Below are 110,956 nucleotides of genomic sequence, written 5' to 3'. Positions count from 1 at the left end.
TCAAGAGCCAGATTCCGCCGTCCTTATCGCCTGATTTCGGCGACAGATCGCAATTGTTGGCGACGAAGGGGCCGCCTGCCTGCCGCCGCAGCGCCTGCTCGACGACTGGATGGCGGCCGCCCTCGATGGCAAACATCTTCGAGCCGTCGACCTGCGGACGGCAATAGGCCTGCTCCTCGGCGAGAAGCGCCAGGCCTGCGGCAACGTCGATGACGGCAAGCGCCCGGGCGCCGGATTTGATCACCTCGGCTTCTGCCACCACGGCTGCCGTCATCTTCTCGAAGGCAGCGAGCTCGATCGTCAGCGCCCGGTCGGCGGCATTGGCGATGCGGCTTTCGAGATCGGCGAGTTCGGTGGTGGTGAAGCGCATGGCGCTCGCCATCGTCTGGCGGTGGATGAAGCGGGCTTTGGCTTCGGCCGTGTCCGTCATCGGCGAGGCATTGCCGGCGGTCACTTCGATGAAATAGCCGAGGATATTGTTGTGCTTGATCTTCAGCGACCGGATGCCGGTCTCCTCGGCATATTGCAATTGCAGCCCGGCGATCACCCGGCGCGATTGGTCGCGCAGCGCCCTGACCTCGTCGAGCTCGGCGCTGGCGCCGTCGCGCAGGAAGCCGCCGTCACGCTTCAGCAGCGGCAATTCGTCGGCAAGCGTCTCGGCCAGCAGGGTTTCCAGCGCTGCGGGAAGGGCCTGCAGCCCGGACAGCGCCTGGCCAAGCTCTTCCGGCAGCATCGCGCTTGCCAGCATGACCGCAACCTCGCTGGCTGCCTGCAGACCCTGGCGGATGGCGGAGAGATCCCGCGGTCCGCCGCGGTCGAGCGCAAGCCGGGACAAAGCGCGGGGCATGTCGGGCACATGTTTCAGCGTGTCGCGCAGATTGCCGCAGAGCGACGGGTCGTCGATCAGGAAGCCGATCGAATCGAGCCGCGCATTGATGCGGGCGGGATCGGTCAGCGGCGACATCAGCCGCTCGGCAAGAAGCCGCGCGCCGCCGCCGGTGACGGTGCGGTCGATCGCCTTCAGCAACGAGCCGTTGCGATCGCCGGACAGCGTGCGCGCCAATTCCAAATTGGCGCGGGTGGCAGGATCGATGAACAGCGTCGACGCCGCACTTTCCCGCTCCGGCTGCCCAAGCGGCGGCCGCTCGGCGATCTGGGTTTTTTCGACATAGGCGACGGCGGCGGCCGCCGCCGCCAGCTCGGCGCGTGAGAAGGTGCCGAAGCCATCGAGCGTCGCGACGCCGAAATAACGCGCAATCCGGCCTTCGGCGCTGGCGCTGTCGAAGAGTACCGAAGGCTGCGGTACCGCGGTGCGGCCGAGCACGTCGAACACCGGCTTGAGTTCCGGATCGTGGAAGATCGTCTCGGGCAGGATCAGTTCGCGCGGATCGATGCGCAGGATATCGGCAAGCAGCCGTGAGGCTTCGGTCTCGGCAACCCGGAAGACGCCGGTGGAAATATCGATCCAGGCCAGCGCCAGCAACGGTTCGGCGCCGCCGCGAATGCGGGTCAGCGCCATCAGATAGTTGGATTCCGAGGGCGAAAGCAGCTTTTCCTCGGTGATCGTGCCTGGTGTGACCAGGCGGACGACATCGCGCTTGACGACGGATTTGCCGCCACGTTTTTTCGCTTCGGCCGGATCCTCGACCTGCTCGCAGACGGCGACGCGGAAACCGAGCGAGATCAGCTTCTGCAGATAATCATCGGCCGCATGCACCGGAACGCCGCACATCGGGATATCCTGGCCCATGTGCTGGCCGCGCTTCGTCAGGGTGATGCCGAGCGCGCGGGAGGCTTCCAGCGCATCTTCGAAGAACAGCTCGTAGAAATCGCCCATGCGATAGAACAGCAGCGAACCCGGATTGTTCGCCTTGATCTCGATATATTGCTCCATCATCGGCGTCGCCGAGGCACGGCTTTCCGCCGTGGCCAGCTCGGCAGCCGAAAAGGCTTCATTCTCTGTGTCTATTCGTGCGTTCACGGAGGTGCAGTTTTTCCCAAAAAAACAGGTGCCAACCCTATCCGCGCGCCGCTATAGATGACAACAGCATTTGAGGAAGAGCAAAGCGTCGCCCACAGGACGTTGGAGGATTTATGCCCGATATCGATAAGAAGGACCGGCCGGCGACATCAGTTACCGACCAGGAGGCGCTCGATTTTCACGCCACGGGCCGGCCCGGCAAGCTGGAAATCAACCCGACCAAACCGATGGCGACGCAGCGCGACCTGTCGCTTGCCTATTCGCCGGGTGTCGCCGTGCCCGTCAAGGCGATCGCCGCCGATCCGCAGACGGCCTATGATTATACCGCCCGCGGCAACATGGTTGCCGTCATTTCCAACGGCACGGCAATTCTCGGTCTCGGCAATCTCGGCGCGCTCGCCTCCAAGCCGGTCATGGAAGGCAAGGCGGTGCTGTTCAAGCGCTTCGCCGACGTCGATTCGATCGACCTCGAAATCGATACCGAAAATGTGGACGAGTTCATCAACTGCGTCCGTTTCCTTGGTCCCTCCTTCGGCGGCATCAATCTCGAAGACATCAAGGCGCCGGATTGTTTCGTCATCGAAAGCCGGCTGCGCGAACTGATGGATATTCCCGTCTTCCATGATGACCAGCATGGAACGGCGATCATCGCCGCTGCCGGCCTGATCAACGCGCTGGAGCTGACCGGCCGCGACCTGAAGTCGACCAAGCTCGTCTGCAACGGGGCCGGTGCTGCGGCGATCGCTTGCGTCGAACTCGTCAAGGCGATGGGGTTTGCGCCCGACAACATCATCCTCTGCGACACCAAGGGCGTCATCTACCAGGGCCGCACCGAGGGCATGAACCAGTGGAAATCGGCGCATGCGGCAAAGACCGACGCGCGCACGCTGGAAGAGGCGATGGAGGGCGCGGATGTCGTCTTCGGTCTGTCGCAGAAGGGCGCCTTCTCGGCCGAGATGATCCGCTCGATGGCGGATCGGCCGATCATCTTCGCCATGGCCAACCCCGATCCCGAAATCACCCCGGAAGAGGTAGCCCGCATCCGCGACGACGCCATCATGGCGACCGGTCGTTCGGACTACCCGAACCAGGTCAACAACGTCCTCGGCTTTCCCTATATCTTCCGCGGCGCCCTCGACGTGCGCGCCTCCACCATCAACGACGCGATGAAGATCGCCGCCGTCAGGGCGCTGGCAAACCTTGCCCGCGAGGATGTGCCGGATGACGTGGTTGCCGCCTATCAGGGCAACCGGCCGCGTTTCGGCTCGCAATACATCATCCCCGTCCCCTTCGATCCGCGGCTGATCTCGGCGATCCCGGTTGCGGTTGCCGAAGCGGCGATCGAAACCGGCGTTGCCCGCAAGGTCATCACCGACATGGCCGGTTATGCCCGCGAGCTTTCGGCGCGCCGCGATCCGATCGCCTCGACGCTCGCCAGCCTCTATGAACGGGTGCGCCGCCGCCCGAAGCGGATCGTCTTTGCCGAGGCCGAGGAAGAACAGGTCCTGCGCGCCGCGATGTCCTACGCCAACCAGGAACTCGGCACCGCCATCCTGCTCGGCCGCGAGGACCTGATCCGGGCAACGGCCGAGCGCGCCGGCATCGATCTCAACCGCCCCGGCCTCGAGATCGTCAATGCCCGTATCTCGACCCGCGTCGAGGCCTATATCGACTATCTCTATGCCAGGCTGCAACGGCACGGTTATCTCCACCGCGACGCCCAGCGGCTGATCCACAACGACCGCAACCATTTCGCCGCCACCATGGTGGCGCTTGGCGATGCCGACGGCATGGTCACGGGCATCACCCGCAACTATTCGACGGCGCTCGAAGATGTGCGTCGCTGCATCGACGAGAAGCCCGGCCACCGCGTCATCGGTGTGTCGCTGGCGCTTTGCCGCGGCCGCACCGTCTTCGTTGCCGATACGGCGGTGCATGACATGCCGACGGCTGAGCAGCTTGCCGATATCGCCGAGGAGGCAGCCGGTCTGGCAAGGCGCATGGGTTATCCGCCGCGTGTCGCCATGCTTGCCTATTCCACCTTCGGCCATCCCTCCGGCGAACGCTCCGAGCGGGTGCGCGAGGCGGTAAAGATCCTCGACAAGCGCCGCGTCGATTTCGAATATGACGGCGAGATGGCCGCCGATGTCGCCCTGAACCGCAAGGTGATGGAGCAATATCCCTTCTGCCGTCTTTCCGGCCCGGCCAATGTACTGGTCATGCCGGCCTTCCACTCGGCCTCGATCTCGACCAAGATGCTGCAGGAACTCGGCGGCTCCACGGTCATCGGCCCGATCCTTGTCGGCCTCGACAAGCCGGTGCAGATCACCTCGATGGGCGCCAAGGACAGCGACATCGTCAACATGGCGGCGATCGCGGCCTATGGCGTCTCGTAGATCTTATCCTGCTCACACATGAGCGGCATTCAATGCCGGCCGACAGCAGGTCGGCTGGGCATTGTTTTTTATGGATTTTCTAGAGGTTTGGGCTCGCCCGCCTCAGGAGTTCCAAGGCACTGTCCATAAGTCATACTTTTGATACAATAACCGCTTACGCGCGGCATGAATTGCCTGCCCGGACTTTGAAAAAGCCATGGGTGACGCTTTTGCTGCTCAATTGTTTCTAATTTCATCAGCCGGTTGGGTCCCATGACAGACGTCACATCCCCCAAGACGCGTCTATTCGCGCTGTTGAAGTCGGTTTTCGTGAGTTCAAGGGAACCACACCGGCCGCCTATCTCAGGACAATCCGCTTGCAAGCCGCCCGAGAGGATCTACGCGATCCTTCCAACCGACAGCCGTTGCGGTACATTGCTTGAAGTGGGGTTCTTTCACTTCGGCTGTTTTGCGGCAATCTACCGGGCGGCGTAGAAGAAGGCTTTAGACTAGCTCGCGAAGCGGCCGGCGTCGGCGCCGTAATAGTTGAGGTAGCGGTCGGAAATGCTGGAGATCGGCAGCACGATCAGCACGTCGGTCGTGTTGAAGGCATGATCGATGACGGCGCTGGAGCCGACCATGGCGCCGAGTCTGAGATAACCCTTGATGAGCGGCGGCAGGGCCATCAGCGCCCGCTTCGGGTTGATGGCCTCGACCGGCATCAGGTCCATGTTGCGGGCGAGATGCGGCAAGGCGCCGACGGCCCATTCGTTCTTCGCCAGCACATTATGGTAGAGGAAAGACAGTGCCAGCGCGTGGCTTTCGAGATAAACGCCAGGGAAGGAAGCGCAGCCGAACATGGCGTTGACGCCGTGCTTCAGCGCATAGGCCCAGTTGCCCTGCCACAGAAGCTCGACGGTGCGTTTGGTGCGGTATTCCGGCAGCACGCAGGAACGGCCAAGCTCCATGAAGCGCTTGTCCGGATGTTTGGCAATCAGGCCCTCGATCTCGAATTCGGAAGCCGAGTAAAAACCGCCATTGGCGATAGCGACATCCTGGCGCAACAGCCGGTAGGTGCCGACGATCTGGTCTTCCGGGTCACCCTCGATCGTGCGGTCGAGAACGAGAAGATGATCGCAAAAGGCGTCATAAGCATCGACATCGCGCTGGCGGCGCATAGCATCCAGCGGCAACTGCGCCTTCATTTCGTCGACGAAGACGCGGTAGCGCACGGCTTGGGCGGCATCGATCTCTCGCGCGGTGCGGGCAAGGCGGGTTTCCAGATTGCCGATGCGGCCGAGGATATCGCCGTCCGTCTGCGCAGCAGCCGGCGAGGGCCGTGCGGCCTCCACGGTGGTGTCACGATTCAGGATGTCGATGGCGGACATGGCGATTCTCCCGTTACCGGCTTATCGACGCCATAAAACACTTCTCTGCGACAGGAAAGTGACATATTGAATTTCTGAACGCAAGAAGCAGGCAGCCCGCCGCGGCACGTTATCGCGCCTCTGCCCGGCGGGCGGAAAGTGCGGCGACCGCCTGAACTTCGGTCAGCAGGCGCACCGGGTCGACCGGCTTGACCATGACGCGGTTGGCGCCGTTCAGCAAGACCTGCCGGCGCGATTCGTCGCTCTTGTCGGCGGTCAGCACAATCACCGGCACAGGGGCAAGATCGAGCCGTCTCTCGTGGCCGCGCAGCCGTCCGAGCATATCGATGCCGTTGCCGCCAGGCATCGACAGGTCGCTGATGATGATGTCCGGCCGGGCATTCGCCTCGCACAGGGCGCAGTCGAGAAGTGCCTCGAAATCCTCGACATGGCGCACCTTGTGCCCGCCCTTCTCAAGGACGACGCGCACCAGCATGGCATTGATCGGATCGTCCTCGCCCAGCAGGATGTTCAGCCCGCTGGCGGCAACCATCGTCTCCGCCATCGACAGGCCGAACCCCGGCTGATTGTCGTTCAGCGCGTCGCGCTTCTCCATGCCGCGCATGCGCCCGCGCAGCACGTCGATCAGCGATTGTTCGCGCAGCGGCCGGATCAGCCAGGCGTCGAAAAGATCAAGCGGATGGGCGCTGCGCTCCTCCGGATTGACGAGCAGCACTTTGCGCAGGCCAAGGGCTGCGATTTCGGCGCGGTCGGCAAGATGGGCGGAAAATTCCGCCGACATACGATGGTCGATGATGATGTCGGTCGGCCGCTTTCCGCTGTTTGCCAGGCCGAGCAGCGTTGCCCGGGCGCTCTCGCCGTCGGCAACAAGATGGCAGAGGCCGCCGAGTGCTGCGATCGTCTCGGCGATGGCGGCGCGCGCTGCCCCTGCCGGTGCCAACAGCACGACGCTGTTGCCGGCAAGCAGCGTATTGCGCCGGTCGGGGCGCTCGCTGCCGATATCGACAGGGAAGCGGATGGTGAATTCGCTGCCTCTGCCCTTTTCGCCGGCTACCGTCAGCGTGCCGTTGAATTCGCGCATGATGCGGGCGGAGATGGCAAGGCCAAGCCCGGTGCCGCTGCTCTTGTCGGCGACGCTCCCGCCTTGCTCGAATTCGCCGAAGACGCGCGCCTGCTCCTCGGCCGTCATGCCCGGACCAGTATCGGTGACGGTGATCGACAGGTCGTCGACGTCGAGCGACACGCGGATGAAAACGCCGCCGACCTGGGTGAACTTCACGGCATTGCCGATGACGTTGAAGAGAACCTGGCGCAGCCGCGCCGGATCGAAGCTCATATTCTCCGGCACGTCGGATGACACCGTGGCGCCGATCTCGATGCCTTTTTCATGCGCCCGGTGGGCGAGCATCTCGACCACGCTTTCGAGCAGCTTGCGCAGCGATTCCGAGCGTGGATGCAGCGCAAAGCGACCGACCTCGATGGTGGAGAAATCGAGCAGATCCTCGACCAGTTGCGTCAGCGCGTGGCCGGACTGGCGGATATTCGCTAGATAGTCCTGCTGCTCCTGCGTCAGCCGCGTCTCGGCGAGCAGGTGCGTCATGCCGAGGATGCCGGAAAGCGGCGTGCGCACCTCGTGGCTGACGGTGGCAAGCAGCCGCGATTTGGCGGCGCTGTTATATTCGGCTTTCTGGCGGGCCTCTTCGCGGCCCTGCGCGATCAGCCTCTCGTCGGTCACATCACGCGCCACGCTCTGCAGCAGCAGACGGCCGTTAGCCGGATCGCGGGTGACGACGTCGCGCCAGAGAAAGATGCGCTGGCCGTCCGGCGTCGAAATCTCGACGTCGAAGCAATGCGGTATCGGGCCGGGACGGAAGGCGAGCCCGATCTCCTCGCAGCTCAGTCCCTCCGGACGCAGCCGTCCGGTCAGGCGGCGAAACGTGTCGTTGGCGGAGATGATGCGCCGGTCCATGCTGCGGCTGACGGTGATATCGCCGAGTACGTCGTGCACATCGGCAAACAGCTTTGCGCCATCGCTCCAGTCCGGCAAGGATTTGCCGCCGCTGGGGCGCCGGCGTCGGCGAACCATCAGGACGGCATAACTGGCGATGACGGCAAGGCCGAGAACGACAAGCCCGCCCGACAGCAGCAGCGGATCGCCGGCATGGGCAAGCAGCGTCAGGATCATCGCGGCAAGCAGGCCTGCGCCGCCAAGCCAGTAGACCAGCAGGCGCCGTGTCGCTGCAGGCCTTGTCTGGCGGTCATCGGCTGCCTGAGGCGCCGATGCGCGCGGTCGCGAGGAGTACCCCGCCATCCGCTCTTCACGCGGCTTGGCGGCGGGTCCGCCGAAGGCGGCGGACAATGTTTCCTGCAATTGTCCCAGACTCTGCATGCTATCTGGCTAACATGAGGCCTCTTCCGAATGCCTTCAGGAAATCGATAAGATTTTAGCGGCCGGCCTTTTTTGGCAGCAGCAGCTCGTCGAGAATGACGCAGCCGGCGCCGATGGTGATGAAGCTGTCGGCGAGGTTGAACACCGCGAAGGACCAGCTTTCGGTGTAAAAGAGGATGTAGTCGATCACATGGCCGTAGGCGAAGCGGTCGACGAGATTGCCGATCGCCCCGGCAATGATCAGCGCATAGCCGAGATGGGCGAGCCAGCGGTCCTTAGCCGTGCGGTACCACAACCAGATGACGAAGGCGACGATGATCAGCCGCATGCCGACGATGAACCAGCCGTCCATGCCCTCCAGCATCGAAAAGGCAACGCCGAGATTATAGGTGCGGTAGAGCGCCAGCATCGGAATGACGGGCACCGCCTCCTGCAGCGGCAGGGTATGATCGACGGCAATCTTGACGATCTGGTCGATGAGCACGGCGACGATGATGAAGAAGAGGATCGGCGCCGGGCGCGAAAACAGCGCGGGGCGGATAGACGTCGGTTCAGTCATTTGCCCTCGGCAAGTGAGAGGAGGTGGCGGCGCGCCTCGAAGAGCATGACGGCGGTGGCGACGGCGAGGTTCAGCGAATCGGCGCGGCCCTGCTGCGGGATGCGGGCAAGCGCATCGGCCTCCCTGGCCAGTTGCTCCGGCAGGCCGGATTGCTCGTTGCCCATCAAGAGTACGACGGGCTTATTCCGGTAGTCGATCGTGCGGTAATCGACCGCGCCGGCAAGATGTGTCGCAACGACGGAAACGCCGGCCGATTTCCGCCAGGCGATGAACTCCTCCGGCGTCGCCCTTGCCACGGGAACGGCAAACACCGAGCCCATGGTGGCTCGCACCGTTTCGAGCGAGAAGGGATCGGTTGTCTCTCCGATCAGAATGATGCCGGAAGCGCCGGCCGCATCGGCTGTGCGGATGATGGTGCCGAGATTGCCCGGATCACGCACCCGGTCGAGCGCCACCCAGGTCTCGCCCTCCCTCGGCCGGATGTCCTTGAGCGATTTCCAGCGCTGCTCGAAGATGCCGACGACCATCTGCGGATTGTCGCGCCGGGTGATCGAGGCGATGACCTTTTCGCTGACTTCGAGCACCAGCCCGCCCGAGGCGACGGTCCTTGCCGCCATCTGCTCGACCAGCGGCTTGCCCTTGGCGGCTTTGGCATAGACCAGCGTGCGGATCGTCCAGCCGAGCTCGATCGCATCGATGACGAGTTTCAGTCCTTCGGCCAGGAAAGTTCCGCTTTCCTCGCGCGACTTCTTGTTGGTTAGCGCCTTGATGTCCTTGATGATCGGATTGGCAAGCGAGGTGACTTCCTTCACCTGGCCGACCCTGCGCGGTCCGTGATCGTGGAAGTCCTTGCTCATTTCGGCACCCAGCGGGAAAAGAGGGAGGTGGAAAGCGCGCGGCCCGGCGTCTTGCCGTCGAGGCCTGCCTCGCGGATGACCAGCTCGCCGGATTCGACCGCCCCGCCGGCGCCCCGCATCGTCTCGCGCATCAGCTCGTGGATCGAATAGAAGCTGGCGCGGATCGAATAGGCCGTCAGCACCAGACCGACCGCCGTCGGCGACAGGATTTCGCGGCAGACATCGAGCATCAGGGGGAGATGCTCGAACAGATGCCAGACCTCGCCGTTCGGGCCGCGGCCGAATTTCGGCGGATCGGTGAGGATGATGTCGTATTGGCTGCCGCGCCGTTCCTCGCGCAGGATGAATTTCATCGCATCCTCGCAGATCCAGCGGATCGGCAGCTTCTCCATGCGCCCGAGCGCCTGGTTTTCCCGCGCCCAGCCGATCGCCTTCTTCGAGGCGTCGACATGGGTGACTTCGGCGCCGGCTGCGGCGGCAACCAGCGAGGCGACGCCGGTATATCCGAACAGGTTCAGCACCTTTAGCGGCCGGCCGGCCTTTTCGACCTGATCCTTCGTCCAGCTCCAGTGCACGATCTGTTCCGGGAAGACGCCGACATGACGAAAGGAGGTGAAACGGCCGTGGAAATCGACGCCGAGCAGATTGAGCGGCCAAGTCTCGCCGAGCGCTTCCTTCGGGAAGCGCCAGCGGCCGGTGCCTTCCTCGTCGGTATCGCCGGTGAAGGCGGCATCGACCTTTTCCCAGACGTGGGAGGGCAGCGAAGGCCGCCACAGCGCCTGTGCCTCCGGGCGGATGATGCGGTAGGGGCCGTATTGCTCCAGCTTTTCGCCATTGCCGCTGTCGATCAGGTGGAAGTCGCCGGCTCCGAGCGATTCGAGGATGACGGGTACGCGCTCGGCCGGACGCTCGCCGCGGCGTGTCATCAGCGGCCGCTCGACCGCGGCAGGCACGGCAGGCTCGCGCACCGTCTCGCGGCTGACGGCCGGCCGGGCGACCGGCTTCGGCGGCCGGCCGGCCCGATCGTCCCTGCGGCTTTCGCCGGCAGGACCTGATGTCTTCTTCTGGCCCGGCCGGCGTTCTCTTTGTTTCAAGGTGCTCTTCCGCGTCTCTGTCGGGGTGTCGTTAAAGGGTCTGCGCTCAACAGGACCCTTTTGAAATTATGCAGTAGCCCAGAAAACCGTGCCGGATCAACTGCGCGCCGGCGCGGCATTTATTTCAAGTCTCGGATGAGCGCCTGCGAAGCCAGCTTTCCGCCGCATAAAGAGCTGCGATATGCATCGACTGCATGATGACCGCGCCGGACTGCAGGTCGCCAAGGATGGCGGCAAGATCCGCAAACAGCAGCTCGACCTTTTCGCCTGGGTCGAAACGCGGTTCGCCGGCCCGGCTGAGGCCGAGCGCCAGCCAGCTCGTCACCGTATTGCTGTGGCTGGCGGCATTCGGATAGGAGGTCAGCAGCTTGACGAAGGTTGAAGCGTCATAACCGGTCTCCTCCCGCAGTTCGCGTCGGGCTGCCGCCAGCCCCGCATCGCCGGTCTCGCTGTCGCCGCGCTCGACACCGCCGGCGACGAGCCCATGGATGATCTCGCCGCGACCGTGCCGGTATTCCCGCGTCAGCAACACACGCCCGTCAGGCATGATCGGGATGACGTTGATCCAGTCGGGATAGTCGAGCACATGGAAGGGGGCGATGACGGTCCCATCGGCGGTGATGCAGTCGTCGCTTCGCAGCCGGATCCAGCGGTCCTCATAAGAGATGCGGCTTGCCGTCACGCTCCAGGGCTTCAGTTCGTCGTCCATCGCCGGTTCCTTGCTTCGAACGCCAGATAACATTCCTTTCCGGCGTGGCAAATAGCCTCGCCGCTGGGATAAGGTGAGCGAATCGAAGATGGGGCTATCGAATGGATTTCACCGGCGAAGAACGCATCGCCGCGCCGCGGGATGTCGTCTGGGCGGCGCTCAACGATCCCGAGATCATGCGCGGCTGCATTCCAGGCTGCCAGAGCATCGAACGGCTGTCGCCTGATAGCTTCGAGGCGACGATCAAGGTCAGGTTCAGCCTGCTGTCGGCCACCTTCCACGGGCTGTTGACGCTTTCCAATGTCGATGCGCCGAAGAGCTACACGCTGTCGGCCGAAGGCAAGGGTGGTCTTGCCGGCTTCGCCAGAGGCAGCGCCGATGTCGTGCTCGAAGAAAGCGGCGCTAACACCATTCTGCATTATCGGGCAAAAGCCGAACTCGGCGGCAGGCTTGCCCAGTTCGGGGCACGCCTGCTCGATGCGACCTCGCAGAGGCTCGCCGAAGGGTTCTTTTCGGATTTCAATGCCGCCGTCGTCGCAAGGATGGCGGCCGGCTGATCGCAGTCGAGGGCACACGCTTTAAGCTTGGCGCGCCTGGGAGCTTGGGTTAAATCGACGTCATGACGTGGACCATCAGGCCGCCGCGGGCGGAAGACCAGGAAATGCTCGCGGAGATTTATCTTTCCGTGCGGCGCGAAACATTCCTCTGGGTCGATCCCGGTAAGTTTTACCGCGAAGATTTCGCCGCCCATACCAATGGCGAGACGGTCTTCGTCTGCGAGCATGAAAACGGCGATGTAGCCGGCTTCCTGTCGCTCTGGCCGGCCGATGATTTCATCCACATGCTCTATATCAGCCGGGACTACCAGGGCTTCGGCGCCGGTACGGCGCTGCTGCAGGCGCTGCCGGAATGGCCGCAACACCACTACCGGCTGAAGTGCCTGGTGAAGAACCGGCGGGCCAAGGCTTTCTACCTCGCCCATGGTTTTCGCGTCACTGGCAACGGCACGTCGCCGGAGGGCGACTACGAGGAGCTGAGCTTTTTTCCGGTCTGACCGATGCCGAAGCATCGGCGGAATCGGGCCGGTCTATCGTGCCGGAAGCTGCCCGGCGATTTCCTCGGCGCGGCTCTTGTGGCGGTCGGCCTCGCCCTGCCAGCGGATGGCTTCCTTGGCCTCGGTGCGGGCGCGCTTGCGGTGTTTGCCCTGGCTGAACCAGGTGGCGGCCGAGCCGATCAGCATGCCTGCGATCAGCGCAACCACCAGGAAGACGAAGAAGGGCGCGGAAACCGCAAGCACCTGATCTTCCGGCCGGAACGGATTGAAGGCGAGCGTGACGCTTTGCCGGTTGGCGACGCAGAAGACGATGAGAATGACGCCGAGCGGCAGCAGAATCAACAGGTTGACGATCTTCTTGGCCATTGGGGTCTCCATGCGTCGGATGGCGCCGCCCTGTTTGAGCGGTGCGTTGTAACTACGCATCGGCCCCGAAAATCGATTCCGATTTTCGGGGCCGATGCGTGAGCAGAATAGGAAAACGGTCTTCGAGTTCAAGTGCGGATTCGCCGCAGGCGGCTTGCGCCGCTCAATCCTCTTCGTCGGCCTGGCCGGGATTGAGCCGCTCGCGCAGCTCCTTGCCGGTCTTGAAGAAGGGAACCCACTTCTCCTCGACGAAGACGGTATCGCCGGTGCGCGGGTTGCGGCCGGAGCGCGACGGGCGGTTCTTCACCGAAAACGCGCCGAAGCCGCGCAATTCGACGCGGTTGCCCGCAGCCAGTGCATCCGTGATCTCGTCGAGAACCGCGTTGACGATATTTTCGACGTCGCGATGATAGAGATGCGGGTTGCGTGCTGCAACAATCTGCACCAATTCGGACTTGATCACGTTCGCCCCCTTAAATTATTGATTTCTTATCAATCGTGGCCAACCTGCCAAACTGAAAGCAGCCCGTCAAGAAGCAACTTTGGGGGCAGGATTCCATTGATATCCTGGCCTTTCAAGAGATCATCATAACCGAAGATCGTAATCAACCGCGAAACAGCTCCAGCGAGCAGAAAAGGCGTATTGCTCTTCTTGTCCCAGTCGACCATCGGCAGGTCGGCGTCAACGCCGCGCGATTTGAGATAGGCCCGGATTTCCGGCTCGCCGCCGATCGTATCGACGAGTTTTACCTTGAGCGCCTGACGGCCGGTATAGATCGTGCCGTCGGCGAGTTTCAGCACCTCGTCGCGCGGCAGCTTGCGCCGGTCGGCGACCAAATCGACGAACCAGCTATAGCTGTCGACCACCATGTTGCGGATCATCGCCTTGGCCTCTTCGCTCGCCTCGTGGAAGGGCGAGGGCTCGGCCTTCAGCGGCGAAGATTTGATTTCCTGCAGCGAGACGCCGATCTTGTCGAGCAGCGGCTGGATCTGCGGATATTGGAAGATGACGCCGATCGAGCCGGTGATCGAGCTGTCGCCGGCAATGATCGTATCGCCGGCGGTGGCGATCATATAGCCGGCGGAGGCGGCAAGCGTGCGGACGTCGGAAACCACTGGCTTCTTGGCTGCGATCGCACGGATCGCCTTGAAGACCTTTTCGCCGCCATAGGTCGTGCCGCCGGGCGAGGAGATCGAGATCACCGCGGCCTTGACTTGGTCGCTGGTCTCGACCTTCTTCAGCCGCTCCAGAAGCTCGTCGTCATCGACGATCAGCCCCGATATCGTCACATGGGCGATATGCGGGCGGCTGGTCTTGGTGTCGCCGACGGCGAAGCTGTAGAAGGCAAAACCGAGCGCCACCAAGAGGGCCACCGTGAAGAGGCGCCAGAACCACAGCTTGCGGCGCAGCCGCCGGCGATCTGCGATCATCGAACTGTCCATAGAAACCTCCAGCGCTGGACCCGGCTTCGGCATGCTCGCCGATGGATCGGTGAAATAGGTGGCAGCGGCGCGTACGAATGCCACTTTTTGATGTTTTTCCGTTTTGTTGCTTGTTGCAGAAAAAATTCCATATTGGCAAGCCAATGTAATAATGCGAAACGAACTGTGATTGGCGGCCGGCTTTGTTACAAGGCGCGGCAATCACCGCACATGGAACGAGACCTATGCTCGATACCCTGAAGAACAACGGAAACGCCGCCTATGCGCGCTCCGGCAGGAGCGCCTATGGCGATGCGTTGTTCCATTCCGCCCGCGTGCGGCGGCTGAAGATTTTGCTGCCGGTGGCAGCCCTCGTCATCGGCGCCGGCCTCGCGGCGGTGGCGTTGGTCAGCATCTATTTGCCCGAGAACATCAAGATGGAAGGCGCCAAGATCGAGAACGGCAAGGTCGTCATGGAAAAGCCGGCGATCTCTGGCCGCAATTCCGACGGCATCAACTATTCGATGCTGGCCGAACGGGCGCTGCAGGATATCCGCAATCCCGATCTCATCACGCTGGAGACCATCAAGGCGGCCGTGCCAATGAACGACGGCCTGATCGCCCGCGTCGTCGCTTCGACCGCCGATTACAATCGCGCCACCGACAACCTGCATATGACGGCCCCTTTCACCTTGGTGCTGAGCAGCGGTCTCAACGCGAATTTCCAGTCCGCCCGCCTCGACATCAAGGGCGGAAACATGCGCAGTGACGACCCCGTCACCATCACCAAGGACAATGCCTCCATTGTTGCGAAGACGATGGAGATAACCGATAAGGGGCGGGTGATCACATTCGAGGGGAATGTTCGCATGAATGTCGATCCATCCACCATCCATAAACAGGGCACTTAACCAGCCGGGTCATCCATGACAAAAGATTGTCGCATTTCCACTTGCAAGACCGGTATGGCATTCGCTGCCGCCGCATTCGCCCTTATTCTGACGGCTTCTGGCGCGAGCGCACAGCAGGCCGCCACGATGTCGGGCATGAAGCTATCCAACGACCAGCCGATCCAGATCGAAAGCGACAAGCTCGAGATTCACGACCAGGAGCACACCGCGCTGTTCACCGGCAAGGTCAAGGTCGTCCAGGGGACGACGACGATGCAGTCCGGCAAGATGACCGTCTATTACAAGGACAAGGCGGCAAAGCCGGCCGCTGATGGGACGCAACCGGCGGCCCAACCCGCAGCGCAGTCCGGTTCGCTTGCATCGGGGAGTGCCGATATCGACAAGATCCTGGTCACCGACAAGGTTCTGCTGACCTCAGGCACGCAGACTGCGACCGCCGATGACGGCAATTTCGATATGGCTTCGCAGACATTCATCCTCACGGCCGATCAGGGCAACAAGGTTATTCTGTCGGACGGGCCGAACGTCTTCACCGGCTGCAAACTGACCGTTCACATGCAAACCGGCCAGGCGGAGCTTGAAAGCTGCGGCGGGCGTGTCCAGATTCAGCTCGATCCAAAATCGCAGCCGAATGCGCAGCAGAAGCAGAACTGAGAAGCCGGCCTCCCACGTGAAATTATCATCGCTATCCACCATGTTCGGCCAGCCCGAGCCACAAGCCGCGGGCGCCGCCGACAAAAGCCGCTATCAGGGAACGCTGATCGCACGCGGTCTGACGAAGACCTATGCGACGCGTCGCGTCGTCAACGGCGTCTCGCTGGTGGTGCGCCGTGGCGAGGCCGTCGGCCTGCTCGGCCCGAACGGTGCCGGCAAGACCACCTGTTTTTACATGATCACCGGCCTCGTGCCGGTCGATGAAGGCACGATCGAGATCGACGGCAACGACGTTACGACCATGCCGATGTACCGCCGCTCCCGCCTCGGCGTCGGTTACTTGCCTCAGGAAGCCTCGATATTTCGCGGCCTGACCGTGGAAGAAAATATTCGCGCCGTCCTTGAAGTGCACGTCAAGGACAAGGTCGAGCGCGAGCAGAAGCTGAACGAGCTGCTGGAAGAATTCCATATCCAGAAGCTGCGCAAGAGTGCCGCCGTCGCCCTGTCGGGCGGTGAGCGCCGCCGCCTCGAAATCGCCCGTGCGCTGGCGACCGACCCGACCTTCATGCTGCTCGACGAACCTTTCGCCGGCGTCGACCCGATCTCGGTCGCCGACATCCAGAATCTCGTCCACCACCTCACGGCGCGCGGCATCGGCGTTCTGATCACCGACCACAATGTGCGCGAGACGCTGGGTCTGATCGACCGGGCCTACATCATCCATGCCGGTGAAGTGCTGACCCATGGCCGGGCGAACGACATCGTCAACAACCCGGAAGTGCGCCGGCTTTATCTCGGCGACAATTTCAGCCTGTGAACGGCCGGTCCCTCAGAAATTCACCTTGCGGCATAGTTCCGCTTGACCAAATACCACAAAAGAGCAATTTTTGGGCCAAGTTGGATTTCCGTGGCCTGAAGCCTTGATCGGACACGGTTTCCCGGAGGAATCGAGGGAGTTTCGCGTCCGTCATGGCACTGTCCGCCAGTCTTTTCCTGCGCCAGAACCAATCCCTGGTGATGACACCGCAGCTGATGCAATCCATCCAGCTGCTGCAGATGACGCATGTCGAACTCACCCAGTTCATCGCCCAGGAAGTGGAAAAGAACCCGCTGCTCGAATTCCCGTCGAATGACGGCGAGGCAGGGCAAGAACGCGGCGAAGCCGAGGACGAACCTTACGCCCGTTCCCCGGAGGATGCAGGCTCCGACGACGGCGATGACAACCGCACCGAGGCGCTCTCCAGCGACTGGTACGACAATGGCGGCAGCGCCAGCACCAGCCGGCTGAACGACGAGCTCGACGCCAATTACACCAACGTCTTTCCCGATGACAGCGCGCCGCAGCGCCCCGATGCGCCGGAGCTTGTCGGCCAGTGGAAATCGATGCCGGGCAGCGGCGGCGAGGGCGCCGATTACGATCTCGACGATTTCGTCGCCGGCCAGGTGTCGCTGCGCGATCATCTCGCCCAGCAGATCCCCTTCGTTCTGCCCGACATCGCCGATCGGCTGATCGCCCAGAACTTTGTCGATCAGCTCGACGATGCCGGTTATCTGCAAGTCGATCTCGTCGAGACCGGCGAACGGCTGGGCACCAGCCTGACTGCGGCCGAGCGCGTGCTGGCCGCTCTGCAGACGCTCGACCCGCCGGGGGTTTTCGCCCGCAGCCTCGCCGAATGCCTGGCGATCCAGCTCAAGCAGAAGGACCGGTACGATCCGGCCATGCAGGCGCTCGTCGAAAACCTCGAACTGCTGGCGCGGCGCGATTTTGCCACGCTGAAGCGGCTCTGCGGCGTCGACGAGGAAGACCTTCTCGACATGCTCGGCGAAATCCGTCAGCTCAATCCCAAGCCCGGCAGCGGTTTCGAGACCGGCGTTTCCGAAGCGATCATGCCCGATGTGGTCGTCAGGTCCTCCTCGGAGGGCGGCTGGCTGGTCGAGCTCAATCCGGATACGCTGCCGCGCGTGCTTGTCAATCAGTCCTATTTTTCTCGCGTGACCAGGAACGGCGAGGATCACGCCTTCCTGTCCGAATGCCTGCAGAGTGCCAATTGGCTGACGCGCAGCCTCGATCAGCGGGCGAAGACCATCATGAAGGTGGCAAGCGAGATCGTCCGCCAGCAGGATGCCTTCCTGCTGAACGGTGTCGACCACCTGCGCCCGCTGAACCTGAAGACGGTCGCCGACGCGATCAAAATGCACGAATCCACCGTCAGCCGCGTCACCTCGAACAAATACATGCTGACGCCACGCGGCCTGTTCGAGCTCAAATATTTCTTTACCGTCTCAATCAGCGCTGTCGCCGGCGGCGACAGCCATTCGGCCGAGGCCGTGCGTCACAAGATCCGCGCGCTGATCATGCAGGAGAGCCCGGAGGCGGTACTCTCCGACGACGATATCGTCGACATGCTGAAGAAGGGCGGCGTCGATCTCGCCCGCCGCACAGTTGCCAAATACCGCGAGGCCATGAACATCGCCTCGTCGGTGCAGCGCCGCCGCGAAAAGCGGGCGCTCGCCAAGGTCGCCGGCTTTTGATGCGGCAACGCTTCGGCCTTGATCGAAGCATCCGGCCGGCAAATTCCGCTATTCCTCCGGTGTCTTGAACCAACAGCGAAATACCTACCATGCCGCAAAAGCCGAATCTTGCCCGGGAGCTTTCCCTGCTGCTGGCGCTGGCCACCCTCTGGGGCGCCTCCTATACCTTCATCAAAATCGGCGTCGAGACCATTCCGCCGGTGACGTTGATCGCCGCGCGCACGCTGATTGCCGGCGCCATCCTGCTTGCCGTCCTCCGACACCGGCAAATCCGCCTGCCCACTGACCGCGCGACGTGGCGGCGCTTCTTCCTCCAGGCCTGTCTGAACAGCGTCATTCCCTTCACGCTGATCGCCTGGGCGGAGCAATCCGTCGATGCCGGGCTGGCGGTGATCCTCAATTCGGCGACGCCAATCTTCACCTTCCTGCTGACCGTGCTGATAGTCCGACACGAACAGGTGACGGCTCGAAAGCTTTTCGGCGTCATGGCAGGACTTGCCGGGATCTGTCTCGTCATCGGCGTCGAAGCGCTCAGTGGTCTCGGCGAAAGCCTGATGGCGCAGATCGCCATCATCCTGGCGACCGCCTGCTATGCCGGTGCCGCGATTTTCAGCAAAAACTTCAAGGGGCTCGATCCCGCCGTGCCGGCGGCCGGCTCGTTGATCTCAGGTGCTGTCATTCTGCTGCCCGTCAGCCTCGTCGTCGATCGACCGTGGACGCTCGATCCCTCGGCGGCATCGGTGCTGGCGCTGCTTGCCCTTTCCGCCTTTTCGACAGCGCTCGCCTTTGCAATCTATTTCCGTCTCGTCCAGACGCTGGGGTCTGTGGGTACGACCTCGCAAGCCTATCTCAGGGTGCCGATCGGAGTGACGATCGGCATCGTTTTCCTCGGCGAAAGCTTGAGCCCAACGGCCTGGATCGGACTCATTTGCGTCATATCAGGTGTCGCAGCCATGACGATCCCGGCAAGGCTTGGAACAACCAGGGAGAGAATCGTCTGACAATCATTGGACCATTGATCGGCGCGATGCGCTGCGTGGCATGGGACGTGACGCACGTAATGCGAGCATTAGCGGTCACGATTTTGCACCCTATTGACTTTTCGTTGCCGGCTGGCTAGAAGCCCGCCGCAATCGATGCCGTAAACGGCGTCTGGAGTTATCCCCAGCATCAGAAGGGCACCAAGGACCTGCAGGCTGACGCCGATCTTGCTTGAGATTGCGCGAAGTGCTTGGATGAACCTGAGGCTTGGCGTAAACTGATACCCGCAAACGATGATAAGAAGGGAAACTCCATGAGTGTGCGTGTGTCCGGTAAACATATGGAAATTGGTGAATCGTTCCGTCAAAAGATCGAGGACCAAATTGGTATGGCCATCACGAAATACTTCGACGGGGGGTATTCCGGCCAGGTGACCGTGGAAAAGGCGAGTTCTCGTTTCTCCGCAGACTGCAAGCTTCACCTCGACAGCGGGGTGGTACTGCATGCGGCCGGCGAAGCGACCGATCCCCAGCTTGCTTTTGACGCCGCTTCGGAGCGCATCGAAAAGCGCCTGCGCCGCTACAAGCGCAAGCTGAAGGACCATCACGCCGGAAACCATCTGAACGGTTTTGCAGAAGTCTCCTACACGGTCATGGATTCTGTTCCCGACCATGAGGATGAAATCCCCGACGATTTCGCCCCGGCGATCGTCGCTGAAAGCACGAAGCAGCTGAAGACCATGTCGGTCGCCACCGCCGTGATGGCACTCGACATGACCGACGAGCCGCTTCTCCTGTTCCGCAGCCCCGGCAAGGAACATTTGAACATCGTTTACCGTCGGCACGACGGAAATATTGGCTGGATCGATTCAGCCAATATCAAAGGCTGAGGTCAGGGCTCCGAGCGGCGGTATCGCCGCCGCTCCTTGCATCTGATCCCGGCGACAGAAGGAAAAAGAAATGGCATTGGCAGATTTGCTCCATCAGGATGCGATCATTCCCGCCCTCAGAGTAAATTCCAAGAAACAGCTGCTTCAGGAATTGGCCGCAAGAGCCGCCAGGATTACCGGGCTCTCCGAGCGGGAGATCTTCGACGTCATCCTGCAGCGCGAACGCCTTGGCTCGACCGGCGTCGGCAACGGCATCGCTATTCCCCACGGCAAGCTGGTCAACATCCATTCGATCGTCGGCATCTTCGCCCGGCTGGAGCAGCCGGTCGATTTCGAGGCCCTGGACGACCAGCCTGTCGACCTCGTCTTCCTGCTGCTGGCGCCGGAAGGCGCCGGCGCTGATCATCTCAAGGCGCTGTCGCGGATCGCCCGCGTCCTGCGGGATCACGATCTGGTCGCCAAGCTGCGTGCCACCGATTCCGCTTCGGCGATCTACGCCTTCCTCAACGAAGAGCAGACGTCGAACGCCGCCTGACCGACATCTTTCCCTGAAATGAAAAAGGCGCCGGGTCTTCCTGGCGCCTCTTCATTTCATAGGGATTGAGCGCTCAGAACTCTTCCCAATTGTCCTGCGCCACGGCAGCCGAACCGCGTGAGGGGAGAGCCGCGCGGCGCGCAGCCGGGGCGACAGCGCGATGCGACACGGCTGGAGCAGCCGGTGCCCGCATCTTTTGCGCCACCGAGGCGAGCGCGGCTGTATTACCCGAGCCTGCGACCCGGAAGCGCGTGGCAAGCGCCTTCAGCGTCTGCGCCTCGTCATTGAGTGCGACGCTGGCAGCGGTTGCTTCCTCCACCATCGCCGCGTTCTGCTGCGTCACCTGGTCCATCTGGTTCATGGCCTGGTTGATTTCCTTCAGGCCGACAGCCTGCTCGCTCGCCGATGCGGAGATCTGCCGGATGAGGTCGTTGATGCTCATCACCTGTTCGGCGATCTTGTGCAGCGTGCCGCCGGCGCGCCCGACGAGATCGACGCCTTCCTTGACCTGGACGGCCGAGGTGTTGATCAGCGTCTTGATCTCCTTGGCGGCATTGGCCGAACGCTGCGCCAGTTCACGCACCTCCTGGGCGACGACGGCAAATCCCTTGCCGGCTTCGCCGGCACGCGCCGCCTCGACGCCGGCGTTTAGCGCCAATAGGTTGGTCTGGAAGGCGATCTCGTCGATGACGCCGATGATCCTGGAAACTTCCGTCGAAGACTGTTCGATGCCCTGCATCGAGGCGATCGCCTTCTGCACCACTTCGCCGGATTTTTCGGCATCCTGGCAGGCGAGGTTGACATTGTCGGCGGCCGTGCGGGCATGATCGGCGCTAGAATCGACCTGTGCGGTGAGTTCGTTGAGCGCAGCCGCCGTCTCCTCCAGGCTTGCCGCCTGCTGTTCGGTGCGCTTGGCGAGGTCGGAAGCGCTGTTGCTGATCTCGCCGGTGCCCAAACCGATATTGGCGACGCTGAGGTTCATCGTGTTGATGGTCTCTTCGAGGCTCGCAAGCGCGGCGTTGAAATCCTGTTTCAGCTTGCCGTATTCGCCGGGGAATTCATCGGTGATTCGGTAACCGAGATTGCCTTGTGACAACTCGGAAAGGCCGGTTCCGACGATCGCGACGATACGGCGCTGCAGCGACACCGATTGCTGGCGTTCCGATTCCGAACGGCTGCGCTCGCCCTCCGCTGCCTGCCGCTCTCTGGCCGCCTCGTCCTCGAGGCGACGGCTGTCGGCCAGCGTGAAGCGGAAGCCTTCCAGCGCCTTGGCGACCGAACCGATTTCGTCGGTGCGGTGCTGGGCGGCGACCGCTTCGTCATATTTGCCGTCGCCGAGCGCTTCGACGCTGGCAACCAACCCGCCAAGCGGTCGCTGCACCAGCGAGCGAACGGCGAAATAGAGCGCCAGCATGACGGCGCCGAGCACGATCAGGCCGTTGATGATCATCATATAGGTCTGGTCCCGCACCGGCGCGTTGATCGCCGTATGCGGCACGTCGACGAGCACGACCCAGGTGGCGTTGACGCCGGGAACCGCGAAGGGATAGACGACGCGGTCGAAGGGGGCGAGGCCGTCATAGGTGAGGTTGCTGACGAGGCCGGGCTGCTTGCTCGACAGCGCCGATTTGACGACATCGGCGCCTTCGCCGTCATACTGCTTGGTCACCAGGTCGGGGATCGGCGCGACGATCCAGTTGCCTGCCTGCGACAGCAGCGTCACGCGGCCGGAGCCGAAGGGATGCAGCGCCTGCAGCTTGTCGGTCAGCGACTTCAGCGAGATGTCGACGCCTCCGACGCCGATCATCTTGCCATCAGACATAACGGGATAGGCGATCGAGGTGAGCAGCGTCGGAACGTCGGTTCCTTCGGCCAGGTAAGGCGTGGTGATCGCACCCTTGCCGCTGTCGGCGGCGAGCTTCCACCATTCGGCGGTATAATCATTGTCGAAGGTCGAATATTGGATGCCACCGTCCTTGGTCTTCGACCAGTAGGGCGTGAAGGCGCCGTTCTTGTTGGTGCCTTCGTCATTATTGTTGGCGATCTCGCTGGTCTTGCCGTCGAGCGCGCCGAGCTGTTCGCAGAACCAACTGCCGAAGGCGAAGGCATTCTGCTCGAGATTGGCCTTCAGCACATTGATCATGCCCTTGCGATCGAGCGACTTGCCTTCATGGCCGCGGCCTATGACGCCCGTCATGGTGCGCGCGGCGCTGGCGAGCTCGCCGACATTGGCGGCGATTTCATTGGCGATCGATTTGGCCTCGAGGTTGGCCTGATCCATCGTCAGCGTCTGGACGCGATCCCGGGTTTGGTCAATGAGGAAAAAGTTCGAAACGATGAGAACGAGTGCGATAGCGATGCCGGTGATGACGATGAGTTTCGCCGCCAGCGATTTCATTCTAAAAATGAACATGAGATCCTCGGGCAAGGATGCGCCGAACGGGCATTCTCCGGCGCAGCAGCAAAGGCATCGCCCCCTCATGGAGCAGCCGCGTCGCCGGCCGGATCCCAAATAAAGGGGGACCCGCCGGCCACGTGCAACATCGCCGGAGATCCCTTAAATTTGAATGAAACTTTCGCTGTCCGCCGAGGCAAAACGCAGAAATTCCCCTTAAAATTAAAGGGCTCGGCCGGCGGCTTCGCAAAGAGACATCACTTATATTCTGGCTGCGACGTCCGCGCTCGTGGGGATCGAAGGCTGCGCCCCTGATTTGAGGCAGGCGAGCGAACCGGCAACCGCCGCTCGGCGCAGCGCCGAGGCAAAATCGAGGCCCTCGTCGAGGCTGGCCGCGAAGTAGCCGCAGAAAGTGTCGCCGGCGCCGACCGTATCGACGGGTTCGATCTTCAGACCTTGCGCCCTTGAAATCGCCCCGTCGCGGATGGCGACGACGCCGTCGCCGCCGAGCGTCACGATCAGCGTCTGGCCAGTCTCCTGATGCAGGCGGACGAGTGCCGCCTCGCGCGCCTGAGCGTCCATTCCCTCCTGTCCGGCGAGCCGCTCGAACTCGGTCTCGTTGGCAATGACGATATCGGCGAGCCGGCCGAGACGCGGCGCGTCGGGGATTAGCGGAGCAAGGTTGAGAATGCTGGTGATGCCCTTGGCGCGGGCGGCCGATAAAGCGCGTTCGACGGCATCAACCGGCACTTCGAGCTGCAGCATCAGGATATCGCCTTCACTCATGCCGCCGATCGCGGTTTCGGCATCGGCCGATGTGACGAGGCCATTGGCGCCGGGAACGACGGCGATCATGTTTTCGCCGTCGCCGCCGACAAGGATCAGCGCGGTGCCGGTGGGGCCATCGACATGTTCAACGAGAGAAAGATCGGTTCCCGCCTCATCGAGCAGGGCAAGGGCATCAGCGGCGAAGCTGTCCCTGCCCACGGCGCCCGCCATATGCACATAGCGGCCGGCGCGGCGCGCGGCCAGCGCCTGGTTGGCGCCCTTGCCGCCGGCGGCCGTGGCAAAACCGTTGCCGGCCACCGTTTCGCCGGGCTTCGGCAGACGGTCGGTGGTGGCGATGAGGTCCATATTGATGGACCCGAAAACTGTGATCATCAGGGTGTCCCGTCTTTTGGAGCATGCGACGACATCATGCTCCAACTGTTTCATGCGGGCGAGACACTGCCCGAAGCAGTCACTCCTCGTCAACCACCCGCAGCTTGAGAAGACCGGTGCGGCTTTCCACCGATTTGGCGGCGGGTTCGTTGTCGCGACCCGGTTTGCTGTCGCCGCCGGCCTCGAATTCCAGCGCTTCAATCTTGGCGCCGCGCTTGGTCAGCTTGTCGGCCGAGGTGACCACCATGTCGATATCCTTCTGCGCCATGGCGAAATGGCCTTGCAGCTTGCGCACCCGCTCGTCCAAGCGGCCGAGATCGTCCATCAGGATCGCCACTTCGCCCTGAATCAGATGCGCCTGCGCCCGCATGCGCTGGTCCTTGAGCACGGCCTGGATGACTTGGATCGACAGCATCAGCAGCGACGGCGAGACGATGACGATGCGCGCGCGGTGCGCCTTCTGCACCAGGGCTTCGAAGTTTTCGTGGATCTCGGCGAAGATCGATTCCGACGGCACGAAGAGAAAGGCCGTATCCTGGGTTTCGCCCTGGATCAGATATTTCTCGGAAATGTCCCTGATATGGACCTCCATGTCGCGGCGGAACTGCTGGCCGGCGATCTTGCCGGCCTCCGGGCTGCCGGCGTCGCGGATGGCGTTCCAGGCTTCTAGCGGAAATTTCGCATCGATCACCAGCGGCGGCGCGCCGTTCGGCATGCGGATCGTGCAGTCCGGCCGCGAGCCGTTCGATAGCGTCTGCTGGAAGCCATAGGCACCCATCGGCAGGCCGTCGGCGACGATCGTCTCCATCCTCGACTGGCCGAAGGCGCCGCGCGTCTGCTTGTTGGAAAGAATGGCCTGCAGCCCGACGACATCCTTGGCGAGCGTCTGGATATTGTTCTGCGCCGCATCGATCACCGCCAGCCGCTCCTGCAGCCGCTGCAAATTCTCATGCGTCGATTTGGTCTGCTCGGTGATCGTCGAGTTGACCCGCTGCGACATGCCGTCGAGGCGTTGGCTGATCGCCTGGTTGAGCTCACTCTGCCGCGCGCCGAAGACTTCGGTCATCGCCGCGATGCGGCCCTGCATCTCCGCCTGGATCTTTAAAAGCTCGGCCATGCGCGCGTCGCCTTCAGCCGCGCGCAAATTCGCCTCTTCCGCCTGCTCGCGGCGAAGGCTTGCGCCGCGCAGCAGAAGGACGATCACCAGAAGGACGACGGCCAGGAGAACCCCACCGGCAAGCGCCAGCGTGGCCGGGCTGATCGAGGCAAGCGACAGAGTGAACGAATCGGAATTGACGGTCATACCGCAACCATAACAGAAGAGGTGGCAATATATAGATCAAAACGTGAACGAAATTGGCAATCCCCAATATCTTCGCGCTACGGCTAGCGCCAGAACGGCGGTCGTCCAGATACTGCCGCCCGCCGGGCGGCTGAGGCGAATATGGCGAAATTCCGGGCGAGGATGCAAAAAAGCGCCTTCCCCGCCTGCCGGATAATTCCATAGTCGGAAAAGATGGGTTATGGGAACGCCATGACCATCAAGCCACTCATCATTCTTCCCGATCCTATTCTCCGCCAGGCCTCCAAGCCGATCGAGCGGGTCGACGCCGACCTGCAACGTCTTGCCGATGATATGCTGGAAACCATGTACGACGCGCCGGGCATCGGCCTTGCAGCGATCCAGATCGGCGTGCCGCGCCGCATGCTCGTCATCGACGTGTCGCGCGAGGGTGAGGAGAAGCAGCCGCAAGTCTTCATCAACCCCGAGATCGTCAAATCCTCCGACGAGCGTTCGGTCTATGAGGAGGGCTGCCTGTCGATCCCGGATTATTATGCCGAGGTCGAGCGCCCGGCTGTCGTCTCGGTCAAATATCTCGACCGCAACGGCAAGGAACAGACGGTGGATGCCGATGGCCTGCTGGCCACCTGCCTGCAGCACGAGATCGATCACCTGAACGGGGTGCTGTTCATCGATTACATTTCGCGGCTGAAGCGCGAAATGGTGATCAAGAAGTTCACCAAGGCGGCGAAATCCAAGGCGCTCTGACGACGCGTTGAAAATTCATCGGCAACGCGCTATGATATCAGTGATATCATGATGGAGGCGCCGCATGGGTGATTTTCTGATCAGGAATATTTCCGAGGCGATGAAGCGAGACATTGCGGAATCGGCGCAGCGCAGTGGAAACAGTCTTTCCGACGAGGCCAAGGAGCTTTTGCGGGAAGCGCTTCAAAGAAAAACCGAAGCAAAGCCTGAGGCTATGTCGGCCTATGCAGCGATACGCGCCGCTTTCGAAAGAGAAGACGCGGTAGACGACGAATTTGCTGCAATCATGGAGGAAATCGAGGCCGCGCGGAAAAAGGATTTTGGCCGGCCGTTCGAGGACTTCGAATGATCGTTCTCGATACGAATGTAGTTTCCGAGTTTGCCAGGTCATTACCCCATGAAAATGTAAAGGCTTGGATGTTGCGGCAGGACAGCTCGAGGATCTGGCTTTGCACCGTCGGCTTGATGGAGCAGATTTACGGCGCTGAAAGGGTTCTCTTGAAGACCGGATCGGATCGCTTCTTTCGCGCCATCGAGAATTTGGTGAAAGGCCAATTTCGCGACCGTATCGTCGGCTGGGATTTGGAAGCGGCCATGGCAACTGGGCGCCTGCGGGCGAAACGTGAAAACATCGGGCGGCCGATTTCGGTCCAGGACGCGATGATTGCCGCTATCTGCCTTGCCAACGGCGCGACGCTCGCCACCCGCAACACCAGAGATTTCGAAGGTCTTGATCTCAAGCTCGTAAACCCGTTTGAAGACGGTTGATCCTCAATTGGCGAGATAGAATGTCTCTTAGCATCATCTTCATGGGAACCCCGGAGTTCTCGGTTCCGACCCTACGCCTGCTCGTCGACGCGGGCCACCGGGTCGTCGCGGTCTATACGCAGCCGCCGAGGCCGGGCGGGCGGCGCGGGCTCGATCTGCAGAAATCGCCGGTGCATCAGGCGGCGGAACTGCTCGGTCTTCCCGTTTTCACGCCGGTCAATTTCAAGGATGCCGAGGAGCGCGAGCGGTTTGCCGCCCTCAAGGCCGATGTCGCCGTCGTCGTCGCCTACGGATTGCTGCTGCCGGAGGCGATTTTGAACGGCACCCGCGACGGCTGCTATAACGGCCATGCTTCGCTGCTGCCGCGCTGGCGGGGAGCTGCTCCCATCCAGCGGGCGATCATGGCCGGTGACGATAAGACCGGCATGATGGTGATGAAGATGGACAAGGGCCTCGATACCGGCCCCGTCGCATTGACCCGTGAGGTCGAGATCGGCGTCAACATGACGGCAGGCGAGTTGCATGACCGGCTGATGCAGGTCGGCGCCAAGGCGATGACGGAGGCCATGGTGAAGCTCGAGATGAACGACCTGCCGCTGACGCCGCAGCCGGAAGAGGGCGTGCTCTATGCCGCCAAGATCGACAAGGGCGAGACGCGCATCGATTTCGGAAGGAGCGCGAGCGATGTGCACAATCATATCCGCGGCTTGGCGCCATTTCCGGGCGCCTGGTTCGAGCTTATGATCGGCGGCAAGCCGGAGCGGGTGAAGGTGCTGGGCTCGGAGCTGGCTGCAGGGCAGGGGCCGGCCGGGCAATTGCTGAGCGATGATCTCGTGGTCGCCTGCGCGTTGGGCGCGGTGCGGCTGACACGGCTGCAGAAGGCCGGCGGCAAGCCGCTGGCGGCAGCCGATTTCCTCCGGGGCACGCCGCTTGGCGCAGGCACGAGGCTTTCCTGATGCCGCGTTTCCGCATGACCGTCGAATATGACGGCGGCCCCTATGTCGGCTGGCAGCGGCAGGAGAACGGTCCCTCGGTACAGGGCGCGATCGAAGCCGCGGTACTGTCGCTGACCGGCGAGACGGTCTCGGTCCGCGGCGCCGGGCGCACCGATTCCGGCGTCCACGCCATGGGGCAGGTGATCCATGTCGATCTTTCGAAGGACTGGTCGCCCTATCAGCTGCAGAATGCCTTGAACGCGCATTTGAGGCTTGCCGGTGAACGTGTCGCCATTCTCGATGTCGAGACAGCTCCCGAATTCTTCGATGCCCGCTTCTCGGCGCTCAGGCGCCATTACCTCTACCGCATCGTCAGCCGCCGCGCGCCGCTGGCGCTCGAAGCCGGCAAGGCCTGGTGGGTGCCGAAGCTGCTCGACCACGAGACCATGCACGCCGCCGCCCAGAGGCTGGTCGGCCGGCACGATTTCTCCACCTTCCGCGCCGCCCATTGCCAGGCAAACAGCCCGGTGCGCACGCTCGACCGGCTGGATGTGACGCGCAACGGCGAGCTGATCGAGATCCGCGCCACGGCGCAGAGTTTCCTGCACAATCAGATCCGTTCCTTCGCCGGCACACTGAAGCTCGCCGGCGAAGGCAAATGGACGCCTGACGATGTCGAGGCAGCGCTTGAGGCGCGCGACCGCAAGGCCTGCGGCCCCGTGGCGCCGCCCGACGGGCTCTATTTCCTGCAGGTGGATTATCCCGACGTGATTCCCGACCGCCGCAGGCCGGTCAGCGATCCCGATGACGATCAATCGTAAGCTTCGTCAGACCGGATAGATGCCGAGGAAGTGCTGCAGATATTCCGAAAGGATCATCGATGGCACGAGCAGCACCAGCGTCATTGCCCCGACCATCAGCGGGTGGCCGTGGCAGATCATCCGCAGAATGCGCGCCAGCACGAAGACCTGCGCCAGCATGAAGGCAAGCAGCAGCAGCGAGACAAGGCCGACGGAGCCGGGAAGGAAGACCACCATCGCCAGCAACAGCCCGTTGATATAGGAGAGCGGCACGCCGAGCCAGTTGACGCTGACGACGACAGGCGCGAAACGCTCACCCATGCGGAAGGCCAGCAGCAGCAGCCCGGCAAAAACCAGCGGCACGAACCAGTTGGCGAGCTCGACGAGGCCGAGCCTGAGATAGAAGGCAAAGCCGACATCGGCTTCCGGCGGCATCGACCGCAGAAAGACCTGTCGCCACCAGAGCCAGGAAATGCCCATCGGCGGCAGGCACCAGGCGATCGCCCAGAACGAGCGGTTGACGCCGCGCTCGGACATATCGAGGTAGCGGAAACCGCGCGGATCCAGCCGGATCAGCAGCCAGAGGCCGGCCAGATAGTACTGGACTTCCTTAAAGCCCGGCATTGGCGAACCAGCGGGCGATGAAAGTCTCGTAGATTGCCGTCAGCGTTTCCAGATCGGAAACGGCGACGCGTTCATCGACCATGTGCATCGTCTGGCCGACAAGGCCGAACTCGACGACCGGGCAATAATCCTTGATGAAGCGCGCATCCGACGTGCCGCCGGTGGTCGAAAGCTGCGGCGACCGGCCGGCGACGCTCTCGATAGCTGAAGACAGCGAGGCGATCAGTGCATTGTTGCGCGTCAGGAAAACATGGCTTGGCCGGTCGGCCCACTCGATATCGTATTTCACCGGTTCGCGGCCGGGCCTGAGCTGGCCGCTGCCGGCGGCGGCATCGAGGCGCCGGAGGATTTCGGCGCGCAGCGTCTCGGCCGTCCAGCTGTCGTTGAAGCGGATGTTGAAACTTGCCGAGGCCTTGGCCGGAATGACATTGGTCGCCGGATTGCCGACATCGACCGTGGTCACCTCGAGGTTCGACGGCTGGAAGTCGTCGGTGCCGCTGTCGAAGGGCGGGTCCATCAGCGCTTGGGTCAGTTGCAGCATGCCGCGCACCGGATTGTCGGCAAGATGCGGATAGGCGGCATGCCCCTGGACGCCGTGCACGGTGATCCTGCCCGACTGCGAACCGCGCCGGCCGATCTTGATCATGTCGCCGAGGCTCGCAGGATTGGTCGGCTCGCCCACAAGGCAGGCATCCCAGCGTTCGCCGCGCTCGGCCGCCCATTGCAAGAGCTTGATCGTGCCGTTGATCGCCGGGCCTTCTTCGTCGCCGGTGATCAGAAAAGAGATCGAGCCGGGCGGTGGCCCGTTCTTTTCGGTATGGCGGGCGACGGCAGCGACGAAACAGGCGATGCCGCCCTTCATATCGACGGCGCCGCGGCCGAAAAGCTCGCCTTTGGCAATCTCGGCGGCAAAGGGCGGATGGCTCCAGGCGGCCTCGTCGCCGACTGGCACGACATCGGTATGGCCGGCAAACATCAGATGCGGGCCGTCCGTGCCGAGCCGGGCATAGAGGTTTTCGATATCGGGCGTTCCCTCTTCGCTCGCCTTCACGCGGTCGACGGTGAAGCCGAGCGGCGCAAGCATGGTGTCGAGCGCAGACAACGCGCCGCCTTCGGCCGGTGTCACGGAGGGGCAGCGAATCAGCGTCTGAAGATTGGCGACGGGATCGGTAGGGCTCATGGCGTCGAACTATCCGGCGGGAATGGCAAAGACATGGCAAGGCGGCGCCTCGCGTAAAGGACGCCGCCTGTTTACCGGATCAATGTCCTGGTGTCATCAATCTCTGAGCAGCTCGTTGATGCCGGTCTTGGAGCGGGTCTTTTCATCGACGCGCTTGACGATGACGGCGCAGTAGAGATGCGGCGCCGGCTGGCCGTTGCCCATGGTGGCATTGCCCGACGGCATCGAGCCGGCGACGACGACGGAATAGGGCGGGACTTCGCCGTAGCTCACCTCGCCGGTGGCGCGGTCGACGATCTTGGTCGACTTGCCGATATAGACGCCCATGCCGAGCACCGAGCCTTCGCGGATGATGCAGCCTTCGACCACTTCCGAACGGGCGCCGATGAAGCAATTGTCTTCGATGATCGTCGGGCCGGCCTGCATCGGCTCCAGCACGCCGCCGATGCCGACGCCGCCGGAGAGATGCACATGTTTGCCGATCTGCGCGCAGGAGCCGACCGTCGCCCAGGTGTCGACCATCGTGCCTTCGCCGACATAGGCGCCGAGATTGACGAAGGAGGGCATCAGGATCGCATTCGGAGCGATATAGGCCGAGCGGCGTACGACGCAGTTCGGCACGGCACGGAAGCCGCTGGCGCGGAACTGGTTCTCGCCCCAGTTCTCGAATTTGGAAGGCACCTTGTCCCACCAGGTGGAATTGCCCGAGCCGCCCTTGACCACCTCCATGTCGTTGAGGCGGAAGGACAGGAGCACCGCCTTCTTCAGCCACTGATTGACCGTCCAGGCGCCATCGGCGCCGCGCGTCGCCACACGGACCTTGCCGGCATCGAGCAGGTCGAGTGCTGCTTCGACCGCATCGCGAACCTCGCCCTTGGTCGACGTGTTCACATTGTCGCGATTGTCGAAGGCGGCTTCGATGGTCTTTTCGAGGGATGCGAGGTCGGTGGCGCTCATGAGAATTCCTTAAACTTCGATCTTTATCGTGGAGACGGTAAGATCTCCGGAATTGCGGTTGGCGGGATTGTGTCCTGCTCTACAGCATGCACCCGTAGAATGGAATGAATTTTCGGGCAAGATCAACCTGGATTCAAGGCGTTATAGCGACATATCCGGCACTATGGCCGGCAGGACTGAAAGGCATTTCGACATGGCGAAGGGACGAAACGGCGGATCGCGGCGCAAGGATGGCGTATGGGACCCGCTAAAGAGCAGCTCGACCGACAGGCAGCGCGCCGCGGCGGTGCCGAAGACGCCGCAGACGATGTCGCCCGCCTACCGCCTTGCCTATGTCGACGAGGATTTCCTTTGCCGCGAGGAGTTGCGGCCGATCCGCCTGCAGCTGGAACTGTTGAAGCCGGAAATGATGTTGACCGAACGCGGCATCAAGTCGACCGTCGTCATGTTCGGCGGCGCCCGCATTCCCGCCCCCGGCCAGAGCGCCTGGGCTGCCCGCAACGATGTCCAGCGCGTCAATCTGGAGGCGGCTTCCGTCTATTATGACGAGGCGCGCAAATTCGCCCGGCTCTGCTCGAAATATTCGGCAAGCCTCGATTTCCACGAATATGTCATCGTCACCGGCGGCGGCCCCGGCGTGATGGAAGCCGGCAATCGCGGCGCGGCCGACGAGGGCGCCCCGTCGATCGGCCTGAATATCGTGCTGCCGCACGAGCAGGCGCCGAACGCCTATGTGACGCCGGAGCTCAGCTTCAACTTCCACTATTTCGCCATCCGCAAGATGCATTTCATGGTGCGCGCCAAGGCGATCGCGGTCTTTCCCGGCGGCTTTGGAACGCTCGATGAATTCTTCGAATGCCTGACGCTGATCCAGACCGGCCGCATGGAGCGCCTGCCGCTGATCCTCTTCGGCGAAGCGTTCTGGAGAAGCATCGTCAATTTCGACGCATTGGCCGAATTCGGCACCATCGCGCCCGACGATGTCAAGCTGATCAGCTTCGTCGACACGGCCGAAGCCGCCTGGAAGATCATCCAGGATTTCTACGAACATCGCGAATAGCGCCTCAGTACCTCGATCGTGAGACGTGGCTCTTTCCCCACTGAGCGGGGAAAGAGCGGAGGCAATGGTTCGGCCGGCCTTACAGCAGCGGCCGGTCCGGCATGTCGTCGATCGAGACGACGCCGTCCTTGTTGCGGTCCATCCGCGCAAACAGCTTGTCGAAGGCGGCGACGGCTTCCGGTTTGGAAATCTGGCCGTTCTGGTCGGTATCGACCCGGTGCATCATCATCGAGGCGCGCATGAAGGGGGCGCCATGGCGCATCCAGCGATGCCCGTCACGACCGTCATGCCCGCCGTGACCGTCGTGTGGCGGCCGTCCCTGGTCGTTATTATCAGGCGTCGCGGCTGCTGTATCCGCATCCATGTTTTCGCCCGCGTCCTTCTTGCGTTGATCTCTCATCGCCTGCATCTGCGCCTTCTGGTATGCGCCGATTTCGCCAGGCGTGAGGGAGCCGTCATTATTGGTGTCGATCGCAGCGAAAACCTTGTCGAGGCCGGCGGTCGCCTCTTCCTTGGAGACCTTGCCATCCTTGTTCGTGTCGAATTGCTTGAGCATGCGGACATAGGTGATTTCGAGGAAGGCATCGCGGCCCGGGCCCGGATGGTCCCTGCCGGCGTGCTGACGCGGCCCGTCGCCGGGTGCGGCATAGCCTGCCCCGGCGGCTGCGCCGAAGACGAGGGTGGAGGAAAGCGCTGCCAATATCAGCTTGTTGCGATACATCGTATTTGCCTTTCGTGAGGTGTCCCCTCACGAAGAAAGCTACGGCAGCAGGGCACAAAGACCCAGTTAAACATCGGTAAGCTGAATGAAACTTTGGTAATGCTGCCAGCCGGTTACTTAGAGCCTTCCGGATTAGATTGCAGCATTCTGCCGGAGCAGGCTTTCGTCAGGGCAAAGGCGATTGGCGAAGGCATACCCCAAGGTACTCCGAGCCGATCGCCTATGATCCTGGCTAGAGATGCCCGGCCCACCGGCCGCACCGCTTCGCCATGGCGAAGCGATAAGTGCGTCCGGCGTTTCGTGAGTCTTGCAGATTTGCCAAGGCAAATCTGCGCGAGGGTTGGCTGAAACGGGCCGGCTGATCGGCCGGCCGGCTTGGCCATAGAGCTTTGCTACGACGCGCGCCGGCCGGTCGACCATCCGACTCCGTTTGAGCCAACAGAATGCTGCAATCTAACCCGGAAAGGCTCTAGGCCGAACCGGTAATCCTGCCGAGAAAGGCGGCGAGGTCGTCGGTGACGAAATCGATATGATCCTCTTCGCCGCTGGTCTTTTCCCACCATTCGACGACCGTCTCTTCGAGATTGCGCGGCACCAGCAGCACGGTCTGCATGCCGAGCGCCTTAGGCACTGTCAGGTTGCGCGGCAGATCTTCGAACATCGCCGCCTTGCTCGTTTCGACGCGTTTTAATGCCGTGAACTTGTCGTAGGTCGCCTGCGCCGGCTTCGGCACGTAGTCGGCGGCGACGATATCGAAGATGTCGTCGAAATGCTCGAGAACGCCGAGGGCTTCGGCCGCCATTTCTGCATGCTTGACGCTGCCATTGGTAAAGATGAATTTGCGCCCCGGCAGCGCCTTGATCGCCGCGCCGAGTTCCGGCTGCGGCGTCAGCGCCGAATAGTCGATCGCATGCGCCTTTTCGAGGAAGTCGTTCGGATCGATGCCGTGATGGATCATCAGCCCCTGCAGCGTCGTACCATGCTCGAGGTAATATTGCTTCTGCAGCTTGCGCGCCTCGTCCCGCTCCATCTGTAAGAGCGTCGCGACATAAGCGGTCATGTTCTTGTCGATCTGGGCGAAGAGATTGACATGATGCGGATAGAGCGTGTTGTCGAGGTCAAAGACCCAGTCTGTGACGTGTGCGAAATCGGCTTTGTCAGGCGTGCGGTCGATCTTGGTCATGGCGGTCTTATGCCATGGCTGCCCTGGGAAACCAAAGCCTTTTGCTTGGGCGGCCTGGTTGCGGCCGTCGCCCCCAAAAAAGCCGCTAGATTTTCACAACTTTAAGAAGATTTCGGCTGAATATTGCCATTGACCGCTGGTGACTTTCTGCCTGCGTCAGACAGGGGGACCCGCAAGGGTAAAGTCGCATGAAGATCGTTCTGATCAATCCGCCGCATACCGCGATCGGCAGCCGTATTCCCGATGATCACCTTCCGCCGCTCGGCCTGCTCTCGGTCGGGGGGCCGCTGATCGACGACGGCCATAGTGTCAGCCTTATCGATGCCGAGTTCGGACCGATGGCGATGGCGGAGATTGTTAGTCGAGCGGTGGCGAGCCAGCCCGATCTGGTGCTGATCGGCCATTCCGGCTCGACGTCGGCCCATCCCACCGCCAGAGTGATCGCAGAGGCTGTCAAGCGCAGCAATCCTGCAACCCGGATCGTCTATGGCGGCGTCTTTCCCACTTACCATTGGCGCGAGGTACTGGCCGAGACGAAGGCATTCGATATCCTCGTACGCGGCGAAGGCGAGGAATCGATGCGGCGCCTTGCCGATTGCCTGGCAACGGGCCGCCCGCTCGCAACCATTCCCGGCATTGCCTATCGGGACGCTCATGGTCAAATCCAGGCAACCCAGCCCGCGCAGGCGATCGCCGATCTCGATGCTTATCGCGTCGGTTGGGAACTGATCGACCATGCCGACTATAGCTATTGGGGCGGCAAACGCGCCGTCGTGATGCAGTTCTCCCGCGGCTGTCCGCATCTTTGCAACTATTGCGGCCAGCGCGGCTTCTGGACCCGCTGGCGTCACCGTTCGCCGGAGCTGTTTGCCCGCGAGATCGCCAGGCTCTATCGCGAACAAGGCGTCGAACTGATCAATCTTGCCGACGAGAACCCGACCTCGTCGCGCAAGGCCTGGCGGGCCTTCCTCGAGGCGATGATCGCTGAGAATGTGCCGGTGCAGATCGTCGGCTCGACGCGGGCGGATGATATCGTCCGTGATGCCGATATCCTGCATCTTTACCGCCAGGCCGGCGTCGTGCGCTGGCTTCTCGGCATGGAAAACACCGACGAGGCAACCTTGGCGCTGATCAGGAAGGGCGGGGCCAAGGCAACCGACCGGGAGGCAATCCGCCTCTTGCGCCAGCATGATATCCTCTCCATGGCGACCTGGGTCGTCGGCTTCGAGGAGGAGAAGCTGCGTGATCTCTGGCGCGGCTTCCGGCAATTGCTCTCCTATGATCCCGACCAGATCCAGGCACTTTACGTCACCCCGCATCGCTGGACGCCCTTTTTCCGTTTCGCCCGCGACCGGCAGGTGATCGAGACCGATATCCGCAAATGGGATTACAAGCATCAGGTCTTGAAGATGCGGCATCTGAACCCGGTCGTGCTGGTCGCCTGCGTCAAGCTCATCGAGGTTGCGGTCCAGGCGCGGCCGAAGGCGCTGATGCGTATCCTCTTCCATCGCGACCGCGAGCAGCGCCATTCCATGCGTTGGTATACTGAGATGGGCCGCCGCGTCTGGTTTCATGAGATCCTCGAGTTCCTTTTCCGTCGCCGCCACCTGAAGGATGGCCCGACGCTCGAGAATTTCTGGGGTGCGCCGCAGGATGCCGAGGAGGAGTCGATGCTGCGTCCGCAACGGCATATGAAAAGCCTCGACGCGGCGGAATAAAATAGACGCCTGATTTTCGGCGGACGCGGCAGGCGCGGGGTGTTAGAAGGCGGGTATGCTTTTCGAACGCCCCGACGATGATACGCTCTATGATGCCTTGATCGCGCGTAGCGCCGATTATGAGGGCCAGGCCTATGTCTGCGTCAAGACGACAGGCATCTTCTGCCGCCTGACCTGCCCGGCGCGCAAGCCGAAGCGCGAGAACACCCTGTTCTTCGAGACGATCGCCGCCTGCATGCATTCCGGTTTCCGCCCCTGCCAGCGCTGCCGGCCGCTGGAGCAGCCGGGCAGGGAGGCGATCGTCGACGCATTGCTCGCCGCGCTCGGCAGCGAGCTGGAGGTTCGCTGGACCGAGGATGAACTCATGCGCCGCGGTTATGATCCCTCGACCGTGCGCCGCGCCTTCAAGCGAGCGCTCGGCATGACCTTCCATGACATCGTCCGCTATGTCAGGCTCGGCGAAGCGGCCCGGCAGCTGGCGGACGGCGCGCGTGTCATCGATGCGCAGATCGATGCCGGATATGAATCCCCGAGCGGCTTCCGCACGGCATTCCAGCGGCTCGTCGGCAAGGCGCCGGCGCTTGCGCAGAACCGCGAACTGCTCTTTGCCGACTGGTTCGACACGCCGCTCGGGCCGATGATCGCGGTTGCCGACAAGACCCATCTGCATCTGCTCGAATTTCACGATCGCAAGGCGCTACTGAGCGAACTCGAAGCGCTGCAGAAGCGCGTCCGCTCCTCGGTCGCGATCGGCCGCACCGCGGCGATCGACCAGATCGAGGCGGAGATCCGCGATTATTTCGAGGGGCGGCTCACGGTTTTCAAAACGCCATTGGCGCTCGGCGGCACGCCGTTCGAAAAACATGTCTGGGCAAAGCTGATGGACATTCCTGCGGGCCAGACGCGCGCCTATGGCGATCTTGCACGGGAGATGGAAAGGCCGGAAGTGGTACGCGCCGTCGGCCGCGCCAACGGCGCCAACCAGCTTGCCATCATCGTGCCCTGTCACCGTGTCCTCGGCGCCGATGGTTCTTTGACCGGTTACGGCGGCGGGCTCTGGCGCAAGCAATGGCTGCTGCGGCATGAAGAGAAGATCAGCATGCAAACAAGGATGGAGGAAACAGCATGAACCAGACTGAGATGGCCAAGGCATTCGCCGCGCTTCACCAGAAGGGCAACCCGATCGTCCTCTACAATATCTGGGATGCCGGCACGGCAAAGGCCGTTGCCGATGCCGGCGCCAAGGCGCTTGCGACGGGAAGTTGGTCGGTCGCCGCCGCCCATGGATTTGCCGATGGCGAGAAGCTGCCGATGTCGGTGCTGGTGGACACGGCGAAATCCATCACCGATGCTGTCGACCTGCCGCTCTCAGTCGATTTCGAAGGCGCCTATTCGGCCGAGCCCGAGGGAGCGGCCGCCAATGTCGCCAGGCTGGTGGAGGTCGGCGCCATCGGCATCAATTTCGAAGATCGGGTGGTCGCCGGCGAGGGGCTCTATTCCGTCGAGAGCCAGGCGGACCGCATCCGCGCCATTCGCGCCATGGCCGACGGCAAGGATATCCCCTTCTTCATCAACGCCCGCACCGATCTTTTTCTGGCCGAGAGCGATCTTTCCAAACATGCCGGCCTGGTGGACGAGGCGATCGAGCGGGGCAGGGCCTATGCGGCCGCCGGCGGCAACGGCTTCTTCGTGCCCGGCCTGATCGATCCCGCCTTGATCGAAAAGATCTGCGCGGCATCGACGCTGCCGGTCAATATCATGATGCGGGCAGGCGCCCCCGATGTGAAGACCCTGGCAAAGCTCGGCGTCGGCCGCATCAGTTATGGCCCGGGGCCTTACCGGTCGATGATGGAAAAGCTGAAACAGGAAGCGGCGGCGATCTACAGCCTCTGATCAGATTAGAGCGCCGCGCGACTTTCAAACCGCGCGGCGCGGCAACATTTTCAATTGCCGCCGCCTATTCAGGAACGGAAGCGCAGATTGCGCCGCGTCAGCTGGTCGACCGAAGTGCAGCCCATCAGCTTCATGTCGCGTTCGATCTCGGTGCGCATCGTCTCCAGCGCCCGCTCGACGCCGGGCTGTCCGGCGGCTGCAAGCGGGAAGAGATAGTAGCGGCCGAGGCCGACCGCCTTCGCCCCCAGCGACAGCGCCTTGAGAACATGCGTGCCCCGCTGCACGCCGCCATCCATCATTACGTCGATCCGGTCGCCGACGGCATCGACGATTTCGGCCAGCTGATCGAAAGCGCTACGCGAGCCGTCGAGCTGGCGGCCGCCGTGGTTGGACAGTACGATGCCGGTGCAGCCGATCTCGACCGCGCGCTTGGCGTCTTCGACCGACATGATGCCCTTCAGGCAGAATTGTCCGCCCCAGGCTTGCACCATGTCAGCCACGTCGCTCCACGACATCGAGGGGTCGAGCATTTCGGTGAAGTACCGGCTGATCGACAGCGCGCCGCCATCCATCTTCACGTGGTTTTCCAGCTGCGGCAGCCGGAAAGCCTCATGCGTCATCCAGTCGATCGCCCAGGACGGCTTGATCGCAAACTGCATCATGCCGGCGAGATTGAGCTTGAAGGGAATGGCAAATCCCGTCCGCTTGTCGCGCTCGCGGTTGCCGCCGGTGATGCTGTCGACCGTCAGCATCATCGCTTGCACGCCGGCATTCTTCGCTCGCGCCATCATCTCGTGGTTGAGACCGCGGTCCTTGTGGAAATAGAACTGATAGACCTGCGGCCCGGCGCTGATCTGGCGGGCTTCCTCCAGACTGATCGTGCCGAGCGAGGAAACGCCGAACATCGTGCCGTGTTTTCCCGCCGCCGCCGCGACCGCCCGCTCTCCCTGGTGGTGAAAAAGCCGCTGCAGCGCCGTCGGCGAGCAATAGACCGGCATTGCCAGCTTCTGCCCCATGACCGTCACCGACATGTCGACCTCGGCCACGCCCCTAAGAACGTCGGGCACCAGATCGCAAGCCTCGAAGGCCGCGCTATTGCGCCGATAGGTCACCTCGTCATCGGCCGCACCATCGATATAGTCGAAGATCGGCCCGGGAAGCCGCCGTTTGGCCATGCGCCGGAAATCGTGGAAATTATAGCAGTCTCTAAGGCGCATCTTTTTGCTCGACCCGTTTTGATTTCGGGCGGCAACCTAAAGCACGATTCCAAATCTTGCCAAGGCTTCATTGGGCGATTTCCGGCCCCCAAGAGGAGATATCGCATTCACGGACGCGATTCCGCCTAGCCGGCCGCGTGATGTGGGGGCCGACTGCCACCAGAAGCTTCAGAGGTGTTGACGCGCCGCAATCCTCGCCTTGGCACGATCATGTGCGGGAGCTTGATCGCCGAAGCCAGACCCAGCGTCGCCAGCAGCCGGATGAAATGCCAACCGAGGTCCAGTTGCCCCGGCTCGATGCCGAGCCGCGCCGATTCCGGAAAAGCATGATGGTTGCCATGGAAGCTCTCGCCGAACGTCACCAGCCCGAAACCCGGCAGATTATAACCCTGCACCGCTACATTATCGACACTCCAGCCCTGATGACCGGCCCGATGCGCGAAATGACCGACCAGCCAGTGTCCGGTCAGTGACACCGATATCCGTACGGCGATACCCCAGACTACCCATGGCAGGCCGCCGAGGATGAAGAGCAGGAGTCCCAAGGGAAGCTGCTGCGCCATCCATGTCGCCTCGAGGAAACGATAGAAGCGGTCGCGCCGCTCACGCGCATCGAGGACGAAGCGTGGCGGATGGTCGAGCTCCACGACGCAATGCATCTGCCAGAAGGCGTCGATGAGGAAAGACCGCCGATGGGCATAGAGGTCATGGCAGTTCTGCTGCCGTTGCGCCCAGTCGCGAATGTCGTGGGCGTAGATCATGCCGAAGGGACCGGCCATGCCGACCAGCGTACCGAGATAGACGAGGAAACGCTCGATCCAGAGAGGCGTACCGAAGGAGCGGTGGATCAGAAGCCGGTGCATGCCGACCGAATGACCGAGGCAGATGGTGATGGCGGTCGAGAGGATAAAGACGGCAAAGGCGCTCCAGGTGAAGGTCAGTGGCCCGCCAATAATGGCAATCAGGGTCATGGCGGTGATCCAGATCGACTTTACGGGCATCCAGACCACTTTGCCCTTCACTGAATCGCTGCGGTTATCGATCATCCGCTCGGTGGAAATACTGCTCATGACAAGCTCCTTCCGATTGGGCGCTTTCTCCACTTGAACATCGCCCGCCAATTCATTAATTAAGCAATTATCTAATTACTTTGCATGAATGAAATTAATTAAGCAATACATTAATTGCTTAATTAATCGCCGATCGACGCGGTGATGCCGCAAGCATGGAGACTGGACTTGGAAGATGAGACTTTCGATGACACTGCAGAAGGCAGCTCTGTCAGCGCCGCCCAGCGCGTATTCCACGCGCTTTCCAGTGCACCACGGCGGAAGATCCTCGCCTATCTCTCGGCATCGGGCCTGACCGCTGGCGAGATCGCCGACCGCTTCAGCATGTCCAAGCCCGCTGTTTCGCAGCATCTGTCCATCCTCGAAACTGCCGGGCTGATCAGACGCGAGAAACAGGGCCAGTTCGTTCACTATTCTCTGATCGAGAACAATCTCGTCAACACGCTGAACGGCTTTGTACAGGAGGTCTGCCCGGTCGGCCGGCCGATCAAGAAGGAAAGCCAGGCGCGCGCCCGCGTGAAGGAGGCGCCTTGAACTTCCAGACGGATCCTCTGCCGGCGTTGTCGCCGGATGGTGGATCGCGAGAAAAGGGGAAGCATTTGGAGAGGGCGCCTGCGCCCGATGGAAAAGCCCAGGACGCGGCGATTTAGAGCCTGCGTCGATTGCGAGTCCGCCCATCCGCTAGGGCGAGGAAGATGCGCCCCTCGTTCCGGTGAAGGGCGCAGCCCTTAATCAGGGAACGATCAGCGTTCCGATGCCGTGCTCGGTGAAGATCTCGAGCAGGACGGAATGGGCGGTCTTGCCGTTTAGGATCACGACGCCTTGGACGCCGGCCTTGATCGCGTCGATGCAGGTCTCGACCTTCGGGATCATGCCGCCGGAGATCGTGCCGTCGGCGATCAGCGCATGCGCTTCGGCGACGGAAAGCTCCTTGATCAGCTGGCCGTTCTTGTCGAGCACCCCTGCCACATCGGTCAGGAACAGCAGGCGGGTGGCGTTCAGCGCGCCGGCAATGGCGCCGGCGAAGGTGTCGGCATTGATATTATAGGTGGCGCCGTCGCGGCCGGGTGCGACCGGCGCGATCACCGGGATCATCTCGGAACGGGCGAGCAGATCGAGCAACGTCCGGTCGACCTCGACCACTTCGCCGACGAAGCCGAGATCGAGCACGCGCTCGATATTGGAATCGGGATCCTTGACGGTCTTGCGCGCCTTTTCGGCGAAGACCATGTTGCCGTCCTTGCCGCAAAGGCCGATCGCCCATTCGCCGGTCTGGTTGATCAGCGCGACGATCTCCTTGTTGATCGACCCGGCCAGCACCATCTCGACGATCTCGACCGTCTTCTGGTCGGTGACGCGCAGCCCGCCCTCGAATTTCGATTCGATGCCCATCTTGTTCAGCATGGCGCCGATCTGCGGGCCGCCGCCGTGAACGACGATCGGGTTGACGCCCGATTGCTTCAACAGCGCGATGTCGCTGGCAAAGGCCTTGCCGAGCTCGGGGTTGCCCATGGCGTGGCCGCCATATTTCACGACGATCGTCTTGTTCTCGTAACGCTGCATGAAGGGCAGCGCCTTGGCCAGAAGCCGTGCCTGCAGTTCGCTTTCGGACTCGTTCATGGGGACCCCGCAGAATTGTTCGCGGCCTTTTATCGCAAGTTTCCGACAGAGGGAATAATCCAGAGGGCAATAGTTTTTCGTATGTGGCACGGAACCGGCGAACTTCAGCCTCCTCGGGCAGGGCAGCATGACATGACGAACAGCAGGCAAGGCGATGAGATCAAGGACCTGATCGGCCGCGTCGCGCTCGGCGACCGCACGGCCTTCACGGCCCTCTACAACCAGACCGGACCGAAACTTTTTGCGATCTGCCTGCGTATCTTGAGGGATCGCACCGAGGCCGAGGAAACCCTGCAGGAAGTCTATATCAGCATCTGGCAAAGGGCTGGAAGTTTCCAGGCAGCCACGGGTTCGTCCTCGGCCTGGCTCTCGGCAATTGCCCGCAACCGGTCGATCGATGCACTGCGAGCGCGCAAGCCTGTCGCCGACGAAATCGACAGCGCCTACGATCTTGCCGATGCAGCGCCCGACCCGGAAATGCAGACGGTCACAAAGGATGAAGGAAGGCGGATTGACACCTGCATGGAAGAGTTGGAAGCTGATCGTGCGGTCGCGGTGAAACGGGCTTATGTCGAAGGGCTGAGCTATCAGGAACTGGCCGATCAGTTTGGTGTCCCGCTGAACACGATGCGGACCTGGCTCAGGCGCAGCCTCTTGAAACTGAGAGAGTGCATGGAACGATGACATCGCCCGACAAAAGCAAGGGAGACCGCTCCCGCGACGAGGTTCTCGCCGGCGAATATGTGCTTGGCGTCCTGTCGCTGCAGGATCGCCGGGTGGTGGAAGAGCGCATGCGCCACGATCGGCCGTTTGCGGCGATCGTCAGCCGCTGGGAAACCAACCTTTCCGCCTTCAATGACGATTATGAGACCGCCGCCCCAAGCCGGGAAACCTTCAAGCAGATCGAGGCGCGGCTTTTCGGCGATGCCGGAAAATCCCCATCCTTTTCGCAAGGGCTGTGGAATTCGGCGGGTTTCTGGCGCTCGCTGAGCTTTGCCTGCATCGTCGTCGCCGTCAGCGCCGTGATCTTCGCCTCCGGCGTGGTGCCGCAGCCGCAGGGGCCGACACCGCTGGTCGCCTCGCTTTCCGGCCAGAACAACGCCATCAATCTTGTCGCCTCCTACGAACTGCAAAGCGGCCGGCTGAAGATCGTGCCGGTCGCCGCCGGCAAGCCGGAGGAGAAGTCGCTGGAACTTTGGCTGGTGCCGGGCAGCGGCGCGCCGAAATCGCTCGGCGTCTTCCAGCCGGGTGAAAGTGGTGAACTCGTCATTCCCGCCGATCTGCGTAAGAATCTCTCCGATGGCGCAACGCTTGCCGTCAGCCTCGAGCCCTTCGGTGGTTCGCCGACCGGCCAGGCGACCGGTCCGGTGATCGCCAGCGGCCCGTTACGTCGGCCATAGTCGGGCGCCGGCCATAAGGGGCGCCGGCATGATCGGGCGCCGGCCGTAAAATCATTTTCTCCTGTCTGAAACTCTTTGGCGCAGGCCTCCGTAGTTCGAAATGTCCGGACGACGCTCAGGCATAAGGCCCGCGGAGGCTGTCCGGCCAGAGGAGAAAATCATGATCAAGTCCGTATTGCGCGGCTTCGCGCTCGCCACTGCCCTGTCCGCCGTCGCCTTTGCTGCCGCCAAGAACCCGATCGTCGGCGGTGCGGCGATGTTCGACAGCAAGAACATCATCGAAAATGCCGTCAATTCCAAGGATCACACGACGCTGGTCGCCGCCGTCAAGGCAGCCGGCCTGGTCGGCACACTCGAGAGCAAGGGCCCCTTCACCGTGTTTGCGCCGACCAACGAAGCTTTCGCCGCCCTGCCGAAGGGCACCGTCGACACGCTGCTGAAACCGGAAAACAAGGCGACGCTCACCAAGGTTCTGACCTGCCATGTCGTGGCCGCCGATGCGATGGCCAAGACCGTTGCCAAGATGATCAAGGATGACGGCGGCGAGCACGACATCAAGACCGTCGGCGGCTGCGTGCTGAAAGCCAGGGAAAGCAAGGGCAAGATCACCCTGACCGACGAAAACGGCGGCGTCTCCCACGTGACGATCGCCGACGTCAAGCAATCGAACGGCGTCATCCACGTCGTCGACAAGGTGCTGCTGCCGAAGATGTAAATCTATCCGTATCGGCAATGCATGGGGCGCTCTAAGGGGCGCCCCTTCTATTTCCAGTGGGCGATGCCGACGGTTTCAGCGATTGCCTGGCGCAATTCATCCATCCCGTCGCCCTTTTCAGACGAAGTGGACAGCACGCCGGGATAGGCGGCCGGGCGCTTGCGGATCTTTTCCGCGGTCTCCGCAAGCAGCTTCGGCACGGCGGGCGCCTTGATCTTGTCGGTCTTGGTCAACACGATCTGATAAGAGACGGCCGCCTTGTCGAGCAGATCAAGCACGTCATCGTCGTTCTTCTTGATGCCGTGACGGCTGTCGATCAGCACATAGACGCGCTTCAGCGTCGCGCGGCCGCGCAGATAATCGAAGACGAGCTTAGTCCAATTGTCCACAAGCTCCTTCGGGGCCTGCGCATAACCATAGCCCGGCATGTCGACGATCGCCATCGGCGGCAGGTCTTGGCCTTCGCCGGAATAGCCGTCCGGAACGAAGTAATTGAGTTCTTGCGTGCGCCCCGGCGTGTTCGACGTGCGCGCCAGACCCTTCTGGCCGACCAGCGCATTGATCAGCGACGACTTGCCGACATTAGAACGTCCGGCGAAGGCCACCTCAAGCGGCCCTTCCGGCGGCAGGAAGTTGAGCGACGGGACGCCGCGGATGAAGATCCATGGGTGGCCGAAGAGTGGCTTTTCGGTTTCAGGCATGCGGGGCTCAGCGATCTCCGAGGTCGGTCTTTGTCGGACTTCGTGGTTTTGTGGGCGGATGTCAAGCTTCGAGGCGGTTTACGGAGCCAGCCAAAAAGAAAAGCCCCGCCGGAGCGGGGCTATTATAAGCATCATTTCGATGGCGCCGTCTTTCGTCGGAACAGGCCCTTCAGATTGTCGAACAGCTCGACCTTGACGCCGTGGCGCTTCATGATCACCGACTGCTGGATCACCGAGAGCGTGTTGTTCCAGGCCCAGTAGATGACCAGGCCGGCCGGGAAGCTTGCCAGCATGAACATGAACACCAGCGGCATCCAGGTGAAGATCATCGCCTGGGTCGGATCGGGCGGCGTCGGGTTCATGCGCATCTGCAGGAACATGGTGATGCCCATGATCAGCGGCCAGACGCCGAGATGCAGCAGCGTCGGCGCTTCGAACGGCAGCAGGCCGAACAGATTGACGATCGACGTCGGATCGGGGGCCGAAAGGTCCTTGATCCAGCCGAAGAACGGCGCATGTCGCATTTCGATGGTGATGTAGATCACCTTGTAGAGCGAGAAGAAGATCGGGATCTGCAGTGCCACCGGCCAACAGCCGGCGATCGGATTGATCTTCTCTTCCTTGTAGAGCTGCATCGTTGCCTGCTGCAGCCCCATGCGGTCGTCGGCGAATTTCGCCTTCAGTTCCTCCATCTTCGGCTGCATGCGCTTCATGTTCGCCATCGAAGCGTACTGCTTGCTGGCGAGCGGGAAGAACAGCGCCTTGACGACGATGGTGGTGCACAGGATCGCCACGCCGAAATTGCCGAAGTAGCGGAAGAAGAAGTCCATCAGCTTGAACATCGGCTTGGTGATGAAATAAAACCAGCCCCAGTCGATCAGCCGGTCGAACTTCGGGATCGAATAGCTGGTCTCATAGCCGTCGATGACGGGCACTTCCTTGGCGCCGGCGAAGACGAGGTTCTTGAGCTCGATCGATTGGCCGGGCGCCACGGTGAAGGCGTCGTCCTTGTAGTCGGCCTGATAGCGCGGCTGGCCGTCGGCAAAATGCGAGAAGCGTGCTTCATAGGCTGACGTCTGCGGGGGAATGATCGTCGCGGCCCAGTATTTGTCGGTAATGCCAAGCCAGCCGCCGGTGGATTTCGGCGGCATGACGGCTTCCTTCTCGGCGGCGGTATATTTGGTTTCGACGAGACCGTCATCGCCGATGACGCCGATGAAACCTTCATGCAGCACGTAGACGGAGGGCGTCGTCGGCTTGTTGTAACGCGTCACACGGCCGTAGGAAGACAGTGATACGGGAGCCTGGCCGGTGTTTTCGATCTTGTCGGCGACGGTGAACATGTAGCGTTCGTCGACGGAAATCGTCCGGGTGAAGGTCAGGCCCTTGTCGTTGGTGTAGGAAAGCGTCACCGGCGTCTTGTCGGTGAGCTTGGCGCCCTCGGGCGCCGTCCAGAGCGTCGAGGCGCCGGGCACGTTGCCCGTCGCGTCGCTGCCGATATAGCCGAGTTCGGTGAAATAACCGTCCTTGGTTTCCGCCGGGCTGAACAGGGTGATGGTTGGGCTCGAATCGTCGACGGTCTCGTGATAGCCCTTGAGCTTCAGATCGTCGAGCCGGGCGCCGGCGAGGTTGATCGAGCCGGAAAGCGCAGGCGTATCGATGACGACGCGCGGGTTCTTTGCGAGCGCCTGATCGAGCGTCGCCGTGGCGACGGCCTGACCGGAAGGGGCGGTGCCGGTCGCCGGGGCGGGCGCTGTGCCGTCGGCTGCAGGCTGCTGCACCTGTTCGGTCTTCTGCTGCGCCTTCTGGGCTTCCTGCGCCTTGCGCTGAGCCTCGATGCGCGGATTCATATAGAGAAACTGCCAGCCGAGGACGATCAGCACCGAGAGAGCGATCGCAATGAAGTAATTGCGGTTTTTTTCCATCATACGTTCCTGGGGCGTCCGTCTCCGGAGCGCCGGGGTTTCGGCCTGGTTTCCACGCGAAATTTCAGCTCCGCGGCCAATTCTTTGAAGGACGCCTCAAGCACGTCCCTGCGCGCGACAACCACATAGTCGTGTCCGGGCTGCATTGCAAACCCCGCATGAAGCCGCACCGCCTCTTTGAGGCGGCGGCGCATGCGGTTGCGTTCGACCGCGTTGCCATGTTTTTTGGTGACTGTGAAACCGACGCGGGCTTGGCTGTCGGGTTCCTTCCGGTCAAGGACTTCGAGAAGGAAGAGGCCGCCGCGGCGTTTTTCGCCTTCGCGCACGGCAAGAAACTGCGGGCGGCTTTTCAGCCGCCCGACAGTGTGTTTCTGGTCTTTGGTCGTCAATTCGCCCGCCATCTCTTCTCGGGCAACCCGGCCTTAAGCCGAAAGACGCTTGCGGCCCTGCGCGCGGCGGCCGGCGATGACCTTGCGGCCACCCTTGGTGGACATGCGCGCACGGAAGCCGTGGCGACGCTTGCGAACAAGCTTGGATGGTTGGTAGGTACGCTTCATTTATTTAAACACCGCGGAGTGCGGCCCTTCTTGAATTTGCATAATGCAAGGAGCGTTGTTTTTCGAACGGGCGGGCCATGAAAGGCTGAGTGACCGGACGTGCGGCGGCTTATAAGGACGATGCCGGTGAAAGTCAATTATACCGGATAATTTCACTTTGCTTCGCCGGCTCGGTAAGTATTTTCGCATTCTGGTGTTAATAAATTCAGTCTGCGCTGACTGGTTGTGTTTTGGCGGTCGCTGCAGCTCGATGGCCCGGTTTTCAGGGGTTTCCGCGCCCCTGCCGACCTGGACGCCGATCATTTTAGCCAGCCATAATCGTAAATATTGGCAATCTAACTTTAATAAATTTCGCCGATATTCCCACCATCGGCTGGGAGTTTGCTTTCCAGGCATCGGCGTAGTTCAGGAGAGAGTGCATTGAAGATCCGCGGCAAAATTAATCTGCTGGTATGCGTGATGGGCTCCGTCGCGCTGCTGATCGGCGCAACGGCATTGTCGGCCATGCACGAATATAGTCGCAACCTGACAGCCTATGAACAGGCTGCTACCCGCGCCTATGCCGGCGAACGCCTCAACCGTTTCGTTACCGCGGTCGTTATGGAATCGCGCGGCATCTATGCCGCAAAGACGATCAAGGATACGCCGAACTTCGCCAAGGGCCTGCTGGCCGGCCTCGACGAAATCGACAAGGTCATCGCGGGCTGGGCGCCGCTCGTCCCCGAGAGCGAAAAGGCCGACTTTGCCAAGCTGGTTGCCCGCGCCGCCGAATTCCGCACCTTCCGCGCGGAAACGGCCCGCCTTGGCACCGAGGTCGGCCCCGAAGCCGCCAGCGCGCAGGGCAACAATGATGCCAACCGCGCCAACCGCAAGGCGTTCCAGGCTGAGATCGACGCGGTCGTCGCCACCGACAAGGCAGCGCTGGAGACCGTCAACGCCGATATCGAGAGCTTCCGCTCCTGGGTGCTGGTGCTCGTGCTCAGCATCACCGGCATCGGAATCGCGGCCGGCATCGGCATGGGCTTCTATATCGGTACCAGCCATCTGAGCCGCCCGATCAAGCGCGTCACCCATGCGATCAAGGAGGTCGCCGACGGTAATTTCGACGCCGAGGTTCCCTTCGCCGGGCGCCGGGACGAAATCGGCGAGATGGCCGCCGCGGTTGCGGTCTTCAAGGAGAACGGCCTTGCCGTCAAGCGCCTGAACGCCCAGGAAGCGGCGATGCGCGCCAAGAGCGACGACCTGCAGTCGAGCATGTCGGTCGTCGTCGCTGCAGCTGCGGCCGGCGATTTCAGCCACCGCATCGGCAAGGACTATGAGGACGAGAACCTCAACCAGTTCGCCGGCAATATCAACACGCTGCTTTCGAGCGTCGATGCCGGCATCGGCGAGACCCGCCGCGTCATCGCCAGCCTTGCCGAAGGCGATCTCACCCAGACGATGCGCGGCAGCTTCCAGGGCGCCTTCGCCGAGCTGCAGCAGAACGTCAACAATACTTTCGTCACCCTGCAGGCGACGATGCGCGAAGTGCGCGAGACGACGGAAGCGATGAACGGCAACACATCAGAGCTGCGCAATGCCAGCGATGACCTGTCGAAGCGCACTGAGCAGCAGGCGGCCGCCCTCGAACAGACCTCGGCGGCCCTCGATCAAATCACCGCCGTCGTCCAGAACTCCACCGAACGGGCGCACGAAGCCACCATCATGGTCTCCGAAGCCAAGGATAAGTCTGGCGCTTCGGGTGTCGTCGTCGGCAATGCCGTCGAGGCCATGGGACGCATCGAGCAGGCGTCGCGCGAAATCAGCCAGATCATCAACGTCATCGACGAGATCGCTTTCCAAACCAACCTGTTGGCGCTGAATGCCGGCGTCGAAGCGGCCCGTGCCGGCGAGGCCGGAAAGGGCTTTGCGGTGGTGGCACAGGAAGTGCGCGAACTCGCCCAGCGTTCGGCAAAGGCCGCCAAGGACATCAAGGCGCTGATCACCAAGTCGGGCAACGAGGTGCAGGTCGGCGTCAAGCTGGTGCAAGCGACCGGTGAGGCGTTGGCCGAAATCGGCACCCGCGTCATCGCCATCAACGACCACATCCATTCGATCGCGACCGCCGCGACCGAACAGTCGACCGGCCTCAAGGAAGTCAACACCGCCGTCAACCAGATGGATCAGGTGACCCAGCAGAACGCCGCGATGGTGGAAGAGACCTCCGCCGCCACCCACAGGCTTTCGGCCGAAGCCAGCGGGCTGGTGCATCTCATTTCCCGCTTCAAGCTGTCGGATGATGCGCCGAGGCCTGTGGCCCTTGTCCGCAACGAGCCGCAAAGGCCGGTCGCCTCGCCCGCCCGCCGGGCGATCGCCAAGGTCGCCCGCGCCTTCGGTGGCGGCAACGCGCCCGCCGCCGAACAGAGCTGGGAAGAGTTCTAAGCTCTGCTGATCACGCGCCATTTAACGCCGCCTCCGGGCGGCGTTTTCTTGTGGCGACGTGACGCTGCTCGCAAAGATTTGAAAGCGGAGCCTTTTGGTCTAATATAGAGCTCCAACGGTGAGGGCGGCCGAAGCGCTGCCGATCGGGCGAGACGAGAATGCCGGTACAAGATCAGGGCGACAATCCTTCGGCGGATATTCCCGCGGCCGGCGAGGTCGCAAGGGTGCGGTGCCCGTCAGCGGGCATGTTCGGCGGATTGTCGGGCAAGCTGCTCTGGCTCACCGTCATCTTTATCATGCTCGCCGAAATCCTGATCTTCTTTCCCTCGGTCGCCAGCATGCGCATACGCTGGCTGGAGGAGAGGCTGAACACGGCCGCTGCCGCGGCCATCGTCATCGATGGGCTGCAGCCGGTCGAGCTGCCGCGCGCGCTGCAGAAGGAGACGCTGGAGGCGACTGGCACCAAGGCGATCGTGCTGCGCAAGGACGGCACCTCGCGGCTCTTGGCGACGACCGATATGCCGACCTCCGTCGATGAAGCCTATGATCTCACCGACGTGCCGCCGGCAACGGCGATCCGCGATGCGCTGGATACCTTGATCTTCGGCGGCAGCAGGATGATCCGCGTCTACGGCCCCGTTGGCGACACCAATACCGGCGTCGAGGTGGTGATGAAGGATAGGCAGCTGCGCACCGCGATGTTTGCCTATTCCCGCAACGTCCTGCTGCTGTCGGTGCTGATCTCGCTCTTCACCGCGACGCTGATCTTCTTTGCGATCAACCGCATCCTGATCGGCCCGATCCGCCGGCTGACCGGCAGCATGCAGCAGTTCTCCTCCGACCCCGAAAATCCCGCCCATATTTATATCGGCGACGGCGGCCGCGACGAACTGGCGGTGGCTGGCCGCAACCTTACCTCGATGCAGATGGAGCTGCAGAAGACGCTGAAGCAGCAGAAGAACCTCGCCGCTCTCGGCCTTGCCGTCTCCAAGATCAATCACGACATGCGCAATATCCTGGCCTCGGCGCAGCTGATGTCTGACCGGCTGGTCGATGTCGACGACCCGATGGTGAAAAGCTTTGCCCCGAAGCTGTTGCGCACCATTGACCGCGCCGTCGGTTATACCACCGAGGTGCTATCCTACGGCAAGGCGAGCGAATCGGCCCCGCGCCGCCGCCACATCCTGCTTCTTGAGCTCATCCAGGACGTCAAGGACATACTGGCGATCGATCCGCAAAGCGGCATCGAATTCACCGAGCAGATCGGCGCCGATCTCAAGGTCGATGCCGATGGCGAGCAGTTGTTCCGGGTCATCCACAATCTCTGCCGCAACGCGCTGCAGGCGCTGACCGCGCCGGGCGAAGGAGCCCCTGGGGCAGTCAGGCGCATCACCGTCGCCGCCCAGCGCGTCGGCAGCGTCGTCAGCATCACCGTGGATGATACCGGCCCCGGCATGCCTTTGAAGGCGCGCCAGAACCTCTTTGCCGCCTTCCGCGGCTCCGCCCGCTCCGGCGGCACCGGCCTCGGCCTGACGATCGCCCGCGAGCTGGTGCTCGCCCATGGCGGGACCATCGCACTGGTGGAAAAACCGACGGTCGGCACCCTATTCCGCATCGAGATCCCCGATCGCCCGGTTTCGCTGGAGGATTACCGCAGTCGGACGCACGTCGAAAAGTGACGGAATTTCCCAAGCACGCTGACGCAAATTTTGAAACGCGCGATTTTTTCAGAAATGCTCTTGCATTGTCCTGAAGGACGCTTTAGAGGATCGCCCACGCAAGCGGCACCGCCGCAGTTGCACGCACCCGTAGCTCAGCTGGATAGAGCACCAGACTACGAATCTGGGGGTCAGGAGTTCGAATCTCTTCGGGTGCGCCATTCTTTTCAATCACTTAGCATCAGCGTAATTTTAGCAAGCCGGATGCCTGGCTAACTCTGGGCTAACATCATTCGCGCGATAGTGATGATCCGGCCTGTGGCATACCCCGGCATGCTCGCGCCATCTAAGAAGTTAAAGCTCCGCCCTGTCCTCGTGGAGAACCCCTTTCATTCCCGCGCCCATCCGTCCGATACGACGAACCCTCGCGACGTCGTCGCGATGATGAACGTCCGCGAAAGTGCCATCACGACAATGGCGGCGAGAGGTGTTCTCGATTCTGCCCAGGTGGCCGCCGCGACGCGCTTCCGGGTATTATGGGAGGCCATGGACGGCAAGGGAACCGGCGCCATCGATTACGGCCGGGAACGCGTTGACGGCGGCAAGGCCCGCGACCAGATCACGCGGGTCCGTAGACGACCTTCATCATCAGCTTGACCCACCCCCCGGTAGCAGGCGAAGCGCTCCACCGAACTTACGGTAACATACTTCCAATCACCCTTCTGCGAACGTACAATCCAACCTGCTCGGGCCGGACCCCTACACTCAGAGGGCGATCCCTCGGCGTGGACATTCTTTCGAGGGACATTCCGACTACCGAAATATTGTATTTGTCATCACACATATGGCTGCCGGCTCCCGAGCTATCGTAAAGGGAGGAAGCTATGCGTGTAGAGTATCGAGACGATGCAGAACGTCCTAACGACGAAGTCACTCTCAGCCGGCGTAGCGTCCTGCTCGGAGGCAGTGCGCTAGCGGCCGCCACAGTCGCCTTCGCGACCAGGCCCGCGGTCCAGAACGCCTCGGCCCAGGCGGCAGGAGGAGGCAAGCCGAACATCCTCGTCATCTTCGGTGACGACATCGGCTACTGGAATGTCAGTGCCTACAACCGAGGCATGATGGGCTACCGCACGCCCAACATCGATCGCATCGCCAGGGAAGGCGCAATCTTCACCGATCTCTATGCGCAGCAGTCCTGCACCGCGGGTCGCGCTGCCTTCATCACCGGGCAGAGCTGCTTCCGCACGGGGCTGCTCAAGGTCGGCCTGCCGGCGGCGAAAGAGGGATTATCCGAGAAAGATCCAACCCTCGCCGACTTGCTCAAGCCGCAGGGTTACGCCACCGGCCAGTTCGGCAAGAACCATGTCGGCGACCGCAACGAATTCCTTCCGACGGTGCATGGCTTCGATGAATTCTTCGGCAACCTCTACCATCTCAACGCGGAGGAGGAGCCGGAGAACGTCGACTACCCGAAGAACCAGGAGTTCCACGCGAAATACGGACCGCGCGGCGTGCTCAAGTGCGTTGCCAGCGAGACTGACGACGCCACCGAGGATCCGCGCTTCGGTCGTGTGGGCAAGCAGAAGATCGAGGATACCGGCCCGCTGACCAAGAAGCGCATGGAGACGGTCGACGAGGAGTTCCTCGCTGCGGCGATGGCTTTCATCGACAAAAATGCCAAGGCCGATAAGCCGTTCTTCTGCTGGTTCAATTCGACGCGCATGCACATCCACACCCACCTCAAGCCGGAATCGGAGGGTAAGACCGGCCTTGGTATCGAGGCCGACGGCATGGTCGAGCACGATGGCATGGTCGGCCGGCTCTTGAAGCAGCTCGACGACCTCGGTATCGCCGACAACACCGTCGTACTGTGGACCACGGACAACGGCGCTGAGGAGTTCTCCTGGCCCGACGGCGGCACGACGCCGTTCCGCGGCGAGAAGAACGCAAACTGGGAGGGCGGTTATCGGGCGCCGGGGGCGATCCGCTGGCCTGGTGTCGTCAAGCCGGGCACCGAGATCAATGAGCTCGTCTCACACGAGGATTGGGTGCCGACTTTTGTGGCGGCAGCCGGCGAGCCGGACATCGCCCGGAAGCTGCTGACCGGATATGACGCGGCCGGCAAGACCTTCAAGGTTCATCTTGATGGCTACGACCAGCGCACCCTGCTGGCCGGCGCCGGGCCCGGTGCACGCAAGGAATATTTCTTCTGGACCGATGACGGAAATCTCGCTGCTTTGCGCTACGACCGTTGGAAGGTGGTGTTCCTGGAGCAGCGAGCACACGGGATGGATGTCTGGCAGGACCCACTTGTGCCGCTCCGGCTGCCCAAGATTTTCGACCTCCGCGCCGATCCCTTCGAGAAGGCCGACATCAACTCCGGCGAGTACGAGCGGTGGCGTTTGGATCGCACGTATCTGCTCGTTCCTGCGCAGGCGCTCGTGGCCGATCATTTGAAAACATATATCGACTTCCCGCCGAGGCAAAAACCGGGCAGCTTCTCGCTCGACCAGGTGCTTGCAAAGCTGCAGGAGGGGGGGCAGAAGTGAGCGTATTCGTTGCGATTGTGACGGTATGGTGAGACGATCCGTCCGGATGGAAGAACCAGGGTGAGGTGACGCATGAAGGTATCGCGCCGACCGACTCCCAGTCAAACGCACCTGCAGACCAGCGCTCGCGACCAGATCTGGATCGACGGGGGCGGGTTCCTCATGGGCTCGGATCAACATTATCCTGAGGAAGCCCCCGTCCATCCGGTGAAGGTCGATGGCTTCTGGATCGATGTTGCGCCGGTGACAAACCGCCAGTTTGCCGAGTTCGTGGAGGCGACTGGCTATGTGACATTGGCTGAAAAGGCTTCCAATCCGGAGGATTACCCCGGCGCGCCGCCCGAGATGCTGAAGCCGGGGTCGGTGGTCTTCGACCCGCCAAAGCGGGTCTCCGGCAGCGGTCCGCCTCAATGGTGGAAGTTCAGGTTCGGTGCGAATTGGCGCAGACCCTATGGCGGCTTGAGCAACCTGCGTGGCAAGCTCGACCATCCGGTCGTCCAGGTCGCCTTCGCGGACGCCATGGCCTACGCACTGTGGAGGGGTAAGGACCTGCCGACGGAGGCGGAATGGGAATTTGCCGCCAAGGGCGGCCTCGAAGGCAAGGAGTTTGCCTGGGGAGACGAGTTCATCCCGGACGGCCGTTTCATGGGCAATACGTGGCACGGCCTGTTTCCGACCGAAAATCTCAAACCCGATAGTTTCGAACGCACCTCGCCCGTCGGCAGCTTCCCGCCGAATGGCTACGGGCTTTACGACATGATCGGTAATGTCTGGGAGTGGACGAGCGACTACTGGACGACGCGGCATCCAGCTCCGGCCGAAATGAGCTGCTGCATCCCCGTCAATCCCCGAGCCGGTTCTGCCGAGGCAAGCCGCGATCCCGGACAGCCTGACATCAGGATTGCAAGGCGCGTCCTGAAAGGCGGGTCGCATCTTTGCGCCCCGAATTATTGCCGCCGCTATCGGCCGGCGGCTCGCCATGCGCAGGAGGAGAACTCGGCAACAACTCATATCGGCTTTCGCTGCGTCCGCCGCCATTATGCGTGAGATCTTGTAGGTGACGGCAATGCTTCACCTTTGGAGTAGATTTCGACATGATCGCTTTTAAAGGGCCGGCAGCAATCCGTATCGGAATGCGATATACGCGATCTCTTGCCCTCGAGGTGGCGGCCACCGCCACGCTCTGTCCATTGTTCGCCCTCCCGGCTGCGATTGCGGCCGATGCGGCAATCTCGCAGCTTGCCTCCTGGAACGATCGCGAGGCAAAGTCGGCGATCATCGCGTTTGTCGAGCGCGTCACGAACGAAAGCGGACCCAATTTCGTCGCCGTGCAGGACCGGATCGCCGTCTTCGACAATGACGGCACGCTCTGGTCGGAACGATGATCGATAAGCGTCGCAGCGAGGAAAAACATAGGGGGAAATGATGAAACCTTGCCTTCTTCTAGCTTTTGTATCTGCTTCCAGCGTCTTTTTGGCCAATCACGTTACGGCCGCAGATATCAATTCGCCGATGATTCCCGAGGTCCGCGAAACCACCACCGAGACGGCCGGACGTTTTCCTTCGCGTCTTACTTCTGGGCAGCGGGGCTTTCGGGAGACGTCGCGCAGTTCGGATTGCCCGAGACCCATGTCGACACCAGCTTCGGCGATATCTTCGACCATCTCGATTTCGGCGCGATGGCCGTCGGGGAAGCTCGTTATGGACCATACAGCATCTTCGCCGACGTGATGTATACGAAGATTTCAGGTCAGGGTGGCACGCCCAGAGGCATTCTCGCCGACGATGTCGAACTCACGTCCGAGACCTTCGCGGGCTTTGTCGGAGCCGGCTACACCATCTACGAGGACCAGGCTGCGCGCCTCGATGTCGCAGCCGGCCTGCGCGTCTGGTCCGTCGAGAGCGAACTCTCCTTCAGCGGCGGCATTCTCCACGGGATTTCGAGAACCGATGACGCGACCTGGGTAGACGGGCTAGCAGGCCTTCGCGGCACCTATTCGTTGACGCCTCAAGTCTATTTGGCCGGATGGGGTTTTGTCGGTGCCGGCGGCGCGGACTTCGACTGGGATGTCGCCGCGGCAATCGGCTACCGCTTCAACGACAGCGTATCTGCCATTGCTGGGTATCGCGCTCTCGGCGTGGACTACAACAACGATGGATTTGTGTTCGACATCGTTCAGCAGGGGCCGGTTCTCGGGCTTGTCGTGCATTTTTAACTGCTGCGCCCCGAGATCATCGGATCAGTGCGCGGTTCGGCTTCACCCTCTGCGACAGTCTTCAGGGCAATCCAAACGCTTCCGGGGACGCGGGACGGTCTCGCCTTTCGAGTAGCCGGACGCACGCTGATAATTCCCCAAGTATCGAATTCCACCTCCCTCAAGTGCTGCAACGCGGTCAGCGAGCGGCCGGATCTGCCAACGCATGAAGACAAACGCTTACCTTGTCGTCCAAGCCGACAATCTGACCAACGAACAATTCTCCCCCTTTGTCTGGGATCTAGGAAGAGCTTTGTCAGAGGTTATGACGCTTGAAGGGGAAATTATGGTGAATTGGTCTGGTTCAGTGGAAAGCGGCAACCGGTTCACACAGTGCCTCGTGTTCAAGAATGCAAGCGGATGAAAAGTTTGCCGCGACGGTCGCTCCAGTAACTGCCCAAGGCAGCGACCCGAGAAACTATTGAGCGGTCGGGTAGTCTCTCTCAAAGTCTTCCCTTTCTTCCTTCCCGAGCGCGGATGAGTAATAGCCACTGCAAATCAGATATGAGCACTCATCCGGGTCGCCCATTTCCCAACCCGGCAGGCAGGTTACCACGCGCTGAAATTTTGCGTTGCAAAGGCCGTGGTTTGCCAGGAGCCTCGGCTCGTTTCCGAAATACGCGCTTATGGCTTTCTGGCGAGTCCATGCAGGAACGGCTTTCCAATCCGCGGCGCCACCCTCATCGCTTACATTGGCGATCGCACAGAGCGACCAATTGGAAATCACAACCGGCTGATCGCAGGGAAAGGCCTGTACAGCGCTTCCCAGCAGTATCGAAACCAATGCCAACAGCCGCTGGCCATAGACCATCGCGCCCTTCTTCCTCATGCCGACCTTTCGCATCTTGGCCTCCACCGCGTGCAATTACCTGTCGTCATTTGACGGGATCAGGTAATCTCAAAACTGCTATAAGATTTTTTTCCTAGTTCATGAAATGTTCTTACGCTAGATTGCTCGCCGTTGCAACCATGGAATGTTGAATGTCGAACAATATTGTGGGGATTGGCGATGTGAGCTCTTGGGCCGCCTGGCCCTACTCCTTGATCGGGATTCCCGCTTCGATCGCCGCTTCGATAAAGGCCTGCCGTGCCTCTTCCCGGGTTCGTTTGCCCGACATGACATCCGCGCAAACCGCACACGCCCGATCCAGGGCCGGACCCTCGTCCGTCGGCCAGTCTTCGATCAACGCCCATGTTGCGGCTTGGGTCGTCTGGATGACCACCCACTGATCCGGGCCTTCAAGAGCGAGCGTCACCGGCTTCTTCCAAATGGTTTGCATGATCTCAGGACCTCCGCTGCGTGCTCTGTGCCGCCTGCTCACATAGGGCAATTTGCCCGGCGTGGCGAGGGACGGCGTGGACGAGATGCTTTCTCGTATTTTGCTGGCGGATCGTCGGCGCGCTGGCCATCGAATATGCGTCCGTCGAACGCTTGTCTTCCCCTGTAAGGCGCAACCGAAAAACCTGACATCGAACAATCACCTCCCTTGCGCGTTAGCCCGACTACGTCAAACGCGCAATCCGGATGGCTTTTATGACTCGCTCTTCGATTATCGCAATTGGGGCGTCGGCCGGAGGTGTTGGTGCTTTGCACGAACTCGCCGCAGCCCTTCCCGCGACATTGCCTGTGCCGGTTCTGGTCGTCCTGCACATCGGCGCACATCGAAGCGAACTGCCGGCGATCCTGTCTGCAGCAGGGCCGGTTCCGGCAAAACACGCCGAGGATGGTGAAAACATCCAATCGGGCTGCATCTATCTGGCGCCGCCGGATCGTCACATGATCGTCGTCGACGGACAGCTGCGTCTTTTGAGAAGTCCGAAGGAAAACTGTGCCAGGCCGGCAATCGACCCCCTGTTCCGGAGTGTCGCAGAACACTATGGGCCAGCCGCAATCGGCGTTATACTGACCGGCAGGCTGAATGACGGAACATTGGGCCTGTACGAGATCAAGCGACGAGGGGGCGTCGCGATCGCGCAGGATCCGGACGACGCACCTTATTCCCAGATGCCGGAAAGCGCGGCCGAACATGTCGAACTGGACTATTGCCTGCCACTGGCGGCCATGCCCGGATGTTTGTTGAAGCTGATCGAGGGAAAGACAGGAAAGGAAGTGCCGATGGCTGAAACTTCTTCTCTACTCGATCATGAGCAGGAGCCTGAGATCGTCGCCGGCCGAACATTCGATCGGCCGTTGACGGTCACTTGCCCGGAATGCGGCGGCGCGCTGAAGAAGTTCGAACAGGGATCCATCCTCAAGTCGGCTGCCACATCGGCCATAGTTACACCTCGGAGGTCATGGCTGCAGCGCAGTTCGAAGAAATGGAAAAGGTCATGCGCGCGGCCGTAAGGTTCCTCAACGAGCGGGCTGAATTCTGCCTTCAGATGGCCGAGTACACGCATGCGCCCCATCCCGATATTTCCGCGCAGTGGCACGCCGCCAGCAGGCAGGCGCTGGATCGTGCATACAAGCTCCGCGACCTCGTCGAGCAGGATTGGCTGACGCCGGAATCCTCGGCAGAGCCCCCCATTGCCGCCCGCGCACATGGCAAAGCCGGCTGAAATGCTTCCGGTCAGCAATGGCTCACCAATACCGCTGCAATTGCCCGCTCGAGGTCGCCAAAATCGTAGGGCTTATGCAGGGTGACATCATCACGATAGCCATCTCGGAAGCCCTCGGCACCGTAACCGGTGGCAAAGACGAACGGGATATGTCGCTCGCGCAGGATATCTGCGACGGGGAACGACTGGCTCCCCGCAAGATTGACGTCGAGTATTGCGAAGTGAAGGTCGGCTTGCCGCGCAAATTCCAGTGCGTCGTGAATGCGAAATGCAGGACCGACGACCTCATGCCCCATTTCGATCAGCAAGTCTTCGAGCATCATCGCGACCAGGACTTCATCCTCGACGACGAGAATCCGCAACGCTCCTCGTTTGGTCATGTGTGGCGCCTACCCATCGCCGTCCCCAAACCATCGGTGTCCCCAACCCTATCGCTGTCACGGCATTGGCGCATCGATGATGCATATCGCGCCCGACGGCTCGTAGGTAACGCTGACTGTGCCGCTAAGTTCCTGGGCCAAGGCACGTTCGATCAGACGGGATCCGAAACCCTTGCGCGTCGGAATGTTCACGGGAGGCCCGCCATTCTCTGACCAGGTGAAATTCAGGCGGCGGTCGTCACCCTCTCCGACGAGCCGCCAGATGATGGCGACTTGGCCTGCATCACTGGAGAGCGCTCCGTATTTCGCGGCGTTGGTGCACAATTCATGCAGAGCCATCGACATTGCCAGCGCCGAGCTCGGTCCCAGCCGAACATGCGGACCCTCGATGCGGAAGCGATTTTCTCCCCCCGCATGCGGATTGACCGTGTCGGTGACGATATTGACAAGATCGGCGCCGTCCCAGCTTTCTCGGGTCAGCACGTCGTGCGCTTTAGCCAGGTTGACCAATCGCGAACCGAAGGCATTGCGCGCTTCCTCCACCGTCGAAGCCTGGCTTAGGGTCTGGCTGGCGATCGACTGGATCACCGCCAATGTATTTTTCACACGATGATTGAGTTCGGCGATGAGGATTTCCCGATGCCGCGCCGCGCGCTTGCGATCGGTGACGTCTTCGATCCCCACCAGGATCAACTCGTCCCGACCCCGCTGCTGCGGCAGCCGGCTTGCGGTGAGCAGCATGGATTTGTGTCCACTCAGGCGGAAATCCTGTTCGATCTCGAAATTGTGGATTTCGTCGCCGGCAGAGACGACCTTGTCCAGAAGCGAGCGAAGCGGAGGATTATTCCATTCGCCGCTCCCCAGTTCAAAGATCAAACGTCCCTTCGGCTCTTCCTCGAACACAGCGAAGAGTTCGCGGAAAGCTATATTGGCTGTCTGGACACGCAGATCGCGGTTGAGCACCAGCAATGGATGCTGGACGGTTCGAACGATGGTTTCCGCAAATATGCGGGCGTCGTTGATCGCGTCGGCGTCGCGTTTTCGGTCGGTGATATTGTGGAATGTGATCACGACACCCGCAATGCGATTGTCCTGTGTGCGATAGGGCAGCATCCGTCGCAAATACCAGCGGTCGGAGCTTGGTACTTCGACCTCGATGGCCGTCAGTTTCTTCAGGACGGTCTCGGCGTCGCGCAGGAGATTCTCATCGAAGAACTTCTGCGCGAAAGCGGAAATCGGCCGCCCGACATCGGATGGCGCAAGATCGAACAGGTCCTTGATGGCAGGGGCGAACCAGCGAATGCGAAACGTCTCGTCGAGGAACAGGGTCGCCGTTTCCGATCCGGTCAGGAGATTGTGAAGGTCGTTGGTCGTACTTTCCAGCTCACCGATCTTGTACTGAAGCTGGCTGTTGACGGTATTCAGTTCCTCGTTGAAGGACTGCAGCTCCTCCTTCGAAGTCTCGAGTTCCTCGTTGGTCGATTGAAGCTCCTCGTTCATCGAGATCGCTTCCTCGTTCGAGGCCTTCAATTCCTCGTTGGTGGTTTCCTGATGTTCGATGGTGTTCTGCAACTCGGCGCGCGTGGCCTTCAATTCTTCCAGCAAAGCGCGTTCGCCCGCCGAGGCGTCTTCGGCGGCCTCGCCGACAGGCATCCTTGTGTGATCGAGCTGCGGCAAGGCTGGGACAAAACTGACGAGAAGGAACGGGCCGCTCTGGGCAGCACTCGGCACCGGTGTCACCGTCATCGTGACGGAAAGGCCGACCTTGTCTTCGCGCATCAAGGCATCGACAGTGACGCTCCTGTTCTCTCTGGATGCTTGTCGGATCGCGGCGCGAAGTGTGGGGGCCAGCCCATCACGCGCCATCAAAAGCAAATCCCGGGTCGGTTCGCCTGACGGATGCTCCAGATATTCCCTGGTCGTTCCGTGGAAATACAATACGCGCGCCTTCTCGTCGATCAGCACCGATGCAGGGGCGAAGCGATCGAGCAGCGCACGTCGGGCCAGTTCCGCAGCCGGCAGATTAGGCTCAGGGGGCGGTGTCGATTTATCCATCGGCAATAGTCCAGTTGATAGGCGCGTCGGCGGATGATCGATGAGATGATGCCGTCCTGCGCCGAGTTTCCGGTAGATCCGCCATTTCTTCGACTCGGTTTCGAATAACTCCTCATGCCGGCCAATCGTTTCGGCATTGCCCAGAAAAAGATGTCCGCCGGGACGCAGGGCAAAATGACATAGAGTGATGATCCGCTGCTGCGATTCGGCATCCAGATAGATCAGCACATTGCGGCAGGTTACCAGGTCCAGCCGGGAGAAGGGGGGATCGCGCAGCAGGTTCTGTGCCGCGAACACGACCATGTCTCGAAGCTCCTTGCTGACCTGGAACATACTGTCGTGTTTTTCGAAGAAGCGTTTCAGGCGCGCCGCAGGGAAAGCAGACATGGCGGCCGCCGGATAACTGCCCTCCCGCGCCTTTCGAAGATTTTCTTCCTGGGCATCGGTGGCGAACACCTTGAGTTGGAACCGCTTTCCAGCCGCTTCAGCCAGTTCCGTCACCAGCATGGCAATGGTATAGGCTTCCTCGCCGGTGGAGCAGGCAGGCGTCCAGACACGGATTGCCGCGCCGGTCTCACGCTGCTCGACAATGGGGGCGATCACCAGTTCAGCCAAAGCCTTCCATGCCTCGGCATCCCGGAAGAATCCGGTCACGTTGATCATCAGGTCGCCAGCCAGCGTCGTGAGCTCATGCGGATTGGTCCTGAGGTCGTCGACATAGGCATCCAGAGTATCGATATTTCTCAGTCCAAGACGACGATGGACACGCCGCCCGAGCGTCGAGTGCTTGTAGCCCCGGAAATCGTAACCGCCGCGAGCCCGCAAAAGATCCAGCACATTGCCCAGCGTTGCCGGGCTCTCGGACGAGCTGACGTCGATGGCCGCGGGATGCACGATGTAGCCATGTTTTATGAAGGCAAGCAGAGCCTCCGGCATTTTTTCCGGAGGCAGGACGTGGTCGGCCATGCCGGCCAGAATGGCGCTCCTCGGCATGCCGTCGAATTCTGCGGTCTCGGGCGCCTGCACCAGGCTCATGCCGCCCTCGGCTCGGATGTCCCTGAGGCCTTCCGTACCGTTGCTTCCGGTTCCCGAAAGGACGACGGCAATCGCTCGCTCGCCCCGATCGCGCGCAAGTGAACTGAACAGCACATCAACCGGGTGGCCGTGTGATGCGGAAGGTTTGGCCATGTGCAGCGCTCCGTCTCGGACGCTCAAATCGGAACCGGGAGCGATGACGTAAACATGGCCTGGCGCGATCGTCGTTCCGTCGGTGATCTGGGCAACCGGCATGGCGGTGTGGGCGCTCAATATGCGCGCGAGTTCGCTCTCGCGCACCGGATCAAGGTGCAGCACAACCACAAAGGCGCAGCCGTTGTCATCGGGCATTGCGTCAAAGAACCGGCTGAGCGCCGAAATGCCGCCTGCCGATGCGCCGATGCCGATAATCGGAAGCGCCGATATGTCGTCGCTTTGGATATCGGCCTTGCCGTCGCTCTTTCTCAATGAGTCGCTAGGCTTCGTTTTCGGCTGGTGATCCGTGCTTACATGCTTCCCAGATTGTTCTTCGTCCATAGCGCACCTCCCCGACCCGAAAACACGCTTTATATGGCGGTTGGCCCACTGCTTTAGATTTCACGAGAGTCCGCAGCCCGACGCAGCCGGATTTACTTCCGTACCCACAACCTTACCCGCGATCTTTCCCTACGGCTACAAGCGAAAGCTCCGGCGAGCTATTCCTTTCCTGCCCCGCCGTTCCGCGGCGTCGGCGAGCAGGGCACGGTCGTCGCCCCCATTTGGCCGTCGACCAGGCCGCCGGAGGCAGGATCCCCGACGACGCAGCGCCTTTTAAAAATCCTGAACGAATTCACACGCCAGCAAGGTTTTGCCAGGCAACGCATCTCCCTGGCGAGCGACGATCGAGACCTTTCCGGGGCCGGCAAGCCCAGGTTCGGGCTGCTGATCTGCCGGAAGCGCGCGCGAATAGCCTTTGGTGGATGTTCCGAGTAGGTCCGAGGTCTCCGGCTTCAAGCCGTATTTTGCCGCCAGATCGTCAGCGCGTTGGCCCTCGACCAGAATTCCGACGGCGTTGCTGGCAAAGAACACCTCGGTGGATTTGAAGCCGTCGCGGCCGATCTCAGTCGGGATCTTGTAGATCGCCGCACCGAGCGACGAGGTGTCCGGCTTGGCCAGAGCTTCCACGGCATCATAGATCTCCGTCGCCGAAGTCATCGTATAGGGCGGCTTGCACAGGGCCGCGTCAAAGAACTTTGCATTCGCCGAAGCCGCCATAAGGTTTTCGGCCTGGAAAATCTGAAGAGCGGCGCAGAGCGAGAAGGCAGCGGCGCGAAGGAATTTGGCGTTGTGCATGAAATATTCCCGAGAATGGCTGTAGCGGGTCGCATTCCTTTGCGAGTGCCAGATGCTTACGGGATTCGAAATGGCATTGCCACCTTGAGTTTAATTTTTGGCCTTCTCCAAAGGGCCGCCGGATGTTTAACTGAGGTTCGACGGCAGGCCCGGGGAAAGCCTTGCCGCCGAAGCTTGATCGCAAGCAGCTCGGCCCATTGCCATGTGCGCAGTCTCTTTGATGCGGCCCATGCTGTGATGGGCGGCTTCGCCTGTCGAGACGGAGATTGACGCAGTGTCCTTACGACGGCAGGAGAGCCATGATCGCAGCCTATATCGACGAAATCATCATGTTTTGCGCCGGCCTGTGGATGACATCAGTGGGCTTTGGTTATCTGCCGATGCCAGGCTATTCGGCCACCCCGCCGTTGGTTCGCCATTTCAAATGGATGGGTCCGATGCTGCTTGTCATCGCCATCATTCTGGCCGCCGCCTCATAGGCTGACCGTCTTCGGAAGGGCAGGGACTCACCCTGGAGTGAACAGATGAACGATATCTTGGCCTGCCCCTCGTGCGGATTGGACAAAACAGAGGCGATCGTCCACCGCGGCTCGTACATTCTGCGATGCGCCGCCTGCGGCGAAGCGATCGTCGCGACGTCCTTCATGGCGATCTCCGACTTGGAACATCAGTTTTCAGCCTTTGCCGATCCGGGTCCCGGGAAACGCCCTGGGCCGGAGACGCTCATTGCGCGTGGGCCGCTGCGGCAAATCTCACCGACAATCAGCGATGCGGCGCGTGAGGGAGCGCTGATCCTTCTGATCCCTGAAGGCGCACCATAGCTTCTTCTCTTTATGTCTGTTGGCACCCCGTACCGCTATGCATCAGTCGAGCGACAGCCGGGCTGCACACCAGTGCCATACCGCATCGACGGCCCTTCGCGGCGATGACGAACGTTTGCGGATCAGGAAATAGTCGGGTTCGATCGTCGTTGTCGCATCCGTCACCTGCACCAGCCGCCCGGCCTCGATATCCGCCGCCACGAAAGCCCGGCATGCCAAGGCGACGCCCTGGCCGGCGAGTGCCGCATCCAGCGCCAGCGTCGTGTGGTTGAACACCGCACCCGGCAGCTTCTCGCGCGATTGCAGGACGAGCGGCCAGGGGCTGACTGTGTCGTGCAGCAGCGGCAGTGTGCGAAGTGCCGCGGCCGTCAGCGGAAGCGCCAAGCCCTTGACCAAATGGGGACTGGCGACGGCGACGAGTTCCTGGCGAAACAGCAGCCTTGCCTCCAGGGAGGCCGGAAACGGCCGGCGGGTCAGCCGCACGGCAATGTCCACCTGATCGCGATCGAAATCGGACAGCGCCTCGGTGGCGACCGTTCGCAGTTCAACGTCGGGAAGGGCCGCCTTGAACTCGGCAAGGCGCGGGATCAGCAGCTTGGCGGCGACAGTCGGGGTGACGCTGATCGTCACGGCGTCCGGCCGTGCGAGAAGCCGTCCGGTCGCCTCACCGAGCGTATCGAAGGCGCGGCTCACATCGGAAAGATAGGCAGCGCCCTGCGGGGTCAGGGCCAGGCCGCGCGGGAGGCGCTGAAACAACATCAGGCCGAGTTGATCTTCCAAGGCGCGCACCTGCTGCGCCACCGCCCCCTGCGACACCCCTAGCTCCTCGGCGGCGGCGCGGAAATTCAACCGGCGGCCCGAGACCTCGAAGGCGCGAAGGGCGTTCAGCGGCGGCAGCGTGCGGCGAGGTTGGATCATTGGTTTTTCCCGGGAGGCAATCCAGTAGATTTTCTACAGTCTGACACGTTTCTTTCTGGCGCGAAAGTCGATGCGGTCTCTGGCATACTGCTGCGCAATTCAACGATTGGAGGCTCTGATGCCGAACGAAAAAGTCGCTCTCATCACCGCAGGCGGTTCCGGCATGGGTGCTGCCGCTGCAAGGAAACTGGCTGCCGACGGCTATCACATTGCGGTGCTCTCCTCGTCGGGCAAGGGCGAAGCGCTCGCCAGGGAATTGGGTGGTGTCGGCGTCACCGGTTCGAACCTGGTGAACGATGATGTCAAGCGGCTCGTCGATCTGGCAATGGCGAGATGGGGGCGGATCGACGCATTGATCAACTCAGCCGGCCACGGCCCGCGCGCGCCGATCCTCGAAATATCCGACGAGGACTGGCACAAGGGTTTGGAGGTCTATTTCCTCAGCGCCGTGCGGCCGATCCGGCTGGTTGCGCCGATCATGGAAGCGCAGGGCGGCGGCGCCATCGTCAATATCTCGACGGCATGGGCCTTCGAGCCGTCGCCGATGTTCCCAACTTCGGCGTTTGCCAGGGCGGGGCTCGCGACCTTCACCAAGATCTTCGCCGATACTTATGCGGCCAAGAACATCCGCATGAACAACGTCCTGCCCGGCTGGATCGACAGCCTGCCCGCCACCGACGAACGGCGTGACAGCGTGCCGATGGGCCGCTACGGCACGGCCGAGGAAATCGCGGCGACGGTTGCCTTCCTGCTCTCCGAGGGCGCCGGCTATATCACCGGCCAGAACATCCGCGTCGATGGCGGCATTACCCGCTCGATCTGAGCCGCGCCATGGAGATGGAGCATGGAGGCGCGCCGCTGACCCTCGCCGATATCGATGCATCGACATGGCGAGAGCTGGAAGCGGCGGCGGCAAACCCGCAGTCGGGTTTCCGGTTCTTGAACCTCTGCTCCGTCGACGCCGAGGCGAGGCCACAGGCGCGCATGGTGGTGCTGCGGCGTGCTGACCGGTCTTTGCGGCTGCTGGAATTTCACACCGACATGCGCAGCCCGAAATGGCAGGAGCTTTCGGCAAACCCGCATGCCACGGTGCTCGGCTTCTGGCCGCAGACGCAATTGCAGTTTCGGCTTCAGGGCACGGTCGAACGCCATGCCGCCGGCGGCGACCAAGCCGACGCCGCCTGGGGCAAGCTCTCAACTTGGACACGGATGACCTATGCCGGCGGTCCGCCCGGCGACGAGCGTGGCTTTGACACGATCGATGAGGCGGCTCTATCCCGTCCCGTGGATGAGGCCGAGGGAAAGCCGCATTTCGGCCTGTTGATCTTTCGCGTCCGGACGCTGGACTGGTTCCAGTTACGCCGGCAGGGCAATCGCAGAGCGCTGCTGACCTATGACGAGACGGGCGCTCTTGCCGCCAGCCGATGGGTCAATCCATGACAGGGATCGGCGGCCCTCACGGGCGCAGCCGCACGACAATTGAAGCGCCGGGAATCCGCAACTGTTGGCAAACGCCTCCGCTCCAGTCTCCGCCCCAAGATAGCGAAGCGAAAAACTATTGAGCGGTTGGCTAGTTGCCTTCCAACATCTCTTTCCGCTCCTCCGCTGCGCTCGAAGCTGTCACATAGCCACTGCAAAGGAGAAATGAGCACTCGTCCGGATCGCCTATTTGCCATCCTGGCCAGCAGAGCGCGACGCGACGGAATTTGGCGTTGCAGAGTCCGTGATTTGCCAGCGCGCGCGGATCATGCCCGAAATAAACGGCTTTGTCGCGAGTCCATTCAGGCACGGCTTGCCAATCGGCGTCGCCGCCCTTATCGCTCAACTAACCGACTTGGCAGGACTTCCAATTCGATATCACGATCGGCTGATCGCAAGGGAAGGCCTGCACGGCGCTTGCGAAAAAGACGGATAACAATACCAGCAATCGCTTGCCGTAAACCACCACGCTCACCTTCCCTCGATCGACCATTCGCATCGTGCTCCCACCCCTGAGATTCAGCACTCTGATCCGAGCAGACGCAATCGGAGAATATAAGATCCAAACTAAGAATATTTTCCTAGGTCATGGATCGCTCTTGCGCTAGCGTGTGCGCAATTGCAACCATGGAATGTCGGATGTCGAGCAAATTTTTCTCTACCGGCGAGGTCCTCGCCCAGGCGAGCCCAGGCCGTCGCCTGTTTTGCGAACAGAATTGCCGGTCGCGCAGCACAGGCAGATTGCCGAAGGGTCGGCCGGCAACAGGGGCGAGGGGCTGATGGTGGAATTCAACCCTCGTGACAAGAGCCGAACCAATGCCGGAAAGACGCGGGCGATGGTGCGCAAGCATACCGCCCCGCCGGGCGGGAGCGATGACGGCAGCCATCGCTGGCAGTGGCTGACGATCCAGCTGCTGGAATCGCCGCTTTCACGACATTGAGCGCCAATGCCTGCCGGGCTTTCTTCCGCATCGTCATCGAACACACCGCCCACGCAGCACTCGAGAACGGCAAGCTGGTCGTGACCCATCCGCAATTCGTGTCCTACGGCGTCACCGGCGAATATGTCGCCGATGCACTGGACGAGCTGGAATATAAGGGGCTCATCAAGGTGCGCCGCGGCCGGGCCGGCAGCGGGGTCGCGCATCCCAACCGGTTCACGCTGACATTTGTCGGCGATTTTGAAGGTGCGCCGGCCACCGATGAGTGGATGCGGTGCACGGCCGAAAACTGCCGCAAATGGTCCGAGACCGATCGTAAGCTTGCCGCCGACAAACGCGGACGCCTCGGTCGGAAGAAAAAAACCTCACTTCGGAATCCCGAAATACTGCCGCTTCGGGATTCCGAAATCCGCCGCGCTTCCTGAGGGGTGAGTCCGGGAGAATATTGAAGCATTTCAATGCCACAGCCAATTTCGGGATTCCGAACTGCTATATAGCGTTTGGTGGGAGTTGCCTACGAAGGCACTTTGCCACGATCAGAAACTCCGTCTCCCGCCCGCCGATCCTTCCGGCCGAAGTCGTGCGGAGCAGCAGGCCGAAAGCCTCGTAAAGCCAATAAAGTGGCGGAATTCGGCTCTTGAGCGCATGCACCTGGGTCGACACATACTCGCCGACGAAGACGATATCCATGCCGAGTTCCTTCAGCGTCCCGGCAATCTCCGAATGGGACGCCTCTGCGGCATGCTCGACGCGAAAGGGGGCATAGCCCGGTTTGCCGGCATTTTTCTGCCTGAGGACATAGCGATAGAACAACACGTGGCTCCACCAGGGCGTGAGGTCGGTGAAGATCCCTTTGGCCGAGCTGAGGATTGGACCCTTGACGAACACCAGGCCACCGGGAGACAGGGTGTCATGGGCTCTCAACAGGGCGGCGCGCGGGCTTTCCAGGTGTTCGAGAACGTCCCAGAAGACACAGGCGTCGAAGCGGCGATCGCCGTAGTCTATGGTTTGAGCATCGCCGAGGATGCGCTCGGCGGCGTCCCTGTTCTTCTCGAGCTGTTCCTTCGAGATGTCGAGCACCGTATATCGCGCGCCCTGCAACGGGATATGGGTGCGAGAGCCGCCGCCAACTTCAAGGATATCGGTGTTGATTTTGCTGGAAAACGCCGATTGCGCATGCGACAGCGCGTCGTTTACCCACGGCGAAGCCATAATCTTCCTCCCCCCGGATAGATTAGTGTCTACGACTATAAGTAAGCATTAATATAATATTTAAGCAATATTGAAACACCCAAAGTCGGTTTGCCTAGTTTCGCGCAACCTTGCTGATGTACCCGCTGCTCTGATGATCTCAGAGGCGCTTCGGCCGGAGGAATGCATGATGGTGGGAATTTTTCGGGCTCTGGCAGTCCTGGCGGTGATGACGGCGCTGGCCGGCTGCATCGACCACGCCAATGATCCGGTGCTGCTGGCGATCGGCGTGCCGGTCAATCCGCCTGCTGTTGCGCACAGCCTCTGCATGACCGACGGCAACGCCATGTATCGCGAGGCGAGGAACCAGTATCATCTGCGTGCCCAGCTGACCGGCTATGTCGATGCCGATGAGTTGGAGGCGGAAACGACGGCGCGCGCCGCTGCCCATCGGCAATATGTCGCCTGCCTCTCCGGCCAAGGCTACCGGACATTATACGCCTATTGAGACCAGAGAATTCACGTTTCTGCCCCAGCGCCGTTTAGCCCGTCTGCCGATCGCGACTTTTCACGTTTTTTGCCGATTTGGTCACGCCGGATCGCTTGCAATCACAAGTTCCGGAAGTTGCATGTGAGCCCGGAACTCGGGCCTCGGGAAAGGTATTTTCTTCACGTAAATCCACGAAGGAGGGTTTATCATGAAGATGTTCAGACTTGCCCCTTCCACCACAGCACTCAGCGCTTTCCTCGCCCTGGCGTCAACTGCTCCAGCGCTGGCGGCCCCCGTCCAGACCGTTCAGCCGCCCGATCTCCTGGCGGTGAAAATGGAGCAATATAAATCACATGCCGGATCCTGGCATGGTTATCAGGGCTTTCGCACCGAGCGCCCCGGCACCCGCCGCCATTCCGACGGCTACTGGTATCCGCTTGCCGCCTTCGGCGTCGAATCCGGTGTCACCGGCTCCATCGTCCGCCAGCCGGTGAACAGACCGGCAGCCCCGGAAATGTGCAACCCTACGTTTTCCGGATCGATCGGTCCCGGCAGCATGCCCTGCGATAACGGCCATTGAGCCGGCAAATGAAAAGGCGGCGATGAGCCGCCTTTTTCTCGTTCGTGGTCCTCGCTCACATGTCCGTGATTCCTTCTTTGACACCGTGGTTTGTGACAGATCGTCTTCCTAACTCGGGGGCGTAAATTCCCCTGAATCCTCCCCAGGAGACGATCATGACCACCAGTTTCAAGACCGGCCTGATGGCTGCAGCGCTCGGTGCAACCCTCGGCCTCTCGGCCCTTTCAGCCGCGGCCGCTCCCCTCCAGTCGAGCGCGACAGAGCATGGCGCGACTGCACGCCCGGTTGCCCAGGAAACCAAGCTTGAGCACGACAGGCGCACCACCGGTTCGATCGGCGAGCGCGCGGAAAGCACGGGCTCGACCCACTATATGATGAACCCGAAGAAGCCTCTCAACATGGATTGCAAGCTCGGCTTCAACCCGACGAGCAGTTCCAGCTGCAATTACTGACGAGGCGCTCGGCCATTCGCAATCGCGAGCGGCCGTGCCGCGCAAGTACAAGGTGACGCCGGCTTTCGATATGAAAATCGTGGGAAACGCCTGTTCAGGCTGGTGATTGACGCGTATGCCTTGGAATTGCCACGCTCGCCGCGATGGTCGTATTTCATAATCAATCGAATTTCAGACAGGTGGGATAATCATGACTGCAAAGGCTGCATGCGCCGATTTCCTGCATTTTTTCCGCTCCTGGATTAGCAACCCGCTTCGGGTCGCCGCCATCGCGCCCTCGGGCGATTCGCTCGCCAGGATCATGACCAGTGAAATTGCCGCACTCGACGGGCCGATTATCGAGCTCGGTCCCGGTACCGGCGTCTTCACCCGGGCGCTGCTGGCGCGCGGCGTCAGCGAGGCGGATCTGACTCTGATCGAATACGGTCCGGAGTTCATCACCGCGCTGCAGGCGCGTTTTCCCACCGCGCGCGTGTTGCAGATGGATGCGGCGCAGCTCGCTCAGGCCGATATTTTCGAGGGCGAACCGGTCGGCGCGGTTGTCAGCGGCCTGCCGCTTCTGTCGATGTCGCCGCGCAAGATCGCCTCGATCCTGGCCGGCGCCTTCACCTATATCAGGCCGGGCGGCGCCGTCTATCAATTCACCTATGGTCCGCGCTGCCCGGTGCCCCGGCCGCTCCTCGATCGCCTCGGCCTGGAGGCGGTGCGCATCGGCGGCACGGTGCGCAACCTGCCGCCGGCCTCCGTCTACCGGATTTCGCGCCGTGAGCCACTGGAATTGTCGCGCGAGCGCTTCAACTATCGTGAGAGCGATCCCGAACTCGACGCTATCGCCGCCTTCTCAAACGAGACCGGCGGCTGAACGATGACGCCGCGCCGGAAGGGCTGAGAACAGGCGGAAGCAAGAGGCGGAAGGCCGGCAGATGGGTCCTCGGTCGCGGTGGCGATCACCGCAACCGTCATCGCCCCTGTCGCCGAACGTGGCCTGGCGCTTGGTGACCTCATCCATCGCTCGCCGGCGCTGAACGCCCGCGACCGGCTGAAATGTGCCAGGCTCGAACCGGCGGCACCTCGCCGCTCCACCGACTTTGACCAATTTCATTGACCAGGAGAGAAAAGATCATGTCCAGTCACAACGCAGCCAAGTCAGGCACCTTTAAGATCGGCGGCGAGATAGAGGTCAACCGCCTCGGTTTCGGCGCCATGCGCGTCACCGGCAAAGGCATCTGGGGCGAGCCCGACGATCATGCCGAATCCATCCGCACGCTGAAGCGGCTGCCGGATCTCGGCGTCAACTTCATCGATACCGCCGACTCCTATGGCCCCGATGTCTCCGAATGGCTGATCAAGGAGGCGCTGCATCCCTATGGCGGCAAGTCGATCGTCGCCACCAAGGGCGGCCTGACCCGCCACGGCCCGGATATCTGGATGCCCGTCGGTCGGCCGGAATATCTGATCCAGCAGGTACATAAGAGCCTGCGCAATCTCGGCCTCGAGCAGATCGATCTCTGGCAGCTGCACCGCATCGATTCGAAGGTGCCGGCCAAGGAGCAGTTCGATGCGATCAAATCGCTGCTCGACGGCGGTCTGATCCGCCATGCCGGCTTGAGCGAAGTGTCGGTTGCCGACATCGAGGCGGCGTCGAAGCACTTCAAGGTGGCGACCGTCCAGAACCGCTACAATCTCGTCGACCGCACCAGCGAGGACGTGCTCGATTATTGCACCAAGCACAATATCGGCTTCATCCCCTGGTATCCGCTGGCCGCCGGCGACCTCGCCAAGTCAGGCTCGCTGCTCGATACCATCGCCAAAAAGCACAATGCCGTCCCGAGCCAGATCGCGCTCGCCTGGGTGCTGAAACGCAGCCCGGTCATGCTGCCGATCCCCGGCACATCCAAGGTCAAACACCTCGAGGAAAACGTCGCGGCAGTGGACATTGCACTGTCGGACGAGGAATTCTCGGCGCTGGATGCCGAAGGCCGGAAGGTCTTCAAGGCCGCTTGAGGCGAGAGTGTAAACCGACAGCGGCCCGTCTGGTTGTTCGGCCGGGCCAGCCCCTCATCCGCGTTCCGGCACCTTCTTGCCGCTTGCGGGGCGAAGGGGATGTGCCGAGACCTATCAGTGCCTTGCGCAGCTCTCGCAGCGCACTTCCCCTCTGCCCGCATGGGTGAGGGGGCCGTTATCTGCGCGAACGGTCATTTAGTGCGGGCTCATCCAGGCGAAATTTTCGGCACAATTTTGACCGTCCGGTCAAAGATGCTGCAAAATGAGGCGTCGACCTGTCATTTATAGGGCAAGCATTGCATCCACTGCATTGCTGCATTGCGGTATTTTCGCTATTCCCGATCAAATGAATGGGGTACATATATCTCCGTAAGCAGCGCACTCCTCCTCCCAGCGCTCTTACATCGGACTGACAACACTCCTCCTCCCAGTTGTCAGTCAGGATCAAGAGCCTGGCGCACCTCCTCCCGCGCCAGGCTCTTTTCTTTTGTCCACCCAGGTACTCCACCGCACGCAAATTTGACTCGGCAAGCCTCGTCGGCCTATTTGAACGGGCGCCGCCTGTCCGGTGCGCGCACCGGTTGGAGTTTAGAGCCTTTCCGGGCTAGATTGCAGCATTCTGTTGGCTCAAACGGAGTCGGATGGTCGACCGGCCGGCGCGCGTCGTAGCCCGGCTCTACGGCCAAGCCGGTCGGTCGATCAGCCGGCCCGTTTCAGCCAACCCGAAGGGCCGGGCATCTTTCCGCCAGGATCAAAGGCAATCGGCTCGGACGTACCAAAGGGTATGCCCTTCGCCAATCGCCTTTGCCCTGACGAAAACCTGCTCCGGCAGAATGCTTCAATCTAACCCGGAAAGGCTCTCTCATGATCGGCAAATGGCGCGGCTCGCGGGCGGCTCTGACAGGTCTGCTGCTGGCGGCGATGGCGCTCGCCGGCTGCGGCGGCAGGCCGGTCGGCGTCATGCAGGCGGCCGGCACCGTGCCGCCGGGCACGTCGAAGGTCGATCTGCTGGTGGCAACGACGCGCGCTGCCGACGACAATCCCGCCGTGCTTTTCTCCGGGGAACGCGGCACCGGCTTGACCGTCAATGCCGTCGATATCTCGATCCCGCCGGAGGCCAACCGCAAGGTCGGACAGGTGCAATGGCCGAAGCGGCTGCCGGCCGATCCCTTGCGCGACTTCGTCACCGTATCCGTCGATCCGCTGGAAGGTGAGCGGGCGGGCGAGACCTGGCTGAAAGGCCATATGCCGAAGAGCCGCCGCGTGCTGGTCTTCGTGCACGGCTTCAACAATCGTTATGAGGATGCGGTCTACCGCTTCGCCCAGATCGTCCATGATTCGCATGCCGACGTCGCGCCCGTCGTCTTCACCTGGCCATCGCGCGCCAGCATCTTCGATTATAATTACGACAAGGAAAGCACCAACTATTCCCGCGATGCGCTGGAGGAACTGCTGACCCGCACCGCCGCCAATCCCGCCGTCAGCGACGTCACCGTCATGGCCCATTCGATGGGCACCTGGCTGACCGTCGAAGCGCTCCGGCAGATGGCGATCCGCAACGGTCATGTCGCGTCGAAGATCAACAATGTCATCCTTGCCTCGCCGGATCTCGATGTCGACGTCTTCGGCCGCCAGTTCATGAGCCTCGGCAAGGACAAGCCGCATTTCACCATCTTCGTCTCCAGGGATGACCGGGCGCTGGCGCTGTCCCGGCGCATCTCCGGCAATGTCGATCGCCTCGGCCAGATCGATCCTTCCGCCGAACCCTATCGCAGCAAACTCGAGGCGGCCGGCATCACCGTGCTCGATCTCACCAAGCTCAAGGGCGGCGACCGGTTGAACCACGGCAAATTCGCCGAAAGCCCCGAAGTGGTGAAGCTGATCGGCGACCGGCTGATTGCCGGTCAGACGATCACCGATTCCAATGTCGGCCTCGGCGAAGCCGTCGGCGCGGTGGCGATGGGCGCTGCCCAAACGGCCGGAAGTGCGGTCAGCGTCGCCGTCAGCACGCCGATCGCGATCTTCGATCCGCGCACCCGGCGCAACTACGATGCGCAGCTGAAGCGTCTCGGCCAGTCGATGGACAATACTGTCGGTTCGGTCGGCGACAGCGTCGGTGCCGGCCTGCCGGCAAGCCAGTAAAAATCTCATAGGCATCGCCGCCGATCTGATATATCAGGTTGACGAACGGCAATCTTGTCTGCCGTGTGGGTGGTTTGACAACATGGCGGATGAGACGAAAAAGCGGGTGGTTGTCGTCGGCGCGGGCGTGATCGGCGCCTCGATCGCCTTCGAATTGCAGCGGCGTGGCCTGCAAGTGACGCTGGTCGACAAGGGTGAGCCGGGGCGCGGCACGTCTTACGGTAATATGGCGAGCATCGCGCTCGATTTTGTCGCCGGCTCCGGCCCTTCGACCTGGAAGAAAATGCCCGGCTGGCTGCTCGATCCCGAAGGCCCGGTCTGGCTGCGGCCGTCCTATGCGGCAAAGATGCTGCCCTGGTTCCTGCGCTTTCTTGCGGCCGGCCGCCCGTCGCAGCTTCGAGCGATCGAGGACGCCGGCATGAACCTGTCGCAGCGGGCGCTCGGCGATTTCAGGGAGATGCTCCAGGCGATCGGCGCGTCCGAGCTGATGACCGAGGAGGGGTGCCTGGCGATCTACGAGACCGAGGCGGAATTTGCCGCCGACCGCGGCCATCTCGCGATGATGCAGCGCTATGGCCTCGAATTCGAGGTGTTGAGCAATGGCGCCATCCAATATTATGAGCCGGCCCTTTCGCCTTCGATCGCCAAAGCCGTGCTGCTCCCCGACAACAAGTCGATTCGCGATCCCTATCAGCTGGTGGTCAAACTCGCCGACGCCGCGAAAGCCGCAGGCGCCGCCTTCGTCTCCGGCTCTGTGAGGAACATCGAGCGCAAGGGCGATGGCACCGCCGTCGTTCTCCTAGAGGACGGCAGCCGGATCGAGGCGGATTCGGTGGTGCTCGCCGCCGGCGTCCACACCCGTTTCCTTGCCGCCAAGCTCGGCGAGCCGATCCCGCTGGAAACCGAGCGCGGCTATCACACGCAGATCATGAAACCCGGCATCTCCATGCGCTATTCGATGATCTGGCCGGCGCGCGCCTTCATGGTGACGCCGACGGCGGGTGGCATCCGCGTCGGCGGCAATGTCGAACTCGCCGGACTTGACGCCGCCCCCGATTTCCGCCGCCCGCGGGTGCTCGTGCGCCATGCCCAGCGGGCGCTGCCGGGTCTCAAAGTCGAGGAGGCGACGGACTGGATGGGCCATCGCCCGGCGCTGCCCGATACGATCCCGATCATTTCGCCGTCGTCGAAGATGCCGGGGGTTTTTTATGCGACCGGCCATGGCCATCTCGGCCTGACCTACGCGGCAACGACAGCGCGGCTGATCGGCGATATGGTGAGCGGCACTAAGCCGCCGGTCGACATGACCCCGTTCCGCATAGACCGATACTGATTTAGAGCAATTCCAGGAAAAGTGTTTTGCCGGGAATTGCGTTAAAACAAAAAGTTACAACCGCATCGACGACGTCACCCGTCCCGTCTGAACCGGAGTTTCGATATGAGATGGAAGCGCACGATCCAGCTGCTGGATGTCCATGCCGAAGGCGAGATCGGCCGCGTTGCGATCGGCGGCGTGCCGAAGATCCCCGGCGACACCATCGCCGCCCAGCTGCATTGGCTGAATACCGATCCGAAGGGCGACGAGCTGCGCCGCTTCCTTTGCCTGGAGCCGCGCGGCGCCCCGATCGGCTCGGTCAATCTGCTACTGCCGGCACGGCACCCGCAGGCCGACGCCGCCTTCATCATCCTGCAGCCCGACCAGGCGCATGCGAGCTCCGGCTCGAACTCGATCTGCGTGACGACCGCCCTGCTTGAATCCGGCATCGTCGAGATGCAGGAGCCGGAAACAATCGTGACGCTCGAAACCGCCGCCGGCCTCGTCAAGGCGGTGGCGACCTGCCGCGACGGGCGCTGCGAGAAGGTGAAGCTTACCATGGTGCCTTCCTTCGTGCATGAACTCGACGTCGAGATCGACACGCCGCATTGGGGGAGGATCAAAACCGATCTCTGCTATGGCGGCATCTTCTATGCGCTGGTCGATGTCGGTCAGATCAATCTGAAGATCGAGAAGGCCAATGCCGCCGGCCTCGTCCAGGCCGGCATGATCCTCAAAGAACTGATCAACCGCGACATCAAGGTCGTCCATCCCGAGATCCCGGCGATCTCGGGCGTCGCCTATGTGATGTTCCGCGATAGCGAAGCCGACGGCACGGTGCGCACCTGCACCACCATGTGGCCAGGCCGGGCCGACCGCTCGCCCTGCGGCACCGGCAACTCCGCAAATCTCGCCGCGCTGCATGCCCGCGGCAAGGCGAAAGCCGGCGATGTCTTCACCTCGAAATCGATCATCGGCTCCGAGTTCGAGGTCGGCCTGCAGGCCGTGACCGAAGTCGCAGGCCGACCGGCGGTCATCCCCACCATCACCGGCCGCGGCTTCACCTTCGGCCTCACCCAGGTGGCGCTCGACCCCTTCGACCCGCATCCCGGCGGCTTCGCGCTCACTGATGTCTGGGGGCCTTCGGCCGGGGAGATTTGATCTTCAGCGGCATGTTCCGTCGGGCGGATCGAACGCACCGCTTCCGGGCGAATCATGCTATCAACGGCGTTGCAAAATCCTGGTGCCACCGTGATCTGCGGGCGATCTCCTCGATCGGCGCCGGTCTGCCAAGCAGATACCCCTGGCCGATGTCGCAACCGAGATCCTGAAGCCTCTGGAGCTGGCTTTCCTCTTCGATGCCTTCGGCGGTTATCGTTACGCCAAGCCCGGTGCCGAGAGCGATAATGGCCTTGATCACCTTGTCCTGCTTGTCATTGGTCTCGAACGAGGCGACGAAACTCCTGTCGATCTTGATCTTGTCGAATCGATAGTTGGACAGCTGGGAGAGGCTGGAATAGCCCGTTCCGAAGTCGTCGAGCGCAATCCTGATCCCCGCATTCACCAGATCGTCGAGGACGATTCGTGCCGTGGCGGCGTCCTGGATGATGGCGCTTTCCGTCACCTCAAGCTCGACCCGGTGCGGGGGGAAACCGACATCGCCCAATATTTTGAGTATCCGTAAGCCGAGCAACCGGTCGCTCAGTTGGATCGGAGACAGGTTGAAGGACAGAACAAGCTCGTTTGGCCAGGAAAGCGCATCGGTGCAGGCGCGGCGCAGCAGATGGTCGGTCAACTCGACGATCAGACCGGCCTCCTCGGCCACCGGAATGAATTCGCTCGGCGGGATGAACGCGCCTGATGCAGTCTTCCAGCGCGCCAGCGCCTCGAAGCCGATAATCTTGTTCGCCTTCAGGTCGACGAGCGGCTGATAATAGGGAACGATCTCGGCCTTCCTGATCGCCGCGCGCAGATCCCCCTCTATTCGAACCCGTTTCGCCAACTCGTCCTGCATCGAAGGCGCGAAGGGCTTCACCAGATTGCGCCCCTGCTTTTTCGCGACATACATGGCACAGTCCGAATGCCGGATGACTTGACCGAGGTCGTGACCGTCCTCCGGATAAAGGGCGAAGCCGACACTGGCGCCGAGGTCGACGGCGGCGCCGTTGAAGGTGAACGGTTTGCCGATCACGCTGACGATGCGGTCCCCCAAGGCGGCAAGATCGGGATTTCCAACGCGCCGCGCCAGAACGACGAACTCGTCTCCGCCAAGGCGGAAAACATGATCGCGGGGAAAGAGGGCGCAGAGCCGCTGCGCAACGGTCTTCAGCACCGCATCGCCGTGATCGTGCCCCAGCAGGTCATTGACCTTCTTGAAGCCGTCGAGATCGATGCTGAACACGGCATAGGTTTCGTGTGCCCTTTGATCGCTCATCGCCTGAGCGCATATCGAATCCAGAAATCTGCGGTTGGGCAGCTCGGTCAGCGTGTCGTGGCAGGCAATCCAGTCCACGTTCTTTTCGGCCTGCAGCCTGCGATTGACCTCCTTCGAAAGATCCCGGATCCGCAGCGCCGAATAAAACAGCCCCAGAAAGCCGGAGATGTTCAAGGCAAGGAGCGCGTGGTCCAGCGGATAGTCGTGATGCCGCTCGATGAACTCATCCAGCCCCTCATGCCAATGGAAGCACCAGGACAGACAGAAGAGCAGCAGGAAGAACAAAAGCCAGGCCAGGGTCTCAATCTGGGTTCTAGTCGCCTGGATGCGCGGCATGGGAATAGGCTCCTGTTGGGTGGAGAGCCATCATGGCCAGTTCATAACCGCATCGTCCCAGGCGGTGGTCGAAGACCGCCCAACTCATTCGGGCGGAATTAAGAAGCCGGCTTGCCGTGGTTGATTGAAAGCGCACCCGCCGACATGTCGCAAAGATTTTTCTGAACGCCGAAGGTTAACGCTGGGTTGCCTAGCCGCAGGTGCGGACATTTTGATTCGCACATCGGATAGATTTCCCGCAAATCGGACGAGGCCTGACCACGCCCAACTATCACCGGTCGCGGCTTCCGCCTGACCGAGGCGGCACCTGACCCTCACCGATCCGCATCCCGGCGCCTTCGCTTTGACGGAATCCGCTCGACGTCTGGCTGCTGCAGAGCTTGGAAGCCGTGCTGGCGCAGCGCCAGTGGCTGGCCGCCGGGCAACTCACCGTCGCCGATATCCTGATGACCGACGCGCTCCGCGTCCTGTGGTTGCGCCGGGCATCGGCATCAGCCAAACGAGGTTAGAGCCCGGATTTCGGAGCGTCTGTGGCCTGGCGCGGAGGCCGCGTGCAATGCGCGCTCCGCGTAGCTGCACAGCAGCGCAGGATCGTCGATCACATGTGCCGGGACTGCGTAGTAGCGGCGAACCGTCACCTCCCTGCCGGCAGCGCCGTAGCGGAACGGTTCGGACCCATCTGTCTCGAACTCCGTGCGCATCGCGTTGTCGACGCGGAGATACAGAATGCCCTTCATGACAAATCCGAACTGCAGGCCGTCTCGGACCAGGGCAGATCCGCCGAAAAAACGCTTGATATCGATGGAGCCGGCTGGGGCGATCTGGCTCGCAAAGTCGAGCGCCAACCCGCGTGTCGCTGCGCTATTCATGGCCGCTGCTCCGGCGGCGGATTGAAGAAGCCGGTAATTGCGCCGAACCGGCCTCCGGACATTACCGCGAAGCTCGTGCCGGTTTGCAAGACAGTCTCGTCTTCGTGGCGCAGTTCCCAGTGTGCCAGCGACCGTTCATTGTGATGGAGAACACTCAAAATTTTGAACCGGCCCGCCGGTACGCTCTCCTTGAAGCCGGCCATGTAAGCCGAGAGACCGGCTCGCCCCGCGATCGCTCCATTCGGATCGCAATACGTCACATCGTCAGCAAGGCAAGCCGACAATTCCGGCTCGCGCGCGTCAGCATTCAGCGACCAGATGGCCGCGTATCGATTCCATAATGCCTCAGGCGTCATAACAGTGTCTCCAGTTGATTGAATTCGTCTTCAATCGCCAGCCGCAAGCCGGCCTTGCCTTCGCCACCGCGAATGAGCACGAGAAGGCCTTGATAGACGGCAAGAAGGCGTATGGCTGTCCTGTCGGCCCTGGCTCCATCCGCGTCTCGAGCGAAGGTCGGCGGCTCGCCGAGCCTTAAGCGGAATGTTGTGCGAAGCAGGCCGAGCGCGGCCTCGACACGGGGATGCGGATTGACGCCACCTCCGAACTCCACCGCCATGTTGGTGATCAGGCAGCCGAGCGAGGCATCGTCGGGCTCGTGCAGGAGCGACAGGAACAGTTCGCGCAAGCCTCGAAGCCCGCTTCCCGGCGGCGCAAACCGCTCGATCCGTCCTTCCAGCACCGTCCGGTTGTAATGTCCGAATGCCGCATCGAAGAGGCCGGCCTTGTCGCCGAAGGCGTGATAGATGCTTCCGCCTTTGAGGCCCGTCGCCTCCTCGAGATCTCGGATCGATGCAGCTTGATAGCCTTGCTTGCGAAAGATGTGCATCGCCCCCGTCAGCACAGCCGCCTCATCGAATTCCCGCGATCTGCCCATGATTGCCCCGATTCTTTATCATTTGTTCTAGAATGACCGATCAAGAATTGAAACGCAACCACCGTCCATGACTTTCTGCGAAAATCCTCATCTGGTCGGTCTCGGACCGACTGCTGGAAATCTCGCCAGGGCAGGGCGCATCCCGGGATGGATCAATCTGCCAGCATCTCATCCGCCAGGCTGTAGCAGTGGCTCGCCTGATAGGCGTTTCGGCCGCGGTTCATGTGCGTCACATTGAAGGTCCGAATGGCACGCAGGATGCGGCGCTCCGCGAGGAATTTGCGGATCGAGGCGGCGCCCCGCACATTGATGCCGAAAATGTCGTCGCCGCGCGGATAAAAATAACTGACGTCTTCGGGCGTCGTGACGCACTGCTCGAGAAAAGCCTCGTCGACACCGCCCTGCGCGGGGGATTGGTCCGTGGCGAAATGCGAAAGATGCACCAGGCATCGCGCCCGCAGGTCCTCGCCGTCGGCGTAGAGCGTGAAAAGCTCCATCCAGCTCGCATTGATGCGGATGAGCGGCTTGTCGGACGTCGAGGGCAGACACGAGACCGACCAATAGTGGCGCTCGGTCCTGCGCGGGATGGGGAGGCAGCTTTGCCCATAGAGCCTCAGAATTTCCAGAAGGTCCTGCGCCTGCGGGCGACGAAGCAGCTTTTGGAAGCGGGCGACGTACTTGAAGCGCTGTTCCAGTGACTCCGAGCGCTCTTCGGCGTCGACCAACTCCGCCTCGCCGTCTATCCAGTCGCGCTGCTGCTCGAGATCCAGAAACAGGCGCAAACCGGTGCTGTTGCGGCGAGGGGTCGTGCCAGGTGCCATATGAGATCGTGTCCCCATCGCATCATCGGCCCAGTCCCGAATGCGCAGCGCCCGGCTTAGCCAGCGCTTTGCCCGCGCGGTGAGCCCAGCGCACCGGCCGCACAATAGCATCGATCGAGCGAATGGCGAGGAAATTGGCAATGCGGCTGGTGAAGCTTTGTCTCGCGACACTCCACCTTTGCATTCGCCTTCCCGGCAGAACGAGCAGGCGATTGCTTTCGGCCCCAAAAATTTCGCTTGACAACTATGATGACGAATAACATTAATAATTATGATGACGGTTATCATTAAAAGTTGGAATGACTGGTTGGCTGCCGCGTGCTGCGCAACTGCGGTTGATACGGAAGGTAGGGGCAAGGGCGATGATTGAGGCAAAGGCAGCGGCACGATGAAAAGCCTGCGCCTGCGCCGAGCGTGCTCAAAACCTCCGACCGAAACCCGCGATCCTAGGCTTGCCGGTTCGCGCGGGATGATGGAGTAAATGATGAACACTTCTGTCAGATGCCTTGGGCCTGCTACGTGCTACGCTGAGGCATTATCTCCGGGTATGGCCCGACGCAGCCCGGGCGCGCGGCTGGTTATCTACGACGCCGGACATGGCGGGATTTTTCAGAACCACGCCGATTTCGTGCCGAAGGCATTGTCGTTCCTTGGCGCCTGACCCCACAAAAACTTCGAATTGGAGAAAGCCCTGTGAAGGCATTCGTCGTTGATAAGTACAAGAAGAAAGGCGCTTTGCGCCTGGCCAACCTGCCCGAACCGGAACTGCAAGACAGTGATGTCCTGGTGCGGATTCAGGCCACGGCCGTGAACCTCCTGGACTCCAAGCTCCGTGACGGAGAGTTCAAGCTTGTTCTTCCCTATCGCCCGCCCTTTATCCTGGGACATGACGTTGCCGGAACGGTTGTCAAAGCCGGCCCCAAGGTCAGGCGGTTCAAGGTTGGTGACGAGGTCTATGCCCGGCCGCGCGATCATCGGGTCGGTACGTTCGCCGAATTCATCGCCGTCGATGAGGCCGATGTGGCGCTGAAGCCGAAAAACCTTAGCATGACCGAGGCGGCATCCCTTCCACTGGTGGGTCTGACCGCGTGGCAGGCGCTGGTCGAAGTGGGCAAGGTCAAGCCCGGCCAGAAGGTTTTCATCCAGGCCGGCTCCGGCGGTGTCGGGACGTTTGCCATTCAGCTCGCCAAGCACCTCGGCGCGACGGTGGCGACGACGACCAGTGCTCGCAACGCCGAGCTGGCCAGAAGTCTTGGGGCGGATGTGGTCATCGACTACAAGACGCAGGATTTCGAAAAGGTTTTGTCGGGCTACGATCTCGTGCTGAACAGTCAGGATCCGAAGACGCTGGAAAAATCGCTGGCTGTGCTGAAGCCGGGTGGTCAGCTCATTTCCATCTCGGGTCCGCCCGATCCCGCTTTCGCCCGGGAGCTCGGCCTCAACCCGTTCCTGAAACTGGTGCTGCGCCTGCTGAGCCGAGGCGTTCGGAAAAAGGCCAAGCGTCTCGGCATCGGTTATGCATTCCTGTTCATGCGCGCTGAGGGGCGGCAGTTGGCTGAGATCGCGCGCCTGATCGAACAGGGCGTGATCCGACCGGTCGTCGACAAGGTGTTCCCGTTCGAGAAGACCGGGGATGCCCTGGCTTATGTCGAGACCGGGCGTGCGAAGGGAAAGGTGGTCATCACGGTTGCAGCGTGATGCCGGAAATTATCAATAGAATGAACTTCATAACGGAGTCCGATCCGGCCGACGTGCTACCTCGCCTAACGGCTACGATCTGGAACTCGCGACGACCAGACTGGAGCAGGGGCTGGCGGATTTGTTCGCTTTCGGCAGGCCATTCATCACCGACCCGGATCTTGTCGAACGCCTCGAAGCCGGTGCACCACTGGCGAATCTCGGTATGGCGACGCTCTAAGCGGCGGCGCGGCGGGTTATACGGACTATCTCACCATGGTCGCGCCGGTTGGCGCCTGACGGGCATAGGGGCCGCTCATACGCGGCCCTCTTGTACCCGCGTCCGATTTTCGATGGCGTCGCGGCAATCCGCTCGGCAGGCGTCGAGCAGTTCGTCCGCCAGCGGGGAATCGTCCGGGCAGGCCCTCGAAAGCACGATTGCGCCAACGGCCTGAGCGAGGATGGTGATGGCTTGCGCCCGCCCGCTGGTGCCGGAAGGGTGATTGCGTGCAATGCCCTGCTCAAGTGCACGCACGAGATTATCTATTCCTGCAGCAAAGACGGCCTTCGTTTCCTCAGGTTGCCGAGCTGCATCACAACTCAGCGCCGCGGCCGCGCACCCCTGGCCGCGGCCATCCCGGTGTTCGCGCGCGAGATAAAGCTCCATGACGGCGAGAACGTCATGACCGGCATAGCGCTTCAGGGTCTCGCTCAAACCATTCTCGGTTGCCTCCGCGATCAACTCCTCCTTGGAGCGGAAGTGATTGTAGAAGCCGCCATGGGTGAGCCCCGCGCGCTCCATCAACTCCGCCACCCCCACGCCATCGAACCCGCGCTCGCGAAACAGCTCTGAGGCGGTGGCGACAATCCGTTCGTAGTTTTCCTGCTTCTTTTCCTTGGTAATCCGCACTTTACAGCCCTTTCGACCGCCATGCCCGAGCTATGATGTCGTATGTCATCATAGCTCGACTCATTGATGATGTACATCATTAATGATCGGATCTCGTGCGTGATCCCGAAGCGATTGCTTGTGGCTGCAACGATTAACGAGCGGCGCTGGCCTTAGTCGGCCTAGTAAACGAATGGATCCACCTCGGCTGCCTGGGCGCCCGCTTCTTTCGGATAGATCACCCCCTTGCGCAGAATGATATTGGCATAGAGCCTCGGCTCGCTGGTCTGGATCAGCGCATGGGCGGCCTTCACCCTGCCGTAGAAATCCTGGCCGATCAGCGGCACCACCTGCCGGTGCGGCTCGTGGTGGGCGCAGCAGTCGATCATCTCCTCATGCACCGGATCAAGCTTGTCGCGCTCGGCCTTGACGGTCGAGCGGAAGATGGCCTCGGGCACGAAATCGTCGATCGGCAGCACGCTGAGCACGGCGTTGAGGACGGGGATCAGGCGGTGGCCATCGAGCCGGATCAGCCGGCGGGCATGTTCGACGCCCGGATAATTGCCGTCGACGATGGCGATCTCGTCGCCATGGCCCATGGCCCGAAGTGTGAAAAGCAACTCCGGGCTCAACAGCGGGTCAAGTCCTTTCAGCATGGTCTACCTCCTTGAAGAGAACGTTCTGGTCGGTGAGGTAACGCGCAAAGATCGGCAGGCTGGCGCCGCCGATGGCGCGTGCCTGCGCGCCGACCGCGCCCTCGATGATTTCGGGCATGACGACGCCCTGCAGGTCGAGCTTGGCGGCTTCGTCGATGGTTGCCTGCACCATGCGGCTGCGCACCCAATGGGGAAAACCGCCGTCGATAACGGCGGCGCTGAAATCGACGATCGAGGCTGCAGCGACGATCGCCTGCGCCAGCGCCTTGGCGCTGTCCTGGATCCAGGCCTCCATCGGTTCGCCGAAATCCACCCAGTCGTCGGCCGAATACCACAGCGGCTCGGGATCGATGTCGCGCTCGCGCAGCATGTTTTCGAGCACGAAGATCGAGGCGATTTCGAGAAGCTGCTTGGTCTCGCCGTTCTTGCCGCGCACCGGCAGCGGCCCGATTGCGCCTGCCGTGCCTGTACGGCCGGAAAAGATCGCCGAATTCAGCACGATGCCGCCGCCGATGAAGGAGCCGATGAAGAAATAGACGAAATCCGGATAGGATGGCCCGACGCCGAACACCAGCTCGGCCCCGCAGGCGCTGGTCGCATCGTTCTGCATGAAAACCGGATGGGAAACACTTCCGGCGATATCGGCCTGCAGGTCGACGTCGCGCCAGACCTCCATGGCGCCCGCCGGCGCGCCCACCTCTTCGGCCCAGTTCCAGAGCTCGAAAGGTGCTGCGATGCCGAGACCGGCGATGCGGCCGCGCTGCTTGTCATCCAGCCGGCCTTCGAGCTCCTCTATGCCCGAGGTGACGAAATCGAGGATTTCCTCCGGCAGCGGATAGGCATAGGTCTTATGCAGCTGCATGCGGATACGGCCGACAAAATCCATCAGCACCAGATCGGCGCTGCGCCGGCCCATCTTCAGCCCGAAAGAATAGACGGCGTCGGGATTGAGATGCATCGGGATCGACGGTTGGCCGACCCGGCCGCGCACCGGCGCGCCCCGCGACAGTAGCCCTTCCTTTTCCAGAACCCGCATGATCACCGAGACCGTCTGCGCCGACAGCCCGCTGCGGCGCGCGATATCGGCCTTCGACAGCGCGCCGTAGAGACGCACCAGCGACAGCACGAGCCGTTCGTTATAGGCCCGGACCCTGACTTGGTTCGCACCGCCGGCCGGATTGAGAATTGGCGGCGGGACCGATGTGTGTTCCGGTCCATCCAAGGACGACATGGCCGCTCCTCCCGAGCGTTGGCCCCCTGCAGGATTGCTTGGATCGGAATCGATTTAAGCAATCATGCGGCAGTTCAAAATGGTGCAGTGTCCTTTTGCGCGTCTGTAAACACGCGCGGCGCTGCACGCCCCGATTTGAACGGAGCATGCCACATCGAATTAATAATTCAATTGGATTTATTTATTGACAAGGCGATTTCTTTTCGCTCTTAATTGCCCTCGTCAAGGACACGGGACGGCTTTGGGCGCTTAACAATCCACGGCAAAGTGTCATATCTTAAATTCCGGCCCCGCACGGGCGGTGCCGGCAAACTCTGGGAGGAGTTCCATGAAGAAATCTGTTCTCGCTTTCGGCGCGCTGGCGCTCGGTGTTGCTTTTTCCGCTCCGGCGATGGCGGCTGACGTTTCCGCCTGCCTGATCACCAAGACCGACACCAACCCCTTCTTCGTCAAGATGAAGGAAGGTGCGACGGCCAAGGCCAAGGAACTCGGCGTTTCGCTGAAGTCCTATGCCGGCAAGATCGACGGTGACAGCGAAAGCCAGGTTGCAGCGATCGAAAGCTGCATTGCCGACGGCGCAAAGGGCATCCTGCTGACGGCTTCGGACACCAAGGGCATCGTGCCTGCGGTCAAGAAGGCCCGCGACGCCGGCCTGCTGGTCATCGCGCTCGACACGCCGCTGGAACCGGCCGATGCCGCCGACGCCACCTTCGCCACCGACAACCTGCTCGCCGGCAAGCTGATCGGCCAGTGGGCTAAGGAAACCATGGGCGACAAGGCCAAGGATGCCAAGGTCGGCTTCCTCGACCTGACCCCGTCGCAGCCGACGGTCGACGTTCTGCGCGACCAGGGCTTCATGATGGGCTTCGGCATCGACCCGAAGAACCCGGACAAGATCGGGGACGAAGACGACAAGCGCATCGTCGGCCATGACGTGACCAACGGCAATGAAGAAGGCGGCCGCAAGGCCATGGAAAACCTTCTCCAGAAGGATCCTGGCATCAACGTCATCCACACGATCAACGAGCCAGCCGCTGTCGGCGCCTACCAGGCGCTGAAGGCCGTCGGCATGGAAAAGAACGTGCTGATCGTCTCGGTCGACGGCGGTTGCCCCGGCGTGAAGTCGGTCAAGGAAGGCGTCATCGGCGCCACCTCGCAGCAATATCCGCTGCTGATGGCGTCGCTCGGCATCGAGGCGATCAAGAAGTTCGCCGACTCGGGTGAAAAGCCGAAGCCGACCGAAGGTAAGTCGTTCTTCGACACCGGCGTCTCGCTCGTCACCGACAAGCCGGTTTCCGGCGTCAAGTCGATCGACACCAAGGAAGGCACCGACAAGTGCTGGGGCTGAGCCCGCTTTATTGAAAGCAGACGGCCGGGGCTTGATCCCCGGCCGTTTTCGACGGACGATGTGCCGTCGCCTCACGAACCGGCTCAGCAAAGACCGGAAGGATATCGGTGACGGCCCCCGCGCGAGTTCGGTGCGCGGATGCGGAGGAGGAACCATGACCGGAACACAGGAATTCGAACGCGTCCTCGACGGCAGCGACAAGAGCGTCGCCTCCTTCGAGCACCAGGATGTCTCGCTGATCAAGCGTGCCCAGCATTTTCTGCACTCGACGCCGGCCGCCGTGCCGCTGATCGTGCTGGTGCTGGCAATCATCATTTTCGGGGCCACGATCGGCGGACGGTTCTTTTCGTCCTACACTCTGACGCTGATCCTGCAGCAGATCGCCATCGTCGGCATTCTCGGCGCCGCCCAGACGCTGGTCATCCTGACCGCCGGCATCGATCTTTCGATCGGCGTCATCATGGTGATCTCGGCGGTGATCATGGGCAATGTCGCCATCACTTACGGCATACCGACACCGATCGCGGTCGTAGGCGGCCTCCTCGTCGGCGGCCTCTGCGGATTGCTGAACGGCTTTCTCGTCGCCTTCATGAAGCTGCCGCCCTTCATCGTCACGCTCGGCACCTGGAATGTCGTCATGGCGACGAATTTCATCTATTCGGCCAATGAGACGATCCGCGACACCGACGTCGATGAACAGGCGCCGCTGCTGCATCTTTTCGCTGCAAGCTTCAGGCTCGGCAGCGCCGTGCTGACGCTGGGCGTCATCGCCATGGTGCTGCTCGTCCTCGTGCTCTGGTACGTGCTCAATCACACCGCCTGGGGCCGGCATGTCTATGCCGTCGGCGACGATCCGGAGGCGGCCAAGCTCTCCGGCATCCAGACCAAGAAGGTGCTGCTCACGGTCTACACGATTTCGGGCGTTATCGCCGCCTTCGCCGCCTGGGTTTCGATCGGCCGCAACGGCTCGATCTCGCCGTCCTCGGCGGTCACCGATTATAACCTCCAGGCGATCACCGCGACTGTGATCGGCGGCATCTCGCTGTTCGGCGGCCGCGGCTCCATTCTCGGCACGCTCTTCGGCGCCATGATCGTCGGTGTCGTGTCCATGGGCCTCAACATGCTCGGCGCCGACCCGCAATGGAAAGTGCTTTTGACTGGCGTGCTGATCATCGCCGCCGTCGCCATCGACCAGTGGATCAGAAAGGTTTCGGTGTAATCATGGCTCGCGAACCCCTTCTCACCGCCCGCGGTCTGGTCAAGCGTTATGGCCGCGTGACCGCGCTCGACAATGCCGATTTCGACCTCTATCCGGGTGAAATCCTTGCCGTCATCGGCGATAACGGCGCCGGCAAATCCTCGCTGATCAAGGCGATTTCGGGCGCCGTCACCCCGGACGAGGGCGTAATCACCCTGGAAGGCAAGCAGGTGCAATTCCGCTCGCCGATGGAAGCGCGCGAGGCCGGCATCGAGACCGTCTACCAGAACCTCGCTCTGTCGCCGGCGCTGTCGATCGCCGACAATATGTTCCTCGGCCGCGAGATCCGCAAAAAAGGGCCGCTCGGCTCGCTGTTTCGCATGCTCGACCGGCCGGCCATGGAAAAGCTGGCGCGCAACAAGCTCTCCGAACTCGGCCTGATGACCATCCAGAACATCAACCAGGCGGTGGAAACGCTGTCCGGCGGTCAGCGCCAGGGTGTCGCGGTTGCCCGCGCCGCCGCCTTCGGCTCGAAGGTCATCATCATGGACGAACCGACGGCCGCCCTAGGCGTCAAGGAAAGCCGCCGCGTGCTGGAACTGATCCTCGACGTCAGAGCCCGCGGCCTGCCGATCGTGCTGATCTCGCACAACATGCCGCATGTCTTCGAGGTCGCCGACCGGATCCATATCCACCGTCTCGGCCGGCGCCTGACGGTGATCGATCCGAAGGAATACACCATGTCCGATGCCGTCGCCTTCATGACCGGCGCCAAGGCGGTGCCGACGGAGCCTGTCGCTGCATGAGCGTACGCATCGATGACATCGCCGGCGAGCTTATCGGCCGCGCCGGCGATGCCAAACGTTTCCTGGTCGGCGTCGCCGGGCCGCCGGGTTCGGGCAAGTCGACCATGGCCGACAATCTGGCGGTGGCGTTGAAAGCCAGGGGCGAAAGCGCCGCTGTTCTGCCGATGGACGGCTTCCACATGGATAACGCCATCCTGATCGAACGTGGCCTTTTGGCGCGCAAGGGCATCCCTGAAACCTTCGATGTCCGCGGCTTCCTCGATATCGTCCGTGCCGTCAGACCGGCCGATCAGGAGGTTCTCGTCCCCGTTTTCGACCGCTCGCGCGAGCTTGCGATTGCCTCGGCCCGGCCGATCGATCCGAAGGACCGTTTCATCATTGTCGAGGGCAATTATCTGCTCTTCACCCAGGGCAAATGGGCCGAACTCGACGGCATCTTCGACTACACGATCATGCTCGCCCCGCCGATCGAGGTGCTGGAAGAGCGCCTTTGGGATCGCTGGCGCGGTTATAAGCTGACCGAGGAAGAGGCGAGCGCCAAGGTCTACGGCAACGACCTGCCGAACGGCCGGCTGATCCTCGAAAACCGCCGCCCGGCCGATGTGACGCTGGAGATCGCGCTGGCGTGATCCCACGGTGATTGTTTTCTCATAAGGGATAGTGGTATCGAAGCCGCAGACGCATCGCTTCGGAGGCCTGCCATGCAATCGATCACCATCCGCCGCCCTGACGACTGGCACCTGCATCTGCGCGACGGCGCCATGCTGGAAGGCGTGATCGCCGATACGAGCCGCACCTTCGCCCGCGCCATCATCATGCCCAACCTCGTGCCGCCCGTCGTCACCACAGCAGATGCGACGGCCTATCGTGAGCGCATCCTCAGGGCGCTGCCGGCCGGCCATCGCTTCCAGCCGCTGATGACGCTTTATCTCACCGAACATACCAGCCCCGACGATGTCGAGGCGGGCGCCAAAAGCGGCCTGATCACCGCGGTCAAGCTATATCCGGCCGGCGCCACCACCAATTCGCATGGCGGCGTGCGCGACATGGAAAAGGCGATGCCGGTGCTGGAGCGCATGGCTGCGATCGGCCTGCCCCTCTGCGTCCATGGCGAGGTGACGACGCCCGATGTCGATATCTTCGACCGCGAAGCCGTCTTCATCGACACCGTGCTCGATCCGCTGCGCAAACGCCTGCCCGAGTTGAAGGTGACGATGGAACATGTAACGACCTCGGACGGCATCGACTACATCAAGGCTGCCAAATCAAATCTCGCCGGCTCGATCACCACCCACCATCTGATCATCAACCGCAACGCGATCCTGGTCGGCGGCATCCGCCCGCATTATTACTGCCTGCCGGTCGCCAAGCGCGAGAACCACCGGCTGGCGCTGCGCGCCGCCGCCGTCAGCGGTGATCCGCGCTTCTTCCTCGGCACCGATTCCGCCCCGCATGTCGATCCGCTGAAGGAATGCGCCTGCGGCTGCGCCGGCATCTACACCTCGATCAATACGATGAGCTGCCTTGCCCATGTCTTCGAACAGGAGGGCGCGCTGGAAAATCTCGAAGCCTTCGCCTCGCTGAACGGACCGGCCTGGTACGGCCTTCAGCCGAACGAGGAACGCATCACCTTGTCCAAGCAGGCCGAGCCGGTCGTCTTCCCCGCCAGGATCGAAACCGGCGCCGGCCCGGTGACGGTGTTCGATCCGATGTTTCCGCTGCATTGGCAGGTGGTGGGGTAGGCGCCCGACGGCGCCGCCCGCACACTCTGGGGAAGAGGTAGCCGATGCAGATCAGCAATTCCTGGCCGGATATCTGGACGATCATGTTGATCGGGGCCGGTGTCATTTGCGGCTCGATGTTGATCGCCAGTGTCATTTTCCTCTCCTATCTCTCGCAGGAGCGGGCGCGGCGGAGGTCTCGGCCGGCAACGTCGGAGAACGGCGCACCGAGCGGTGTTCAATTCGAACGCACGGAGGGCGGCGATTGGCCAACATGGCACGGCGACGGAAGCGGAGGAGCGCATCAATGAACAGGGGCACCGTTTTGATGAAGCTGGCACCTGATATCGTAGAGCCATCCGGGCAATCATGAGCGATAAGGGTCGTTACTCCGCAGCACCGAAAGGCCGCCTTGGTCGAGTACTGGGCTGGACCATACTGGTGCTGGGTTTGCCGTTGGCGCTGCTTGCTGCCCTGATGCCGCCCAATGAATACCAGGCGACGCTGGGTATCGACGCGCTGGACTGCGACGGCTTGGCCAATGTTGTGATCTTCGCCATCCCCGCGCTTCTCCTCTACGGAGCAGGATTTGTCGTCAACGCCTTGAATTGGCGCGAGCGGGCAAGGCTGGTGTGCGCGATTGCCTGCGCCGTCATATGCGTTGCGGTTGCAGCAAACCTTGCTCGCGCCTTTATCGAAGACCGCAAACAGCAGGCGGCCTGTCTCGCCAGAACAGGATGATTTTAGACCGGGTCGGCCTAAAATCTGAATCCTGTTCTAAATTAGATAGTTAGAGCATGATGTTGTCCGAAAACCGCTCACACTTTTCGGCATCATGCTCTGGAGAGCTAAGCGCGACGCAGCCTGATCCTTTTAAAGTCCCAAGTTACCCCGCTAACATTTCCGTGTGCAGTGCATCATTTTTTAATGGAATGCATAAGACATTCCTCACCGCCGATCCCATAGGTTGTCAAACATTATCCGGTGGTTGCAGTCGCGGAGACTGAAAAAGCATGATGCTTGACTATAACTCCCTTTTGTTGGCGCTTGGCGTCTCCACGGCATGTCTGGCCGTGACCTTGATGGGCAGCTGGCTCGCGCGCCGGGCGGAAACGGTGCTGCTCACCGCCACCATCGGTCTGGTCCTCGTCATCGGCGGCATTTTTGTCTACGGCGCCTATGTGAACAGGCCGGAGATATGGCTGGGTGTGGCCAATTTCGTGCTGTTCCATGCCGGTTTTGCGACGATCTGGGGCGCCGGCAGACAGTTTCTCACCGGCCGGCTGTCCGTTCCGGCCATCTCGATCCGAGCGCTCGCTGCGATAGTCTTCTCCGTCGCGCCGATGCTGTCGGGTTATGACGGCCTGGCCTTCATCGCCGACAATCTTGCCATTGCCCTGCTGCTCTTTGCCACCGCCCGGCAATATTGGCTGGCCCGTGCCGAGGCGCCGGCCCCGATCCTCGGCATCACCGTGCTCTACACGCTGACGGCGATCTCCTTCGTCCTTTGCACCGCCGTGCTGATCTCCGATGGCAAGCTGGTGCTGGGCAAGGCGCCGAACAACTGGGCCGAAGATCTGAGTCTGGCCGTCTGCATCGCCGGCATGACCGGGATCGGCGCGCTGTCGCTGGCGCTGCATCAGTGGCGGCTTGCCGCCCGCCATCGTCTGGAGGCGATCACCGATCCGCTGACCGGTCTGCTCAACCGCCGCGCCCTGTTCGATCAATACGGCACGCGCCCGATGGGCTCGACCACCGCCGTCATCGTCTTCGATATCGACCACTTCAAATCCGTCAACGACCGTTATGGCCATGCGATCGGCGACCGCGTGATCAAGGACTTTGCCGCCGAGCTCGCTAGCCATTGCCGCGCCGGTGACATCGCCGCACGCTTGGGCGGTGAGGAGTTCGCGCTGGTGCTGAAAGAGACCATGCCGGGTCGGGCGGAACTGGCGGCCGAGCGCATCCGCAGGGCTTTCGAGGCGCGCGAGATTGATATCGATGACGGGGTGCTGACATGCACCGTCAGCGTCGGCGTCGCGCCCGGGCGTGCCAAGAGCCTGGATTTCGACGCCATGCTGAGCGCCGCCGACAAGGCGCTCTACGCCGCCAAGCGTGGCGGCCGCAACCGCGTCGAGCTTGCCGGCCACCTGCAGGCGGTGCCGGTCGAGGTGTCGCGCACCGCGTCTTGATCGCCGATCGATCCTCTCATACTATCGCCCTCGGCCGGATGCGGCCAGCCGCCCCGCGACGCCCGATGTTTGACACTTTGGCGTTATGGTGAATGCATCCAGAGAACATCCTTCACATCCCTTGCCGTTTGGCGATCGATGGCGAACGGGTCAGCAGACGCGGGCACTGATCGTCCTGTTTGCCGCCGACGGAAGGATCCACTATGCGCGATTTTCGCGATGCCAAGCTCATGGCAAAGACATTGCGGCAGGCCCTTGCCGACCGCGACATATCACTCAGCCACAGCGAAACGCTCGAAATCGTCGCCCGACAGTTCGGGCTCGAACAATGGAATATCCTCTCGGCCAAGATCGATGCGGCGGGCGCTTCCGGCTCCGCTGTTCGTATCGAGCCGCCGATGCCGATCTTCCGCATCTTCTCCGTGGAAAAGGCCATGGAGTTTTATTGCGGCTTTCTCGGCTTCAATCTCGATTGGGAGCATCGCTTCGGCGAAAACTCCCCGCTCTATTGCCAGGTCTCGCGCGACGGCATGGCGCTGCACTTAAGCGAACATTCCGGCGACGCCAGCCCCGGCGCCAAGGCTTTCGTCCGCGTCGCCAATGTGCGGGCCTACCACGCCGAACTTGCCGGCAAGGACTACCGCTATATGAACCCCGGCGTGGAGGAGGCGCCGTGGGGACTTGAGATGATGGTCATCGACCCCTTCAGCAACCGCATCGCTTTTTGCCAGCAGGCGTAGGCGGTGGCGGCTGACAAAGTTCGTCGGCTTCTCCTTCGTCATACTCGGGCATCACGCAGGTCGTTGCTGGGCGCCGTCATATCCCCACCCTCATTCCTGTGACAGGCACAGGAATGAGGGTAGTTGAAGGACGCACTACAACGGTGCTCCTCGCAAACATCAGAAGGCGGCATGCCCGCCCCGTCCCTCGAAGCCCCTCAGGATGAGGCTCTCTTGAATGCTTCTCACACCAGCATCAGCGCCCGCACGAAGGCGACCGCGGCAAGCAGCGAGGCCACCGTCCGCACGTGGTTCCACCATGTCCATTCCCGGATATAGGTGCTCCAGAGCGCCGCCGCTTCCGGACCGCCGCCGCTGACCTTATCAAGCGCATCGTTCATCGGTACGTTGAAGATGATGGTCGAGAGGAAGGAAGCGAAGACATAGAGGGCAGCACCCGCCAGCATCAGCGCGGATGCGCCGCCGCGCCAGTTCATCAGTGCCAGCACTGCGATGACGAGGCAGAGGATTGCTGTCGGCACGAAAAGCGCCATGAAGGGCGAGCGGACGATCGTCACGTTGATCGAGTTCATCGCGGCAATGCCCTGTTCGGCCGGGATGCGCGAGAAGGCGGTCATGATGAAGGTCGAGAAGGCGAAGAAGATGCCGGCGACGAGGCCGCTACCGATGGCGGCGGCCACCAGCGAGAGGATGAGGACGATCTGCATGTCGAAGCTCCTTCCGACGGGGTAAACAAGAGAAACTCTCTTATTTGCAAAATGAGATAAACTCTCTTATTTTGTTTGTCAACCGCCGTAGGAGAAACGCATGTCGGAACAGCCGGTCGCAACGCGCAGGCGCCAGCAGCATAGCGGCCAGCCGCGCCGGATCCCCAGCCAGCAACGTGGCCGCGAGCGCTTTGAAAAAATCCTTACTGTTGCCGCCGAGCTGATCGAAAGCCATGGCAGCGACGGCCTGAAGATGAGTGAGATCGTCGAAAAGGCCGGTCTTTCCTTCGGCGCGCTCTACCAATATTTCCCCGACAAGAGCTCGATCATCCGCACATTGGCCGAGCGCTTCAACGACGAGGGCAGGCGCTGCGTGGAAGTGGAGCTGGCGAAGGTGACCGACGCTGCGGCGCTCACAGCCGCGCTCGCCAATATTGCCGACGAATATTATGCCTTCTTCCGCCGCGAGCCCGTGATGCGCGACATCTGGCATGCGACCCATACCGACAAGCTGCTGCAGCAGATCGATGCCGAGGACATGGAATTTCATGCCCAGGCATTTCTCGCCGTACTCATCCGCCTGTGGCCGGAGCGCGATCGCAGCGAGCTTCTGGCGATCGCCCGGCTGACGATGCAGCTGCTTGCGGCCGCGGTGCGTTATGCCGTTTCGCTGGACGCGGAGGAGGGCGATGCGGCCATTGCCCTGTTCAAGAAGATGCAGGGACCCGATATCGGCCGCTTGTTGCGGTGATTGGCCGGTCTTCTATCTGGAAACGAGGGGCTCTTGCTGCTATTGCCGGAGACGCAAAGCTGAAGGAGAGCCGCATGATCCAGACGACATTTCCCGACCGCGCCGTGATGGCCGAACTGGTGGCCAAGATGCTCTGGGAGATCAAGGCGGTGCATTTCAACGCTGCCCAGCCCTATAAGCTAGCCTCCGGCATGGCGAGCCCGGTCTATATCGATTGCCGCAAGCTGCTCTCCTTTCCGCGCATCCGTTCGACGGTGATGGATTTTGCCGCCAGCACCTTGCTGCGCGATGCCGGTTTCGAGCAGTTCGATTGCATCGCCGGCGGCGAGACCGCCGGCATTCCCTTCGCCGCCCTGCTTGCCGATCGCCTCGGCCTGCCGATGATCTATGTCCGCAAGCAGCCGAAAGGCCATGGCCGCAATGCCCAGATCGAAGGCAATATGCCGGAAGGTTCGCGCGTGCTTGTCATCGAGGACCTGACGACGGCCGGCGGCAGCATGTTCAAATTCATCGACGCCATTCGCGCCGCCGGCGGCGTTGTCGACCACGGCATCGCGCTGTTCTTCTACGGCATTTTCGGTCAACAGCGTTTTGACGAGGGCAAGGTCCGGCTGCATCATATCGCCACCTGGCGCAATGTGCTGGCGGTCGCCAAGGAGCAGAAGCTGTTCGACGACAAGACGCTTGCCGAGGTCGAAGCCTTCCTGGATGCGCCGCTGGCTTGGTCGGGACGCAACGGCGGCGTTAGTGAGCTTTCGCTCTAGCCAGTTGACAAAAGCTCGCCAAATCGATTGATGAACATAGACGTTCTGTTGGGAGGAATCCGATGATTTTGTGCTGCGGCGAAGCCCTGATCGACATGCTGCCGAGAGACACGACCCTTGGTGAAAAGGGCTTTGCGCCCTATGCCGGCGGCGCGATCTTCAATACCGCCATCGCGCTCGGCCGCCTCGGCATTCCCACCGCCTTTTTCACCGGCATTGCCGATGACATGATGGGCGAAATCCTGCTTACGACGTTGAAGGCGAGCAATGTCGATTACAGCCCGTGCGCCATCACCCAGCGCCCCTCGACGATCGCCTTCGTCAAGCTGGTCAACGGCCAGGCGACCTATGCCTTCTATGACGAAGGCACGGCCGGCCGGATGATCACCGAGGCCGATCTGCCGGCCCTTGGCGACGATTGCGAAGCCCTGCATTTCGGCGCGATCAGCCTAATCCCGAGCCCGTGCGGCGAAACCTACGAAGCGCTGCTCGACCGGGAAGCCGCTCACCGTGTCATATCGCTCGACCCGAATATCCGCCCCGGCTTCATCAAGGACAAACAGGCGCATATGGCCCGTATCAAGCGCATGGCGGCCAAATCCGACATCATCAAATTCTCCGACGAAGATCTCGACTGGTTCGGTCTTTCCGGCGACCATGACGCGCTCGCCGCCCACTGGCTCGCCCACGGCGCCAAACTCGTCGTCATCACCAAGGGCGCAGAAGGCGCCTCCGGCTATACCAGCGAGCGCAAGGTGACGGTGCCGAGCGAGCGGGTCACCGTGGTCGACACGGTCGGCGCCGGCGATACCTTCGATGCCGGCGTGCTGGCGTCGCTGAAGAGGGATGGCCTGCTGACCAAGCGCCAAGTCGCCACCCTCGACGAACAGGCAGTGCGCAACGCCCTGACGCTCGGCGCCAAAGCCGCCGCCGTCACCGTGTCGCGCGCTGGCGCCAACCCGCCCTGGGCGCACGAGATCGGGCTGTAAGGCTTAAGCGAGCATCAGCCCCTCATCCGCCTGCCGGCACCGTCCTTCGGACCCCGTACGGGGCGAAGGGGCTATGCCGCAACCTTTCCGGTCCCCGTTACGTCTCGTAGGGCAGGTCCCCTCTTCCCGTCAGAACGGGGAGAGGGTTAGGGTGAGGGACATTTTTTTACTTTGCCAGCGCCGCAGCCAGCCCTGCATCGAGGCCTCGACACCGATCGATCAGGCGGCTGTCCGGGGATGCTCGGCAGCGATCACCAGATCTCCCAGGAAGTTTTCGCACCAAAGCGAGACGTCGTAGGACAGCAGATGTTCCATCATCATGCTCCAGCGGTCGCGGCGCTCCTCAAGCGACATGGCAAGGCCCTTGGCAATCGCATTGGCAGTGCCCTCGACATCGTAGGGATTGACCAGCAGTGCGCCCTTCAATTCCCGTGCCGCGCCGGCAAAGCGTGATAGCACCAGGATGCCCGGGCGGTCCGGGTTCTGGGCGGCGACATATTCCTTGGCGACGAGGTTCATGCCGTCGCGCAACGGTGTGACCAGCCCGATCGTCGCGAGGCGGTAGAGGCCGGCGAGCACGTTGCGGCTGATCGATCGGTTGACATAGCGGATCGGCACCCAGTCGACCGTCCCGATGGCGCCGTTGACGCGGCCGGCCTGTTCGGCGACCATCTTCTGCATGTGCTCGTATTCGGGGACTTCCGATCGCGATTTCGGCGTGACCTGCAGATAGGTGACCTTGTTCTGGTAGGCAGGATTGTCGGTGAGGAAACGTTCGAATGCTTCCAGCCGCTGAATGATGCCTTTCGAATAATCGAGCCGATCGACGCCGATGATCATGTCCCGGCCTTCGATGCTGCGCTGGGTCTTCTGCACCATGATATTGCTGGCGGCTTTCTCGGCGAATTCGGCGAAGGCCGCGGTCTCGATCCCGATCGGATAGGCGCCGGCCTTGAAGATCCGCCCATGGGAATTGAACAATCCGTTTCCGAGGTCGTCGCCAATGCCTTCCCTTCTGAGATAGCCGGCGAAGTTCTGCAGGTCGTAATCGGTCTGGAAGCCGACGAGATCGTAATGGGAAAGACCGCGCATGATTTCCTCATGGACCGGCATGGTGACGAGAATGTCGGCCGGCGGCCAGGGAATGTGCAGGAAGAAGCCGATCCGGTTTTTCAGCCCCATTTGCCGCAGTTCGGCCGCCAGCGGAATCAGGTGGTAATCATGAACCCAGATGATGTCGTCCGGCTCGATCATCGGCGCCAGCCGATGCGCGAAGAAGCGGTTGACGCGGAAATAGCCGGCCATTTCCTTGCGGCCATATTCGGCAAGATCCAGGCGGTAGTGGCAGATCGGCCAGAGAACCCGGTTTGCAAAGCCGCGATAATATTCCTCGACGTCGGTGTCGGTGAGATCGGTCAAGGCATAGGTGATGTTGCCCTTCTGCAGCTGCGACAGCGGGCCGGGTTCTTTGTCTCCGCTCGACTCTCCCGACCACCCCATCCAGATGCCGCCGCGCTTCTGCAGGGCTGCCTGCAACGCGACGGCGAGGCCACCGGCGGCGGCGCTGCCATCCTTGGCCGGCATGGGGACACGATTGGAAACGACGATAAGACGGCTCATGAGCTTCCTTTGAAGACGATGGAACTTGAAACGCTTTGTGACGAGCGTCTCGGGAAATCTCCGACCTTGGCACGGGCCTTGATCCGGACGCGGGTGGCCCGGTTGAAGCGCCAGAGGAACAATGAAATGGAGCGCGATCCCGACATGGCAAGCCATGTCGTCGAAACTGCACTCCGCACAGAATTTGCTTGAATCTAGGGCGATTGCGGCGGATTGAAAGAATTCTTTCTACAATTTTCTATTAGTAGAACATTCAATCCGGATTGCGCACGGCAGCGATGCGCCAGGCCTGACGATATCAGTTGATCATTTGCGGCCGTTATGCGGATGTTGGCAGCCGCCCCTCATTCGCCTGCCGGCAGCGACGGGGGTCGAGCCACGGGTCTCGACCCGTCCTTCGGACCCCCGCTCGCGGGGCGAAGGGGATATGCCGCCACCTCTCGTTCCTCATCCACGCCTCGTTTGGCACGTGCCCTCGCCCCGCAAGCGGGGAAAGGGTTAGCGTGAGGGGCAATCTCGAATGCCTACTTCGCCAGCTTCGCCAGCGCCGCAACCAGCCCCTGCGTCGAAGAGTCATGCGATGCAGCACTCTCCTTGCCCTCGACGACAGGCAGCAGGCCGGTTGCCAGTTCCTTGCCGAGTTCGACGCCCCATTGGTCGAAGGAGTTGATGCGGAAGAGCACGCCTTCGACGAAGACCCGATGTTCGTAGAGCGCGATCAGGCGGCCGAGTGCGTAGGGGGTCAGCTTGTCGTAGACGAAGGTGATCGACGGACGGTTGCCGGTGAAGACGCGGTGCGGCGCGATGAAATCCGCCTTCTTGTCGTCCATGCCCTTGTCGGTCAGCTGCTTCTTGGCTTCGGCGAAGGTGCGGCCCTTCATCAGCGCTTCCGACTGGGCGAGCACGTTGGAGATCAGCAGCTGGTGCTGGTGGCGCAGCTCCGGCTCGAAGGCGTTGGCGGCGATCATGAACTCGGCCGGGATGATGCTCGTGCCCTGATGGATCAGCTGGTAGAAGGCGTGCTGGCCATTGGTGCCGGGCTCGCCCCAGACGACCGGGCCGGAATTGCCCTCGACCGGCGTGCCGTCGATGGTCACACCCTTGCCGTTCGATTCCATGTCCAGCTGCTGCAGATAGGCCGGGAAACGCGACAGGCGCTGGTCATAGGGCAGGATGGCGCGGGTGGGGTAGCCAAGCACATTGCGGTGGTAGAAGCCGATCAGGCCGAGCAGCATCGGCAGGTTTTTGGTAATTGGCGCCTTACGGAAGTGATTGTCGACGGCATGGGCGCCGTCGAGGAACTTGCCGAAATTGTCCGGGCCGACCGCGATCATCAGCGGCAGGCCGATCGCCGACCAGATCGAGTAACGGCCGCCGACCCAGTCCCAGAAGCCGAAGACTCGGGCGCTGTCGATGCCGAAGGCGGCAACCTTGTCGAGCGCCGTCGAGACGGCAGCGAAATGGTGCTGGACGGCGGCTTCGCCGAGCGCCTTGGCAATGAAATTGCGCGCCGTCTGCGCATTGGTCATCGTCTCGACTGTCGTGAAGGTCTTCGAGGCGACGATGAAGAGCGTCGTCTCCGGCTGCACCAGCTTCAGGATATCGGCGATATGGGCGCCGTCGATATTGGAGACGAAATGGGCGCGCGGACCGTCGTGGAACGGGGCAAGCGCCAGCGTCGCCATGACGGGGCCGAGATCCGAGCCGCCGATACCGATATTGATGACATCGGTGATCGCCTTGCCGGTCGCGCCCTTCAGCGTGCCGGAGCGGATGCCGTCGGCAAACCTACCCATGGCGGCAAGCACCGCATTGACATCGGGCATGACATCCTTGCCGTCGACCAGCACCGGCGTGTTGGAGCGGTTGCGCAGAGCGGTATGCAGGACGGCGCGGTCCTCGGTGAAATTGATCGCCTTGCCGGAGAACATTTCCTCGCGCTTCTTTTCGACGCCGCCTTCTTCGGCAAGCTTGACCAGGAGCTTGAGGATCTCCTCGTTCACCGCCGTCTTGGAGAAATCCATCAGCAGGTCGTCGAGCGACACGGAGAAGCGCGAAAAGCGCTGCGGATCGGCTGCGAAGGCGGCACGGATGTCGGTTGCCTTGGTGGCATCAGCGGTGCTTTTCAGCTGTTCGACGATGGCGTTCATGGGAGGCTCCTTTGGAGGCGGAAAGGTTGCGGAAACTATTCGCTTTATCGGGGGCAAATCAAGTTCAGCCGCCGCTCCAATATGAAAAAAGCCAGCCGCGGGGGAGCGGATGGCTTTAATTTCATTACAGCGCCGCGCGTCCGAAAGAAGCGCAAAGGACGCTGTAACACATTGAATTCGTCAAACTCAGCCGCGCAGGTCCTTGCGCAGGATCTTGCCGACTGGCGACTTCGGCAGCTCGGTGCGGAACTCGATGAAGCGCGGGCGCTTGTAGTTGGTGAGGTTGGCAATGCAATGCGCCTTCACCTCGGCTTCCGTCAGGTTAGGATCTTTCCTGACCACGAAGAGTTTCACTGCTTCGCCCGAATGGCCGTCCGGCACGCCGACGGCCGCCGCCTCGAGGATGCCGGCATGCATGGCGGCGACTTCCTCGATCTCGTTCGGATAGACGTTGAAGCCGGAAACCAGGATCATATCCTTCTTGCGGTCGACGATCTTGGTGTAGCCGCGCGCATCCATGAAACCCATGTCGCCCGAGCGGAAATACCCATCGGCGGTCATCACCCGCGCCGTCTCCTCCGGCTTCTGCCAATAGCCGGCCATCACCTGTGGCCCGCGGATGCAGATCTCGCCGACATCGCCGAGCGGCAGAGAATGGCCGTCCTCGTCGCGGATATCGAGGTCGGTGGAGGGCATCGGCAGGCCGATCGAGCCGGTGAATTCGGGCGAATCGAAGCGGTTGGCGGTGGCAACCGGCGAGGTCTCGGAAAGGCCATAGCCCTCTGTCACCGCCGTGCCGGTCATCTTTAGCCAGCGTTCGGCGACGGGGCGCTGGACGGCCATGCCGCCGCCGAGCGACATGATCAGCGGCGAGAAATCGAGCTTGGCGAAATCGGCATTGTTCATCAGCGCATTGAACAGCGTGTTGAGGCCGGGGAAGATGTGCACGTCCGACTTGCCGAATTCCTTGACGAGGCCGGGAATGTCGCGCGGATTGGCGATCAGGATGTTGCGGGCGCCGAGCGACATGCCCATCAGCGAATTCACCGTTAGCGCGAAAATATGGTAGAGCGGCAGGGCGCAGAGGAAATTCAGCACCTCCGGCTGTTTCTTGCGCTCGAATGCCGATCGCAGCCAGAGCGACAGCTGCAGCTTGTTGGCAAGCAGGTTTGCATGCGTCAGCACCGCGCCCTTGGCAACGCCCGTCGTGCCGCCGGTATATTGCAGGAAGGCGATATCGCTGCCGGCAAGCGTCACCGGCTGCAGCGTCTTTTTCGCCCCTTCGCGCAGCACCTGGCCAAAACTCTTGTGCTGAGGGATCGACCAGGAGGGAACGAGCTTCTTCACCTTGCGCACGAGGAAATTGACGATCAGCCCCTTGGCCCCCAGCATTTCGCCGAGCGAGGTGACGACAACATGCTTGACGTCGGTCTTGTTCAGAACCTGCTCGACGGTACGGGCGAAATTCTCCAGCACGAAGATCGCCTTGGCGCCGGAATCGCGCAGCTGATGTTCGAGCTCGCGCGGCGTATAGAGCGGGTTGACGTTGACGACGATAAGGCCGGCCCTCAGAATGGCGTAGGTCGCGATCGGGTTCTGCAAGACGTTCGGCATCATCACCGCGACACGGTCGCCCTTCTCAAGGCCGGTGCTCTGCAGCCAGGCGGCGAGTTTGCGCGTCTGGCTTTCCAGCTCGTGGTAGCTCATCGCCTTGCCCATGCTGGCAAAGGCGATGCGGTCGGCATAACGGGCGCAGGATTTTTCGAGCAGTTCCGCCAGTGAGGCATGCTCCAGCGGCGGAAGCTCGGCCGGAACCATATCCGGATAGGCGGCAAGCCAGGGTTTTTCGGGCTTGGCGCCGTTCGGATGGACGGAAATGCTGTTCATTTTATCCTCTCTCCCTTGCGGCCGCCGTGCCGGCATTGCGCCGGGAATCGACTGAAGGATCCTCCATCTTCCAGTCCGCAGCTTATGCCATTGCCTGAACGGTTCAAGCCGAGATTGAAGCTATACTAACCTTGACGTAAACGTCAATATTCACCGGCCGCGCAATTGTGCCGAGGACGGGAACTTTGAGTCCGCCATGGCGTTGATCTTGCATACCCAAACCGAGGAAACACCTGAAGGAGGTGCACAATGTTGACTCAGGATACCGACGCCAGCCGCCGCGACCCGAATGAAAAAAGCACGCATTCGCTGATCGCCAGTGACCGCGTCGAAGGCACCCGCGTCTATGGCGCCGACGGCAAGCATATCGGCTCGATCGAACGCCTGATCATCGGTAAGCTCGATGGCCGCGTCGCCTATGCCGTGCTGAGCTTCGGCGGCTTCCTGGGCATCGGCCACGATCACTATCCGCTGCCCTGGGAAAAACTGAACTACGACACCCAACTGGATGGCTATCGCATCGACCTGACCAAGGAACAAATCGAAGGCGCCCCGAGCTATGCGGACGATGACGACAGCTGGTACAACGATAATGGCCGCCGGGTCTATGATTACTACGGCGTGCCGCCTTACTGGATGTAACGTCGTCCGATAGGCCGAACTGGAAGGGCCCCGTGGAGGCGGGGCCTTTTTGGTGTTGGTGATGTCGTGGCTTGGCACGTGGTGGGTGCTTTATCAGACAGGCGCCACCCCACCCTCATTCCTGTGCTCGTCACAGGAATCCAGTGCGCCCAAGTCCTTGGGCGCGGAAGACTTTTCCGCTTGAGGTGTCGAGTGGCTGGATTCCTGTGACAAGCACAGGAATGAGGGAGGTAGAGAACACGGCGGCTCCAAATTTTTCAAACGGGTAGCCGGTGCAGCCCGGACACGAGAGCTCTTTAGTTCCCCGCAACAAGATCATTGGCCGATCGCAGCACGGTGCCGACGGTGATATCTTCTGCCACGATCGCCTTCGCCGTCCTCACCGCAAACACATGGCTCTCGCCCGGCAGTAACGTTACCAGCATCGAATCGACCACCGCATCCGGGTCCAGCCGATCCGCCATCAGGCAGAGATCCTTGAGGAAATTCGCAGCCGTCACCTTTATCGCGTAACCGCCGTCGATCCCCCTAACATCCACGCTCAGCCGCGGCGCTTCCAGGTTGAGGTCGATATCCTCGACGAAATAGTGAAAAGCCCGCCGGTCGAGCATCTCGACGACAATCACTTCATCCCTAGGTAAGTCCGGAGTGACAATATCACCCGGCAGCGGAAACTCCTTCGCTTCGAAGCGGTCGCAGAGCAGCCGCCAGAATTCGAATTCGGCAAGCACTGTCCCGTCGAGCTTCAAACGCTTGCCGGCAATCTTTGCCCGCCAGAACAGCGTCCGCTCGTTGACCGCCACCGCCGCAAGCCCATCACCGCGCGGCTGGATCGTCAAGAGGCGCGGGTCATAGGCTGATTTCAGCGCATACCAGAGCGGCTTGCGGCGCCCGGCCGAATCGAGTGCGGCCCAGGAGGTCACCGGCCAGCAGTCGTTGAACTGCCAGACCACGGCGCCCTTGCAGATATCCCGATGTGAGCGCAGGTGCTCGATGGCGAAGCGGATGGCGCGGGCCTGGTTGAGCTGGGTGGCGAAGTGCCAGTCCTCCATCGACTTCGGCTCCGGCAGGTGGCCGATAAGGCCGCGGATCAGCTTGTCATTGCCTTGCGTCGCCTTCTGATGGTGGAAGACGCCGTTTGATTGCGGCGTCAGCGGCTGATCGTGCACGCTTTCTTCGATCGTCGCCCAATTGGCCGGCGCCTGCCAGCCGAATTCGGAGCAGAAGCGCGGGATATAGTTGCGGTAGACCTCGTAGCCGACATCGTTCCACACGTCCCAGATATGTTTGCAGCCATGCGCATCGGCATTCGGCGCGATCTCCATCGATCCGGAATAGGGACTGCCGGGATAATAGGGCCGGTCGGGATCGAATTCACAGCAGAGCCTCGGCAGTAGGTCGAGATAGTAGCCGAGCCCCCAGCTTTCGCCCGCCTTGATGATCGGCCGCCAGCCCCATTCGTCGAAGCCCCAGATATTCTCGTTATTGCCGTTCCAGAGGACCAGGGAGGCATGCGGCATCAGCCGCACGACATTGTCGCGCACCTCAGCCTCGACTTCGCTTCGAAGCGGTTCCTCCTCCGGATAGGCGGCGCAGGCAAACAGGAAATCCTGCCAGACCAGCATGCCGATGCGGTCGCAGGCCTCGTAGAATTCGTCGGTCTCGAAGATGCCGCCGCCCCAGACACGCAGCATATGGATATTGGCGCTCTTCGCCTCTTCGATCCGGGCGGCATAGTGCTCGGCCGTCACCCGCGACGGAAAACAATCGTCGGGAATCCAATTGGCGCCGGCGATGAACAGCGGCACGTCGTTGATGACGAAGGTGAAGGCCGAACCGTGCGCATCGGCCGCGGTGTCGAGCCTGAGCGAACGGAAGCCGAGTTCGCGCTCAAAGCTGTCGAGCTGATCGCCGCTGATCTCGTCGATCAATCTGAGCGTCAGGGGGTAGAGCGGCTGCGCCCCGAGATGATGCGGCCACCAGAGCTGCGGCGAGGGCAGGGTAATCTCCAAGGCGACCATGTCTTCGCCAGGCGCGATCGCTGCAGTCGTGGTCACACCGCCGATCTCGGCGGTCAGCCGGCACGGGCCGGGATTGCCGTGGCGTGCCAGCCTCGCATGCACCTTCACCAGCCCGTCGCCGCCGGCAAGCGTGGCCGACACCCGTGTCTCGGCAAGCCGCGCCCGGTCCCAGCTTTCCAGTGCGACCGGCTTCCAGAGGCCCGCCGTCACCAGCGTCGGCCCCCAGTCCCAGCCGAAATTGCAGGCCATCTTGCGCATCAGATTGCCCGGTCCCGGATAATTGTTGGGCCGGTAGCCGTACTGTTTCTCCATCTCGGCGCCGTAGGCATAGGCGGAGCGGAAGGTAACGGAGAGTTCGTTCTCGCCTGTTTTCAGCAGCCCGGACACATCGAAACGGTAGATGCGGTGCATGTTGAAGCTGCGGCCGATCTCTTCGCCATTGAGAACGATGGTGGCGATCGTATCGAGCCCGTCGAAGACCAGCTCCTGCACCCTGCCATCCTCGCGCGTCGCCTCGAATGTGCAGCGATAGGTCCAGTCGGTTTTGCCGATCCAGTCATTGGTGATCTCGTTGACGTCGACATAGGGATCGGCAATCAGCCGGTTGGCGAGAAGGTCGAGATGCACGCATCCCGGCACCGTTGCAGCTATCGCATCGGGTAATCCGGTCCTTCCTGTATCGTTACAGGTCAGCGTCCAGCCGGAATTGAGCTCGGTCTTTTCGATCATCGGATATTCCTAGAGAAACCGGCCGTGGCGCTGCAGCACTTCGATCTTGTAGCCGTCTGGGTCGCTGACGAAGAAGAACAGGCCGAAGAGCTTGCCGTCGCGGTTGAGCTCCACCAGTTCGCCGGGTTTGAACCCGAGTTTCGCCAGCCGCGCGCGCTCGACCGCGACTTCCTCGACCGAGACGGCGAGATGGCCATAGGCATTGCCGAGATCGTATGGCTCAGTCCGGCCCTTGTTGACCGTCAGCTCCAGCTCGAAGCCGGTCTCGGCGTTGCTCAGATAGATCAGCGTGAAAGTGTCGAAATCGACGCGGTCGGCAACCGAGAGGCCGAAGGCCTTGCTGTAGAATTCGACCGAGCGCGCCTCGTCGAGAATGCGGATCATGGAGTGGATCATCTTCGCCAAGGCGGCCTCCCGTTGAATCGATCGCTGCAGCCTTGGTAGCGGTCCTCTTACGCCGGGCGCAAGCCGATTCTTCGGGTAATCGCGCCTTCGACGAGGCCCATGGCGTCATAGATCAGCACTGCCATCAGCCCGACGATCAGCCCGCCCTGCAGGATGAAGGCGGTATTGTCGGAGATCAGCCCGGCGATGATCACTTCGCCGAGCCCCTTGGCCGCAACTGTCGAGCCGATCGTCGCCGTGCCGATATTGATCACGGTCGCGACCTTCAGTCCTTCGAGGATCAGCGGCAGGGCGAGCGGCAGCTCGACGCGGAAGAGCCGCTGCGTGCCGTTCATGCCCATGCCGTCGGCGGCATCGAGCACCTGCGGCGACACCTGCTTCAGCCCGGCGACGGTGTTTTCGAAGATCGGCAGCAGGCCGTAGAGGAAGAGCGCAATCAGCGTCGGCATGGCGCCGAAGCCGGTGGCAGGCACCGCGAGCGCCAGCACCGCGACCGGCGGAAAGGTCTGGCCGGCATTGGCGATGGCCCGTGACAGCGGCAGAAAGTCGGCGCCGCTTTGCCGTGTCACGAAGATGCCGCCGGCAACGGCGAGCACGGCGCTGCAAACGATCGATCCGACCACCAGCTGCAGATGGCCGGCGGCCAGCGAGGCAAGGCTGTTCTGGGTATAGACGGCGGGCGCATTGTTGTTGGTCAGCGGCGTAAACAAGAAGGAAAGCCATTCGGTCCGGAACAGCAGGATCAACAGCAGGGCGAGTGCGGCCAGCCGGAAGAGATTGGCGACGACGAGCTTCATGCCTTGCGGCCCAGTTCGAGCAACCGCGTCATCGAGATCGATCCCACCGGCGCCCTTTCACCATCCTGCACCGCCGCCTCGTCGACCCCTTGCCAGATCATTTCGGCCAGCGCATCGCGCAGGCTGAGCGACTGCGGCAAGGAGTAGGAAAGACCGCTCTTGGCCGGCGCCATGCTCTCCTTCAGCGGCAGCAGCGACATCAGCTTCAGCGCCCGGTCGGAGGTGCCTGTGAGTTGCTGCACGAAGGGATCGGCGGGTTCGGTCAGGATTTTTTCCGGCGTCGAGCATTGCAGCAATCGGCCCTCGCTCATCACGGCGATCTGGTTGCCGAGATGGAAGGCCTCGTCCATATCGTGGGTGACGAGGATGATAGTGGTGCCGAACTGCTTCTGGATCGCCAGGAGGTCGTCCTGCGCCTTGCCGCGGATGACGGGATCGAGTGCGCCGAAGGGTTCGTCCATCAATAGCAGCTCGGGTTCGGCCGCCAGCGCCCGGGCGACGCCGACGCGCTGCTGCTGGCCGCCGGAAAGCTGATGCGGATATTTCTCGGCAAATGTCGCCGGATCGAGGTTGAACAGCCCGAGCAGTTCCTCGACCCGGCTGGAAATGCGCGTGGCATCCCAATCGAGAAGCTGCGGGACGGTGGCGATATTCTGCGCCACGGTCCGGTGCGGGAAGAGGCCGTGCCCTTGGATGGCATAGCCGATCTTGCGGCGAAGCTCGGTTACCTCGACGTCGGCGACATTCTGACCGTTGACGAAGATCTGACCTTCGGTGATCGGTACCAGCCGGTTGATCATCCGCATCAGCGTCGATTTGCCGGAGCCCGAGGTGCCGACGATGACGGTGATCTCGCCCTTCTCGACGTTCATCGAGACGTGGTCGACGACGGTGGCCGCGCCATAGCGCTTGGTGACGTTGCTGATCTCGATCATGCTCATGCGGCGGATCCCCGGATGCTGTCGATGACCGCATCGAGGATGACGGCCGATGAGAAGGCGAAGAAGACGGTCGGCACGGCGCCGAGCAGGACGAGGTCCATCGCCGTCTGGCCGAGTCCCTGGAAGATGAAGATGCCGAAGCCGCCGCCGCCGATCAGCGCGGCAATCGTCACCATGCCGATTGCCTGCACCAGCACGATGCGGATGCCGGTGAGGATGACCGGAAAGGCAAGCGGCATGTCGATACCGGTGAGGATCTGCCGGCGTGTCAGCCCCATGCCGGCGGCGGCATCCCGCACCGAAGGGTCGACGCCCTGCAGGCCGACGACAGTGTTGGCGACGATCGGCAGCAGCGAATAGAGCACGAGTGCAATCAAGGCCGGCGCCGTGCCGATGCCGCGAATGCCGATGGCAGCCGCTAGCGCCACATGGGTGGCGAGATAACCGAGCGGCAGCATCAAGAGGCCGAAGAGCGCCAGGCTGGGGATCGTCTGGATCAGGCTGAGCCCCTGCAGCACGATGGCCCGCAGCCTCGGCACCCAGAAGCAGAGAATGCCGAGCGGCAGGCCGAGGACAACGGCGATGGCAAGCGAGCCGAAGGCCAGCAGCAGATGTGAAATTGCTTCCGTCTCGAACTGCGGCGCCCGCGTCGAAAATTCCTTCATGATCGACAGGCTGTCGAGCAGGCCGGACGAGAGGAAGGCAAAGAGCAGCGCCGCATAGGCGACAAGCGCTGCGACCCGCATCCACGGCGCCAGCCGGATTTTAACCAGTGCATCCGAGATGATCAGCCCGATCACTGCAAACAGCACCCAGAAACCGCCGCCGGGCGTCATGCGCGCCACGGTGCTGCCCGGCGGTGTGGCCGCGGCCGAAACGAGGCCGATCGCAATGATCAGCGCCGCAAGGCAGAGGGTGGCGATGACAAGCCGTGCAAGGGCATGGCGCAGGAACAGCGTCGCAAAGGCAGTCAGAACGAGAAGGATGGTAAGGATGATGACAGAGGGCTGGGGAAGAAGCTGCGTCAGCAGCATCGGCTTGCCGGCGGCGATGCGGTTCGCCTTGACATAGATGAAGGGCATCAGCGCCGTCGCCGCAATGCCGCCGGCCACCAGAACCACGCCGAGCCGGTCCAGCCTGCGGACCGCTGAGGTTTCTTCCATCGATCCAACCTTATGGGAAAGACGCTCCGCCCGCGACCGGGCGGAGCAAGGGCTGCTACTTCAGGAAGCCTTTTTCCTTGAGATAGGCTTCGGCGACGGATTTTGCCGGCTCGCCATCCACCTGGATCTTGGCGTTGAGTTTGCGCAACTCGTCGGCGCTCAGGCTCTTGAAGATCGGTGTGAGCACTTCCTCGATCTTCGGGTTGGCCTTCAGCACTTCTTCGCGGATGATCGGCGTCGGCGCATAGACCTGCTGCACGTTCTTGTCGTCTTCGAGAACGGTGAGTTCGGCCGCTTGGATCGCGCCGTCGGTGCCGTAGACCATGGCGGTGTTGACGCCGTTGGTCTGGTCGGCAGCCGCCTTGATCGTCGCCGCCGTGTCGCCGCCGGACAGCACGACCATCTGGTCCGGCTTCAGCTGGAAGCCGTAGGTCGTCTGGAAGGCGGGAAGCGCGCCGGCCGAATTGACGAATTCGGCCGATGCCGCAAGCTTGGCTTCACCGCCGCCGGCCACCCATTTGCCGAAATCCGTCAGGCTCTTCAGCTTGTTCGGCTCGGCGACGTCGTTGCGCACGGCGAGCGCCCAGGTGTTATTCGCAGGCGACGGCGTCAGCCAGACGATCTTGTTGGCGTCGTAATCGAGCTTCTTTGCCAGCTCGTAACCCTGGTCGATGTTCTTCCAGGCCGCGTCATCGGCCTTGTTGAAGAAGAAGCCGGCGTTGCCGGTATATTCCGGATAGATGTCGATTTCGCCTGCGGTGATCGCTTTGCGCACGACCGGTGTGGCGCCGAGCGCGATGCGGTCCTGCGTCTTGATGCCGTTGGCTTCGAGCGCGAGCGCAATGACATTGCCGAGCAGCGTGCCTTCCGTGTCGATCTTCGACGAGACCACGACATCCGCGGCATGGGCCGCCCCCGCCGCGAAGGCGGTGAGCGAGACGGCAAGTGCGAGTTTCTTCAGCATGGAAAGTCCCCTTGGTTGACATCGTTGAACGTGGCGAAGGCTTCGCGCGGGAGCCTTGCGGGCAGGAAGTCCGCCGGCAGGGGAGGCGAGGCCGCCATCATGCCGGAATTGCGTGCGTCATGGAAATAGCGTGCACGTTCGAAAAATCGATGCAAGCCCCCTCCAGTTTTTGCGGCCGCACCACGATTATGGCGGCGAACACATCTCCGTGCGCGGAAACGCATTCCCTTTTCCGCGGCCGGCGCGATTTGTTTTTGTCCCCTTGCGTGTTTCCACGGCGTTCCGGTGCTGGTCGGTGGTTTTCCGCCGCCCGGATCTTTTTATTCGGGAAACGATAGCCCGCCTCTTTCGAGGCAGGGATATCTTTTTTCGTGAACACATCATATCGTCCGGTTTTTCCAGCGCTTTCCGGAGCCGCCATTTGCATCTCGGTGCCCTGTTCATCGCCCACCAAGTCCTCGCTTCCGGTTCGGTGCGCCAGACCGCGCGGCGTTTCCAGCTATCGCCGTCTACTGTCTCGACGGCCATCCACCATATCGAGACCGAACTGGCGATGAAGCTGATTGAGCGCACCTCCGGCGAGTTGGTGACGCTGATTGCAAGCGGCAGGGTGCTGGAAGGCCTGGCGCCGCTCACCGCGGCGATCGGCGA

The 110,956-nt window shown here is 61.8% G+C and carries 111 protein-coding genes, 1 tRNA gene and 7 pseudogenes (2 of these 119 cut by a window edge); 67 read left to right on the top strand and 52 right to left on the bottom strand.

All coding sequences use genetic code 11. The annotated features are described in order from the left end of the window. A protein-coding gene (mutS, locus tag FFM81_RS19125; protein WP_138385411.1) for a DNA mismatch repair protein MutS crosses the window boundary here: on the bottom strand, positions 1–1,981 show its 5' portion. Its footprint begins 746 nt before the window's first position; the window shows 1,981 of its 2,727 coding nt (coding positions 1–1,981); it begins with the start codon at positions 1,979–1,981; its stop codon lies beyond the left edge, outside the window. Between the two features lie 113 nt (positions 1,982–2,094). Between mutS and FFM81_RS19120 the strand changes: the two genes are divergently transcribed. Then, complete coding sequence (locus FFM81_RS19120) at positions 2,095–4,377, top strand: NADP-dependent malic enzyme (RefSeq protein WP_003570793.1); 2,283 nt, start codon at positions 2,095–2,097, stop codon at positions 4,375–4,377. Positions 4,378–4,658: 281 nt separating this feature from the next. Beyond that, positions 4,659–4,851, top strand: a pseudogene (locus FFM81_RS19115) (helix-turn-helix domain-containing protein); the annotation flags it as partial. A 14-nt stretch (positions 4,852–4,865) separates the two neighbouring features. Here the strand turns inward: FFM81_RS19115 and olsB are convergent. The 6 genes from olsB to FFM81_RS19085 all read right to left on the bottom strand — a co-directional run bounded on the left by olsB (position 4,866) and on the right by FFM81_RS19085 (position 11,352). After that, complete coding sequence (gene olsB / locus FFM81_RS19110) at positions 4,866–5,744, bottom strand: l-ornithine N(alpha)-acyltransferase (RefSeq protein ID WP_003570791.1); 879 nt, start codon at positions 5,742–5,744, stop codon at positions 4,866–4,868. A gap of 109 nt (positions 5,745–5,853) precedes the next feature. Then, positions 5,854–8,133, bottom strand: a complete 2,280-nt coding sequence (locus FFM81_RS19105; RefSeq protein WP_003570790.1) for a PAS domain-containing hybrid sensor histidine kinase/response regulator — start codon at positions 8,131–8,133, stop codon at positions 5,854–5,856. A 55-nt stretch (positions 8,134–8,188) separates the two neighbouring features. After that, positions 8,189–8,692 (bottom strand): signal peptidase II, encoded by a 504-nt coding sequence (gene lspA / locus FFM81_RS19100; RefSeq protein WP_003570788.1) that lies wholly within the window; start codon positions 8,690–8,692, stop codon positions 8,189–8,191. Further along, a complete protein-coding gene (locus FFM81_RS19095) occupies positions 8,689–9,549 on the bottom strand; it encodes a TrmH family RNA methyltransferase (protein WP_003570786.1) in 861 nt (286 codons plus the stop codon). Before FFM81_RS19095 ends, lspA begins: the two co-directional genes overlap by 4 nt. Then, positions 9,546–10,643: a class I SAM-dependent methyltransferase gene (locus FFM81_RS19090; protein ID WP_025415208.1), complete on the bottom strand. Its 1,098-nt coding sequence runs from the start codon at positions 10,641–10,643 to the stop codon at positions 9,546–9,548. The genes FFM81_RS19095 and FFM81_RS19090 overlap by 4 nt, the downstream gene beginning before the upstream one ends. Before the next feature lie 124 nt (positions 10,644–10,767). Continuing rightward, the gene (locus FFM81_RS19085) at positions 10,768–11,352 is read right to left on the bottom strand and encodes an NUDIX hydrolase (RefSeq protein ID WP_003570784.1); all 585 of its coding nucleotides are present in this window, start codon (positions 11,350–11,352) and stop codon (positions 10,768–10,770) included. A 101-nt stretch (positions 11,353–11,453) separates the two neighbouring features. Between FFM81_RS19085 and FFM81_RS19080 the strand changes: the two genes are divergently transcribed. Further along, on the top strand, positions 11,454–11,909 hold the full coding sequence (locus FFM81_RS19080) for an SRPBCC family protein (protein WP_025415210.1): 456 nt from the start codon (positions 11,454–11,456) through the stop codon (positions 11,907–11,909). A gap of 62 nt (positions 11,910–11,971) precedes the next feature. Further along, a complete protein-coding gene (locus tag FFM81_RS19075; RefSeq protein WP_003570782.1) occupies positions 11,972–12,406 on the top strand; it encodes a GNAT family N-acetyltransferase in 435 nt (144 codons plus the stop codon). 33 nt (positions 12,407–12,439) lie between these two features. Here the strand turns inward: FFM81_RS19075 and FFM81_RS19070 are convergent, their stop codons facing one another. The 3 genes from FFM81_RS19070 to sppA form a co-directional block, all read right to left on the bottom strand. Then, positions 12,440–12,772, bottom strand: coding sequence for a LapA family protein (locus tag FFM81_RS19070; protein WP_003570781.1), 333 nt, complete (start codon positions 12,770–12,772; stop codon positions 12,440–12,442). Positions 12,773–12,935: 163 nt separating this feature from the next. Then, positions 12,936–13,235 carry an integration host factor subunit beta gene (locus tag FFM81_RS19065; protein WP_003544934.1) on the bottom strand — a complete coding sequence of 100 codons (300 nt, stop codon included), beginning with the start codon at positions 13,233–13,235 and terminating at the stop codon, positions 12,936–12,938. 29 nt (positions 13,236–13,264) lie between these two features. After that, positions 13,265–14,215: a signal peptide peptidase SppA gene (gene sppA, locus FFM81_RS19060; RefSeq protein ID WP_003570780.1), complete on the bottom strand. Its 951-nt coding sequence runs from the start codon at positions 14,213–14,215 to the stop codon at positions 13,265–13,267. Between the two features lie 224 nt (positions 14,216–14,439). Between sppA and lptC the strand changes: the two genes are divergently transcribed. From lptC to ptsN, 7 genes are all read left to right on the top strand, one after another. Further along, positions 14,440–15,105, top strand: coding sequence for an LPS export ABC transporter periplasmic protein LptC (lptC, locus tag FFM81_RS19055; RefSeq protein WP_003570779.1), 666 nt, complete (start codon positions 14,440–14,442; stop codon positions 15,103–15,105). Positions 15,106–15,120: 15 nt separating this feature from the next. Beyond that, the gene (locus tag FFM81_RS19050; protein ID WP_003570778.1) at positions 15,121–15,759 is read left to right on the top strand and encodes an LptA/OstA family protein; all 639 of its coding nucleotides are present in this window, start codon (positions 15,121–15,123) and stop codon (positions 15,757–15,759) included. A 40-nt stretch (positions 15,760–15,799) separates the two neighbouring features. After that, positions 15,800–16,576 carry an LPS export ABC transporter ATP-binding protein gene (gene lptB / locus FFM81_RS19045; RefSeq protein ID WP_138385456.1) on the top strand — a complete coding sequence of 259 codons (777 nt, stop codon included), beginning with the start codon at positions 15,800–15,802 and terminating at the stop codon, positions 16,574–16,576. 152 nt (positions 16,577–16,728) lie between these two features. After that, positions 16,729–18,291 (top strand): RNA polymerase factor sigma-54, encoded by a 1,563-nt coding sequence (gene rpoN, locus FFM81_RS19040; protein WP_138385412.1) that lies wholly within the window; start codon positions 16,729–16,731, stop codon positions 18,289–18,291. Positions 18,292–18,380: 89 nt separating this feature from the next. Continuing rightward, positions 18,381–19,292 carry a DMT family transporter gene (locus FFM81_RS19035; RefSeq protein WP_038573546.1) on the top strand — a complete coding sequence of 304 codons (912 nt, stop codon included), beginning with the start codon at positions 18,381–18,383 and terminating at the stop codon, positions 19,290–19,292. Between the two features lie 293 nt (positions 19,293–19,585). Next, positions 19,586–20,161 (top strand): ribosome hibernation-promoting factor, HPF/YfiA family, encoded by a 576-nt coding sequence (hpf, locus tag FFM81_RS19030; RefSeq protein WP_003570772.1) that lies wholly within the window; start codon positions 19,586–19,588, stop codon positions 20,159–20,161. Positions 20,162–20,231: 70 nt separating this feature from the next. Further along, positions 20,232–20,696 carry a PTS IIA-like nitrogen regulatory protein PtsN gene (gene ptsN / locus FFM81_RS19025; RefSeq protein ID WP_003570770.1) on the top strand — a complete coding sequence of 155 codons (465 nt, stop codon included), beginning with the start codon at positions 20,232–20,234 and terminating at the stop codon, positions 20,694–20,696. A gap of 73 nt (positions 20,697–20,769) precedes the next feature. Here the strand turns inward: ptsN and FFM81_RS19020 are convergent, their stop codons facing one another. From FFM81_RS19020 to FFM81_RS19010, 3 genes are all read right to left on the bottom strand, one after another. After that, positions 20,770–23,109, bottom strand: coding sequence for a methyl-accepting chemotaxis protein (locus FFM81_RS19020; protein ID WP_025415214.1), 2,340 nt, complete (start codon positions 23,107–23,109; stop codon positions 20,770–20,772). 243 nt (positions 23,110–23,352) lie between these two features. Continuing rightward, the gene (locus tag FFM81_RS19015; protein WP_025415215.1) at positions 23,353–24,252 is read right to left on the bottom strand and encodes a ribokinase; all 900 of its coding nucleotides are present in this window, start codon (positions 24,250–24,252) and stop codon (positions 23,353–23,355) included. A 79-nt stretch (positions 24,253–24,331) separates the two neighbouring features. After that, positions 24,332–25,555: a DNA recombination protein RmuC gene (locus FFM81_RS19010; protein WP_003570767.1), complete on the bottom strand. Its 1,224-nt coding sequence runs from the start codon at positions 25,553–25,555 to the stop codon at positions 24,332–24,334. A gap of 231 nt (positions 25,556–25,786) precedes the next feature. Between FFM81_RS19010 and def the strand changes: the two genes are divergently transcribed. From def to truA, 5 genes are all read left to right on the top strand, one after another. After that, positions 25,787–26,302: a peptide deformylase gene (gene def / locus FFM81_RS19005; RefSeq protein ID WP_003570766.1), complete on the top strand. Its 516-nt coding sequence runs from the start codon at positions 25,787–25,789 to the stop codon at positions 26,300–26,302. 64 nt (positions 26,303–26,366) lie between these two features. Beyond that, a complete protein-coding gene (locus FFM81_RS19000; protein WP_003570765.1) occupies positions 26,367–26,651 on the top strand; it encodes a FitA-like ribbon-helix-helix domain-containing protein in 285 nt (94 codons plus the stop codon). Continuing rightward, on the top strand, positions 26,648–27,070 hold the full coding sequence (locus FFM81_RS18995) for a type II toxin-antitoxin system VapC family toxin (RefSeq protein ID WP_003570764.1): 423 nt from the start codon (positions 26,648–26,650) through the stop codon (positions 27,068–27,070). Before FFM81_RS19000 ends, FFM81_RS18995 begins: the two co-directional genes overlap by 4 nt. A 20-nt stretch (positions 27,071–27,090) precedes the next feature. Continuing rightward, positions 27,091–28,026, top strand: coding sequence for a methionyl-tRNA formyltransferase (gene fmt, locus FFM81_RS18990; protein WP_128398196.1), 936 nt, complete (start codon positions 27,091–27,093; stop codon positions 28,024–28,026). Continuing rightward, on the top strand, positions 28,026–28,826 hold the full coding sequence (gene truA / locus FFM81_RS18985; RefSeq protein WP_138385413.1) for a tRNA pseudouridine(38-40) synthase TruA: 801 nt from the start codon (positions 28,026–28,028) through the stop codon (positions 28,824–28,826). Before fmt ends, truA begins: the two co-directional genes overlap by 1 nt. 6 nt (positions 28,827–28,832) lie before the next feature. Here the strand turns inward: truA and FFM81_RS18980 are convergent, their stop codons facing one another. The 3 genes from FFM81_RS18980 to dapD all read right to left on the bottom strand — a co-directional run bounded on the left by FFM81_RS18980 (position 28,833) and on the right by dapD (position 31,566). Then, positions 28,833–29,429: a hypothetical protein gene (locus tag FFM81_RS18980; RefSeq protein ID WP_003570761.1), complete on the bottom strand. Its 597-nt coding sequence runs from the start codon at positions 29,427–29,429 to the stop codon at positions 28,833–28,835. Next, on the bottom strand, positions 29,416–30,609 hold the full coding sequence (gene dapE, locus FFM81_RS18975; protein ID WP_138385414.1) for a succinyl-diaminopimelate desuccinylase: 1,194 nt from the start codon (positions 30,607–30,609) through the stop codon (positions 29,416–29,418). The genes FFM81_RS18980 and dapE overlap by 14 nt, the downstream gene beginning before the upstream one ends. A gap of 96 nt (positions 30,610–30,705) precedes the next feature. Then, positions 30,706–31,566 (bottom strand): 2,3,4,5-tetrahydropyridine-2,6-dicarboxylate N-succinyltransferase, encoded by an 861-nt coding sequence (gene dapD / locus FFM81_RS18970; RefSeq protein ID WP_003570759.1) that lies wholly within the window; start codon positions 31,564–31,566, stop codon positions 30,706–30,708. Positions 31,567–31,759: 193 nt separating this feature from the next. Here dapD and FFM81_RS18965 point away from each other — a divergent pair, with 193 nt between their 5' ends. Further along, complete coding sequence (locus tag FFM81_RS18965; RefSeq protein WP_003570758.1) at positions 31,760–32,626, top strand: LOG family protein; 867 nt, start codon at positions 31,760–31,762, stop codon at positions 32,624–32,626. 79 nt (positions 32,627–32,705) lie between these two features. Here FFM81_RS18965 and FFM81_RS18960 read toward each other — a convergent pair whose 3' ends face one another. Together FFM81_RS18960 and FFM81_RS18955 are read right to left on the bottom strand one after the other, a co-directional pair. Beyond that, a complete protein-coding gene (locus FFM81_RS18960; protein ID WP_003570757.1) occupies positions 32,706–33,347 on the bottom strand; it encodes an EF-hand domain-containing protein in 642 nt (213 codons plus the stop codon). 469 nt (positions 33,348–33,816) lie between these two features. Next, positions 33,817–34,530 carry a pyrimidine 5'-nucleotidase gene (locus FFM81_RS18955; RefSeq protein ID WP_138385415.1) on the bottom strand — a complete coding sequence of 238 codons (714 nt, stop codon included), beginning with the start codon at positions 34,528–34,530 and terminating at the stop codon, positions 33,817–33,819. A 188-nt stretch (positions 34,531–34,718) separates the two neighbouring features. Between FFM81_RS18955 and bchE the strand changes: the two genes are divergently transcribed. The 3 genes from bchE to FFM81_RS18940 are packed head-to-tail and all read left to right on the top strand — an operon-like array spanning position 34,719 to position 38,141. Further along, a complete protein-coding gene (bchE, locus tag FFM81_RS18950) occupies positions 34,719–36,248 on the top strand; it encodes a magnesium-protoporphyrin IX monomethyl ester anaerobic oxidative cyclase (protein ID WP_138385416.1) in 1,530 nt (509 codons plus the stop codon). Between the two features lie 55 nt (positions 36,249–36,303). Next, a complete protein-coding gene (locus tag FFM81_RS18945; RefSeq protein WP_138385417.1) occupies positions 36,304–37,377 on the top strand; it encodes a bifunctional transcriptional activator/DNA repair enzyme AdaA in 1,074 nt (357 codons plus the stop codon). Then, on the top strand, positions 37,374–38,141 hold the full coding sequence (locus FFM81_RS18940; RefSeq protein ID WP_003570753.1) for an isocitrate lyase/PEP mutase family protein: 768 nt from the start codon (positions 37,374–37,376) through the stop codon (positions 38,139–38,141). The genes FFM81_RS18945 and FFM81_RS18940 overlap by 4 nt, the downstream gene beginning before the upstream one ends. Before the next feature lie 68 nt (positions 38,142–38,209). Here FFM81_RS18940 and FFM81_RS18935 read toward each other — a convergent pair whose 3' ends face one another. Beyond that, positions 38,210–39,358: an alpha-hydroxy acid oxidase gene (locus FFM81_RS18935; protein ID WP_097533646.1), complete on the bottom strand. Its 1,149-nt coding sequence runs from the start codon at positions 39,356–39,358 to the stop codon at positions 38,210–38,212. 125 nt (positions 39,359–39,483) lie between these two features. Further along, the gene (locus FFM81_RS18930; RefSeq protein ID WP_097533645.1) at positions 39,484–40,428 is read right to left on the bottom strand and encodes an acyl-CoA desaturase; all 945 of its coding nucleotides are present in this window, start codon (positions 40,426–40,428) and stop codon (positions 39,484–39,486) included. A gap of 168 nt (positions 40,429–40,596) precedes the next feature. On the opposite strand from FFM81_RS18930, the gene FFM81_RS18925 reads away from it, so the two are divergent. After that, a complete protein-coding gene (locus tag FFM81_RS18925) occupies positions 40,597–40,962 on the top strand; it encodes a metalloregulator ArsR/SmtB family transcription factor (RefSeq protein WP_128398339.1) in 366 nt (121 codons plus the stop codon). Between the two features lie 198 nt (positions 40,963–41,160). Here FFM81_RS18925 and argB read toward each other — a convergent pair whose 3' ends face one another. Further along, complete coding sequence (gene argB, locus FFM81_RS18920) at positions 41,161–42,048, bottom strand: acetylglutamate kinase (protein WP_003570750.1); 888 nt, start codon at positions 42,046–42,048, stop codon at positions 41,161–41,163. 132 nt (positions 42,049–42,180) lie between these two features. Between argB and FFM81_RS18915 the strand changes: the two genes are divergently transcribed. The 3 genes from FFM81_RS18915 to FFM81_RS18905 all read left to right on the top strand — a co-directional run bounded on the left by FFM81_RS18915 (position 42,181) and on the right by FFM81_RS18905 (position 44,163). Beyond that, positions 42,181–42,732, top strand: coding sequence for a sigma-70 family RNA polymerase sigma factor (locus FFM81_RS18915; protein ID WP_003570748.1), 552 nt, complete (start codon positions 42,181–42,183; stop codon positions 42,730–42,732). Then, positions 42,729–43,448, top strand: a complete 720-nt coding sequence (locus FFM81_RS18910; protein WP_025415223.1) for an anti-sigma factor — start codon at positions 42,729–42,731, stop codon at positions 43,446–43,448. The genes FFM81_RS18915 and FFM81_RS18910 overlap by 4 nt, the downstream gene beginning before the upstream one ends. Positions 43,449–43,608: 160 nt before the next feature. Then, on the top strand, positions 43,609–44,163 hold the full coding sequence (locus tag FFM81_RS18905) for a fasciclin domain-containing protein (protein ID WP_025415224.1): 555 nt from the start codon (positions 43,609–43,611) through the stop codon (positions 44,161–44,163). 47 nt (positions 44,164–44,210) lie between these two features. Here FFM81_RS18905 and yihA read toward each other — a convergent pair whose 3' ends face one another. The 4 genes from yihA to rpmH all read right to left on the bottom strand — a co-directional run bounded on the left by yihA (position 44,211) and on the right by rpmH (position 47,346). Beyond that, on the bottom strand, positions 44,211–44,864 hold the full coding sequence (yihA, locus tag FFM81_RS18900; protein ID WP_003570745.1) for a ribosome biogenesis GTP-binding protein YihA/YsxC: 654 nt from the start codon (positions 44,862–44,864) through the stop codon (positions 44,211–44,213). 131 nt (positions 44,865–44,995) lie between these two features. Further along, positions 44,996–46,789 carry a membrane protein insertase YidC gene (yidC, locus tag FFM81_RS18895; protein ID WP_128398366.1) on the bottom strand — a complete coding sequence of 598 codons (1,794 nt, stop codon included), beginning with the start codon at positions 46,787–46,789 and terminating at the stop codon, positions 44,996–44,998. Continuing rightward, positions 46,789–47,190, bottom strand: a complete 402-nt coding sequence (rnpA, locus tag FFM81_RS18890; RefSeq protein ID WP_003570741.1) for a ribonuclease P protein component — start codon at positions 47,188–47,190, stop codon at positions 46,789–46,791. Before rnpA ends, yidC begins: the two co-directional genes overlap by 1 nt. A 21-nt stretch (positions 47,191–47,211) precedes the next feature. After that, a complete protein-coding gene (gene rpmH, locus FFM81_RS18885) occupies positions 47,212–47,346 on the bottom strand; it encodes a 50S ribosomal protein L34 (RefSeq protein WP_003570740.1) in 135 nt (44 codons plus the stop codon). Between the two features lie 420 nt (positions 47,347–47,766). Here rpmH and FFM81_RS18880 point away from each other — a divergent pair, with 420 nt between their 5' ends. The 8 genes and pseudogenes from FFM81_RS18880 to FFM81_RS18845 all read left to right on the top strand — a co-directional run bounded on the left by FFM81_RS18880 (position 47,767) and on the right by FFM81_RS18845 (position 56,190). Next, positions 47,767–49,767: a methyl-accepting chemotaxis protein gene (locus FFM81_RS18880; protein WP_138385418.1), complete on the top strand. Its 2,001-nt coding sequence runs from the start codon at positions 47,767–47,769 to the stop codon at positions 49,765–49,767. Positions 49,768–49,925: 158 nt separating this feature from the next. Continuing rightward, on the top strand, positions 49,926–51,446 hold the full coding sequence (locus tag FFM81_RS18875) for an ATP-binding protein (protein ID WP_003570736.1): 1,521 nt from the start codon (positions 49,926–49,928) through the stop codon (positions 51,444–51,446). A 123-nt stretch (positions 51,447–51,569) separates the two neighbouring features. Next, positions 51,570–51,646, top strand: a tRNA-Arg gene (locus FFM81_RS18870). A 112-nt stretch (positions 51,647–51,758) separates the two neighbouring features. Beyond that, positions 51,759–52,082, top strand: a complete 324-nt coding sequence (locus FFM81_RS18865) for a hypothetical protein (protein ID WP_173883801.1) — start codon at positions 51,759–51,761, stop codon at positions 52,080–52,082. 227 nt (positions 52,083–52,309) lie between these two features. Beyond that, complete coding sequence (locus tag FFM81_RS18860; protein WP_003570735.1) at positions 52,310–53,974, top strand: arylsulfatase; 1,665 nt, start codon at positions 52,310–52,312, stop codon at positions 53,972–53,974. A 72-nt stretch (positions 53,975–54,046) separates the two neighbouring features. Further along, complete coding sequence (locus FFM81_RS18855; protein WP_003570733.1) at positions 54,047–55,021, top strand: formylglycine-generating enzyme family protein; 975 nt, start codon at positions 54,047–54,049, stop codon at positions 55,019–55,021. 47 nt (positions 55,022–55,068) lie between these two features. Further along, on the top strand, positions 55,069–55,359 hold the full coding sequence (locus tag FFM81_RS18850) for a hypothetical protein (protein ID WP_138385419.1): 291 nt from the start codon (positions 55,069–55,071) through the stop codon (positions 55,357–55,359). Positions 55,360–55,399: 40 nt separating this feature from the next. Further along, positions 55,400–56,190, top strand: a pseudogene (locus tag FFM81_RS18845) (hypothetical protein). Positions 56,191–56,647: 457 nt separating this feature from the next. Here the strand turns inward: FFM81_RS18845 and FFM81_RS18840 are convergent. Beyond that, positions 56,648–57,073, bottom strand: coding sequence for a hypothetical protein (locus FFM81_RS18840; protein WP_003570730.1), 426 nt, complete (start codon positions 57,071–57,073; stop codon positions 56,648–56,650). Positions 57,074–57,263: 190 nt separating this feature from the next. Continuing rightward, positions 57,264–57,509, bottom strand: a complete 246-nt coding sequence (locus tag FFM81_RS18835; RefSeq protein ID WP_003570728.1) for a DUF982 domain-containing protein — start codon at positions 57,507–57,509, stop codon at positions 57,264–57,266. Between the two features lie 245 nt (positions 57,510–57,754). On the opposite strand from FFM81_RS18835, the gene FFM81_RS18830 reads away from it, so the two are divergent. Together FFM81_RS18830 and FFM81_RS18825 are read left to right on the top strand one after the other, a co-directional pair. Beyond that, positions 57,755–58,576: a chemotaxis protein CheB gene (locus FFM81_RS18830; RefSeq protein WP_138385420.1), complete on the top strand. Its 822-nt coding sequence runs from the start codon at positions 57,755–57,757 to the stop codon at positions 58,574–58,576. Continuing rightward, complete coding sequence (locus FFM81_RS18825) at positions 58,561–58,788, top strand: hypothetical protein (RefSeq protein ID WP_138385421.1); 228 nt, start codon at positions 58,561–58,563, stop codon at positions 58,786–58,788. Before FFM81_RS18830 ends, FFM81_RS18825 begins: the two co-directional genes overlap by 16 nt. Positions 58,789–58,799: 11 nt before the next feature. Here the strand turns inward: FFM81_RS18825 and FFM81_RS18820 are convergent, their stop codons facing one another. The 3 genes from FFM81_RS18820 to FFM81_RS18810 form a co-directional block, all read right to left on the bottom strand. Next, positions 58,800–59,150: a response regulator gene (locus FFM81_RS18820; protein WP_245271579.1), complete on the bottom strand. Its 351-nt coding sequence runs from the start codon at positions 59,148–59,150 to the stop codon at positions 58,800–58,802. A 75-nt stretch (positions 59,151–59,225) separates the two neighbouring features. Continuing rightward, a complete protein-coding gene (locus FFM81_RS18815; protein WP_173883799.1) occupies positions 59,226–62,726 on the bottom strand; it encodes a chemotaxis protein CheB in 3,501 nt (1,166 codons plus the stop codon). A 342-nt stretch (positions 62,727–63,068) separates the two neighbouring features. Beyond that, positions 63,069–63,590, bottom strand: a complete 522-nt coding sequence (locus tag FFM81_RS18810) for a hypothetical protein (RefSeq protein ID WP_138385423.1) — start codon at positions 63,588–63,590, stop codon at positions 63,069–63,071. Positions 63,591–63,889: 299 nt separating this feature from the next. Here FFM81_RS18810 and FFM81_RS18805 point away from each other — a divergent pair, with 299 nt between their 5' ends. Further along, entirely contained in the window at positions 63,890–64,069 is a 180-nt protein-coding gene (locus FFM81_RS18805) for a hypothetical protein (protein ID WP_003570720.1), read from the top strand. A 45-nt stretch (positions 64,070–64,114) separates the two neighbouring features. Then, positions 64,115–64,411 carry a eukaryotic translation initiation factor eIF-2-beta/eIF-5 family protein gene (locus FFM81_RS18800; protein ID WP_138385424.1) on the top strand — a complete coding sequence of 99 codons (297 nt, stop codon included), beginning with the start codon at positions 64,115–64,117 and terminating at the stop codon, positions 64,409–64,411. Between the two features lie 42 nt (positions 64,412–64,453). On the opposite strand, the gene FFM81_RS18795 is transcribed toward FFM81_RS18800, so the two are convergent. Continuing rightward, positions 64,454–65,329, bottom strand: a complete 876-nt coding sequence (locus tag FFM81_RS18795) for a LysR substrate-binding domain-containing protein (protein WP_097533635.1) — start codon at positions 65,327–65,329, stop codon at positions 64,454–64,456. A gap of 118 nt (positions 65,330–65,447) precedes the next feature. On the opposite strand from FFM81_RS18795, the gene FFM81_RS18790 reads away from it, so the two are divergent. Next, positions 65,448–66,152: an SDR family oxidoreductase gene (locus FFM81_RS18790; RefSeq protein WP_003570716.1), complete on the top strand. Its 705-nt coding sequence runs from the start codon at positions 65,448–65,450 to the stop codon at positions 66,150–66,152. 35 nt (positions 66,153–66,187) lie between these two features. Beyond that, the gene (locus FFM81_RS18785; RefSeq protein WP_025415233.1) at positions 66,188–66,769 is read left to right on the top strand and encodes a pyridoxamine 5'-phosphate oxidase family protein; all 582 of its coding nucleotides are present in this window, start codon (positions 66,188–66,190) and stop codon (positions 66,767–66,769) included. Between the two features lie 130 nt (positions 66,770–66,899). On the opposite strand, the pseudogene FFM81_RS32785 reads toward FFM81_RS18785, so the two are convergent. Continuing rightward, positions 66,900–67,307 (bottom strand): annotated as a pseudogene (locus FFM81_RS32785) (hypothetical protein). A 280-nt stretch (positions 67,308–67,587) separates the two neighbouring features. Here FFM81_RS32785 and FFM81_RS18780 point away from each other — a divergent pair. Beyond that, a pseudogene (locus FFM81_RS18780) lies at positions 67,588–68,174 on the top strand (hypothetical protein). Between the two features lie 64 nt (positions 68,175–68,238). Here FFM81_RS18780 and FFM81_RS18775 read toward each other — a convergent pair. After that, positions 68,239–68,961 (bottom strand): class I SAM-dependent methyltransferase, encoded by a 723-nt coding sequence (locus FFM81_RS18775; protein WP_138385425.1) that lies wholly within the window; start codon positions 68,959–68,961, stop codon positions 68,239–68,241. A 166-nt stretch (positions 68,962–69,127) separates the two neighbouring features. Here FFM81_RS18775 and FFM81_RS18770 point away from each other — a divergent pair, with 166 nt between their 5' ends. The 9 genes and pseudogenes from FFM81_RS18770 to FFM81_RS18730 all read left to right on the top strand — a co-directional run bounded on the left by FFM81_RS18770 (position 69,128) and on the right by FFM81_RS18730 (position 77,084). Then, a complete protein-coding gene (locus FFM81_RS18770) occupies positions 69,128–69,448 on the top strand; it encodes a hypothetical protein (protein ID WP_138385426.1) in 321 nt (106 codons plus the stop codon). A gap of 190 nt (positions 69,449–69,638) precedes the next feature. Then, entirely contained in the window at positions 69,639–70,010 is a 372-nt protein-coding gene (locus FFM81_RS18765; RefSeq protein ID WP_025415236.1) for a hypothetical protein, read from the top strand. Between the two features lie 155 nt (positions 70,011–70,165). Further along, positions 70,166–70,462, top strand: a complete 297-nt coding sequence (locus FFM81_RS18760) for a hypothetical protein (RefSeq protein WP_003570702.1) — start codon at positions 70,166–70,168, stop codon at positions 70,460–70,462. A gap of 190 nt (positions 70,463–70,652) precedes the next feature. Continuing rightward, the gene (locus tag FFM81_RS18755; RefSeq protein WP_003570701.1) at positions 70,653–71,324 is read left to right on the top strand and encodes a class I SAM-dependent methyltransferase; all 672 of its coding nucleotides are present in this window, start codon (positions 70,653–70,655) and stop codon (positions 71,322–71,324) included. 39 nt (positions 71,325–71,363) lie between these two features. After that, positions 71,364–71,522 (top strand): annotated as a pseudogene (locus FFM81_RS18750) (TetR family transcriptional regulator); the annotation flags it as partial. A gap of 62 nt (positions 71,523–71,584) precedes the next feature. Then, positions 71,585–72,466 carry an aldo/keto reductase gene (locus FFM81_RS18745; RefSeq protein ID WP_025415237.1) on the top strand — a complete coding sequence of 294 codons (882 nt, stop codon included), beginning with the start codon at positions 71,585–71,587 and terminating at the stop codon, positions 72,464–72,466. Between the two features lie 864 nt (positions 72,467–73,330). Then, positions 73,331–74,608: an alpha/beta hydrolase gene (locus FFM81_RS18740; protein ID WP_128398350.1), complete on the top strand. Its 1,278-nt coding sequence runs from the start codon at positions 73,331–73,333 to the stop codon at positions 74,606–74,608. An 82-nt stretch (positions 74,609–74,690) separates the two neighbouring features. Further along, positions 74,691–75,941 (top strand): NAD(P)/FAD-dependent oxidoreductase, encoded by a 1,251-nt coding sequence (locus FFM81_RS18735; RefSeq protein WP_128398351.1) that lies wholly within the window; start codon positions 74,691–74,693, stop codon positions 75,939–75,941. 105 nt (positions 75,942–76,046) lie between these two features. Next, positions 76,047–77,084, top strand: coding sequence for a 4-hydroxyproline epimerase (locus FFM81_RS18730; protein WP_138385427.1), 1,038 nt, complete (start codon positions 76,047–76,049; stop codon positions 77,082–77,084). A gap of 52 nt (positions 77,085–77,136) precedes the next feature. On the opposite strand, the gene FFM81_RS18725 is transcribed toward FFM81_RS18730, so the two are convergent. Then, positions 77,137–78,693, bottom strand: coding sequence for a putative bifunctional diguanylate cyclase/phosphodiesterase (locus FFM81_RS18725; protein ID WP_138385428.1), 1,557 nt, complete (start codon positions 78,691–78,693; stop codon positions 77,137–77,139). 389 nt (positions 78,694–79,082) lie between these two features. Here FFM81_RS18725 and FFM81_RS18720 point away from each other — a divergent pair, with 389 nt between their 5' ends. Further along, positions 79,083–79,202: a hypothetical protein gene (locus tag FFM81_RS18720; RefSeq protein WP_343073719.1), complete on the top strand. Its 120-nt coding sequence runs from the start codon at positions 79,083–79,085 to the stop codon at positions 79,200–79,202. On the opposite strand, the gene FFM81_RS18715 is transcribed toward FFM81_RS18720, so the two are convergent. The 4 genes from FFM81_RS18715 to FFM81_RS18700 form a co-directional block, all read right to left on the bottom strand. Next, positions 79,185–79,562, bottom strand: coding sequence for a TfoX/Sxy family protein (locus tag FFM81_RS18715; protein ID WP_003570694.1), 378 nt, complete (start codon positions 79,560–79,562; stop codon positions 79,185–79,187). The genes FFM81_RS18720 and FFM81_RS18715 overlap by 18 nt on opposite strands. Then, positions 79,559–79,918: a nuclear transport factor 2 family protein gene (locus FFM81_RS18710; protein WP_003570693.1), complete on the bottom strand. Its 360-nt coding sequence runs from the start codon at positions 79,916–79,918 to the stop codon at positions 79,559–79,561. The genes FFM81_RS18715 and FFM81_RS18710 overlap by 4 nt, the downstream gene beginning before the upstream one ends. Then, positions 79,915–80,496 carry a TetR/AcrR family transcriptional regulator gene (locus tag FFM81_RS18705; protein WP_138385429.1) on the bottom strand — a complete coding sequence of 194 codons (582 nt, stop codon included), beginning with the start codon at positions 80,494–80,496 and terminating at the stop codon, positions 79,915–79,917. Before FFM81_RS18705 ends, FFM81_RS18710 begins: the two co-directional genes overlap by 4 nt. A gap of 152 nt (positions 80,497–80,648) precedes the next feature. Next, on the bottom strand, positions 80,649–81,317 hold the full coding sequence (locus FFM81_RS18700; protein ID WP_003570691.1) for a hypothetical protein: 669 nt from the start codon (positions 81,315–81,317) through the stop codon (positions 80,649–80,651). A 538-nt stretch (positions 81,318–81,855) separates the two neighbouring features. Between FFM81_RS18700 and FFM81_RS32775 the strand changes: the two are divergent. From FFM81_RS32775 to FFM81_RS18690, 3 genes and pseudogenes are all read left to right on the top strand, one after another. Further along, a pseudogene (locus FFM81_RS32775) lies at positions 81,856–81,978 on the top strand (alpha/beta fold hydrolase); the annotation flags it as partial. Between the two features lie 32 nt (positions 81,979–82,010). Next, positions 82,011–83,015, top strand: a complete 1,005-nt coding sequence (locus FFM81_RS18695) for an NADP-dependent oxidoreductase (protein WP_138385430.1) — start codon at positions 82,011–82,013, stop codon at positions 83,013–83,015. 67 nt (positions 83,016–83,082) lie between these two features. Further along, positions 83,083–83,294, top strand: a pseudogene (locus FFM81_RS18690) (alkene reductase); the annotation flags it as partial. A 16-nt stretch (positions 83,295–83,310) separates the two neighbouring features. Here FFM81_RS18690 and FFM81_RS18685 read toward each other — a convergent pair. From FFM81_RS18685 to FFM81_RS18675, 3 genes are all read right to left on the bottom strand, one after another. Further along, a complete protein-coding gene (locus tag FFM81_RS18685) occupies positions 83,311–83,904 on the bottom strand; it encodes a TetR/AcrR family transcriptional regulator (protein WP_003570689.1) in 594 nt (197 codons plus the stop codon). Positions 83,905–84,065: 161 nt separating this feature from the next. Then, entirely contained in the window at positions 84,066–84,539 is a 474-nt protein-coding gene (locus tag FFM81_RS18680; protein WP_003570688.1) for an RbsD/FucU family protein, read from the bottom strand. After that, positions 84,523–85,770 (bottom strand): ROK family transcriptional regulator, encoded by a 1,248-nt coding sequence (locus tag FFM81_RS18675; RefSeq protein WP_138385431.1) that lies wholly within the window; start codon positions 85,768–85,770, stop codon positions 84,523–84,525. Before FFM81_RS18675 ends, FFM81_RS18680 begins: the two co-directional genes overlap by 17 nt. Before the next feature lie 328 nt (positions 85,771–86,098). Here FFM81_RS18675 and FFM81_RS18670 point away from each other — a divergent pair, with 328 nt between their 5' ends. The 9 genes from FFM81_RS18670 (at position 86,099) to FFM81_RS18630 (ending at position 93,775) form a co-directional block, all read left to right on the top strand. Next, complete coding sequence (locus FFM81_RS18670) at positions 86,099–87,118, top strand: sugar ABC transporter substrate-binding protein (protein ID WP_003570686.1); 1,020 nt, start codon at positions 86,099–86,101, stop codon at positions 87,116–87,118. Positions 87,119–87,272: 154 nt separating this feature from the next. Next, entirely contained in the window at positions 87,273–88,337 is a 1,065-nt protein-coding gene (locus tag FFM81_RS18665) for an ABC transporter permease (RefSeq protein ID WP_138385432.1), read from the top strand. Between the two features lie 2 nt (positions 88,338–88,339). Then, positions 88,340–89,122 (top strand): ATP-binding cassette domain-containing protein, encoded by a 783-nt coding sequence (locus FFM81_RS18660; RefSeq protein ID WP_003570684.1) that lies wholly within the window; start codon positions 88,340–88,342, stop codon positions 89,120–89,122. Next, positions 89,119–89,751 (top strand): nucleoside triphosphate hydrolase, encoded by a 633-nt coding sequence (locus FFM81_RS18655; RefSeq protein WP_003570683.1) that lies wholly within the window; start codon positions 89,119–89,121, stop codon positions 89,749–89,751. Before FFM81_RS18660 ends, FFM81_RS18655 begins: the two co-directional genes overlap by 4 nt. 72 nt (positions 89,752–89,823) lie before the next feature. After that, on the top strand, positions 89,824–90,864 hold the full coding sequence (gene pyrC, locus FFM81_RS18650) for a dihydroorotase (RefSeq protein WP_003570682.1): 1,041 nt from the start codon (positions 89,824–89,826) through the stop codon (positions 90,862–90,864). A gap of 44 nt (positions 90,865–90,908) precedes the next feature. After that, positions 90,909–91,154 carry a hypothetical protein gene (locus FFM81_RS18645; protein ID WP_003570681.1) on the top strand — a complete coding sequence of 82 codons (246 nt, stop codon included), beginning with the start codon at positions 90,909–90,911 and terminating at the stop codon, positions 91,152–91,154. A gap of 58 nt (positions 91,155–91,212) precedes the next feature. After that, positions 91,213–91,584: a hypothetical protein gene (locus FFM81_RS18640; protein WP_128398355.1), complete on the top strand. Its 372-nt coding sequence runs from the start codon at positions 91,213–91,215 to the stop codon at positions 91,582–91,584. Positions 91,585–91,856: 272 nt separating this feature from the next. Beyond that, positions 91,857–93,035 (top strand): GGDEF domain-containing protein, encoded by a 1,179-nt coding sequence (locus FFM81_RS18635; protein ID WP_138385433.1) that lies wholly within the window; start codon positions 91,857–91,859, stop codon positions 93,033–93,035. Positions 93,036–93,238: 203 nt separating this feature from the next. Next, entirely contained in the window at positions 93,239–93,775 is a 537-nt protein-coding gene (locus FFM81_RS18630; protein ID WP_003570678.1) for a glyoxalase superfamily protein, read from the top strand. Positions 93,776–93,999: 224 nt separating this feature from the next. On the opposite strand, the gene FFM81_RS18625 is transcribed toward FFM81_RS18630, so the two are convergent. Beyond that, positions 94,000–94,482 carry an anthrone oxygenase family protein gene (locus tag FFM81_RS18625; RefSeq protein WP_003570677.1) on the bottom strand — a complete coding sequence of 161 codons (483 nt, stop codon included), beginning with the start codon at positions 94,480–94,482 and terminating at the stop codon, positions 94,000–94,002. Positions 94,483–94,582: 100 nt separating this feature from the next. Between FFM81_RS18625 and FFM81_RS18620 the strand changes: the two genes are divergently transcribed. From FFM81_RS18620 to FFM81_RS18610, 3 genes are all read left to right on the top strand, one after another. After that, positions 94,583–95,233, top strand: a complete 651-nt coding sequence (locus FFM81_RS18620) for a TetR/AcrR family transcriptional regulator (RefSeq protein ID WP_003570676.1) — start codon at positions 94,583–94,585, stop codon at positions 95,231–95,233. Positions 95,234–95,307: 74 nt separating this feature from the next. After that, positions 95,308–95,997, top strand: coding sequence for an orotate phosphoribosyltransferase (locus FFM81_RS18615; RefSeq protein ID WP_003570675.1), 690 nt, complete (start codon positions 95,308–95,310; stop codon positions 95,995–95,997). A 62-nt stretch (positions 95,998–96,059) separates the two neighbouring features. Further along, entirely contained in the window at positions 96,060–96,986 is a 927-nt protein-coding gene (locus tag FFM81_RS18610; protein ID WP_097533617.1) for a carbohydrate kinase family protein, read from the top strand. Between the two features lie 219 nt (positions 96,987–97,205). Here the strand turns inward: FFM81_RS18610 and otsA are convergent, their stop codons facing one another. Next, positions 97,206–98,606, bottom strand: coding sequence for an alpha,alpha-trehalose-phosphate synthase (UDP-forming) (gene otsA / locus FFM81_RS18605; protein ID WP_138385434.1), 1,401 nt, complete (start codon positions 98,604–98,606; stop codon positions 97,206–97,208). Between the two features lie 9 nt (positions 98,607–98,615). Between otsA and FFM81_RS18600 the strand changes: the two genes are divergently transcribed. Next, entirely contained in the window at positions 98,616–98,798 is a 183-nt protein-coding gene (locus FFM81_RS18600) for a hypothetical protein (protein ID WP_133118168.1), read from the top strand. 332 nt (positions 98,799–99,130) lie between these two features. Here the strand turns inward: FFM81_RS18600 and pgi are convergent, their stop codons facing one another. Further along, positions 99,131–100,756, bottom strand: a complete 1,626-nt coding sequence (gene pgi / locus FFM81_RS18595) for a glucose-6-phosphate isomerase (protein ID WP_138385435.1) — start codon at positions 100,754–100,756, stop codon at positions 99,131–99,133. Positions 100,757–100,942: 186 nt separating this feature from the next. After that, the gene (locus tag FFM81_RS18590) at positions 100,943–102,643 is read right to left on the bottom strand and encodes a long-chain fatty acid--CoA ligase (protein ID WP_138385436.1); all 1,701 of its coding nucleotides are present in this window, start codon (positions 102,641–102,643) and stop codon (positions 100,943–100,945) included. Between the two features lie 249 nt (positions 102,644–102,892). Between FFM81_RS18590 and FFM81_RS18585 the strand changes: the two genes are divergently transcribed. Continuing rightward, complete coding sequence (locus FFM81_RS18585; RefSeq protein WP_003570670.1) at positions 102,893–103,285, top strand: PRC-barrel domain-containing protein; 393 nt, start codon at positions 102,893–102,895, stop codon at positions 103,283–103,285. Between the two features lie 296 nt (positions 103,286–103,581). On the opposite strand, the gene FFM81_RS18580 is transcribed toward FFM81_RS18585, so the two are convergent. From FFM81_RS18580 to FFM81_RS18550, 7 genes are all read right to left on the bottom strand, one after another. Further along, positions 103,582–106,035: a glycoside hydrolase family 2 protein gene (locus tag FFM81_RS18580; protein WP_138385437.1), complete on the bottom strand. Its 2,454-nt coding sequence runs from the start codon at positions 106,033–106,035 to the stop codon at positions 103,582–103,584. Positions 106,036–106,044: 9 nt separating this feature from the next. Next, entirely contained in the window at positions 106,045–106,440 is a 396-nt protein-coding gene (locus FFM81_RS18575; protein ID WP_097537349.1) for a VOC family protein, read from the bottom strand. A gap of 47 nt (positions 106,441–106,487) precedes the next feature. Continuing rightward, positions 106,488–107,237, bottom strand: a complete 750-nt coding sequence (locus FFM81_RS18570) for an ABC transporter permease (RefSeq protein ID WP_003570664.1) — start codon at positions 107,235–107,237, stop codon at positions 106,488–106,490. Further along, positions 107,234–108,178, bottom strand: a complete 945-nt coding sequence (locus FFM81_RS18565; protein WP_003570663.1) for an ABC transporter ATP-binding protein — start codon at positions 108,176–108,178, stop codon at positions 107,234–107,236. Before FFM81_RS18565 ends, FFM81_RS18570 begins: the two co-directional genes overlap by 4 nt. Next, positions 108,175–109,341 (bottom strand): ABC transporter permease, encoded by a 1,167-nt coding sequence (locus FFM81_RS18560; RefSeq protein ID WP_003570662.1) that lies wholly within the window; start codon positions 109,339–109,341, stop codon positions 108,175–108,177. Before FFM81_RS18560 ends, FFM81_RS18565 begins: the two co-directional genes overlap by 4 nt. A 55-nt stretch (positions 109,342–109,396) precedes the next feature. Next, positions 109,397–110,305, bottom strand: a complete 909-nt coding sequence (gene osmF / locus FFM81_RS18555; protein ID WP_003570660.1) for a glycine betaine ABC transporter substrate-binding protein OsmF — start codon at positions 110,303–110,305, stop codon at positions 109,397–109,399. Between the two features lie 97 nt (positions 110,306–110,402). Further along, positions 110,403–110,756 carry a hypothetical protein gene (locus FFM81_RS18550; protein WP_128398363.1) on the bottom strand — a complete coding sequence of 118 codons (354 nt, stop codon included), beginning with the start codon at positions 110,754–110,756 and terminating at the stop codon, positions 110,403–110,405. Here FFM81_RS18550 and FFM81_RS18545 point away from each other — a divergent pair. Further along, on the top strand, positions 110,727–110,956 hold the start of the coding sequence (locus FFM81_RS18545; protein WP_138385438.1) for a LysR family transcriptional regulator. The gene runs 997 nt beyond the window's last position; 230 of the gene's 1,227 nt are visible here — the first part of the coding sequence; it begins with the start codon at positions 110,727–110,729; the stop codon falls past the right edge of the window. The two genes, FFM81_RS18550 and FFM81_RS18545, sit on opposite strands and share 30 nt — an antisense overlap.

It is taken from the genome of Rhizobium hidalgonense (assembly GCF_005862185.2).
GTDB lineage: Bacteria > Pseudomonadota > Alphaproteobacteria > Rhizobiales > Rhizobiaceae > Rhizobium > Rhizobium hidalgonense.
Note: the sequence above shows the minus strand (reverse complement) of the source record. Positions and strands in the feature narration are given on the sequence as shown.

What these genes read in the sequence shown, in the direction of transcription:
- FFM81_RS19120 (WP_003570793.1), top strand. Translation starts at nt 2,095, where the DNA reads ATGCCCGATATCGATAAGAAGGACCGGCCGGCGACATCAGTTACCGAC.
- olsB (WP_003570791.1), bottom strand. Translation starts at nt 5,744, where the DNA reads ATGTCCGCCATCGACATCCTGAATCGTGACACCACCGTGGAGGCCGCA.
- FFM81_RS19105 (WP_003570790.1), bottom strand. Translation starts at nt 8,133, where the DNA reads ATGCAGAGTCTGGGACAATTGCAGGAAACATTGTCCGCCGCCTTCGGC.
- lspA (WP_003570788.1), bottom strand. Translation starts at nt 8,692, where the DNA reads ATGACTGAACCGACGTCTATCCGCCCCGCGCTGTTTTCGCGCCCGGCG.
- FFM81_RS19095 (WP_003570786.1), bottom strand. Translation starts at nt 9,549, where the DNA reads ATGAGCAAGGACTTCCACGATCACGGACCGCGCAGGGTCGGCCAGGTG.
- FFM81_RS19085 (WP_003570784.1), bottom strand. Translation starts at nt 11,352, where the DNA reads ATGGACGACGAACTGAAGCCCTGGAGCGTGACGGCAAGCCGCATCTCT.
- FFM81_RS19080 (WP_025415210.1), top strand. Translation starts at nt 11,454, where the DNA reads ATGGATTTCACCGGCGAAGAACGCATCGCCGCGCCGCGGGATGTCGTC.
- FFM81_RS19075 (WP_003570782.1), top strand. Translation starts at nt 11,972, where the DNA reads ATGACGTGGACCATCAGGCCGCCGCGGGCGGAAGACCAGGAAATGCTC.
- FFM81_RS19070 (WP_003570781.1), bottom strand. Translation starts at nt 12,772, where the DNA reads ATGGCCAAGAAGATCGTCAACCTGTTGATTCTGCTGCCGCTCGGCGTC.
- sppA (WP_003570780.1), bottom strand. Translation starts at nt 14,215, where the DNA reads ATGGACAGTTCGATGATCGCAGATCGCCGGCGGCTGCGCCGCAAGCTG.
- lptC (WP_003570779.1), top strand. Translation starts at nt 14,440, where the DNA reads ATGCTCGATACCCTGAAGAACAACGGAAACGCCGCCTATGCGCGCTCC.
- FFM81_RS19050 (WP_003570778.1), top strand. Translation starts at nt 15,121, where the DNA reads ATGACAAAAGATTGTCGCATTTCCACTTGCAAGACCGGTATGGCATTC.
- lptB (WP_138385456.1), top strand. Translation starts at nt 15,800, where the DNA reads ATGTTCGGCCAGCCCGAGCCACAAGCCGCGGGCGCCGCCGACAAAAGC.
- rpoN (WP_138385412.1), top strand. Translation starts at nt 16,729, where the DNA reads ATGGCACTGTCCGCCAGTCTTTTCCTGCGCCAGAACCAATCCCTGGTG.
- FFM81_RS19035 (WP_038573546.1), top strand. Translation starts at nt 18,381, where the DNA reads ATGCCGCAAAAGCCGAATCTTGCCCGGGAGCTTTCCCTGCTGCTGGCG.
- hpf (WP_003570772.1), top strand. Translation starts at nt 19,586, where the DNA reads ATGAGTGTGCGTGTGTCCGGTAAACATATGGAAATTGGTGAATCGTTC.
- ptsN (WP_003570770.1), top strand. Translation starts at nt 20,232, where the DNA reads ATGGCATTGGCAGATTTGCTCCATCAGGATGCGATCATTCCCGCCCTC.
- FFM81_RS19020 (WP_025415214.1), bottom strand. Translation starts at nt 23,109, where the DNA reads ATGTTCATTTTTAGAATGAAATCGCTGGCGGCGAAACTCATCGTCATC.
- FFM81_RS19015 (WP_025415215.1), bottom strand. Translation starts at nt 24,252, where the DNA reads ATGATCACAGTTTTCGGGTCCATCAATATGGACCTCATCGCCACCACC.
- FFM81_RS19010 (WP_003570767.1), bottom strand. Translation starts at nt 25,555, where the DNA reads ATGACCGTCAATTCCGATTCGTTCACTCTGTCGCTTGCCTCGATCAGC.
- def (WP_003570766.1), top strand. Translation starts at nt 25,787, where the DNA reads ATGACCATCAAGCCACTCATCATTCTTCCCGATCCTATTCTCCGCCAG.
- FFM81_RS19000 (WP_003570765.1), top strand. Translation starts at nt 26,367, where the DNA reads ATGGGTGATTTTCTGATCAGGAATATTTCCGAGGCGATGAAGCGAGAC.
- FFM81_RS18995 (WP_003570764.1), top strand. Translation starts at nt 26,648, where the DNA reads ATGATCGTTCTCGATACGAATGTAGTTTCCGAGTTTGCCAGGTCATTA.
- fmt (WP_128398196.1), top strand. Translation starts at nt 27,091, where the DNA reads ATGTCTCTTAGCATCATCTTCATGGGAACCCCGGAGTTCTCGGTTCCG.
- truA (WP_138385413.1), top strand. Translation starts at nt 28,026, where the DNA reads ATGCCGCGTTTCCGCATGACCGTCGAATATGACGGCGGCCCCTATGTC.
- FFM81_RS18980 (WP_003570761.1), bottom strand. Translation starts at nt 29,429, where the DNA reads ATGCCGGGCTTTAAGGAAGTCCAGTACTATCTGGCCGGCCTCTGGCTG.
- dapE (WP_138385414.1), bottom strand. Translation starts at nt 30,609, where the DNA reads ATGAGCCCTACCGATCCCGTCGCCAATCTTCAGACGCTGATTCGCTGC.
- dapD (WP_003570759.1), bottom strand. Translation starts at nt 31,566, where the DNA reads ATGAGCGCCACCGACCTCGCATCCCTCGAAAAGACCATCGAAGCCGCC.
- FFM81_RS18965 (WP_003570758.1), top strand. Translation starts at nt 31,760, where the DNA reads ATGGCGAAGGGACGAAACGGCGGATCGCGGCGCAAGGATGGCGTATGG.
- FFM81_RS18960 (WP_003570757.1), bottom strand. Translation starts at nt 33,347, where the DNA reads ATGTATCGCAACAAGCTGATATTGGCAGCGCTTTCCTCCACCCTCGTC.
- FFM81_RS18955 (WP_138385415.1), bottom strand. Translation starts at nt 34,530, where the DNA reads ATGACCAAGATCGACCGCACGCCTGACAAAGCCGATTTCGCACACGTC.
- bchE (WP_138385416.1), top strand. Translation starts at nt 34,719, where the DNA reads ATGAAGATCGTTCTGATCAATCCGCCGCATACCGCGATCGGCAGCCGT.
- FFM81_RS18945 (WP_138385417.1), top strand. Translation starts at nt 36,304, where the DNA reads ATGCTTTTCGAACGCCCCGACGATGATACGCTCTATGATGCCTTGATC.
- FFM81_RS18940 (WP_003570753.1), top strand. Translation starts at nt 37,374, where the DNA reads ATGAACCAGACTGAGATGGCCAAGGCATTCGCCGCGCTTCACCAGAAG.
- FFM81_RS18935 (WP_097533646.1), bottom strand. Translation starts at nt 39,358, where the DNA reads ATGCGCCTTAGAGACTGCTATAATTTCCACGATTTCCGGCGCATGGCC.
- FFM81_RS18930 (WP_097533645.1), bottom strand. Translation starts at nt 40,428, where the DNA reads ATGAGCAGTATTTCCACCGAGCGGATGATCGATAACCGCAGCGATTCA.
- argB (WP_003570750.1), bottom strand. Translation starts at nt 42,048, where the DNA reads ATGAACGAGTCCGAAAGCGAACTGCAGGCACGGCTTCTGGCCAAGGCG.
- FFM81_RS18915 (WP_003570748.1), top strand. Translation starts at nt 42,181, where the DNA reads ATGACGAACAGCAGGCAAGGCGATGAGATCAAGGACCTGATCGGCCGC.
- FFM81_RS18910 (WP_025415223.1), top strand. Translation starts at nt 42,729, where the DNA reads ATGACATCGCCCGACAAAAGCAAGGGAGACCGCTCCCGCGACGAGGTT.
- FFM81_RS18905 (WP_025415224.1), top strand. Translation starts at nt 43,609, where the DNA reads ATGATCAAGTCCGTATTGCGCGGCTTCGCGCTCGCCACTGCCCTGTCC.
- yihA (WP_003570745.1), bottom strand. Translation starts at nt 44,864, where the DNA reads ATGCCTGAAACCGAAAAGCCACTCTTCGGCCACCCATGGATCTTCATC.
- yidC (WP_128398366.1), bottom strand. Translation starts at nt 46,789, where the DNA reads ATGGAAAAAAACCGCAATTACTTCATTGCGATCGCTCTCTCGGTGCTG.
- rnpA (WP_003570741.1), bottom strand. Translation starts at nt 47,190, where the DNA reads ATGGCGGGCGAATTGACGACCAAAGACCAGAAACACACTGTCGGGCGG.
- rpmH (WP_003570740.1), bottom strand. Translation starts at nt 47,346, where the DNA reads ATGAAGCGTACCTACCAACCATCCAAGCTTGTTCGCAAGCGTCGCCAC.
- FFM81_RS18875 (WP_003570736.1), top strand. Translation starts at nt 49,926, where the DNA reads ATGCCGGTACAAGATCAGGGCGACAATCCTTCGGCGGATATTCCCGCG.
- FFM81_RS18865 (WP_173883801.1), top strand. Translation starts at nt 51,759, where the DNA reads ATGCTCGCGCCATCTAAGAAGTTAAAGCTCCGCCCTGTCCTCGTGGAG.
- FFM81_RS18860 (WP_003570735.1), top strand. Translation starts at nt 52,310, where the DNA reads ATGCGTGTAGAGTATCGAGACGATGCAGAACGTCCTAACGACGAAGTC.
- FFM81_RS18855 (WP_003570733.1), top strand. Translation starts at nt 54,047, where the DNA reads ATGAAGGTATCGCGCCGACCGACTCCCAGTCAAACGCACCTGCAGACC.
- FFM81_RS18850 (WP_138385419.1), top strand. Translation starts at nt 55,069, where the DNA reads ATGATCGCTTTTAAAGGGCCGGCAGCAATCCGTATCGGAATGCGATAT.
- FFM81_RS18840 (WP_003570730.1), bottom strand. Translation starts at nt 57,073, where the DNA reads ATGCGAAAGGTCGGCATGAGGAAGAAGGGCGCGATGGTCTATGGCCAG.
- FFM81_RS18835 (WP_003570728.1), bottom strand. Translation starts at nt 57,509, where the DNA reads ATGCAAACCATTTGGAAGAAGCCGGTGACGCTCGCTCTTGAAGGCCCG.
- FFM81_RS18830 (WP_138385420.1), top strand. Translation starts at nt 57,755, where the DNA reads ATGGCTTTTATGACTCGCTCTTCGATTATCGCAATTGGGGCGTCGGCC.
- FFM81_RS18825 (WP_138385421.1), top strand. Translation starts at nt 58,561, where the DNA reads ATGCGCGCGGCCGTAAGGTTCCTCAACGAGCGGGCTGAATTCTGCCTT.
- FFM81_RS18810 (WP_138385423.1), bottom strand. Translation starts at nt 63,590, where the DNA reads ATGCACAACGCCAAATTCCTTCGCGCCGCTGCCTTCTCGCTCTGCGCC.
- FFM81_RS18805 (WP_003570720.1), top strand. Translation starts at nt 63,890, where the DNA reads ATGATCGCAGCCTATATCGACGAAATCATCATGTTTTGCGCCGGCCTG.
- FFM81_RS18800 (WP_138385424.1), top strand. Translation starts at nt 64,115, where the DNA reads ATGAACGATATCTTGGCCTGCCCCTCGTGCGGATTGGACAAAACAGAG.
- FFM81_RS18795 (WP_097533635.1), bottom strand. Translation starts at nt 65,329, where the DNA reads ATGATCCAACCTCGCCGCACGCTGCCGCCGCTGAACGCCCTTCGCGCC.
- FFM81_RS18790 (WP_003570716.1), top strand. Translation starts at nt 65,448, where the DNA reads ATGCCGAACGAAAAAGTCGCTCTCATCACCGCAGGCGGTTCCGGCATG.
- FFM81_RS18775 (WP_138385425.1), bottom strand. Translation starts at nt 68,961, where the DNA reads ATGGCTTCGCCGTGGGTAAACGACGCGCTGTCGCATGCGCAATCGGCG.
- FFM81_RS18770 (WP_138385426.1), top strand. Translation starts at nt 69,128, where the DNA reads ATGATGGTGGGAATTTTTCGGGCTCTGGCAGTCCTGGCGGTGATGACG.
- FFM81_RS18765 (WP_025415236.1), top strand. Translation starts at nt 69,639, where the DNA reads ATGAAGATGTTCAGACTTGCCCCTTCCACCACAGCACTCAGCGCTTTC.
- FFM81_RS18760 (WP_003570702.1), top strand. Translation starts at nt 70,166, where the DNA reads ATGACCACCAGTTTCAAGACCGGCCTGATGGCTGCAGCGCTCGGTGCA.
- FFM81_RS18755 (WP_003570701.1), top strand. Translation starts at nt 70,653, where the DNA reads ATGACTGCAAAGGCTGCATGCGCCGATTTCCTGCATTTTTTCCGCTCC.
- FFM81_RS18745 (WP_025415237.1), top strand. Translation starts at nt 71,585, where the DNA reads ATGTCCAGTCACAACGCAGCCAAGTCAGGCACCTTTAAGATCGGCGGC.
- FFM81_RS18740 (WP_128398350.1), top strand. Translation starts at nt 73,331, where the DNA reads ATGATCGGCAAATGGCGCGGCTCGCGGGCGGCTCTGACAGGTCTGCTG.
- FFM81_RS18735 (WP_128398351.1), top strand. Translation starts at nt 74,691, where the DNA reads ATGGCGGATGAGACGAAAAAGCGGGTGGTTGTCGTCGGCGCGGGCGTG.
- FFM81_RS18730 (WP_138385427.1), top strand. Translation starts at nt 76,047, where the DNA reads ATGAGATGGAAGCGCACGATCCAGCTGCTGGATGTCCATGCCGAAGGC.
- FFM81_RS18725 (WP_138385428.1), bottom strand. Translation starts at nt 78,693, where the DNA reads ATGCCGCGCATCCAGGCGACTAGAACCCAGATTGAGACCCTGGCCTGG.
- FFM81_RS18715 (WP_003570694.1), bottom strand. Translation starts at nt 79,562, where the DNA reads ATGAATAGCGCAGCGACACGCGGGTTGGCGCTCGACTTTGCGAGCCAG.
- FFM81_RS18710 (WP_003570693.1), bottom strand. Translation starts at nt 79,918, where the DNA reads ATGACGCCTGAGGCATTATGGAATCGATACGCGGCCATCTGGTCGCTG.
- FFM81_RS18705 (WP_138385429.1), bottom strand. Translation starts at nt 80,496, where the DNA reads ATGGGCAGATCGCGGGAATTCGATGAGGCGGCTGTGCTGACGGGGGCG.
- FFM81_RS18700 (WP_003570691.1), bottom strand. Translation starts at nt 81,317, where the DNA reads ATGGCACCTGGCACGACCCCTCGCCGCAACAGCACCGGTTTGCGCCTG.
- FFM81_RS18680 (WP_003570688.1), bottom strand. Translation starts at nt 84,539, where the DNA reads ATGCTGAAAGGACTTGACCCGCTGTTGAGCCCGGAGTTGCTTTTCACA.
- FFM81_RS18675 (WP_138385431.1), bottom strand. Translation starts at nt 85,770, where the DNA reads ATGTCGTCCTTGGATGGACCGGAACACACATCGGTCCCGCCGCCAATT.
- FFM81_RS18670 (WP_003570686.1), top strand. Translation starts at nt 86,099, where the DNA reads ATGAAGAAATCTGTTCTCGCTTTCGGCGCGCTGGCGCTCGGTGTTGCT.
- FFM81_RS18665 (WP_138385432.1), top strand. Translation starts at nt 87,273, where the DNA reads ATGACCGGAACACAGGAATTCGAACGCGTCCTCGACGGCAGCGACAAG.
- FFM81_RS18660 (WP_003570684.1), top strand. Translation starts at nt 88,340, where the DNA reads ATGGCTCGCGAACCCCTTCTCACCGCCCGCGGTCTGGTCAAGCGTTAT.
- FFM81_RS18655 (WP_003570683.1), top strand. Translation starts at nt 89,119, where the DNA reads ATGAGCGTACGCATCGATGACATCGCCGGCGAGCTTATCGGCCGCGCC.
- pyrC (WP_003570682.1), top strand. Translation starts at nt 89,824, where the DNA reads ATGCAATCGATCACCATCCGCCGCCCTGACGACTGGCACCTGCATCTG.
- FFM81_RS18645 (WP_003570681.1), top strand. Translation starts at nt 90,909, where the DNA reads ATGCAGATCAGCAATTCCTGGCCGGATATCTGGACGATCATGTTGATC.
- FFM81_RS18640 (WP_128398355.1), top strand. Translation starts at nt 91,213, where the DNA reads ATGAGCGATAAGGGTCGTTACTCCGCAGCACCGAAAGGCCGCCTTGGT.
- FFM81_RS18635 (WP_138385433.1), top strand. Translation starts at nt 91,857, where the DNA reads ATGATGCTTGACTATAACTCCCTTTTGTTGGCGCTTGGCGTCTCCACG.
- FFM81_RS18630 (WP_003570678.1), top strand. Translation starts at nt 93,239, where the DNA reads ATGCGCGATTTTCGCGATGCCAAGCTCATGGCAAAGACATTGCGGCAG.
- FFM81_RS18625 (WP_003570677.1), bottom strand. Translation starts at nt 94,482, where the DNA reads ATGCAGATCGTCCTCATCCTCTCGCTGGTGGCCGCCGCCATCGGTAGC.
- FFM81_RS18620 (WP_003570676.1), top strand. Translation starts at nt 94,583, where the DNA reads ATGTCGGAACAGCCGGTCGCAACGCGCAGGCGCCAGCAGCATAGCGGC.
- FFM81_RS18615 (WP_003570675.1), top strand. Translation starts at nt 95,308, where the DNA reads ATGATCCAGACGACATTTCCCGACCGCGCCGTGATGGCCGAACTGGTG.
- FFM81_RS18610 (WP_097533617.1), top strand. Translation starts at nt 96,060, where the DNA reads ATGATTTTGTGCTGCGGCGAAGCCCTGATCGACATGCTGCCGAGAGAC.
- otsA (WP_138385434.1), bottom strand. Translation starts at nt 98,606, where the DNA reads ATGAGCCGTCTTATCGTCGTTTCCAATCGTGTCCCCATGCCGGCCAAG.
- pgi (WP_138385435.1), bottom strand. Translation starts at nt 100,756, where the DNA reads ATGAACGCCATCGTCGAACAGCTGAAAAGCACCGCTGATGCCACCAAG.
- FFM81_RS18590 (WP_138385436.1), bottom strand. Translation starts at nt 102,643, where the DNA reads ATGAACAGCATTTCCGTCCATCCGAACGGCGCCAAGCCCGAAAAACCC.
- FFM81_RS18585 (WP_003570670.1), top strand. Translation starts at nt 102,893, where the DNA reads ATGTTGACTCAGGATACCGACGCCAGCCGCCGCGACCCGAATGAAAAA.
- FFM81_RS18580 (WP_138385437.1), bottom strand. Translation starts at nt 106,035, where the DNA reads ATGATCGAAAAGACCGAGCTCAATTCCGGCTGGACGCTGACCTGTAAC.
- FFM81_RS18570 (WP_003570664.1), bottom strand. Translation starts at nt 107,237, where the DNA reads ATGAAGCTCGTCGTCGCCAATCTCTTCCGGCTGGCCGCACTCGCCCTG.
- FFM81_RS18565 (WP_003570663.1), bottom strand. Translation starts at nt 108,178, where the DNA reads ATGAGCATGATCGAGATCAGCAACGTCACCAAGCGCTATGGCGCGGCC.
- FFM81_RS18560 (WP_003570662.1), bottom strand. Translation starts at nt 109,341, where the DNA reads ATGGAAGAAACCTCAGCGGTCCGCAGGCTGGACCGGCTCGGCGTGGTT.
- osmF (WP_003570660.1), bottom strand. Translation starts at nt 110,305, where the DNA reads ATGCTGAAGAAACTCGCACTTGCCGTCTCGCTCACCGCCTTCGCGGCG.